77 protein-coding genes and 1 pseudogene (1 of these 78 cut by a window edge) are annotated in these 88,210 nt (G+C 64.2%); 18 read left to right on the top strand and 60 right to left on the bottom strand.

Annotated elements, in window-relative coordinates; genetic code table 11:
* Positions 1–399, bottom strand: a 399-nt coding sequence (locus PVA39_RS12270) for an aldehyde dehydrogenase family protein (protein WP_274124273.1), incomplete at its 3' end; no start/stop codon positions are given.
* A gap of 261 nt (positions 400–660) precedes the next feature.
* Between PVA39_RS12270 and PVA39_RS12265 the strand changes: the two genes are divergently transcribed.
* Together PVA39_RS12265 and mqo are read left to right on the top strand one after the other, a co-directional pair.
* Positions 661–1,059, top strand: coding sequence for a hypothetical protein (locus tag PVA39_RS12265; protein WP_274124272.1), 399 nt, complete (start codon positions 661–663; stop codon positions 1,057–1,059).
* 330 nt (positions 1,060–1,389) lie between these two features.
* On the top strand, positions 1,390–3,000 hold the full coding sequence (gene mqo / locus PVA39_RS12260) for a malate dehydrogenase (quinone) (RefSeq protein WP_093506991.1): 1,611 nt from the start codon (positions 1,390–1,392) through the stop codon (positions 2,998–3,000).
* 91 nt (positions 3,001–3,091) lie between these two features.
* On the opposite strand, the gene PVA39_RS12255 is transcribed toward mqo, so the two are convergent.
* Positions 3,092–3,820, bottom strand: coding sequence for an amidotransferase (locus PVA39_RS12255; RefSeq protein ID WP_274124271.1), 729 nt, complete (start codon positions 3,818–3,820; stop codon positions 3,092–3,094).
* Positions 3,821–4,009: 189 nt separating this feature from the next.
* Here PVA39_RS12255 and PVA39_RS12250 point away from each other — a divergent pair, with 189 nt between their 5' ends.
* The gene (locus PVA39_RS12250) at positions 4,010–4,168 is read left to right on the top strand and encodes a hypothetical protein (protein WP_274124270.1); all 159 of its coding nucleotides are present in this window, start codon (positions 4,010–4,012) and stop codon (positions 4,166–4,168) included.
* A gap of 80 nt (positions 4,169–4,248) precedes the next feature.
* Positions 4,249–4,515, top strand: coding sequence for a PepSY domain-containing protein (locus PVA39_RS12245; protein WP_274124269.1), 267 nt, complete (start codon positions 4,249–4,251; stop codon positions 4,513–4,515).
* A gap of 407 nt (positions 4,516–4,922) precedes the next feature.
* On the opposite strand, the gene PVA39_RS12240 is transcribed toward PVA39_RS12245, so the two are convergent.
* From PVA39_RS12240 to PVA39_RS12225, 4 genes are all read right to left on the bottom strand, one after another.
* The gene (locus tag PVA39_RS12240; RefSeq protein WP_093506987.1) at positions 4,923–5,822 is read right to left on the bottom strand and encodes an AEC family transporter; all 900 of its coding nucleotides are present in this window, start codon (positions 5,820–5,822) and stop codon (positions 4,923–4,925) included.
* A 115-nt stretch (positions 5,823–5,937) separates the two neighbouring features.
* Complete coding sequence (locus PVA39_RS12235; RefSeq protein ID WP_274124268.1) at positions 5,938–6,735, bottom strand: transglutaminase family protein; 798 nt, start codon at positions 6,733–6,735, stop codon at positions 5,938–5,940.
* Positions 6,732–7,682 carry an alpha-E domain-containing protein gene (locus tag PVA39_RS12230; protein ID WP_093506983.1) on the bottom strand — a complete coding sequence of 317 codons (951 nt, stop codon included), beginning with the start codon at positions 7,680–7,682 and terminating at the stop codon, positions 6,732–6,734. The genes PVA39_RS12235 and PVA39_RS12230 overlap by 4 nt, the downstream gene beginning before the upstream one ends.
* 2 nt (positions 7,683–7,684) lie before the next feature.
* Positions 7,685–9,094: a circularly permuted type 2 ATP-grasp protein gene (locus tag PVA39_RS12225; protein WP_147175949.1), complete on the bottom strand. Its 1,410-nt coding sequence runs from the start codon at positions 9,092–9,094 to the stop codon at positions 7,685–7,687.
* A 368-nt stretch (positions 9,095–9,462) separates the two neighbouring features.
* Between PVA39_RS12225 and PVA39_RS12220 the strand changes: the two genes are divergently transcribed.
* Positions 9,463–10,506, top strand: a complete 1,044-nt coding sequence (locus PVA39_RS12220) for a M4 family metallopeptidase (protein ID WP_274124267.1) — start codon at positions 9,463–9,465, stop codon at positions 10,504–10,506.
* Entirely contained in the window at positions 10,503–10,817 is a 315-nt protein-coding gene (locus PVA39_RS12215) for a protealysin inhibitor emfourin (protein WP_274124266.1), read from the top strand. Before PVA39_RS12220 ends, PVA39_RS12215 begins: the two co-directional genes overlap by 4 nt.
* 12 nt (positions 10,818–10,829) lie before the next feature.
* On the opposite strand, the gene PVA39_RS12210 is transcribed toward PVA39_RS12215, so the two are convergent.
* Entirely contained in the window at positions 10,830–11,177 is a 348-nt protein-coding gene (locus PVA39_RS12210; protein ID WP_147175953.1) for a ribonuclease E inhibitor RraB, read from the bottom strand.
* A 582-nt stretch (positions 11,178–11,759) separates the two neighbouring features.
* On the opposite strand from PVA39_RS12210, the gene PVA39_RS12205 reads away from it, so the two are divergent.
* The gene (locus PVA39_RS12205; RefSeq protein ID WP_178109851.1) at positions 11,760–12,311 is read left to right on the top strand and encodes a hypothetical protein; all 552 of its coding nucleotides are present in this window, start codon (positions 11,760–11,762) and stop codon (positions 12,309–12,311) included.
* A 60-nt stretch (positions 12,312–12,371) separates the two neighbouring features.
* On the opposite strand, the gene PVA39_RS12200 is transcribed toward PVA39_RS12205, so the two are convergent.
* Positions 12,372–14,450, bottom strand: a complete 2,079-nt coding sequence (locus PVA39_RS12200) for an LTA synthase family protein (RefSeq protein ID WP_274124265.1) — start codon at positions 14,448–14,450, stop codon at positions 12,372–12,374.
* Positions 14,451–14,619: 169 nt separating this feature from the next.
* On the opposite strand from PVA39_RS12200, the gene PVA39_RS12195 reads away from it, so the two are divergent.
* A complete protein-coding gene (locus PVA39_RS12195) occupies positions 14,620–15,495 on the top strand; it encodes a DNA-3-methyladenine glycosylase family protein (RefSeq protein WP_274124264.1) in 876 nt (291 codons plus the stop codon).
* A gap of 2 nt (positions 15,496–15,497) precedes the next feature.
* The gene (locus PVA39_RS12190) at positions 15,498–15,995 is read left to right on the top strand and encodes a methylated-DNA--[protein]-cysteine S-methyltransferase (RefSeq protein WP_274124263.1); all 498 of its coding nucleotides are present in this window, start codon (positions 15,498–15,500) and stop codon (positions 15,993–15,995) included.
* A 209-nt stretch (positions 15,996–16,204) separates the two neighbouring features.
* Here the strand turns inward: PVA39_RS12190 and PVA39_RS12185 are convergent, their stop codons facing one another.
* From PVA39_RS12185 to aroC, 3 genes are all read right to left on the bottom strand, one after another.
* Positions 16,205–16,750, bottom strand: a complete 546-nt coding sequence (locus tag PVA39_RS12185) for an acireductone dioxygenase (RefSeq protein ID WP_274124262.1) — start codon at positions 16,748–16,750, stop codon at positions 16,205–16,207.
* Between the two features lie 46 nt (positions 16,751–16,796).
* Positions 16,797–17,942: an MFS transporter gene (locus PVA39_RS12180; protein ID WP_274124261.1), complete on the bottom strand. Its 1,146-nt coding sequence runs from the start codon at positions 17,940–17,942 to the stop codon at positions 16,797–16,799.
* Positions 17,943–18,010: 68 nt separating this feature from the next.
* The gene (gene aroC / locus PVA39_RS12175; RefSeq protein WP_274124260.1) at positions 18,011–19,102 is read right to left on the bottom strand and encodes a chorismate synthase; all 1,092 of its coding nucleotides are present in this window, start codon (positions 19,100–19,102) and stop codon (positions 18,011–18,013) included.
* A gap of 164 nt (positions 19,103–19,266) precedes the next feature.
* On the opposite strand from aroC, the gene PVA39_RS12170 reads away from it, so the two are divergent.
* Positions 19,267–20,247: an alpha/beta hydrolase family protein gene (locus tag PVA39_RS12170; RefSeq protein WP_274124259.1), complete on the top strand. Its 981-nt coding sequence runs from the start codon at positions 19,267–19,269 to the stop codon at positions 20,245–20,247.
* 48 nt (positions 20,248–20,295) lie between these two features.
* Positions 20,296–21,078: a hypothetical protein gene (locus tag PVA39_RS12165; RefSeq protein WP_093506956.1), complete on the top strand. Its 783-nt coding sequence runs from the start codon at positions 20,296–20,298 to the stop codon at positions 21,076–21,078.
* A gap of 343 nt (positions 21,079–21,421) precedes the next feature.
* Here PVA39_RS12165 and PVA39_RS23420 read toward each other — a convergent pair whose 3' ends face one another.
* The 11 genes and pseudogenes from PVA39_RS23420 to zwf form a co-directional block, all read right to left on the bottom strand.
* Positions 21,422–22,126, bottom strand: coding sequence for a methyl-accepting chemotaxis protein (locus PVA39_RS23420; protein ID WP_371257935.1), 705 nt, complete (start codon positions 22,124–22,126; stop codon positions 21,422–21,424).
* A 198-nt stretch (positions 22,127–22,324) separates the two neighbouring features.
* Positions 22,325–23,344: pseudogene (locus PVA39_RS23415) on the bottom strand (methyl-accepting chemotaxis protein); the annotation flags it as partial.
* A gap of 267 nt (positions 23,345–23,611) precedes the next feature.
* On the bottom strand, positions 23,612–24,271 hold the full coding sequence (gene pdeM, locus PVA39_RS12155) for a ligase-associated DNA damage response endonuclease PdeM (RefSeq protein WP_274124257.1): 660 nt from the start codon (positions 24,269–24,271) through the stop codon (positions 23,612–23,614).
* Positions 24,268–26,844 carry a ligase-associated DNA damage response DEXH box helicase gene (locus tag PVA39_RS12150; RefSeq protein WP_274124256.1) on the bottom strand — a complete coding sequence of 859 codons (2,577 nt, stop codon included), beginning with the start codon at positions 26,842–26,844 and terminating at the stop codon, positions 24,268–24,270. Before PVA39_RS12150 ends, pdeM begins: the two co-directional genes overlap by 4 nt.
* The gene (locus PVA39_RS12145; RefSeq protein ID WP_274124255.1) at positions 26,841–28,580 is read right to left on the bottom strand and encodes an ATP-dependent DNA ligase; all 1,740 of its coding nucleotides are present in this window, start codon (positions 28,578–28,580) and stop codon (positions 26,841–26,843) included. Before PVA39_RS12145 ends, PVA39_RS12150 begins: the two co-directional genes overlap by 4 nt.
* Positions 28,577–29,590 (bottom strand): ligase-associated DNA damage response exonuclease, encoded by a 1,014-nt coding sequence (locus PVA39_RS12140; RefSeq protein ID WP_093506945.1) that lies wholly within the window; start codon positions 29,588–29,590, stop codon positions 28,577–28,579. The genes PVA39_RS12145 and PVA39_RS12140 overlap by 4 nt, the downstream gene beginning before the upstream one ends.
* 115 nt (positions 29,591–29,705) lie before the next feature.
* Positions 29,706–29,864, bottom strand: coding sequence for a DUF3309 family protein (locus tag PVA39_RS12135; protein ID WP_004373322.1), 159 nt, complete (start codon positions 29,862–29,864; stop codon positions 29,706–29,708).
* 243 nt (positions 29,865–30,107) lie between these two features.
* The gene (locus PVA39_RS12130; protein ID WP_274124254.1) at positions 30,108–30,926 is read right to left on the bottom strand and encodes a shikimate 5-dehydrogenase; all 819 of its coding nucleotides are present in this window, start codon (positions 30,924–30,926) and stop codon (positions 30,108–30,110) included.
* Between the two features lie 92 nt (positions 30,927–31,018).
* Positions 31,019–31,678 (bottom strand): bifunctional 4-hydroxy-2-oxoglutarate aldolase/2-dehydro-3-deoxy-phosphogluconate aldolase, encoded by a 660-nt coding sequence (locus PVA39_RS12125; RefSeq protein ID WP_274124253.1) that lies wholly within the window; start codon positions 31,676–31,678, stop codon positions 31,019–31,021.
* Between the two features lie 19 nt (positions 31,679–31,697).
* Positions 31,698–32,411 carry a 6-phosphogluconolactonase gene (gene pgl, locus PVA39_RS12120; protein WP_274124252.1) on the bottom strand — a complete coding sequence of 238 codons (714 nt, stop codon included), beginning with the start codon at positions 32,409–32,411 and terminating at the stop codon, positions 31,698–31,700.
* Positions 32,398–33,867, bottom strand: coding sequence for a glucose-6-phosphate dehydrogenase (zwf, locus tag PVA39_RS12115; RefSeq protein WP_274124251.1), 1,470 nt, complete (start codon positions 33,865–33,867; stop codon positions 32,398–32,400). The genes pgl and zwf overlap by 14 nt, the downstream gene beginning before the upstream one ends.
* 178 nt (positions 33,868–34,045) lie before the next feature.
* On the opposite strand from zwf, the gene PVA39_RS12110 reads away from it, so the two are divergent.
* Complete coding sequence (locus PVA39_RS12110) at positions 34,046–34,906, top strand: MurR/RpiR family transcriptional regulator (protein WP_274124293.1); 861 nt, start codon at positions 34,046–34,048, stop codon at positions 34,904–34,906.
* Between the two features lie 376 nt (positions 34,907–35,282).
* Here the strand turns inward: PVA39_RS12110 and PVA39_RS12105 are convergent, their stop codons facing one another.
* The 10 genes from PVA39_RS12105 to edd form a co-directional block, all read right to left on the bottom strand.
* Entirely contained in the window at positions 35,283–36,515 is a 1,233-nt protein-coding gene (locus tag PVA39_RS12105; protein WP_274124250.1) for a maltoporin, read from the bottom strand.
* A 74-nt stretch (positions 36,516–36,589) separates the two neighbouring features.
* Positions 36,590–37,735 carry an ABC transporter ATP-binding protein gene (locus PVA39_RS12100; RefSeq protein WP_274124249.1) on the bottom strand — a complete coding sequence of 382 codons (1,146 nt, stop codon included), beginning with the start codon at positions 37,733–37,735 and terminating at the stop codon, positions 36,590–36,592.
* Positions 37,736–37,763: 28 nt separating this feature from the next.
* Complete coding sequence (locus tag PVA39_RS12095; RefSeq protein WP_274124248.1) at positions 37,764–38,594, bottom strand: carbohydrate ABC transporter permease; 831 nt, start codon at positions 38,592–38,594, stop codon at positions 37,764–37,766.
* Positions 38,587–39,495 (bottom strand): carbohydrate ABC transporter permease, encoded by a 909-nt coding sequence (locus tag PVA39_RS12090; protein WP_218548261.1) that lies wholly within the window; start codon positions 39,493–39,495, stop codon positions 38,587–38,589. The genes PVA39_RS12095 and PVA39_RS12090 overlap by 8 nt, the downstream gene beginning before the upstream one ends.
* A 115-nt stretch (positions 39,496–39,610) precedes the next feature.
* Positions 39,611–40,879, bottom strand: coding sequence for an ABC transporter substrate-binding protein (locus tag PVA39_RS12085; protein WP_274124247.1), 1,269 nt, complete (start codon positions 40,877–40,879; stop codon positions 39,611–39,613).
* A gap of 115 nt (positions 40,880–40,994) precedes the next feature.
* Complete coding sequence (locus PVA39_RS12080) at positions 40,995–42,227, bottom strand: D-mannose isomerase (RefSeq protein ID WP_274124246.1); 1,233 nt, start codon at positions 42,225–42,227, stop codon at positions 40,995–40,997.
* Between the two features lie 142 nt (positions 42,228–42,369).
* Positions 42,370–43,833 carry an ATP-binding protein gene (locus PVA39_RS12075; RefSeq protein WP_274124245.1) on the bottom strand — a complete coding sequence of 488 codons (1,464 nt, stop codon included), beginning with the start codon at positions 43,831–43,833 and terminating at the stop codon, positions 42,370–42,372.
* Complete coding sequence (locus tag PVA39_RS12070) at positions 43,823–44,557, bottom strand: response regulator (protein WP_274124244.1); 735 nt, start codon at positions 44,555–44,557, stop codon at positions 43,823–43,825. Before PVA39_RS12070 ends, PVA39_RS12075 begins: the two co-directional genes overlap by 11 nt.
* A gap of 50 nt (positions 44,558–44,607) precedes the next feature.
* Positions 44,608–45,573 (bottom strand): glucokinase, encoded by a 966-nt coding sequence (locus tag PVA39_RS12065; RefSeq protein WP_274124243.1) that lies wholly within the window; start codon positions 45,571–45,573, stop codon positions 44,608–44,610.
* The gene (edd, locus tag PVA39_RS12060; protein ID WP_274124242.1) at positions 45,570–47,399 is read right to left on the bottom strand and encodes a phosphogluconate dehydratase; all 1,830 of its coding nucleotides are present in this window, start codon (positions 47,397–47,399) and stop codon (positions 45,570–45,572) included. The genes PVA39_RS12065 and edd overlap by 4 nt, the downstream gene beginning before the upstream one ends.
* Before the next feature lie 131 nt (positions 47,400–47,530).
* On the opposite strand from edd, the gene gap reads away from it, so the two are divergent.
* Together gap and folE are read left to right on the top strand one after the other, a co-directional pair.
* Complete coding sequence (gene gap / locus PVA39_RS12055) at positions 47,531–48,511, top strand: type I glyceraldehyde-3-phosphate dehydrogenase (RefSeq protein ID WP_274124241.1); 981 nt, start codon at positions 47,531–47,533, stop codon at positions 48,509–48,511.
* A 232-nt stretch (positions 48,512–48,743) separates the two neighbouring features.
* Positions 48,744–49,307: a GTP cyclohydrolase I FolE gene (folE, locus tag PVA39_RS12050; protein WP_075930546.1), complete on the top strand. Its 564-nt coding sequence runs from the start codon at positions 48,744–48,746 to the stop codon at positions 49,305–49,307.
* A gap of 187 nt (positions 49,308–49,494) precedes the next feature.
* Here folE and PVA39_RS12045 read toward each other — a convergent pair whose 3' ends face one another.
* Positions 49,495–51,261 (bottom strand): ABC transporter transmembrane domain-containing protein, encoded by a 1,767-nt coding sequence (locus PVA39_RS12045; RefSeq protein WP_274124240.1) that lies wholly within the window; start codon positions 51,259–51,261, stop codon positions 49,495–49,497.
* A 158-nt stretch (positions 51,262–51,419) separates the two neighbouring features.
* Between PVA39_RS12045 and PVA39_RS12040 the strand changes: the two genes are divergently transcribed.
* A complete protein-coding gene (locus PVA39_RS12040) occupies positions 51,420–53,141 on the top strand; it encodes an FAD-dependent oxidoreductase (RefSeq protein ID WP_274124239.1) in 1,722 nt (573 codons plus the stop codon).
* Positions 53,142–53,195: 54 nt separating this feature from the next.
* Here PVA39_RS12040 and pcaC read toward each other — a convergent pair whose 3' ends face one another.
* The 11 genes from pcaC to PVA39_RS11985 all read right to left on the bottom strand — a co-directional run bounded on the left by pcaC (position 53,196) and on the right by PVA39_RS11985 (position 64,067).
* Entirely contained in the window at positions 53,196–53,594 is a 399-nt protein-coding gene (gene pcaC / locus PVA39_RS12035) for a 4-carboxymuconolactone decarboxylase (RefSeq protein ID WP_274124238.1), read from the bottom strand.
* 57 nt (positions 53,595–53,651) lie between these two features.
* Positions 53,652–54,443 (bottom strand): 3-oxoadipate enol-lactonase, encoded by a 792-nt coding sequence (gene pcaD, locus PVA39_RS12030; protein WP_274124237.1) that lies wholly within the window; start codon positions 54,441–54,443, stop codon positions 53,652–53,654.
* Positions 54,444–54,468: 25 nt separating this feature from the next.
* Positions 54,469–55,833: a 3-carboxy-cis,cis-muconate cycloisomerase gene (locus PVA39_RS12025; RefSeq protein WP_274124236.1), complete on the bottom strand. Its 1,365-nt coding sequence runs from the start codon at positions 55,831–55,833 to the stop codon at positions 54,469–54,471.
* 18 nt (positions 55,834–55,851) lie between these two features.
* Complete coding sequence (locus PVA39_RS12020; protein WP_274124235.1) at positions 55,852–57,165, bottom strand: MFS family transporter; 1,314 nt, start codon at positions 57,163–57,165, stop codon at positions 55,852–55,854.
* A gap of 312 nt (positions 57,166–57,477) precedes the next feature.
* Complete coding sequence (gene pcaF, locus PVA39_RS12015) at positions 57,478–58,683, bottom strand: 3-oxoadipyl-CoA thiolase (RefSeq protein ID WP_274124234.1); 1,206 nt, start codon at positions 58,681–58,683, stop codon at positions 57,478–57,480.
* Entirely contained in the window at positions 58,680–59,462 is a 783-nt protein-coding gene (locus tag PVA39_RS12010) for a CoA-transferase subunit beta (RefSeq protein WP_274124233.1), read from the bottom strand. Before PVA39_RS12010 ends, pcaF begins: the two co-directional genes overlap by 4 nt.
* On the bottom strand, positions 59,462–60,313 hold the full coding sequence (locus tag PVA39_RS12005; protein ID WP_274124232.1) for a CoA transferase subunit A: 852 nt from the start codon (positions 60,311–60,313) through the stop codon (positions 59,462–59,464). Before PVA39_RS12005 ends, PVA39_RS12010 begins: the two co-directional genes overlap by 1 nt.
* Positions 60,314–60,449: 136 nt before the next feature.
* Entirely contained in the window at positions 60,450–61,406 is a 957-nt protein-coding gene (locus tag PVA39_RS12000) for an AraC family transcriptional regulator (RefSeq protein WP_274124231.1), read from the bottom strand.
* Between the two features lie 238 nt (positions 61,407–61,644).
* Complete coding sequence (gene catA, locus PVA39_RS11995) at positions 61,645–62,574, bottom strand: catechol 1,2-dioxygenase (protein WP_274124230.1); 930 nt, start codon at positions 62,572–62,574, stop codon at positions 61,645–61,647.
* 57 nt (positions 62,575–62,631) lie between these two features.
* Complete coding sequence (catC, locus tag PVA39_RS11990; protein ID WP_074885032.1) at positions 62,632–62,922, bottom strand: muconolactone Delta-isomerase; 291 nt, start codon at positions 62,920–62,922, stop codon at positions 62,632–62,634.
* 23 nt (positions 62,923–62,945) lie between these two features.
* Positions 62,946–64,067, bottom strand: a complete 1,122-nt coding sequence (locus tag PVA39_RS11985; RefSeq protein ID WP_274124229.1) for a muconate cycloisomerase family protein — start codon at positions 64,065–64,067, stop codon at positions 62,946–62,948.
* 224 nt (positions 64,068–64,291) lie between these two features.
* Here PVA39_RS11985 and PVA39_RS11980 point away from each other — a divergent pair, with 224 nt between their 5' ends.
* Positions 64,292–65,167, top strand: a complete 876-nt coding sequence (locus PVA39_RS11980) for a LysR family transcriptional regulator (RefSeq protein ID WP_274124228.1) — start codon at positions 64,292–64,294, stop codon at positions 65,165–65,167.
* Positions 65,168–65,336: 169 nt separating this feature from the next.
* Here PVA39_RS11980 and PVA39_RS11975 read toward each other — a convergent pair whose 3' ends face one another.
* From PVA39_RS11975 to PVA39_RS11905, 15 genes are all read right to left on the bottom strand, one after another.
* On the bottom strand, positions 65,337–66,599 hold the full coding sequence (locus PVA39_RS11975) for an OprD family porin (protein ID WP_274124227.1): 1,263 nt from the start codon (positions 66,597–66,599) through the stop codon (positions 65,337–65,339).
* 86 nt (positions 66,600–66,685) lie between these two features.
* Positions 66,686–67,903, bottom strand: a complete 1,218-nt coding sequence (locus PVA39_RS11970) for a benzoate/H(+) symporter BenE family transporter (RefSeq protein WP_274124226.1) — start codon at positions 67,901–67,903, stop codon at positions 66,686–66,688.
* 91 nt (positions 67,904–67,994) lie between these two features.
* Positions 67,995–69,329, bottom strand: coding sequence for an MFS transporter (locus PVA39_RS11965; protein WP_274124225.1), 1,335 nt, complete (start codon positions 69,327–69,329; stop codon positions 67,995–67,997).
* Between the two features lie 74 nt (positions 69,330–69,403).
* A complete protein-coding gene (locus tag PVA39_RS11960; protein ID WP_274124224.1) occupies positions 69,404–70,180 on the bottom strand; it encodes a 1,6-dihydroxycyclohexa-2,4-diene-1-carboxylate dehydrogenase in 777 nt (258 codons plus the stop codon).
* A gap of 10 nt (positions 70,181–70,190) precedes the next feature.
* A complete protein-coding gene (gene benC / locus PVA39_RS11955) occupies positions 70,191–71,234 on the bottom strand; it encodes a benzoate 1,2-dioxygenase electron transfer component BenC (protein ID WP_274124223.1) in 1,044 nt (347 codons plus the stop codon).
* Positions 71,235–71,287: 53 nt separating this feature from the next.
* A complete protein-coding gene (benB, locus tag PVA39_RS11950) occupies positions 71,288–71,776 on the bottom strand; it encodes a benzoate 1,2-dioxygenase small subunit (RefSeq protein WP_274124222.1) in 489 nt (162 codons plus the stop codon).
* Positions 71,773–73,149: a Rieske 2Fe-2S domain-containing protein gene (locus PVA39_RS11945; RefSeq protein ID WP_274124221.1), complete on the bottom strand. Its 1,377-nt coding sequence runs from the start codon at positions 73,147–73,149 to the stop codon at positions 71,773–71,775. The genes benB and PVA39_RS11945 overlap by 4 nt, the downstream gene beginning before the upstream one ends.
* 242 nt (positions 73,150–73,391) lie before the next feature.
* Complete coding sequence (gene rpsA, locus PVA39_RS11940) at positions 73,392–75,071, bottom strand: 30S ribosomal protein S1 (protein WP_013791124.1); 1,680 nt, start codon at positions 75,069–75,071, stop codon at positions 73,392–73,394.
* 138 nt (positions 75,072–75,209) lie between these two features.
* The gene (cmk, locus tag PVA39_RS11935) at positions 75,210–75,899 is read right to left on the bottom strand and encodes a (d)CMP kinase (protein ID WP_274124220.1); all 690 of its coding nucleotides are present in this window, start codon (positions 75,897–75,899) and stop codon (positions 75,210–75,212) included.
* The gene (locus tag PVA39_RS11930; RefSeq protein ID WP_274124219.1) at positions 75,896–78,136 is read right to left on the bottom strand and encodes a bifunctional prephenate dehydrogenase/3-phosphoshikimate 1-carboxyvinyltransferase; all 2,241 of its coding nucleotides are present in this window, start codon (positions 78,134–78,136) and stop codon (positions 75,896–75,898) included. The genes cmk and PVA39_RS11930 overlap by 4 nt, the downstream gene beginning before the upstream one ends.
* Complete coding sequence (gene hisC / locus PVA39_RS11925; protein ID WP_274124218.1) at positions 78,133–79,242, bottom strand: histidinol-phosphate transaminase; 1,110 nt, start codon at positions 79,240–79,242, stop codon at positions 78,133–78,135. The genes PVA39_RS11930 and hisC overlap by 4 nt, the downstream gene beginning before the upstream one ends.
* 81 nt (positions 79,243–79,323) lie before the next feature.
* A complete protein-coding gene (pheA, locus tag PVA39_RS11920; protein WP_147176031.1) occupies positions 79,324–80,433 on the bottom strand; it encodes a prephenate dehydratase in 1,110 nt (369 codons plus the stop codon).
* The gene (gene serC / locus PVA39_RS11915) at positions 80,433–81,518 is read right to left on the bottom strand and encodes a 3-phosphoserine/phosphohydroxythreonine transaminase (RefSeq protein WP_274124217.1); all 1,086 of its coding nucleotides are present in this window, start codon (positions 81,516–81,518) and stop codon (positions 80,433–80,435) included. Before serC ends, pheA begins: the two co-directional genes overlap by 1 nt.
* An 85-nt stretch (positions 81,519–81,603) precedes the next feature.
* Positions 81,604–84,408 (bottom strand): DNA gyrase subunit A, encoded by a 2,805-nt coding sequence (gyrA, locus tag PVA39_RS11910; RefSeq protein ID WP_274124216.1) that lies wholly within the window; start codon positions 84,406–84,408, stop codon positions 81,604–81,606.
* A gap of 224 nt (positions 84,409–84,632) precedes the next feature.
* On the bottom strand, positions 84,633–85,703 hold the full coding sequence (locus PVA39_RS11905; protein WP_274124215.1) for a s-methyl-5-thioribose-1-phosphate isomerase: 1,071 nt from the start codon (positions 85,701–85,703) through the stop codon (positions 84,633–84,635).
* Positions 85,704–85,825: 122 nt separating this feature from the next.
* On the opposite strand from PVA39_RS11905, the gene PVA39_RS11900 reads away from it, so the two are divergent.
* Together PVA39_RS11900 and ubiG are read left to right on the top strand one after the other, a co-directional pair.
* Complete coding sequence (locus PVA39_RS11900) at positions 85,826–87,154, top strand: TRZ/ATZ family hydrolase (protein WP_274124214.1); 1,329 nt, start codon at positions 85,826–85,828, stop codon at positions 87,152–87,154.
* Between the two features lie 115 nt (positions 87,155–87,269).
* Complete coding sequence (gene ubiG / locus PVA39_RS11895; RefSeq protein WP_274124213.1) at positions 87,270–87,968, top strand: bifunctional 2-polyprenyl-6-hydroxyphenol methylase/3-demethylubiquinol 3-O-methyltransferase UbiG; 699 nt, start codon at positions 87,270–87,272, stop codon at positions 87,966–87,968.
* Positions 87,969–87,983: 15 nt separating this feature from the next.
* Here ubiG and hpxK read toward each other — a convergent pair whose 3' ends face one another.
* Positions 87,984–88,210 carry the 3' portion of an allantoate amidohydrolase gene (gene hpxK, locus PVA39_RS11890; RefSeq protein ID WP_274124212.1) on the bottom strand. The gene runs 1,036 nt beyond the window's last position, so 227 of the gene's 1,263 nt are visible here — the last part of the coding sequence; its start codon lies off the right edge, out of view; it ends in the stop codon at positions 87,984–87,986.

The raw sequence follows: 88,210 nt of genomic DNA, 5'->3' as shown, positions 1-88,210 counted from the left end.
GCGGATGCAGCCGGCGAAGTAGCGGAAGTGATCGGCGGCCAGGGGTACGTCGGCGTTCAGGGTTTCGCGCACGGCCTTGCCGTTGTCCCAGGTCTCGGCTACGGCGAGCAGCTCGAGGTTGGCTTCGATACGGTCGGCGATCTTCAAGAGGATCAGCGCGCGGTCCTGCACCGACGTTTTGCCCCAGGCGTCGGCGGCAGCGTGGGCGGCATCCAGGGCCTTGTCGATGTCCTTGGCGTCCGAGCGCGGGAATTCGCCGATGGTCGAGGCGTCCACCGGGCTGGTATTGGTGAAGTACTGACCGCCCACCGGCGCGACGAACTCGCCGCCGATGTAGTTGCCGTAGCGCGATTTCAGGGTGACGACGGCGCCTGCGGTACCGGGTTTGGCATAAATCATTTGAGCGACCTCTTTATTGTGGGGGCCTGACTTCTGAGGCCAGAGACAGGCCGGGGCAATGTCGACAGCCGCGCGCCTTTGAATCGCCGTAAACCGGCGTGGCAGAGCCTGCGGCTGCCGAGCTGCTATCAGGATAGACGCCTTCGTCGTTTTTGCCGCGGGGCCCAGCGAAGCCAGTTGCCGCCCCACGGGGAAGATTCTCTGAACATTGCCAGAACCGGGGTAGTCACCTGATCACATGCCCACGATCAGGAGACCGACATGCACAAACTCATTGGCTCGACCCTACTGCTCGCCGCCCTGTTCAGCGCAGGTGCGCAGGCGGACGACGATGGCCTGACCCTACAGCAACAGCGCGACAAAATCGGCGACGAGATGGTTCAAGAACGCACCGGTACTCCGCCGGCTGACGTAAACGGTGCAGGCCAGTCGACTACCGATCCGATGCAACAGCAACAGCAACAGCAACAGCAACAGCAACAGCAGACGCCGCGCAGCACACTCAACTCCCCTGCCCGCCAGAACGGCACCGGCACCGGCACCGGCACCGAGCGACAGCCTTCCACAACCGCGCCAAACATAGGTGATAGCTCGACGGCTCCTGCCACCCCAGGAACCGGCGGTGGCAGCCAGGGCGTCGGCGGTGCGGCAACTCAATAAGGCGAGAATCCGCCACATCAACGACCCTTTCAGCGGCTCGACGGCGAAAACTCGCCAGTCGTGCCGCCTTCTTACTGCCACGCAATAAGCGCAGACTACTAATTAGCTGACTAATAGTTACGCAGGCATGGATCTTGCCTTTTGAGGCGGCCTGCGACGAAAGCGCGCAGATGAAGGTAAATGCCCGGCGTTTCAAAAAATCACCGGGGCTAGCCGGTTTCGCAGAACGAAACCTGGCGACGAGCCGCGAACTTGACCGCCTGCTTACCGCACGCGAGTCGGCGTCAGCCTCGCCGCCATGCAATCACATCACTGAAATGGTCTGTCTAAATGAAAAAACTCCTGTTGTCCTTCCTGTGCTTGAGCGCGCTCGGCTGCGCCAAGCAGCCCGAACCGGAAAAATCCGTGGACGTCCTGCTGATCGGCGGGGGCATCATGAGTGCGAGCCTTGGCACCTACCTCAATGAACTGGAGCCGAGCTGGAAAATCGACCTGTACGAGCGTCTGCCTGCGGTCGCCAGCGAGAGCTCCAATGCCTGGAACAACGCCGGCACCGGTCACTCGGCCCTTGCGGAGCTGAACTACACCCCGGAAAAAGAAGACGGCAGCATCGACATCAGCAAGGCAGTGACGATCAACGAGTCCTTCGAAATCTCCAAGCAGTTCTGGGCCTACCAGGTCGAGCAAGGCGTTCTGAAGAACCCGACTTCCTTCATCAATAACGTGCCGCACATGAGCTTCGTGTGGGGTGACAAAAACACCGCGTTCCTCAAGAAGCGCTATGAAGCGCTGCAGCACAGTTCGCTGTTCCGCGGCATGGAGTTCTCCGAGGACCCCGAGCAGATCAAACAGTGGGTACCGCTGGTGATGGAAGGCCGCGAGCCGGGCGAGAAAATCGCTGCCACGCGCATGGAGATCGGTACCGACGTAAATTTCGGCGAGATCACCAATCAGCTGCTCAACAACCTGTCGCAGAAAAAGGACGTGTTCAACGTTCACGTGCAACATGAAGTGCGCGACATCAAGCGCGCCGACGATGGCACCTGGAACGTCGTGGTGGCGGATCTGGCCAACGGCGAAAAGCTGAGCACCGTCAACGCCAAGTTCGTATTCATCGGTGCCGGCGGCGGCGCCCTCAAGCTGCTGCAGAAATCCGGCATTCCGGAAGCCGAAGGCTATGCCGGTTTCCCGGTTGGCGGCTCCTGGCTGGTCACTCGCAATCAGGACATCGTCCAGCAGCACCAGGCCAAGGTCTACGGCATGGCTTCGGTCGGCTCACCACCCATGTCGGTTCCCCACCTGGATACCCGCGTGATCGATGGCAAGAAGGCGCTGCTGTTCGGCCCGTTCGCCACCTTCTCCACCAAGTTTCTGAAGAATGGTTCGCTGCTGGACATGTTCGGCACCATGACCACCCACAACATTTCGCCGATGGTCAATGCGGGTATCGACAACTTCTCCCTGAGCACCTACCTGATCGGCCAGCTGATGCTCAGCCAGGAAGACCGCATGGATTCGCTGCGCGAGTACTTCCCGATGGCCCGTGACGAAGACTGGGAAATGCTGCAGGCCGGCCAACGCGTACAGATCATCAAGAAGGATGCGGAGAAAGGCGGCATCCTGCAGTTCGGCACCGAAGTGGTCAGTTCCGAAGACGGCTCCATTGCCGCACTGCTGGGTGCATCGCCGGGTGCTTCCACCGCCGCGCCGATCATGCTTCATCTGATGGAGCGTACCTTCAAGGACAAGATCAAATCGCCGGAGTGGCAGGCCAAGCTGAAGGAGATCATCCCCTCCTACGGCCAGAACCTGAACAACAACCTGGAACTGACCAACCAGACCCGCGCCTGGAGCAGCGAGCGTCTGCAGTTGAAGTTCGTCGAGGTCAAGCCGGAGGCGCAAGCCGAGGATGCGCAGCAGGCAGAAGCTGCAGCGCTGTAAATCTGGCTAAGCGGCGTCTCTAAGCGAGGCGCCCAGCTGAAACGAAAAACGGCCCGCGAGGGCCGTTTTTTTATGGATGGTCAGCAAGCGCTCACGCCGGCTGTGCGGCCTTGCCGTTGGCCACGAAGCGCAGCATCCACTCGCCGACTGTACGCCCGTGGTGGGCCTGATCCAGCGTCTGGACCGCCGCCCGGTAAGTGGGTTCGCCGATGTGCTGCTGGCGGATGTCCAGCAAAGCCCGGGAATACTCGGGCACGAATTCGGGGTGGCCCTGGAAACACAGCACCTGATCGCCGATGCGGTAGGCCGCGTGGGCGCAAAACGGGCTGGTGGCCAGCAGCGTGGCGTTTTCCGGCAAGCGGGTTACCTGGTCCTGATGACTGATCAATAGCGTCAGCTCATCTAGTTTCGGCGTCATCCAGTCGGGCTGTTCGGTGAGCTGGTAATGATGGATACCCACGCCCCAACCCGCGCTCGCCCGCTCTGCCTTGCCACCGAGCAACAACGCCAGCAGCTGGTGACCGAAGCAGATACCCAGCAACTTGTCGCCGGCCTGGTAACGCTCGAGCAGGTACACCTTCAACGTTTCGATCCAGGGGTCGGTGGCGAAGGAGTCGGCCTTGCTGCCGGTGACCAGATACGCATCGAAGCGCGCATCGGCAGGCGGATAGTCGCCCTGCATCACATTGAACACGTGGAACTCGGCGGCGATGGCCTGGCCCGCGAAGAGACGTTCGAACATCTTGCCGTAGCCCTGATACTGGTCGACCAGCTCGGGACGCAGGATGTCGGTTTCCAGAATGCAGATCTGCAGCGACATGGCGGTACCTGAAAAGAGAAACGAAGCAGGCAAAGCCTGCCTTGGCTGCTGCATCAAGGCAAGAGGCATGCCGCTATCCGAACCATCAGCCGTTTCGATGGCCACCATAAGCCATATTCACTTCTCCCCCAGCACGGGCGCGCCGATGATTGCGGCATCGGCCCAACGGCCCTTCACGAGCACGGCCTCATGCACAGCTACGCGCGCAAAGGCGCCCTGGCCGCCATCGCGTTCTACCTGGCAATCGCCCTGCCCCTATTGGCGGCCAGCATGCAGCACCCGAGTCCACCAGTGCCGACACTGAGCGAAGCACCAGCGGCCGCACCAGACCAGGGCAGTTTTACCTGAACCCCAAGCGAAGCGTGGAACTCCAACGACCAGTGCCTGTTCGCAGGTACGACATTCCTATTGCGTAAAGGAGTTCCACGATGCTCAAGAAGACTCTGACTGCCCTTACCGCCGCTGTTGCCCTGAGCGCAGGCACCGCCATGGCCGACCGCCCGGGCGCCGACTGGATCAGCATCGAGCAGGCGCTGAGCAGCGCCAAGCAGGCTGGGTATACCCAGATTCACAAGATCGAGGCCGACGATGCCGGCTATTGGGAAGGTGAAGGCACCAAGCAGGACAACCGTCTTTATGAGTTCCGTGTGGATGGCAAGACTGGCAAGGTTATCCGTGAGCAGCTGGACGACTGATCCAGCCTAGGAAGACCGGCCCCAGTGGCCGGTTTTTCATTGACTCGCGCGAGCCCGACGAACGGTTATGTCCAGCGCAACAACCATTGCAGCACGCACAACGTCTGGCTCCACGGTTGTACGCAAGTAGCAAAGCGTTCCATATCCTTGTAGCAGGATAAAACGCCTTTTTAGCAACAAAGCGATCTAAAAAATCAAATCGCCCGCTCTACAGTCAATACATATGCCGTCGGGTTTTGCCGAGGCGCTGGGGACGAGGCGGTTTTCACGGCCCACATGACAACAATCACAAAAGGTGAATGGCCATGTTCAAGAAACCCAAATTCCGCCAAGCGGGGCTGATCCTCTTCGCCACCGCCGTTCTGCTGATTCTTCCCAACCTGAGCCGCATGATTGGCTGACGCCGATCAGCCGACTCGGGGCATCCACCAGGCCAGGATCAGCGGCAGCCAGCCAATGGCCAAGAGCGTCGAACACATCACCAGGCTCGCGACTTGTTCGGGCGAGCGATTGGCGCGGATCGCGAACAGGTAGTTGAATACCGCCACCGGCATCGCCGACTGCACCACCAGCACGGCGTGAGTCAGCGGCTCCAGCCCCATCACCGCACCGATTGCCCAGCCGACGCCAGCCCCCAGCATGATGCGCAGCGCCCCCAGCACCAGGCCGGATCCCAGGTGGTGTAGGCGAATGCTGGCCAGTGAGACGCCCAGGGTCAGTAGCATCAGCGGAATGGTCATGCCGCCCAAAAGGCCTACGGTATTGGCGACCCAGCGTGGCAACTGCAGATCCCAGAAAATCATTGGCAAAGCCACAATCAAGCTGATCATGATCGGGTTGCGCAGCAGGTTGCCCAGTAGCTGCTTGGTAGAGGTCGCGCTGCCGGACAACGCGACGCCAACGCTGAATTGCATGATCGACAACGTAAGGAAGAACGCCACGGCAAGCGCCAAGCCATGTTCGCCAAAGGCATACAGGCTGATCGGCAGGCCCATGTTGCCGGTGTTGGGAAACAGGAACGCCGGCACCAACACCTTCCACTGCTGGCGGAACAGCCGACTGAACAGCGCGCCGAACAGCCCCATGCATAGGGTCACCAGTACGCAACCCAGGGCCATGCTGGTAAACGCTTCGGGGTCGATATCGGCGCGGCTGAGGGTCGCCAGTACCAGGCTCGGCGTGCCGATGGTCAGCACCAGGCGGGCGATGAACTCGGTGGGGTATTGCTGGCCGCTACGGGCCCAGGCATAGCCGATGCCGGAAACGATGATCACCGGCGCCAGTACAGCAAACAACTCGGCCAGCATGGCCTCTCCCTTCGGGCAAAGCGCGCATGCTAGGGGCGATCAGCTGCTGATCGCAAGCGCTGACGGCATGAACGGACACCGCGATCTTGCACAACTGGCTCGCTGCCCTCAGCTATCACTGTGCCTGCACCTGTATCAGCGGCTCGACATCGACCCTCGCCATCATCCGCTCGCTGCCGCCGCCACGGCGCATGCCGCGTACCGGGCAGGCATCTAGGTAATCCAGGCCGATGGCCAGCTTGAGATGGCGCTCCGGGCGCGCCAGACAGTTGGTCACGTCGAAGCTGTACCAGGCGCCATCGAGCCAAGCCTCGGCCCAGGCGTGGCTGGCCAGGTGATCCTGACTATCGGTCACCAGATAGCCAGATACGTAACGCGCTGGAATGCTGAGGCTGCGCGCGCAGGCGAGAAAGGCGTGGGCATGGTCCTGACAGACGCCCTGGCGCCCGGCGAACGCTTCGGCGGCGCTGGTTTCCACGGCAGTGGCCCCGGGCTGATAGCGAATGTGGTCGTTGAGGCCATGCATCAGGTCGATCAGCGCGTTGCGATCACGGCGCTGGGCGCACTGCTTCCAGGCGAACTCACGCAGCGCTGCATCCGCCTCTGTCAGCCGAGTGAAGCGCAGAAACGGCAGCGCCGACTGGCTCTCGTGCTCGGCATCACTGGACTCGTCGATATCTACCAGGCCTTGGGCGCCGATGACGATCGATTCGTGGGGTTCGTCCAAGGTCAGCACATGAAGGATATTGCCGTAGGGGTCACGCTGCGCACGAACCGGGCGCGGCAGATCCAGTTTCCAGTCGAGGATTTGCTGGCGAGTGCTGTCATGGGGCGTAAGGCGCAGATACTGAATGCTGGCCCGCACCTGATCATCGTAGTGATAGCTGGTGTTGTGGCGAATGGACAGTCTCATGCGACCTCCAGATAGGACGTGTGAATGGCGCTGCCGAGTTCGTGAATCTGCTCGATGAATTCGGTCAGCCAGGCGTGCAGCCCCTCCTCCAGCACCTCATCGATGCTGGTGTAGCGCAGCCGCGCATTGAGTTCGGCCGCCAGGCGCTGCGCCGGGCGGCCGTTGTCGCCGGGCAGGCCGGCGAGCATCTGGTACAACTCGTCCATGCAGGCGCTCAGCGAGCGCGGTACCTCGCGACGCAGCAACAGCAATTCCGACACTTTGCGCGCGCCCGGCGAGCCCCGATAGACCTCGGCGAACGCCTCGAACGAGGACAGCGCGCGCAGCAAGGCGCTCCACTGGTAATAACTGTGAGCCGGCCGGCCATCGACCTCGTCGACGTCCTCGCCCATCAGTTCGTAGCGTGAATCGAGCAGGCGCAGGGTGTTGTCGGCGCGCTCGATGAAGGTTCCCAGGCGAATGAAGCGATAGGCCTCGCCACGCACGATGGTGCCGAAGGTGGCGCCACGGAACAGGTGCGAGCGCTCCTTGACCCACTCGCAGAAGCGGCTGATGCCATAACGGCCCAGCCCCTGCTCGGCGATGCCGCGAATTTCCAGCCAGGTGGCGTTGATGTTCTCCCACATGTCGGCCGTGATGCGCCCGCGCACGGCGTGGGCATTGCTGCGTGCCGCACCCAGGCAGCTGTAGATGCTCGCGGGGTTCTCGGCGTCCAGAGCGAAGAAATGCAGAATACGCTCGGCGTGCAGCGCGCCATGGCGTTGCTGGTAATCCTCCATGGTGCCGGTGATCAGCAGTGGCATCGCCAATTCGTCGAGGCCACCACGGCGCCCGTCCTGTGGCATCAGCGACAACGAGTAGCTGACGTCCAGCATGCGCGCCAGGTTCTCCGCGCGCTCCAGATAGCGGGACATCCAGTACAGGTCAGAGGCGGTTCTCGATAGCATGCTCAGTCCTCCACCACCCAGGTGTCCTTGGTGCCGCCGCCCTGCGACGAGTTGACCACCAGCGAGCCTTCACGCAGCGCCACGCGGGTCAGGCCGCCAGGCACGATGCGTGTTTCCTTGCCGGACAGCACGAAGGGGCGCAGGTCGATGTGCCGCGGCGCGATGCCGTTCTCCACGAATGTCGGGCAGGTCGACAGGCACAGCGTCGGTTGGGCGATATAGGCTTCCGGCCTGGCAATCAGGCGCAGGCGAAAGGCCTCGATTTCCGCGTTGCTGGCCGCGGGACCGACGAGCATCCCGTAACCGCCCGAGCCCTGGGTTTCCTTGACCACCAGGTCCTTCAAGTTGGCCAGCACGTGCGACAGCTCGGCCGGCTTGCGGCACTGCCAGGTCGGCACATTCTTGAGGATCGGCTCCTCGTCCAGATAGAAACGAATCATCTCGCCGACATAGGGGTAGATCGATTTGTCGTCCGCCACGCCGGTGCCGATGGCATTGGCCAGCACCACGTTGCCCGACCGATAGGTGGAAAGCAGGCCGGGCACCCCGAGCATCGACTCCGGGTTGAAGGCCAACGGATCGAGAAAGGCGTCATCCAGGCGGCGATACACCACATCGACCTGCTTGGCGCCAGCGGTGGTGCGCATGAACAGCTTGTCGTCACGCACGAACAGGTCGGCGCCCTCCACCAGCTCGACGCCCATTTCCCGCGCCAGAAACGCGTGCTCGAAATAGGCGCTGTTGAACCGCCCTGGGGTGAGGACCACCACGGTCGGGTTGTCGAGCGGGCTGGAGCTCTTCAGGGTGTCGAGCAGCAGGCTGGGATAGTGATCGATGGGGGCGATGCGCTGGTTGGCGAACAGCTCGGGGAACAGGCGCATCATCATCTTGCGGTCTTCGAGCATGTAGCTCACGCCACTGGGGGTACGCAGGTTGTCCTCGAGCACGTAATAGGTGCCGTCGCCATCGCGCACCAGATCGACGCCGGCGATATGCGCATACAGGTCACGGTGCAGATCGAGACCCTGCATCGCCAGTTGATAGCCTTCGTTGGCCAGCACCTGTTCGGCCGGAATCAGGCCCGCCTTGATGATGCGCTGATCGTGGTAGAGATCGGCGAGAAACATGTTCAGCGCCTGCACGCGCTGGATGCAGCCACGCTCGACGATACGCCATTCGCTTGCTGGAATGCTGCGCGGAATAATATCGAAGGGAATCAGCCGCTCGGTGCCCTGAGCGTCGCCATATAGGGTAAAGGTGATGCCGGCGCGGTGAAAAAGCAGGTCCGCCTCACGGCGGCGCTGGTCGAGCAGTTCCTGAGGGGTTTCCTGCAGCCAGCGGGAAAAGGCCTGGTAATGGGGGCGGCAGGTGCCGTCCGGCAGGTGCATCTCGTCGTAAAAGGCGCGGGTCATGCTCTACTCCTTGCAACCCAGTTCGACGCAGACATTGCAAGCGTCGAGCCACCGAATTTAGGCCTTTATAATCAAGTACTTATTTTTAAAACCGGACCGCCTTGCACCATATTGGAGCGCAATGAGCGCACTCAGGTAGGTTGCCTGCACAATCTGCTGACATCGGCTTTCCAGACCGCCTGACTAAGCTGCTCTGCCCCATGAAATCTCGGACAGGCGAGACGGCAAAGCATTGCACTTTTATGTAGCGTGCCCTTTTGTCCAGAAATGTCAGCGCGGCGGAAACATTGCCGGCGTGTAGCGTTCCCACCTGAGAGTGGTCAGGTATCGACCTGGCCGGCATGCCTCTCCGGACAAGGATTCCCACCATGAACCGCAGCCTGATCCCGCCCTACCTTCTCGACCGCATCATCGGCCACGGCTCCGAGCAGCAGCGCGATTGCGCGCGCAATACCCTGCAGCACGTTGCCTCCCTCAGGCACAACAACGGCAAGCCGCGCCCGAATAACGTGCAGGCGCGCCAGCTGATGGCCGCTGGCCAACCCGAGCGCAGCATCCATGATGCGCAGCAGCAGATGCAGCTGCCCGGACAACTCGTTCGCGGCGAAGGCCAGCCGGCCAGTGGCGACGAGGCGGTCGACGAAGCCTACGAGGCCCTGGGTGCCACCTACCGGTTCTTCCACGAGGTGCTCGGCCGGCATTCCATCGATGGTAATGGCCTGCCGCTGATCGGCACCGTGCATTACGGCCAGCGCTACGAGAACGCCTTCTGGAACGGTGAGCAGATGGTTTTCGGCGACGGTGACGGCGAGATCTTCAACCGTTTCACCATTGCCCTGGATGTGGTCGCCCACGAGCTGACCCATGGAGTGATCGACAGTGAAGCGGCGCTGGTTTACGTCAACCAGCCTGGGGCGCTCAACGAATCGCTGTCCGACGTGTTCGGCATCCTCACCAAGCAATACGCCTTGCAGCAGACGGCCCAGCAGTCGGACTGGATCATCGGCGCCGGCTTGCTTACCGAGTGGGTCAACGGCAAGGGCCTGCGTTCCATGGCAGAACCTGGTAGCGCCTACGAGGATCCGCTGCTGGGCAAGGACCCGCAGCCGGCCCACATGCGCGACTTCGTTAAGACCCGCGAGGATAATGGTGGCGTTCACATCAACTCGGGCATCCCCAACCGCGCCTTCTACCTGGCCGCCACCGCGCTGGGCGGCCACGCCTGGGAAAAGGCCGGGCCGATCTGGTACGACACCTTGTGTGATGAACGGCTAGGCAACGACGCCGACTTCACCGCCTTCGCGAGCCTGTGCGTGGATCGCGCCGCACAGCGCTTCGGCCAGAGCTCAAGCGAAGCCGCTGCGGTAGCCAAAGCCTGGAAGGATGTGGGCGTCGAGGTTACGCAACCATGAACAAGCTGCCGCCGTTGACCGACGAGGCCCTGGTGCGCATATCGCGCCAGGGCGGTTTCGCGGCGATTGCCGCGCTCAACCGCCCACGGGAGATCGACTTCGCTCAGTGCGACCCAGAACAGCGTGGCCAGGTGTGCTCGCTACTGGAAGCCTGCCTGCCGATAGCCAGCAGCCACCCTGGCCAGGGTGACCGACGCTTCTATCGCATCGAGCTTCGAAGTTGCGCCGAGCGCGCGCAGGAGATGGTGCTGAACGTTCCCGAGGAGCAGGCTCCCCGGGATCTGGTGACACTTTGGGAAAAAGGACTGTAGCGCCGAGCGACGCTACTCGTGCGAGCTGGCGGCGCTGATCTGCTGGGTCACGCCCCAGCCGTCCAGCTCACCGCCCAGAGGGATCACCACCGACTCCAGATCTTGGGCGAAATCACCGATGCCGGCCGGCGTCACGTGCATGACCTTGCTGACCTGCAGATACCAGTCGCCCTCGTCACGCTCGGTGACCTGGGCGTGTAGGCTCTCGCCGCGAAAGTTGCGAGTGGCCTTCAGGGCCCGGTCCTGGTCGGGAAAAATAGCGTAGAACTCGATGGGATGGACGCTGGCGAAATCGAATCCGCCTTCCTTCATGCGGCGCAGAATGCCGCTACCAACATCTTCGTGCAGAATCGTGCTCATAGTTGATCTCCATCAGACGAGGATTGGATACGCCGCAAAACGGCGATCTGACTCAACATGCAACACACGGCGCACCGTGATGACGCGAAGGCCTGGGGCCTCTGGTACGAGCTGAAGTGAAGATACGTGCTCGATCAACGCAGCACGCCCTCAAAGCATAGACCGCGGGGCGCGCCGGGTCATGCAACTATCTTTTTCCGCAGTTCGTCGGACCACAGCGCCAGCCCGTGGTGCCGTGTCATACCCGCAATTGAAGCCACGCCCTGCTGGCGGCGCCACCTGCATCGTGCTTGCCGCCCCGACACAGCAGGCCTCCATTGCCCACGGCAAATGGCTGGTCGATCAGCATCTGGATAAAAGTCGGGATCTTTTTTGCGAAAACGTGGCCAAACGCCACGCAGCATGAGACTGCAGCGAAAGGCCTGCATACGCAGCGGGCCTTTTGCTCTGCGCCGGCATACCCATGCCTGATTCTCCCGGTCTCATGCCTTACCGACTCGGCCGCCTCGCGCGGCCGTTCCCATTCGAGACGAAGGTTGGATTTTCATGGCGAACCGTACGCTTTCAATTTCCGCTGTTGTGATGACCAGTATTCTGGCGCTGAGCGCCTGCAGCGACGCCAGCAATACCCCCGCCAAAACCGCCTCCGCCGCCCAGAGCAGCCCGCCCAAGCTGCAGGAAAAGGAGGACCTGAGTCCCTTCGCCGGCTTTGCCAGCGCCCGGTTCGGCAGTGACGAAACAGCCGTGCGCGCAGCCTGGAAAGGCTCGCTGCGTGACGGCGGCGGCTCGGACACCTGCCGCCAGCTGTTCCAGGATCCACGCCCGGCCAACGGCTTCGGCACCTCATTCATGCTCGAGAACGGACAATTCGTGCGTTATGACATCGACACCCGCGAGCGCAAGGCGCCCCGCGGCCTACAGGTGGGCAGCAGTTCCCAGCAAATTCGCGCGACCTATCCGGGGCGCTTCGAGGAGCAGCCCAACAAATACGAGCCAGGTGCCACCGATTTCATCGTCACGCCTTACACCGATAGCGACGCTCGCCTGGTATTCCAAACCGATAGCAATGGTGTAGTGACCCGGTGGCGCATCGGCCTGCCGCCTGCGGTGTTCTACGTGGAAGGCTGCAGCTAAATCGCTCCCCTCCAATAAATAAAAAAACCGGCGCTAGGCGCCGGTTTTTTTATTGATGTTTCAGGGCTGCGGTTTATCCGGCATGCCGTCCACCACGCCTGCGGTGTTATCCAGCAGGCTCTTGGTAGCGGTTTGCAGGAAGGCCTCCAGGCGTTTCTTCAACGTCTCATCGACCGGGCCTTCAATACGCGTGGCCGCCGGCTTTGCACCCAGCTGATAGCGGTACATCCGCGGCTCGAAATCCTTGGGCTGCACCAGTATCTGGTCAGCCGTGACGATGGCCACGGTCTGATCACCGCCCGAAGGTTTGATCACTCCTACACCTGTGTCGCCCTCAGGCAGATTGAGCAGGTCACGGCCCCAGCACTGGTGGCGTGCATCGCCACCGAGGCGGCCCATGATGGTTGGCACGATATCGACCTGGGTGCCGACGGTGTGGCTGACCTTGCCGAACTTCTCCTGAATGCCGGGGGCGATCAGCAAGAGCGGCACGTTGAAACGGTGCAGGTCGATATCGGTCAGCTGATCGGGCGCTACGTAGCCATGGTCACCGACCACCACGAACAGCGTCTGGTTGAAATACGGCTCCTTGCGCGCCTTCTCGAAGAACTGCCCCAACGCCCAGTCCGAATAGCGCATGGCGGTGCGGTGCAGGTCTTCCTTGCCGTCGATCATCACCCGCTCCACCGGCAAATCCTTGGGCAGTGCATAGGGCGTATGGTTGGAAAGAGTCTGTAGCAGCGCGTAGAAGGGTTTCTGGCCGTAATTGGTTTTCAGCTCCAGGGCGCCGCGGTCGAACATGTCCTGATCGGACACGCCCCAGGTCGGGTCCATGAACACCGGGTCGACGAAATCCTCGCGGCCAATGAAATTGGTCATGCCCTGGTTGCTGAAGAAGCCGGATTGGTTGTCCCACTGGAAATTGCCGTTGTAGACGTACAGGTTGTCGTAGCCACGGGCGCTGAGCAGCTGCGGCAAGCCGGAGAACTTGTGGGCACCTTCCGGCGTGCGCATCAGGTACTCGAAGCTCGGCAGGTTCGGGAAGCACGCCATGGTGGCGAACATGCCCTGATGGGTGTGGGTGCCGTTGGAGAAGAAACGGTCGAACAGCAGCCCTTCCTTGCTCAGCTTGTCGAAGTTCGGCGTGATATTGCCCGGTGCTCCAAGCGCGCCGACTGAATGGCCGGCGAAGCTTTCCATCAGGATCACCACCACGTTGCGAATCGGTAGGGTCTTGTCGCTCGGCGGCGTGTAGACACGGCGGATGGCGGCGCTGTCGGCGTCGACCAATTGGTCGTCCGGGGTCAGCAGCATGTCGCGAGTGATCTGCCGGGCCTGCTCATCCTCCATGGTCGACTTCCAGGTGTTGTCACGGTGCGCGCCGAATGTTGCCTGAGCGGCACTGACCAGGGTCAGCGTGCCATTGAGGCCCAGCTGGTTGGCGAACATCGATTCGGTGGTGTAGGCATCACCCCAGCGCAGCGGCGGCCCCTGACGCAAATGACCACGGGCAGCGATCACCGCGATCAGCAGGCACAGAAAGAACGCCGAGAAGCGCCAGTACCAGGCCACCGTCGGCCGAGCGGTACCCGCAGCAACCGGCGTTTTGGTCCGACTGGCGCGGTCGAAACGGCTGAACATCCACCACAGCAGGCCGGTGATCACGGCCCAGGCGATCAGATAGCGCGCCACCGGAAAGCCGTTCCACAGCATGCTCATCACCGTGGTTTGGTCTTCCTGAAGGTACTGGAACACCAGGCTGTTCAGGCGCTGGTGGAATTCCTTGTAGAAATCCAGCTCGGCCAGGCCGAGAAACAGCGTGATGCTGGCGAACAAGGTCAGCCAGGTGCGCTGCCAGATGCGCGCGAGCATGACGCGGGTGCTGAGTAACGCGATCAGCAGCGGCGCACAGGCGTAAACCACCACGCGCAGGTCAAAGCGCATCCCATTGTAGAAGGCTTCCACAAAGGCGGCGCCCGGCGTGTCGCCGATCAGCTCGCGGTTATAGACCAGCAAGGCGACGCGCAGCAGCGTGTACATCACCAACAGGGCAAGGCCGCTGTAGAGGGTGAAGAGCAACTGGCTGCGTAAGGGATTCGATGTTTTTTGAGGGGTGCCCTGAACTGCTGTAGGGGTCATGTTCGATCTTCCGCTTGAGACATTTACGGCAGGCCCGGCCAATTCGGCGAGCGGCGCCGCAGCAGTGTGCCCGCTCGGATGTGAAAATTTTGTCGACACTGGTCGACGGCCAGTTTGAAAGTCACTTTACCCGCAGACAAAGCCCCGCGGCGACGTTATCGTCATCGGCATGACAGACACCATCCTTACCCTGCCTTACCGAGCGCCTTGGGACTGGCGGCAGTTTCACGGGCATTTCCAGCTGCGCGCCATTGCCAGCCAGGAATGCCTGGGCGAGCGCAACTATTGTCGCAGCTTTCGCCTGGGCGAAATCACCGGCTGGTTTCGCATCACCGCCCTGTCCGGCCAGCACGCCCTGACGCTTGAACGCAGCGCTTCGGCCAACGCCTGCCTGCCGGAATTGGTACAGCGCGTACGGCGCATGTTCGACCTGGACGCTGAACCTGCGCTGATCGCCGCGCATTTCGCGGCCGACCAATATCTGGCAGAGATGCTGGCACGCAATCCAGGCCTACGCCTGCCGACCGCCTTCGATGCCTTCGAGCAAGCGGTGCGCGCCATCGTCGGCCAGCAGGTCACCGTCAAGGCCGCGGTGACTATCACCGGGCGTTTGGTAACGCGGCTTGGCGAATCGCTGGAGGGAGCCCCCGACGGTATCGACCGGCTGTTTCCAACGCCGGCGGCCATCGCCGAGGCCAATCTCGACGGCATCGGCATGCCCGGCAAACGGGTGCAGACCCTGCAGCATTTCGCCGCCCAGGTTGCCAGCGGCGCGCTACGCCTGGAGATCAGTCAGGGGGCGAGCGAGCTGATCGAGCAGCTGTGCGCTCTGCCCGGCATCGGCCCATGGACAGCCGAATACATCGCCCTGCGTGCTTTCGGCGACGCCGACGCCTTCCCCGCCAGTGACCTGGGCCTGCTCAAGGCGCCGATCTGGGGCCCGGCCGGCATCAGCGCCCGGCAACTGCAATTGCATGCCGAGGCCTGGCGGCCGTGGCGCGCCTATGCCGCCGCGCATCTGTGGCATAACTACTCGGGAGGCTGAGGATGTTCTATCGCTATCAGGAAAGCCCTATCGGCCGCCTGTTCATGGTCGGCGACGAGCACGGTCTGCAGCAGTTGCTGATGAACGTGGAGCGCACGCCCTGGCGGATCGGTGATGGCTGGCGCGAGGCCGGCTCACAGCTCGATGACGCCAGCCGCCAGCTCGATGAATACTTCGAAGGCCGCCGGCGACGCTTCGAGCTGCGCCTCAACCCGCAGGGTACGCCCTTCCAGCAGGCGGTTTGGCGAGCGCTGCAGCAAATTCCCTTCGGTAAGATCGACAGCTACAGCGCCCTCGCCCAGCGCATCGAGCGGCCCAAGGCGGTACGCGCGGTGGGTGCGGCCAATGGCGCCAACCCGATCTGCATCATCATTCCCTGCCACCGGGTGATCGGTCGCGACGGCAGCCTGACCGGCTTTGCCGGCGGCCTGCCGCGCAAACAGCTGCTGCTGGAGCTCGAAGGAGCGGTGCCTCGCCCCCAGGCCAGCCTGTTCGACTGAGAACCTGTTCATGATCCAGATTCGTCGACTTTGGCAGCTAAGGGCGGATACGTGGATTTTGTAGGAGGGGCTTTAGCCCCGAGCTCTTTGCTTGCATTAATAAAAACTCGCGGCTAAAGCCGCTCCCACTCAGCCGCTGAGCGACCGTTTCTGCTTTGTAGTTGCCGCCTGATGAGCATAAAGATCGTGAACAGGCTCTGGCAGGCGGCTCAGTCTTCCAGACGCGGGAAATCCGCAGCGATGGCATCGTGACTCGGCCTGGGCTGTGCCGCGTTCCCGCCAGACAGTCGAATCGCGGCACAGTGCGGGAACTCGCCCAGATCGAACCAGTGGCGCGTACCGGCCGGCACGCTGATCAGCGCATTGCGCTCACCGACCAAGGCATACACGTAGTCATCGACATGCAGGCTCAGCAGGCCCTGCCCGGCCAGGAACAGGTACAGCTGCGCGCCGTCGGCCAGCACCTCCACCGGCGCGTCGGCCGGCTTGTCGCCCTCGCGGGGCCAGTGGCGCTGGTCGATGCTGATCACCTCGGCCTGGCTCAGGTCGCTGTCACGCTTGAGCTGCTCCAGAGTGTCGCCCAGCGCAGCCAGAATTTCCTGCTCGCTAGCACCCGCCTGCACCCTGCTTTGCAACGGCAATTCGCGAAATTCGATACCGACCGCCGCCAGGGTGCTGGCGATGTCTTCGGCGTGGCCCAGCACCTTGTTGGGGATCTGCGGGCTGGATTGGTGGTGAACGCTCAGGCGACTCATGGGTGATTCCTGTCTGCTGTCGGCCACCTGATGGCGACCGGGTATGTCATGTCGGCTCGGCCGTGCGTCGGGCCATGATAGCGGCTGCGAGCAGCGCGGCCAGCCCCGCCAGGGCGAATGTCCACTGCGGACCAAGGCCGTTCCAGCTGTATCCGGCGTACAAGGCACCCAGCGCGCCGCCAATGCCGGCCAGCGAGGCGTACAGCGCCTGCCCCTGGCCCTGTTGGCGCGCGCCAAAACTGCGCTGTACGAAGGCGATGGAGGCGGCGTGGAAACTGCCGAAGGTGGCGGCATGCAGCACCTGAGCGAACAGCAGTACGCTCAGGTGATCGGCCAGAAAGCCCATCAGCACCCAACGCAGCGCGGCGATGGCGAAGCTGGCGACCAACACCTGACGCAGGCTGAAATGACGCAGCAGCCTCGCCATGGCCATGAACACCAGCACCTCGGCGACCACGCCTAGCGCCCAGAGCATGCCGATCAGGCTGCGGCTGTAGCCGAGGTGCTCCAGGTGAATGCTCAGAAAGGTGTAGTACGGCCCGTGGGACAGCTGCATCAGCGCCACGCAAACGTAGAAAGCCAGAATCCCAGGCTGCCTGAGCTGCCCCAGAAAACCACCCTGACCCGCAGACTGCGACGACGCCAGCGGTTGGGCATCCGGTACCCAGAAACTACTCAGGGCGATGCCGGCGATGATGATCAGCAGTGTCCAGGGATACACATCCAGACTCAGCAGGTCGAAGGCCTTGCCCAGGCCGACCACACTGAGAATGAAACCGATCGAGCCCCACAGGCGGATCTGCGCATAGCGCGCCGATTGCTCGCGCAGATGCGCCAGGGTGATGACCTCGAACTGCGGCAGCACCGCATGCCAGAAGAACGCATGCAACGCCATCACCAGTGCCAGCCAGGCATAGCTGTGGCTGACGAAGATCAGGCTCAGGCTGAGCAAGGTGCACAGGGCGCCCAACCGCACGATCAGCAGGCGCCGGCCGCTGTAATCACCCAGCCAGCCCCACAGGTTAGGCGCGATGCAGCGCATCAGCATGGGAATGGCCACCAGCTCGCCGATGCGTGCCGATGAGAAACCCAGATGCGCGAAATACAGCCCGAGAAACGGCGCCGTGGCGCCCAGCAGCGCGAAGTAGAAGAGATAGAAACCGGACAACCGCCAGTACGGGAGTGCAGCCATGGGCACCAGACCTCAGGCTGCTGGTGCGAGCAGAGCGCCGGCCCCGCTCGCGGCGCGCAGCGGCATGCTCACAGCTGCGGCAGCACCGGCGTATTCACGCGCACGTCGGCGTTCTGTCCACGGTGACGCAGCAGATGATCCATCAGCACCATGGCCATCATCGCTTCGGCGATAGGCGTGGCGCGGATGCCGACGCAGGGGTCATGACGGCCCTTGGTGATCACGTCCGCCGGGTTGCCATCCACATCGATGGAGCGGCCCGGCGTGGTGATGCTGGACGTCGGCTTGAGCGCCAGGTGAGCCACGATCGGCTGGCCGCTGGAAATACCACCAAGAATGCCGCCGGCGTGATTGGACACGAAGCCTTGCGGGGTCAGCTCGTCACGGTGCTCGGTGCCGCGCTGGGCAACGGCCGCGAAACCATCACCGATTTCCACGCCCTTGACCGCGTTGATGCTCATCAACGCATGGGCCAGCTCGGCGTCCAGGCGGTCGAAGATCGGCTCGCCGAGGCCCGGCATCACGCCTTCGGCCACCACGGTGATCTTCGCGCCTACCGAATCCTGGTCGCGGCGCAGCTGGTCCATGTAGGCCTCCAGCTCGGGCACCTTGGCAGGATCAGGGCTGAAGAAGGCGTTCTCTTCCACCGAATCCCAGGTCTTGAACGGAATCTCGATAGGGCCGAGCTGGCTCATGTAGCCACGGATGACGATGCCCTGGCTGGCCAGGTACTTCTTGGCGATGGCACCGGCCGCCACACGCATGGCGGTCTCACGGGCCGAGCTGCGGCCGCCGCCGCGGTAGTCGCGGATGCCGTACTTATGGTGGTAGGTGTAGTCGGCATGGGCCGGGCGGAACAGGTCCTTGATCGCCGAGTAGTCCTTGGACTTCTGGTCGGTGTTGCGGATCAGCAGGCCGATGGCGCAGCCGGTGGTCTTGCCTTCGAACACCCCGGAGAGGATTTCCACCTCGTCGGCTTCCTGACGCTGGGTGGTATGGCGACTGGTGCCGGGCTTGCGGCGATCCAGGTCGCGCTGCAGGTCGTCCAGGGAAATCTCCAGGCCGGGCGGGCAGCCGTCGACGATGGCGACCAGCGCCGGGCCATGGCTCTCGCCTGCCGTGGTGACGGTGAACAGCTTGCCGAAGGTATTGCCGGACATTGCGCGAGGCTCCAGAGAAGTTCGATCCGCAGCCTGCGGCGAAAAGGCAGGCCCATGAAGAAAGCCGCTGAGTATACTCCCAGCCAACCGCCGAGATCACCCGCGCGCGAACCTTTGGCCATTGGCCAGCGTCCAACAGAGCCCATCACAGACCTGCCACCATCATGCTGCGAGCCCTGCTTTTGACCCTTTCCCTGTTTACCGGCCTGGTTCAGGCCGCTCCCATCCTGCGTGAGCCGGTCAGCCTGGATACCGGCCAGGGCGTGCTGAACGGCTCGCTGGTACTACCGCAGCGCGACGCGCCGGTACCCGTGGTGCTGCTGGTGGCCGGCTCCGGGCCGACCGACCGCAACGGCAACAACCCTGGTGGCGGCCATAACGACGCCCACCGCAAGCTGGCCATGGCCCTGGCCCAGCAAGGCATCGCCAGCGTGCGCTACGACAAGCGCGGCATCGGCGAAAGCTTTGCCGCCACGCCCCATGAGCGCGACCTCAGCGTTGAGCGTTATGCGGCCGACGTGGTCGCCTGGGTGCAGCAGCTGCGCCAGGACAAACGCTTCAGCCAGGTAATTCTGGTCGGCCACAGCGAAGGTGCGCTAATCGCCACACTGGCAGCCAATCAATCGGGTGCCGATGCTCTGGTGTCCATCGCCGGCAGTGCGCGGCCCATCGACCAGCTGCTGCGCGAGCAACTGCGCAACCGCCTGCCGCCGCGCCTGCGTGGCGAAGCCGAGACGCTGCTCGAAGCCCTGCATGAAGGACGCCAGGTGCCCCAGGTGTCGGACGAGCTGACGGTGCTGTTTCGTACCAGCGTGCAGCCTTACCTGATTTCCCTGTTCCGCCAGGATCCCGCGGCCGCCTTCGCCCAGGTCAAGGCGCCGGCGCTGATCCTGCAGGGCGATCACGACATTCAGGTCAGCGTGCAGGACGCCGAGGCGCTGCATGCTGCCAACCCAAGGGCGGAGCTGCAAATCGTCAACGGCATGAACCATGTGCTGCGCATCGTGCCGATGGACATGGAGGCGCAACTAGCGTCCTATAACAACCCGGATCTGCCGCTTGCCCGCGGCCTGACCACCCGCCTGGCAAGCTTCATCAAGGCACTGCCGCCTGCAGATAACGGCAAGGCTGCCGATAACGGCTAGAACCGATCATGAGCCCGCCCTGCCAGGCGGCTCCCCAAGGAGCGCCAGATGACCGACAGCGAAACCACCGCCGTCGCCCCGCCGGAAAGCGAACAGCCCGCCCCTTCCCATCCCTGGGACGGCCTTGGGCCGGAGCATTTTCGCCTGCTGCGTCTGTCGCCCCTGCCCGTCGACCGCCACACCGGCGCCCGCCCGCTGCGCTTCGTGCAGCTAGGCCGTGTAGAGCGGCACAGCAAGGAACAGAGCCTGCTGCGCCTGAGCCTGCAGCTGCCCGGCCAGAAGGTGCGCAAGGAGCAAAACGTACTGGAACTGTGGCTCGATCACCGCAACAAGGAAGCGCGCTTCGGCCCTGACAGCGGCCTGAGCCTGGAGCCCCAGAACCGAGGCCTGGGGCGCTTCCTGCTGGCCCAGGCGGCAGCCTGGGCCAAACAGCACTGCGCCCACTACACCCTGGAAAGCGGCCCGCTGCCGAGCCGCGATGCGCTCAACGACGAAGCCCGCGCGCGCCGCGATCACTGCCTCAAGGCCCAAGGATTCAGCGTCGATTACCAGGAAAATCAGCTCAAGGCGCAGTACAGCGCCTCGCGCCTAAGCGCCCTGCACAGCGACTGGAATGGCGAGAAGGTGCAGTTCATCGAACAGCTGGACGCCGCGCAGATGCTGCAACAGGCCGACCAGAACCTGCAGGAGCAGGACGTACAGTTGCGCAAGCAGCGCGAGCGCCTGGAGCAACTCAAGCGTGAGGATGGCGGCCTGCGCTTCACCATCGGCTGTCTGGTGGCCTTCTGTCTGTTCCAGGCCGGTTTGCTGATCTGGATAGCAACCCACTAAGCGCCGACCTCTTTTTGACTTCAAAGTGGCGTTAGCGGCCGTTCGCCGACCTATTGTGGGAGCGCGCCATGCGCACGAAAACACAGATACTGCGCCGATGTACGCTTCTGCCTTGTAGCAGACCGTAGGATGGGTCGGGCCGCGTGGGTGAAACCCATCAATTGCTATGGGTTTCACCCGTCCTACGGTCACCGACCCCTTTTGCCTTATTGCAGCCTGCTTATGCATCTAAAAAATCGTGAACAGGCTCCAAACCATCACCACTCCGCCATTGCTACCAATACGAAAAAGGCCGTAGCTCCTGCAAGCTACGGCCTTTTCATTTGTCAGCGAAACGTGCCGATCAGACGCGGAAGTGACTGACCATCTGCTGCAGCTGGCTACCCAGGCGAGCCAGCTCGACGCTGGAGGCGGCGGTTTCCTCGCTGGCGGCAGCCGTTTGCTCGGAGATGTCGCGCACGTTGATCACGCTGCGGCTGATCTCCTCGGCCACCGCACTCTGCTGCTCGGCAGCGGCAGCGATTTGCTGGTTCATCGACTGGATGTTGGACACCGTACGGGTGATGCTTTCCAGCGAACCACCGGCCTTGCGGGTCAGCTCCACGGTGCTGTCGGTCAGCTCGCGGCTGCTGTGCATGATGTTGGCGACCTGCTGGGTGCCATGCTGCAGGCCGGCGACCAGCTCCTCGATCTCCTCGGTGGATTTCTGCGTGCGCTGGGCCAGGCCACGCACCTCGTCGGCGACCACGGCGAAACCACGGCCGGCTTCACCAGCGCGGGCGGCTTCGATGGCGGCGTTGAGGGCCAGCAGGTTGGTCTGCTCGGCCACCGCCTTGATCACGTCCATCACGCTGCCGATCTTGTTGCTCTCCTGCTGCAGGTGGCTCATCGCTTCGGTGGAGCGCGTCACTTCGGCAGCCAGGCGCTCGATCTGCGCGATGGCCTCGCCGACCACGCGATCACCCTGATTGGCTTCGCGGTCGGCATCGGAGGCGGCCCGCGAGGCGTCGGCGGCGTTGCGCGCGACTTCCTGAACAGTGGCAGACATCTCGTGCATGGCGGTGGCTACCTGATCGGTTTCCACTTTCTGGCTGTTCACCCCGGCGCTGGTCTGCTCGGTCACGGCCGACAGCTCTTCGGCGGCGCTGGCGATCTGGGTGACACCGTCGCGGATGCCGCCAATCAGGTCGCGCAATGTACTGCCCATGCGCTGGATGCCCAGCTGCAGCACGCCCATTTCGTCGCGACGGGTCACCTGCAGGGTCTGGCTCAGGTCGCCACCAGCGATGCGCTCCACGGCGACCAGGGTTTCCTGCAGCGGGCGGGTGATCTGGCGGGTGATCAGCCAGGCCGCCAACACACCGACCAACAGTGCGATCAGCGTGGTAGTCAGCTGCAGGGTGCGGGCTGAGGTGGTTTCGCTGTTGCGGCGCTCCATCTGGATAGCGGTCAGCTCCTTGCTGATGCGCACGATCTCGTAGCCTTCGTCGGTCAGCTCCTTGCGCGCCACAGCGATGGTGTCGATAGCGGCCTTGAAGGCCATGACCGCATCACGGTACTTGTCCAGCGCCGCGGTAACCTGGTTGACGCGCTGCGGGTGCTCGGCAGCGAAGGCCTGGCGGAAGTCGTCCATGTCCTTGATGGTGGTATCGATCTGGGCGACGGCCACGCGCTCGGCATCGGCATTCGGGCTGCCGGTATAGCCGCGCACCTGGTAACGCACCAGCTGCCAGTCTTCCTTGGCTTTGGTAATGGCCTGGAACTGGGCGGCGCGGCTGTCATCGTAGGGCGGCAGGTTCATCACCGCCGTGTTGATCTCATTGATCGCTTCGCCCGCACTGACCGCATTGCGAGTCATCTCCTGGCGCGCGTCGTTGCTGGCACGAAAGCCACTGCGCATCTTGTTCAGCGACAGCTGATAGGCATCGATCTGCGCGCCCTGGGCCTGCAGCAAGCGCACGTTATCGGGGCTCTTGAACTTGGCCAGTACCTGGCCGTGCTGAGCTTTGAAGCCATCAAGGGACTTCTGCACGGTTTCGGCGATGGTTTCATCGCCGTTGGCCAGCATGTACTGCAGGCGGGTGACACGCAGGTCGGTCAGGGTATCGTTCAGGTGAGCGATATCCGCCGTCCAGTCGCTGCGCTGCACCAGGCTACCGAGGCTGGTCCAGCCGACCAAGGCAAGAATGCAGGTGAGCGCGAGTACGAGGCCGAAACCCAAGGCAAGTTTCAGGGTGACGCTGATGTTCGAAAACCAGCTGTTCATCAATAGTTCTCCGACTTTTTTAACCGAGTTAGAGCAGCTGGAGAGTTGTTGTTGGACCAGTCTGATTTTTTGCGGCAGGCATTCTATCGACCGGGAGGCAAATAACTAGAGGAAGGTGAAACGTTTCAGTCGACCAACGGCGATGCCCGGTGAGAGTTACTGCCTGGACTGTGAACCGAATCACGATTGTTCAACGATTTACAGCGGATAAGAGGCTGATCGTCAGTTTTCCGTCTGACCGAACTGTGGCGATATGCCACACCGTGATCAGGCCAATCGCCACACCGCCCCATCCAGAGCGCCATAAATGGCCCGCCCTGGCATCGACTCGATGGCCATGCCGCCAGTGAACTCGCCAAACGCCGGCAGCAGGGTCGCCGCCTGCTCGATGCAGAAACATGGCATGCGCAACCGGTCCCGCCCTCGCCCGCGCAACACGAACACCGGATGCAGGTGCCCGGCGAGTACGTGGCGGCCCGGGCAGCTCGTCAGCTCGTGACACAGGGCGAACGGCCCCATCGGCCAGGGCTCGCCCACCACGTCGATGCCCAGCTCGGCCGGGGGGTCGCCGGCGCTGCGATCATGGTTGCCGCGTACCAGCAGGATCTGCAGCTCGGCATTCCGGGCTCGCCAGGCCTGCAAGGCGGCCAGGGTGCTGCCACTGCGCGCCGGCCTGGCGTGCAGGAAATCGCCGAGAAAGATCAGTTGCCGGGTGGGATAGTCCTGCAGCAGCCGGTCGAGGCGTTGCAGGTTGCGCGCCGTGGTGCCCTGGGGCACCGGCTGGCCGAGTAAGCGGTAGGTGGCCGCCTTGCCGAAATGCGCATCGGCAATCAACAACGCCTGCCGGGCGGGCCAGTACAGTGCCTTGTCGGCCAGCAGCCAGAGGGTCTCCCCGGCCAGCTCCACTGCCAGATGAGGTGCGCTCATGCAGATCCGGCCTTGGCCTTGCCTCGCGGGCGTCCATCCTTGCGCTTGCGTTCGCTGCGGCGGCTCGCCGGCTCGACCTCGACCAGCGGTGCGTCCGCCACTTGCGGGCCAGGTCCGGCGGCGCGCTCCAGTTCGCCGAGCATACGGGCGATGCGGTCGGCGAGCTTTTCCGAACTGAGCCGCTCGCGAAAGCGCTCGACCATCAACGGGAACGCCAGCGGCGTGGCGCGGCGCAAGGCGTGCAGGTTCAGCCGTGCGGCGCGCATGTCGGCCAGGGTGTGGCGCAGTAGCTGCACGTCCAGCTCCTGGCTCAGCACTTCGTCATGGGCCTGGGCGAGCAACAGATTGCCGGGGTCGTACTGGCGGAACACGTCGAAGAACAGGCCGCTGGACGCCTGCACCTGGCGCAGGCTCTTGCCTGCTCCGGGGTAGCCGCCGAACACCAGCCCGGCGATCCGTGCGATCTCGCGAAAGCGCCGCTGTGCCAGCTCTCCGGCATTGAGGCTGGCGAGCACGTCATGCAACAGATCACGCTCGTCGAACAGCTCGCCGTCGAGCAGTTGCTCCCATTCCACTTCATTGGCGCACAGCAGCTCCAGGCCGTAGTCGTTGACGGCGATGGAAAAACTCAGCGGCCGCCGCTGGCCCAGTCGCCAGGCCAGCAGGCTAGCCAGCCCAAGATGCACGTTGCGCCCGGCGAAGGGATAGAGAAACAGATGCCAGCCTTCGCGCGAATGCAGGGTTTCGGCCAGCAGAGTGCCGGACGCCGGCAAAGCCGACCAGTTGGCCTGCACCTCGAGCAGCGGTTGCAGCAGGCGCATTTCCGGGCCATCGAAACGGCCTTGAGCAGCCTGGCCGAAGCGTGCCACCAGCGCTTCGGCCAGGGTGTTGGAAAGCGGCATGCGCCCGCCATTCCAGCGCGGCACGCTGGCCTTGCCGGCAGCGCTGCGCTTGACGTAGGCGGTCATGTTCTCGACCCGCACCAGCTCCAGTGGCCGACCGCCGAACAGGAACACGTCGCCGGGCCGCAGGCGGGCGATGAAACCCTCCTCCACGCTGCCCAGGGAGCCGCCACCGCCCTTGCTCCACCATTTCACGGTCAGGCTGGCATCGCTGACGATGGTGCCCACGCTCATCCGGTGGCGCCGCGCCAGGCGCGGGCCGGGCACCCGCCATACGCCCTCTGCGTCCGGCTCCACGCGCTGGTAATCCGGGTAAGCACTCAAGGATTCGCCGCCCTGGCGCACGAAGGCCAGCGCCCAGCGCCACTGCGCCTCATTGAGGTCGCGATAGGCCCAGGTGCTGCGTACTTCGCGCAGCAGCTCGTCAGGCCGGAAGCCACCGCCGAGCGCCATGCTGACCAGATGCTGGACCAGCACGTCCATAGGCTGATGGGGGGATTCACGGGCCTCGATCCGCCCCGCCGCTACCGCATCCTGGAGCGCCGCCGCCTCGAGCAGCTCGACGGCGTGGGTCGGCACCAGGGTGGCGCGCGAGGTACGCCCGGGCGCATGGCCGGAGCGCCCGGCGCGCTGCAATAGGCGTGCGACGCCCTTGGCCGAGCCGATCTGCAGCACCCGCTCGACCGGCAGGAAATCGACCCCCAAGTCCAGGCTGGAGGTGCACACCACCGCCTTGAGCTTGCCCTGCTTGAGGCCGTTTTCGACCCAGTCGCGCACTTCGCGGGCCAGCGAGCCGTGATGCAGAGCGATCAGCCCGGCCCAGTCCGGCCGGGCCTCGAGCAGAGCCTGGTACCAGAGTTCAGACTGCGAGCGGGTGTTGGTGAATACCAGGCTGACGCTGCTCTTATCCAGTTCTTCGACCACCTGTGGCAGCAACCGCAAACCCAGATGACCGGCCCAGGGAAAGCGCTCCACCGCCGGCGGCAACAGGGTGTCGATCAGCGGCTTGCCGCCCTGCTCGCCACGCACCAGGCGGCCGTTGCCGTCGGGCAGCAGGACCTCCAGGGCGTGGGGCTGATTGCCCAGGGTCGCCGACAGCCCCCAGACGACCAATTGCGGGTTCCACTGGCGCAGCCGCGCCAGGGCCAGCTGCAACTGCACACCGCGCTTGTTGCCGAGCAGCTCGTGCCACTCGTCCACGACCAGCATGCCGACATGGGCGAACTGGTTTTTCGCGTCGGCACCGGTCAGCAGCAGGGTCAGGCTTTCGGGGGTGGTCACCAGCGCCGTGGGCAGGCGCCGCGCCTGGCGCTGACGTTCCGCGCTGCCGGTGTCGCCGGTGCGCATGCCCACCGTCCAGGGCAGTTCCAGGCCGTCGACCGGCGCCTGCAAGGCACGCTGCGTATCGGCAGCGAGGGCGCGCATCGGGGTGATCCACAGCACTGTCAACGGCGCCGCTGGCGGCGCTCGTTTGCTGACTGGAGCCTTTTTCGGCGACGCCTTACCGGCGAAACGATTGAGCGCGGCAAGCCATACCGCGTAGGTCTTGCCGGCGCCGGTGGAGGCATGCAGCAAGCCGCTCTGCCCATCGGCGACGGCCTGCCAGACCTCCTTCTGGAAATCGAAAGCCTTCCAGCCGTTACGCCGCAGCCATGTGCTGGCCAGGCTCATGGCAGCAATTCCTGCAGCAGTTCCAGGGTATCGGCCTCCTCCACGCCTTTGTCATGACGCCAGCGCAGCATCCGCGGAAAGCGCACGGCGATGCCGCTCTTGTGCCGGGGCGAACGGGCGATGCCTTCGAAGCCCAGCTCGAATACCAGGCTGGGGGTGACGCTGCGCACCGGGCCGAATTTCTCCACCGTGGTCTTGCGCACGATGGCATCGACCTTGCGCATTTCCTCGTCGGTGAGCCCCGAATAGGCCTTGGCGAACGGCACCAGACGCCGTTCGGGATCGCCCGGTGCGCCGTCCCATACGGCAAAAGTGTAATCGCTGTACAAACTGGCACGCCGGCCATGGCCGCGCTGGGCGTAGATCAGCACGGCGTCGACGCTCAACGGGTCGATCTTCCACTTCCACCACACGCCGACGTCCTTGCTGCGCCCCACGCCATAGGCCGACTCACGGGCCTTGAGCATCATGCCCTCGACGCCCAGCGAGCGTGAGGCTTCGCGCTGCTCGGCCAGCACCTGCCAGGTGTCGCCGTGCAGCAGCGGCGACGGCATCAGCCGAGGGCTGGCACAACTGGCCACCACCTGTTCCATCTGCGCACGGCGCTGGTGCTGCGGGTGGCTGCGCCAGTCCTCGCCCTGCCACTCCAGCAGGTCGTAAGCGAGCACCGCCACCGGCACTTCCTCGAGCAGCTTGCGGCTGAGGGTCTTGCGGCCGATGCGCTGCTGCAGCAGGGCGAACGGCTGAATGCCGAAGCGTTCGAGCTGCTCCTCGACCTGATCGTTGAGGGGCTCGGCAGGCTCGTCCGCCGCCGCGGCCATCAATTCGCCCTGCCTTGCGGTCGCTTCCGGCGCGTGCCGCCAGACCACCAGCTCGCCATCGATCACCGTGCCGTCGGGCAGCAGCGGCGCCAATTCCTGCAGTTCGGGAAAGCGCTCGCTGATCAATTCCTCGCCCCGCGACCAGACCCACAGCTGGCCGTCGCGCTTGACCAGTTGCGCGCGAATGCCGTCCCACTTCCACTCGATCAGCCAGTCGCCGGGCGAGCCCAGGCTGGCGTCGAATTCCTCGAGCGGGCGCTGTAGCGGATGGGCGAGGAAGAACGGATAGGGCTGGCCGCCGCGCTGGGCGTGCTCGTCTTCGGATTCAGCGGCGATAAGCCGTTCGTAAGACGCCGCCGTGGGCCGGTTCGACAGGTCGGTATAGCCGACCAGGCGCTGGGCGACGCGCTTGGCGTCCACCTCGGCGATGGCCGCCAGGGCACGGGTGACCAGCAGCTTGGAAACCCCGACCCGGAATGCGCCGGTGATCAGCTTGATGCTGACCATCAGCGATGGCCGGTCGAGCTGCGCCCACAGGGCATCCAGGCGCATCGCCAGTTCATCGGGCGGCAGGCCGCGCAACGGCAGTAGCTTCTGCTCGACCCACACCGCCAGGCCATCTCCGGAGGTCGAGGTGGCCTCGGGTAACAACAGTGCGATGGTTTCCGCCAGGTCGCCCACCGCCGAATAGCTTTCCTCGAACAACCAGTCGGACAGACCGGCGCGCTGCATCGCCAGTTCGCGCAGTTGCCGCGAAGGCACCAGTTGCCGAGGCCGGCCACCGGCCAGAAAGTACACGGCCCAGGCGGCGTCGGCCGGCTCGGCATCGCTCAGGTAATCCTGCAGGGCAGCGAGCTTGGCGTTGCTCGAGGTGGTGGCGTCGAGGCGCGCATACAGCTGCGCGAAGGCGATCACGAGCTCGGCTCCACGGCCGCGTCGTCTTCTTCACCGTATTCAGTGGCGAACGCCTGGGCATCCAGGCCCTGTTCGCGCAGATGGCGAACGAGAATGTTCACCGAACCGTGGGTGACCATCACCCGCTCGGCGCCGGTCTGCTCGATGGCCCACAGCAGGCCCGGCCAGTCGGCGTGGTCGGACAGCACGAAACCGCGGTCCACGCCACGGCGCCGACGCGTGCCGCGCAGCAGCATCCAGCCACTGGCGAAGGCATCGCTGTAGTCGCCGAAACGGCGTATCCAAGTGCTGCCGCCAGCCGACGGCGGTGCCAGGACCAGCGCCTGGCGCAGCAGCGGGTCGCCCTTTGGCACATCACCGGCGTAGCGCGTTTCGGGCAGGTAAACGCCAGCATCGCGATACACCTGATGCAGTGGCTCCATGGAGCCATGCCCGAGGATCGGCCCGATGCTTTCGTCGATGCCATGGAGGATGCGCTGCGCCTTGCCGAAGGCGTAACAGAACAGCACGCTGGCCCGACCGGCCTGCTGGTTCTGTCGCCACCAGTCATTGATGCCGGCGAAGATCTGCGCCTGGGGCTGCCAGCGGTAGATCGGCAGACCGAAAGTCGACTCGGTGATGAAGGTATGGCAACGCACCGGCTCGAACGGGTCGCAGGTGCCGTCCGGCTCGACCTTGTAGTCGCCCGAGGCGACCCAGACTTCGCCCCGGTACTCCAGGCGCACCTGGGCCGATCCCAGCACGTGCCCGGCAGGATGGAAACTCAGGGTCACACCATGGTGGTCGATGGTTTCGCCGTAAGCCAGGGTCTGCAGATTGATGTCGCGACCCAGGCGCGTGCGCAGGATGCCCTCACCCGGCGCTGCGGCCAGATAATGGGCGCTGCCGGTGCGCGCATGGTCGCCATGGCCGTGGGTGATGACGGCGCGCTCGACGGGGCGCCAGGGGTCGATATAGAAATCTCCGGGAGGACAGTACAGGCCTTCGGGCCGTGCAATCACCAGATCCAAGCAGGCGGCCTCCGCAGATAACAATGGGGGTAAAGCGAGTATTACATGAGTTGAGCCGCCGCCAGCGGTGTTTGCCGCTGGCGACGGTGCCTGCATCAGCGATGCAGGCGCTGGCTCATATGTAGCCCAGTAGTAACAGCACCAGCACGATGACCAGCACCAGACCGAGGCCGCCGGTCGGGCCGTAGCCCCAGCTGCGGCTGTGCGGCCATGCCGGGATGGCACCAATCAGCATCAGGATCAGAATGATCAGCAGTATGGTTCCCAAGCCCATGGCTATCTCCTTGCTCGTCTGTCGGCGGCCGCCGGTTAGCGACGCACCTGGCTTCGGAAGCCCGGGTAAGGCATTCCGTTCGGATTGCAGGGCATGGCGCTACGGCGAAGCCAGCGTCTGGCAGAGCGCTCGACGCAGCGCCATGCCCTACACCTTTTACGACTTGGCCGGGAAACGGAAAGTGCAAACTTTTAATGACCGGGCCCAGAATCCCGGTCAGAACACGGTAGGAGACGGGCGTTGCTAATCGGCCAGGGCGAAGCGCGCAGCCCGCTCGATCAGCTCGTCATCAGGGCGCACGCCGGTGTACAGCACGAACTGCTCGACGGCCTGCAGCACGATCACTTCGCCGCCGGTGATCACTGGCTTGCCGAGAGAACGGGCCAGGCGGATCAGCGGGGTTTCCACCGGCACGGCGACCACGTCGAAAACCCACTGCGCCGCCGCCACCGCCTGCTCGCTGAAGGCCAACTGTTCGGACTCGGCGCCACGCATGCCCAGTGGCGTGACGTTGACCAGCAACTGCGCCGGCTGGTCGTCCAACGCCTCGCGCCAGTGCACGCCACACTGCTCGGCCAGCGCCCTGCCCGCCGCCTCGTTGCGGGCGACGATGCAACCGTCGGCGAAGCCGCTGTCGCGCAACGCGCAGGCCACGGCCTTGGCCATGCCGCCGCTGCCACGCAAGGCATAGCGGCTGGCCGCAGGCACGCCGTGTTTCCGGAGCAGTTTCACCACTGCGCTGTAGTCGGTGTTGTAGCCGGTCAGCCGGCCATCATCGGCAACGATGGTGTTGACCGACTGCAGGGTCGCCGCCGAGTCGTGCAAGCCATCGAGGTGCTCGATGCAGGCCTCCTTGAACGGCATCGACACCGCACAGCCGCGTACGCCAAGGGCACGGATGCCGCCGATGGCCGCCGGCAGATCGCTGGTGGTGAACGCTTTGTACAGGTAATCCAGCTCCAGCTCGCGGTACAGGTAGTTCTGAAAACGCGTGCCGAAGTTACCGGGCCGCCCGGACAGCGACATGCACAGGCGAGTGTCTTTGCTGATGCGCAGGGTCATTCGGAACCTCGGAAATAGAGACGCCGGCGCGACGGAGGCATCGAGCCGGCGACAGAAATGGTCATGCAGGCCCGCACGTGGCGGGCCGTGATTCAGCCCAGCAGCGCCAGGGCGTCGGCACTGGCCTGGCGTACGGCGTCCCAGCCTTTGCTGCTGTCGAGCATCCAGCTGCCGCCCACGCACATCACGTTCGGCAGCGCCATGTACTTTTGCACGTTGGCCGGGCCGACACCGCCGGTCGGGCAGAAGCGGATATCGCCAAACGGGCCGCCCAGCGCCTTGAGCGCGGCGGTACCGCCACAGACCTCGGCCGGGAACAGCTTGAAGCGGCGATAGCCCAGGGCATAGCCGACCATGATCTCCGAGGCACTGGCCACGCCCGGCAGCATCGGCACCTGGCTCTGCAGCGCGGCGCGCAGCAGTTCGTCAGTAGAACCGGGGCTGACGATGAACTGGGCGCCGGCCTCCTCCACCGCTTCGAGCATGTGGCGATCGAGCACCGTGCCAGCGCCCACGCACAGGTGCGGGCGTTCTTCACGCAAGCGGCGAATGGCGGTCAGGCCATGGGGCGAGCGCAGGGTGATTTCCAGCACCCGCAGGCCGCCGGCATCCAGGGCGTCGGCCAGCGGCAGGATGTCTTCCTCACGGGCGATGGTGATCACCGGCATGATCCGCGCACGGGCGCAGAGCGCGTCGATGCTTTCGATCTTTTCCGCCATGGTCGGGGCTGGACGGCTGATGGCTTGTGTCATGGTCGTGTTCCTTTCGGGCCTAAGGGCACCAGTAGATTTCGAGCGGCGCGCGCAGAAACGCGCTGATCGGCATGTTCTTGTGATTGTCTTGCTGCAAGGCCTGTTCGAGTACCGCGAGCTTGCCCGGCCCCTCGATCGCCAGCAGCGGCAGGCGGGCCGCCCTGAGTAGCGGCAGGGTCAGGGTCAGGCGCTGGTGCGGCACGCTGGGTGCCAGCATCGGCAGGCAGCGGCGCGGGCAGTCTTCGCTGAGCGCCTCTTCCAGGTTCGGGCTGTTGGGGAACAGTGAGGCGGTATGGCCGTCGGTGCCCATGCCCAGGATCAGTACGTCGATACCTGGCAGGTCGCGCAGCGCCCGCTCGGTGAGTTCGGCCGCCTCCTCGAGGTTGCCAGCACTGTGATACAGCCCCAGCAACCGAGCCTCGGCAGCCCGCCCCTGCAGCAGATGGCGGCGTACCAGCGCTTCGTTGCTGTCCTCGTGGCTGGTCGGCACCCAACGCTCGTCGGCCAGGCTTACCAGCACCTTGTTCCAGGGCAAGGATTGCTGCGATAGCGCCTTGAAGAAAGCGATCGGGCTGCGCCCACCGGACACCACCAGGGTCGCCTGGCCGTGGCTGTCGATGGCAGCGCGCAGCGCGCCGGCCACGTTCTCGGCCAGCGCGCTCGCCAGGTGCTGCGCGTCGCTGTGACTGCGGGCGACCACGCCCACGGGAAATTCGAGGTCAGAGATCGCCATACCAGGCCCTCCCGTCGCGAGTGATCAGGGCGATGGAACTCATCGGCCCCCAGGTGCCGGCGACGTATGGCTTGGGCGGGTCGCCGAGTTTCTTCCAGCCGGCGATCAGCTGATCGCACCACTGCCAGGCGTGCTCGATCTCGTCCTTGCGCACGAACAGGTTCTGGTTGCCACGCATCACTTCCAGCAGCAGACGCTCGTAGGCATCGGGAATCCGCGCACTCTTGTAGGCAGTGGAGAAATTCAGCTGCAGCGGGCCGCTGCGCAGCTGCATCCCCTTGTCCAGACCCTGGTCCTTGGTCATCACCTGCAGGGAAATGCTCTCGTCCGGCTGCAGGCGGATGATCAGCTTGTTGCCGATCAGCTGGCGTTGCTCCGGCGCGAAGATGTAGTGCGGCGGCTCCTTGAAGTGGATGACGATCTGCGACAGTTTCTGCGCCATGCGCTTGCCGGTGCGCAGGTAGAACGGCACGCCGGCCCAGCGCCAGTTGCGGATGTCGGCGCGCAGGGCGACGAAGGTTTCGGTGTCGCTCTGGGCGTTGGAATTTTCTTCTTCCAGGTAGCCGGGAACCGGCTTGCCGTCGCTGGTGCCGGCCACGTACTGGCCGCGCACCACATGACGTGACAGCTGCTCGGCGGTCATCGGTTCGAGGGCCTTGAGCACCTTGACCTTCTCGTCACGGATGGCATCGGCCGACAGGTCGCCCGGCGGGTCCATGGCGATCAGGCAGAGCAGCTGCAGCAAATGGTTCTGGATCATGTCGCGCAGCTGGCCGGCCTTGTCGAAGTAGCCCCAGCGGCCTTCGATACCGACCTTTTCCGCCACGGTGATTTCCACGTGGGTGATGTGGTTCTGGTTCCACTGGGTCTCGAACAGGCTGTTGGCGAAGCGCAGGGCAATGAGGTTCTGCACCGTTTCCTTGCCCAGGTAATGGTCGATCCGATAGACCTGGCTTTCCGGGAAATAGGCCGCCACCGCATCGTTGACCGCGCGCGAAGAATCGAGGTCATGGCCGATGGGTTTCTCCAGCACCACCCGAGTGTTCTCGGCAAGGCCGACCGCTGCCAGGTTGGCGCAGATGCCGCCGTACACCGAGGCCGGTGTGGCGAAATAGGCGATCAGCTGGCGACCGCTGCCGACCATTTCGGCCAGCTGCGGGTAGCTGTCGGCGGGCAGGAATTCCATGCTCAGATAACGCATGCGCCCCTGGAAGCGCTGCATCACCGTCTCGTCAAGCTCGGTAGCTGGTAGGTAGCGGCGCAGGTGCGCGTCGATAGTACTCAGGTGCTTGTCGGGGTCACCGCCATCGCGCGCCAGGGCGAGCAACTGGGTATCCTCGTGCAGCAGCCCGGCACGGTCGAGCTGATAGAGGGCGGGAAACAGTTTGCGCAATGCCAGGTCGCCCAGGGCGCCAAACAGTGCGAGGGTACAAGGCTCAACGGGAATCATCGACATGATCTTTGTTCTTCTATCAAGTTGCCCTATTGATAGCGACTAAATCGCCATTTCGCAACCGAAAATGTAGTAATAACCACAACATATTCGTAGAGTGCGTGGAAGCCGGTAGCCAGTAGACCAGCCCCGGCTTAGGATTAACCCGGCATTTCATCGAACAAGGACAATAATGGATCGCGTGCGCAACCTTCTCGAACAGATCCAGGGCCGCCTCGAGAGCCTGAACAAGGCCGAGCGTAAGGTCGCCGAAGTGATACTGCTCAATCCGCAGCAGGCCACCCGCCTGAGCATCGCCGCCCTCGCCCAGGCCGCCCAGGTCAGCGAGCCAACGGTCAACCGTTTCTGCCGCTCGTTCGGCGTAAACGGTTACCCGGAACTGAAGATGCAGCTGGCCCAGAGTCTGGCCAGCGGCGCCGCGTACGTGAGCCGCGCGGTGGAAGCCGACGACGAGCCCGAGGCCTACACCCGCAAGATTTTCGGCAGCGCCATCGCCTCACTGGACAGCGCCTGCCAGAGCCTGGACCCGCATCTGATCAGTCGCGCCGTCGACCTGCTGATCCAGGCCCGGCAGATCCACTTCTTCGGCCTTGGCGCCTCGGCGCCGGTGGCGCTGGATGCCCAGCACAAGTTCTTCCGCTTCAACCTGGCGGTGTCCGCCCACGCCGACGTGCTGATGCAGCGCATGCTCGCCTCGGTGGCGCACACCGGTGATCTGTTCGTGATCATTTCCTACACTGGCCGCACCCGCGAACTGGTCGAGGTAGCGCGCCTGGCACGGGAGAATGGCGCCTCGGTGCTCGGCCTGACCGCTGCCGGCTCACCGCTGGCCCAGGCCTGCAGCCTGAGCGTCCATATTCCGCTGCCCGAAGACACCGACATCTACATGCCGATGACCTCGCGCATCATTCAATTGACGGTATTGGACGTACTGGCAACCGGCATGACGCTGCGCCGCGGCGCGGATTTCCAGCCGCACCTACGCAAGATCAAGGAAAGCCTCAACGCCAGCCGCTATCCGGCTGGCGAAGAACAAGGTTGATACCATCTTCCGGCAATGGTGGGTTACGGCGCCCGTAAATCGAGCCAAGCTCAACGATAGCGACCGCGCCTCCACCCACCCTACGGGATGGGGTCCGTAGGATGGGTGAAGCAGCGCAGAACGCCAATCTCGACTCATCACGATCCCGGAGCGCTGCGTAACCCACCACGCAGGCGACGCCGATCTCCATGGTGGGTTGCGGCGCACGAAGACCGAGCCAAGGCCAACACCAGCGATCAGCGCCTCCACCCACCCCACGGGATGGGGTCCGTAGAGTGGGTGGAGCGGCGCTGGAACGCTGACGGCGGCTCAACATGATCCCGGAGCGCCGCGTAACCCCACCAAAGGGGCACGCAAACGCAGAGGTATCAGCGCCCTACTTCCACCAGTACTCGACCTGCACGCCGAAGTTCGAGCCGTTGCGCGAGCTGCCAAAGGCGCCGGTGTCGGACAATGCGGAGCCTTCAGCCAGCAGATTCGCCGCTTCCTGCGCCGCCTTGTTCCAGGTGGCGTAGGTGTAATACAGACGAATCTCGGGGCGCTCGAAGAAGCCGGGGCCGTTCGGCGACCAGGTCGGCGCGATGGTGAACTTGCTCAGCTTGCGGGTGCCGCCGGACGCGTCAACCTGATCATGGCCGATCTCGCCGACCAGCTTGAACTGCTGGGTGAAGGCATAGCTGGTACGCCCGCCCACCGACCACCAATCTTGGTCGCCACCGTCTTCACGCTTGTCCTTCTGGTACACGGCCTGCACCTGACCACCCAGACGCGGGGTCATCTGGAAGTCGAAGAACTCGACCACACGCCAGCTCTTGGCGCTGCGATCCAGAGTCGGATCGCCGGTGTAACCAAGGCCGGTACCCGGACCCTCGCCGTATTGCAGGGCGAACTTGTTGTCGCCACCCAGGCCAAGGAAGTTCTTCTGCACGTGCTGGCCGGTCACCGCCCAGCCACTGTTCGAATCGTCAACGGAAGAAGGCTTGTCGATATAGCTGACGCCCACTTCGACTTCGCCACCCGGGTTGGTGACGAAGCCGCCGACGTTGAAGTCGTGACGGTTGATGTATTCCTTCTGGTCGTAGCTGTCCTTGCGCGAGAACACGTAGCTGTACTTGTAATCACCGATCTTCATCTCGTCGATACCGAAACCGGTGGCGCTCTGGTTCCAGTAGTAGAAGTCGGAGATGTGGATGTCGTTACGCTTGTAGAAACGTCGCCCGGCCCACAGCGAGCCGCCGTTAAGCGCCGGCATCTTGCTCCACTCGGCGTACATCTGGTTCATCCGCGCGGTGCCGCGGTCGCCGGTGAATTTCGGCGTGTGGCCATATTCGTTGAACAGCTGGGCCATGCCTTCGATGCTCAACACCGAACCGTCGTCGAGCGTGAACAGATCCTGACGCAGATCCAGCTCGGCGTAGTGCTCGCATTCGTTACCCAGACGGTACTTGGAGCGTGCGCCCGGCAGCTGGAAGCACGACTGCCGGCCGTTGCCGTCGGCCGTGCCGGCACCACTGCGCACGTAGCCGGAAAATTCCGTCGCCATGCCCGTAACCGGCAGTGTCAGGGAGCCCAGCGCCATGGCCAGGCCGATACCTGCTGATCGTTTCATATCCTCTCCTGCAGTTTTTTATTGTTGTTACCGCTTTGCTTTACCAGCCTCAGGACTGCGAGGCCGGCTCCTTCTCAACGATTCGTTAGCGAGGTGACATTGCTCGGCTGCGCGGCGCGGGTAAGGGGCCGTACGCGCTCACCGCTCTTGGCGTCGAACAGCAGCGCGCGCGCCGCATCAATGGACAGATGCAGAGGCTGGCCGACCGCCGGCGCCTGATCCGGCGCCAGACGACAGCACAGCTTGCTGTCATTGACGGTCACGAAAACCAGGGTGTCCGGGCCGGTCGGCTCGGTGACTTCCACCTGCGCAGGCAGGCCGTGGCCTTGCCCCGTGCCCGCCAGCTGCACCCGCTCGGGGCGCACGCCGAGCAGCATTTCACGCTGCTCGGCGCCTTCGGGCAGCTCGCCCATGGGCAGTTCGCAGCGCCCGGCCGCCGAGGTAAGCACGGCCCACACCTGGCCGTCGCGGCGCTGCAGTTGTACCGGGATGAAGTTCATCGGTGGCGAGCCGATGAAGCTCGCCACGAACTGGTTGGCCGGGTCGTTATAGATCTGTTGCGGCGTGCCGAACTGCTGAATCACGCCCTCCTTCATCACTGCCACCTTGTCGCCGAGTGTCATGGCCTCGATCTGGTCGTGGGTGACGTACACCGTGGTGGTTTTCAGGCGCTGGTGCATCAGCTTGATTTCGGTACGCATCTCCACGCGCAGCTTGGCGTCGAGGTTGGACAGCGGCTCATCGAACAGGTAGATCTTCGGCCGCCGCGCCAGGGCCCGGCCCATGGCCACGCGCTGCTGCTGGCCGCCGGACAGCTGGCCGGGCTTGCGCGCCAGCAGGTGCTCGATCTGCAAAAGCTTGGCGACCCGCGCCACTTCCTCGTCAATGGCCGCCGGGGCCATCTTGCGCATCTTCAGGCCGAAGGCGATGTTGTCGCGCACGTTCATGGTCGGGTACAGCGCGTAGGACTGGAACACCATGGCGATGTCGCGATCCTTGGGGCTCATGCCGCTGATATCGGCATCGTCAACCAGGATGGCGCCGTTGCTGATGTTTTCCAGCCCGGCGATGCAGTTCATCAGGGTGGATTTGCCGCAGCCCGAAGGGCCGACCAGGATCAGGAATTCGCCATCGTCGATCTTCAGATCGATGCTTTTCAGGGTGTCCGCCAGGCCGCTGCCGTAGGACTTGTTGACGTTGCGCAGTTCGAGCGTTGCCATCTACTTCTCCACTCTGAAAGCAGGGCTTTCAGCCCTTTACCGCGCCAGCCGTAAGGCCGCGCAGGAAATACTTGCCTGCCAGGATGTACACCAGCAGGGTCGGCAGCCCGGCGATCATCGCCGCGGCCATGTCCACGTTGTATTCCTTGGCCCCGGTACTGGTATTCACCAGGTTGTTGAGGGCCACGGTGATCGGCTGGGCATCGCCACTGGCGAACACCACGCCGAACAGGAAATCGTTCCAGATCTGGGTGAACTGCCAGATCAGGCAGACCATGATGATCGGTACCGACATCGGCAGCAGGATGCGCCCGAAGATGGTGAAGAACCCCGCGCCATCCAGGCGTGCGGCCTTGACCAGGGCATCCGGCACGCTGACGTAGAAGTTGCGGAAGAACAGCGTGGTGAAAGCGATGCCGTACACCACATGCACCAGCACCAGGCCAACGGTGGTGTTGGCCAGGCCGAACTTGCCGAGGGTGAACGAGGCCGGCAGCAAGATGGTCTGGAACGGCAGGAAGCAACCGAACAGCAGCAACCCGAAGAACAGCTGCGAGCCACGGAAGCGCCACATCGACAGCACGTAGCCGTTGAGCGCGCCGATGGCCGTGGAGATCAGCACCGCCGGAATGGCCATCTTCGCCGAGTTCCAGAAGTGCCCGCCGACCACGTCCCAGGCCTTGACCCAACCGATCAGGGTGAACACGTCGGGCAGCGACAGCAGGTTGCCGGCGCGCACGTCCTCGGGGGTCTTGAAACTGGTCAGCAACATCACCACCAGTGGCACCAGGTACAACGCGGCGGCGAACAACAGGGTGGTGTGAATCGCCAGGCGGCTTGGACTGAAGGCCTTAGTCATGGCGCTTGCCTCGCAATTCCGAGTAGAGGTACGGCACCAGAATGGCCAGGATCGCGCCGAGCATCAGCATCGCGCTGGCCGAGCCGATGCCCATCTGGCCGCGGCTGAAGGTGAAGTTGTACATGAACATCGCCGGCAGATCGGAGGCGTAGCCAGGCCCACCTGCGGTCATCGCCGCGACCAGGTCGAAGCTCTTGATGGCGATGTGAGCGAGGATCATCACCGCGCTGAAAAACACCGGGCGCAGGCTCGGCAGCACGATGCGCAGGTAGATGGTCGGCAAGCTCGCGCCATCGACCTGGGCGGCGCGGATGATCGACTGATCGACACCGCGCAGTCCGGCCAGGAACAGTGCCATGACGAAGCCCGAGGCCTGCCACACGGCGGCGATCACCAGGCAGTAGACGACCCGGTCGGGGTCCACCAGCCAGTCCAGGCGAAAGCCTTCCCAGCCCCAGTCACGCAACAGTTTGTCCAGGCCCAGGCCGGGGTTGAGCAGCCATTTCCAGGCGGTACCGGTGACGATCATCGACAGCGCCATCGGGTACAGGTAGATGGTGCGGATCACGCCTTCGCGGCGGATGCGCTGATCGAGCAGCACCGCCAGCAGCACGCCGATAACCAGGCTGATGGCAATGAACATGCCGCCGAAGACCATCAGGTTCTTGCTGGCGACCCACCAGCGGTCGTTGTCCATCAGCCGCATGTATTGCTGCAAGCCCACCCACTTGTAGCTGGGCATGAAGCTGGAATTGGTGAACGACAGCACTGCCGTCCACAGGATGTAGCCGTAGAACCCCACCAGCACCACCAGCATGGTGGGTGCCAGCACCAGCTTGGGCAGCCAGCGCTGCAGCGCATCGAAGGGTGAAGCCTTGCCGATTACCGTCGTGACACTCATCGGGCCTACCGTGATTGCAGAAACTCGGGACGAACTCCACCAGCAACAGGCCGGATGCTTGTCGCGCAGTGGAAGATGAAATCAGGCGGGCCGCCGGACGGCGGCCCGCTTCAGCTTACTGAGCGGATTTGATCGCCGCGGCCATTTGCGCGCCGGCCTTGCTCGGGTCGGCGTTCTTGTCGGCCATGAAGTTGGTGACCACGTCGAAGATCGCGCCCTGCACCGCCAGGTTGGTGGCCATGCTGTGGGCCATGCTCGGCTCCAGCTTGCCGGCCTTGTCGGCTTCCTGGAAGTCCTTCATGGAGGCCTGGGCGCAGCTGTCGAACTTGCTCATGTCCAGGTCCGAACGCACCGGGATCGAGCCCTTGTTCTCGTTGAACACGTACTGGAACTCGGGCTCCAGAGCGATACGCGCCAGGTCGTGCTGAGCGGCGATGTCGCCCTCGTTCTTGAGCTTGAACATGGCCATGGAGTCGATGTTGTAGGTGTAGCTACCAGCGGTGCCCGGCATCGGCACGCACTGGTAGTCCTTGCCCGCTACCTTGCCGGCGGCGGTCCATTCGCTCTTGGCCCAGTCGCCCATGATCTGCATGCCGGCCTTACCGTCGATGACTTCGGCGGTGGCCAGGTTCCAGTCGCGGCCGGCGCGGTTGTCGTCCATGTAGGTGGAGAGTTTTTTCAGCGCGGTGAACACTTCGGTCATTTTCGGGCTGGTCAGGGTCGCCTCGTCGTTCTCGACGAACGCCTTGTGATAGCCGTCGGCGCCCATGATGCCGAGCACCAGGCCTTCGAACACGGTGCTGTCCTGCCACGGCTGACCGCCATGGGCCAGCGGCGTGAAGCCGGCGGCCTTGAGTTTGTCGCCAGCGGCGTAGAGTTCGTCCAGGGTGGTCGGCGCCTTGTCGATACCGGCCTTCTTGAAGACTGCCGGGTTGATCCACAGCCAGTTGACGCGGTGGATGTTCACCGGCACGGCGACGTAATGGCCGTCGTACTTCATGGTGTTGGCGACGGTTTTCGACAGCAGGCCATCCCAGTTGTTGGCCTTGGCAACGTCATCCAGCGGCGCGAGCAAATCCAGCGCGCCCCACTCCTGCAGGTCCGGGCCCTTGATCTGCGCGGCGCCCGGCGGGTTGCCGGAGACCACGCGGGTCTTGAGTACGGTCATGGCGGCCGAGCCGGCACCACCGGCTACTGCGCTGTCCTTCCAGGTGTAGCCGTCCTTCTCGACCAGCTCACGCAGGACCTTGACGGCTGCCGCTTCGCCACCAGAGGTCCACCAATGCACGACCTCGACCGTACCTTTGGAGTCGGCCGCCAGCGCGGTGAGGGGGAACAGGGAAGCGAGAGAAACGGCAGTAGCGAGACGGGTGATCGCGTTCATCGAAGTACCTTTCTTTTATTGTTAGCGGCAAGTCAGGGTGCTTGCGTTGCAGGGAGTTTAATCAGGGTTGCCAGGCGACCAAGTAACGAAGGGATGCGTGAATGTCACCACCTCGTTACATGGCCGAAAGTGCGGTGGCCAGGCTCGGCGCCAGTGGCAGACGCGGCAGCAGCACGGCCTGGTAGGCGTGATACAGATCGGGTTTGCCGGGCCAGATAGTCGCCGCCGGGCGATTCTCGGTATCGAGTTCGTGATGCCAGCTGCCCTGGCACAGGTCGATGAAATGCCGGCCGGTGAATTCCCAGAAGCATCGGTACCACTGCTCGTAATCCGACTCCCCGGTGCGTCGTAGCAAAGCTGCGGCGGCGGCGCTGGCTTCAGCTTGCACCCAGTGCAGGCGCGCCCGCACCACCGGTTGCGCCTGCCAATCGAGGGTGTAGACCAGCCCTGGCGCGCCATCGGCGTGCCAGGCGTCGCGGCAGGCGCTGTCGAACAGGCCGCGTGCATCGCCCAGCAGCCAGCCGGGCGCCTCCAGCCCCGCGCGCTGCAGGGCGGCTTCCAGGTGCAGCAGCAGGCGCGCCCACTCGAAGCTGTGGCCGGGCGTGCTGCCGTAAGGGCGAAACGGATCGGCGCGGTTGTCGGCGTTGTACTCGGGCAGCGCCTGCCATTGGCAGTCGAAATGCTCGACCACCGCATGGCCGCGGACGGCGGCATGCCCGTGAATCAGCCGCTCGGCAATGCGCAGCGCACGCTGCAGCCAGACGCTGTCGCCAGTGACATCGGCCAGGGCGAGAAAGGCTTCCACGCCGTGCATGTTGCTGTTGGCGCCACGGTAGGCTTCTTCCTCGGACCAGTCGCGGCTGAAGCTCTCTCGTAGCGCGCCCTCTTCCTCGCTCCAGAAATGCCGCTCGAGGATGCCGATCGCCTCCTCCAGCAACCCATCAGCGCCGGGGCGCGCAGCCGCCTGGGCGGAACTGGCCGCCAAGGCCACGAAGGCGTGTAGATAGGCGCTCTTGTCGCTCTTGCGGGTGGCGTCTGCAAACCAGCCGCCGGCCACCTCGTCACGCAGCCGGCCTTGCAGCGCAGCGACGCCGTGATCGACCAGTGCGCCATAGCCAGGAATACCCTGCAGATGAGCCAGGGCGAAGCAATGGGTCATGCGCGTGGTATGAATCAATTCAGCAATGGCAGCGGGCGGCAACGCGCCCCTTTCATCGAGGGCCGCAAAACCCTCTTCGACCTTCGACGCACGGGCAAACGGCAACAGGCGCAGGCCTTCGGCATTCAGCCAGGCCTGATGGGCGGGCTTCACCAGCCAGCTGTCGGCAGGTAATAGGGGTGTGATCATTATTGTTATTCCATGCAAGCGAGCCGGCGCCTCAGGGGCAAGTTGCCCGCCCGGCTCGTGGGCTGTGGTCGCCCGAGTTTACTGGCGTGCTTGGGCCGCTCAGGTAACGAAGGCCGGCGGCTTTGTCACAGGGCGGTGACATTCAATCAGGCATCCGCGGCAGGCGCAGGGTCACCCGCAGTCCGCCTTCGCGCAGGTTTTGCAGGCTCACCTCGCCGCCGTGGCTGTGGGCGATGTTGCGCGCGATACCGAGCCCCAGGCCGTAGCCCTGCTGCTGCCCGGCCAGGCGAAAGTGCGGCTCGAACACCTGCTCGAGGCGCTGTTCGGGCACGCCTGGCCCTTCGTCATCGACGTGCAGCACGTAGGCATCGTCGTCATCCTCGACATGCAGATGGGCGCGGTGACCGTACTTGAGCGCGTTGTCGATCAGGTTGCCGATGCAGCGGCGTAGCGCCAGGGGCTTGCCGAGATAGGCCGCGACTGCCTCGCCATGCAGGGTTACGCGACCGTTGCCGGTCGGCGCCAGGTAAGGCTCGACCAGGCAATGCAGCAGCTGGTTGAGGTCCACCGACTCGATGTTCTCGTGGATATCGGTGTCCTTGACGCACTGCAGCGCGCCCTTGACCAGCAGCTCCAGTTCGTCGAGATCGCGACCGAACTTGGTCTGCAGGGTTTCGTCGTCGAGTAGCTCGACACGCAGGCGCAGCCGGGTGATCGGCGTGCGAAGGTCGTGGGAGATGGCGCTGAACAGCTGTGCGCGCTCGGTCAGGTAACGGCTGATGCGCTCGCGCATCGCATTGAAGGCCCGTGCCACCTCGACGACTTCCTTGCCGCCGGCCTCCTCCACCGGCTGGATATCGGCGCCCAGCGACAGGTGCCGCGCGGCGCGGGCCAGGCGTTTGAGTGGCCGGCTCTGCCAGCGCACCAGAATGCCAATGAACAGCAGCAGAAAGCCGCTGCTGAGCAAGATGAACCACAGCTGCTGGGTCGGCAGCACCGGCTCTTCCAGGCTGGTGTAGGGCTCGGGCAACAGCGAGGCGATATACAGCCATTCGCCAGGCGCGAGCTGGATCTGGGTGACCAGGACAGGCGGATTGACCGGTTCCAGGGTCAGCGCGTAGTGGGCCCATGAGCGCGGCAGCTCGTCGAGCTTCACGCCGCCATTGAAGATGCGCAGGTCATCGGGGCTGACGAAGCTCACGGAGATGTCCGCATTCTTGCCCAGCGACGCGTGCAGCACATCGCTCACTGCCTCGGTCACCGCCAGCTTGCGCGGTGTGGCGGGCAGCAGCTGCATGGCCAGCGGTCGGTCATTGAGGCTGACCACGAAACGGGTGCCGCCCATGCTGCGCAGTTGATCGAGCACCATGGGCCGGTAGGCCACCGGCAGCGAGCGAAAGTAGCGCACGCTGGCCGACATCGAATGGGCCAGGGCCAGGCTGCGCGCGGAAGTCACCAGGCCTTCGAGCTGGGTGGCGCGCAGTTGCGATAGCCAGATGGCGCTGGACAGCGTCTGCGCCACCAGCACCGAGAGCAGCGTCAGCAGCAGCATGCGGCCCAGCAGCGAGCGTGGAATCGGCAGCAGCCGACGCCAGTCAGCGCGCATTGCCGGCCTGGGCGCTGACATTGGCGGCCAGTTGGTACCCGCTGCCGCGCACGGTGCGAATCAGCCGTGGCGGCTTGCTGGTATCACGCAAACGCTGGCGCAGGCGGCTCACCGCCATATCGACGATGCGCTCGAGCGGCATCATCTCGCGGCCACGGGTGGCGTTGCCGATGGTGTCACGGTCAAGAATCTGCTGCGGGTGATCGAGAAACAGCTTGAGCAGCGCGAAGTCGGCACCGGACAGCAGCACTTCCTCGCCGTCACGGTGAAACAACCGGTGGCTGACCATGTCCAGGCGCCAGTCGTCGAAGGCCAGCACATCGGCGCCACGTTCCTGGGCGAAATTCACCCGTCGCAACAGTGCCTTGATGCGCGCCAGCATTTCCCGGGGGCTGAAGGGTTTGCCGATGTAGTCGTCAGCGCCCAGCTCCAGGCCGACGACGCGGTCGGCCTCGTCGGAGCTGGCGGTCAGCATGATGATCGGCACCTGAGCGAAGCGCTGGTGCTCGCGCGTCCAGCGGCACAGGCTGAAGCCGTCCTCGTCGGGCAGCATCACGTCAAGGATGACCAGATCGGCGCCACCCTCGCACAAGGTCTCACGAAACCCCGCACCGTCGGCCACGGTGCGTACTTGCAGGCCGGCGCGGCCGAGGTAGGTTTGCAGCAGTTCCCGAATATCCTGGTCGTCATCGACCAGCAGGATCGATTTTCCGGTTGGGCTCACATCGATAATCCTTGTTGTTATTGGCGATGCTAGACAGAACGTTGTGGGCGCTAGTTCCTCTGCAGATGTTGCTCCACCGCAACGCCCGCGCCGACCAGCCCCGGGTAAGGCGCGGTTACCAGCCATACCGGCAGGCCGTCGAAGTAATCGCTCATGCAGCCCTTGTCGCGCAGGCTACGGGAGAAACCGCTGGCCATGAAGAAATCGGCGAAGCGCGGCACCATACCGCCGGCGATATACACGCCGCCGCGGCCACCAACGGTCAGCACGTTATTGCCGGCAACCCGGCCCAGCAGGCAGCAGAACTGTTCCAGCACGCCAACCGCCAGCGGCTCGCCGTCAAGCGCTGCGCGGGTGACCTGCGCCGCGCTTTGCAGCGAAGCCTGCTGACCATCCACTGCGCAGGTCGCGCGATACAGCGCCAGCAAACCATTACCGCTGAGCGCACCAGCCTCGGCGCTGACATGGCCGAGCTGGCGATGCAGCGCCTGCCAGATCAGCGCCTCGCGATTGCTGCCCACCGGCAGGTCGACGTGGCCACCCTCACCCGGCAACGCATGCCAGCTGCCATCGGGCAGGCTCAGCAAGGTGCCGACGCCCAGGCCGGTGCCGGCACCGATCACCACCGCCGGGCGCCCCGGCTGCGCATCGCCCGGGCAGACGGTGACGTATTCATCGTCCTTCAGGCAGGTCATGCCCAGGGCCATGGCGGAAAAATCGTTGAGCAGCAGCAGCTCGCGCACCTGCAGTTCGGCGCAGAACGCCTGGCGGTCAATGCGCCAAGCGTTGTTGGTGAAGCGGAACGGATCGATTTCCACTGGTCCGGCGCAGGCCAGACAGATGGTCTCTACGTCGCCGAGCGCCAGGCCTTCAGCCGCCAGGTAAGCGGCGATGGCCTGCTCGACCGTGGGGTGATCGGCAGTCGCCGATACCCGCACGCCATGCAGGCCACCGTCACGCCACAGGGCGAAACGCGCATTGGTGCCGCCGATGTCGCCCACCAGCGCCAGGCTCATCGCAGCGAATCCAGTTCGGCGGTGAAGGCACTGGCGCCCTCTTCCGCGGGGCTGAACGCAGCGCGCATGAAGGCGAACAGCTCGCGGCCACAGCCGACACCGGTGCCTTGCGGGCGCGGCGCGATCTTGCGGGCGTTCCAGGCGATGTCGTCGACCAGCACCTGCAGGTGCCCGGTCACGCCATCGACGCGAATCAGATCGCCGTCGCGCACCCGCGCCAGCGGGCCTCCATCCCAGGCCTCGGGGCTGACGTGAATGGCCGCCGGCACCTTGCCCGACGCGCCGGACATCCGTCCATCGGTAACCAGCGCCACCTTGAAACCGCGATCCTGGAGGATGCCCAGGTACGGCGTGAGCTTGTGCAGCTCGGGCATGCCGTTGGCCTTCGGCCCCTGGAAGCGCACCACGGCGACGAAATCGCGCTCCAGCTCACCGGCCTTGAAGGCTTCGGCCAGCTCGACCTGGGTTTCGAACACGCGGGCCGGCGCTTCGACCACCTGATGCTCCGGCGCCACCGCCGACACCTTGGCTACGCCGTTGCCGAGGTTGCCAGTCAGCACCCGCAGCCCTCCTTCGGGCGAGAACGCCTCCGGCACGCTGCGCAGGATGTTGCGATCCAGGCTCTGCTCCGGGCCCTGGCGCCAGACCAGCCGCTCGCCATCGAGGAACGGCTCCTGGGTATAGCGCGACAGGCCAGGCCCAGCGACGGTGTAGACATCCTCGTGCAGCAGGCCGGCTTCGAGCAGCGTGCGCACCATGAACGGCACGCCGCCACAGGCATGGAAGTGGTTCACGTCGGCCTGACCGTTGGGGTAGACCTTGGCCAGGGTCGGGGTGACGGCGGACAGGTCGGCCATGTCCTGCCAGGTCAGCTGGATGCCGGCAGCGCGCGCGAAGGCCGGAATGTGCAGTGTGTGATTGGTCGAGCCGCCGGTGGCGTTGAGGGCCACCACCGAGTTGACGATGGCCTTCTCGTCGATGATCCGACACAGCGGCGTGTACTCGCCGCCTTGCCGCGTGAGGCGCACCACCTGGTGGGCGGCCTCGGCGGTCAGCGCGTCACGCAACGGCGTGTACGGGTTGACGAAGGACGAGCCCGGCAGGTGCAGGCCCATGATTTCCATCACCACCTGGTTGGTGTTGGCGGTGCCGTAGAAGGTGCAGGTGCCGGGGCTGTGGTAGGACTTCATCTCTGATTCGAGCAGCTGCTCGCGGGTCGCCTTGCCCTCGGCGTAGAGCTGGCGAACCTCGGCCTTTTCCTTGTTGGGAATGCCCGAAGGCATCGGCCCGCCCGGCACGAAGATCATCGGCAGGTGACCGAAGCGCAGCGCACCGATCATCAGCCCCGGCACGATCTTGTCGCAGATGCCCAGCAGCATCGCCGCATCGAACATGTTGTGCGACAGCGCCACGGCCGTGGACATGGCGATCACCTCGCGGCTGGCCAGGCTAAGCTCCATACCGGGCTCACCCTGGGTCACGCCATCGCACATCGCCGGCACGCCGCCGGCCACCTGGCCCACCGAGCCGACCTGGCGCAACGCCTGCTTGATCAGTTCGGGGTAGTGTTCATAAGGATGGTGGGCGGAAAGCATATCGTTGTAGGCAGTGACGATACCGACGTTGGCTTCGTTCATCAGCCGCAAACGCTGCTTGTCTTCGGCAGAACCACAACCGGCCACGCCGTGGGCGAAGTTGGCACATTGCAGCGCGCCGCGGTGCGGGCCCTGGCTGTCGGCGGCGGCCATCTGCGCCAGGTAGCGTTCGCGAGTGGCGCGGCTGCGGGCGATCAGGCGGTCGGTTACCTCAAGGATGCGGGGATGCATGGTGTCGACTCCGGGCTAACAGGTAGCACTTAGAATTGTATTTTTATCAAAATATTGACAGCTAAAACGCTTGATTTCTACTTTCATGAGCATAATCTTGTTTTTAAAACAACAAATCAGGATCTAAGCTCATGACTATACGAATTGCCATCAATGGATTCGGCCGCATCGGCCGTAACGTGCTGCGGGCACTCTATACCCAGAACTATCGCGAAAAGCTGCAAGTCGTCGCCATCAATGACCTGGGCGACAGCGCCATCAACGCTCATTTGCTCAAGTACGACAGCGTACACGGCATCTTCGATGCCGACGTCGAGGTCGACGGGCAGAACCTGCTTATCAATGGTGACCGCATCGCGGTCAGCACGATCCGTAATCCTGCCGAACTGCCCTGGAAGGATCTGGACGTCGACGTGGTGTTCGAATGCACCGGCCTGTTCACTGATCGCGACAAGGCAGCCGCCCACCTGACTGCCGGCGCGCGCAAGGTGATCATCTCCGCGCCAGCCAAGGGCGCCGATGCGACCATCGTCTATGGCGTCAACGAAGGCAGCCTGCGCGCCGATCAGCAGATCATCTCCAACGCCTCCTGCACCACCAACTGCCTGGCGCCGGTCGCCCAGGTGCTGCAGCGCGAGCTGGGCATCGAAAGCGGGCTGATGACCACCATCCACGCCTACACCAACGACCAGAACCTCTCCGACGTGTACCACAGCGACCTGTTCCGCGCGCGCTCGGCCACCCAGTCGATGATCCCCACCAAGACCGGCGCCGCCGAAGCAGTCGGTCTGGTGCTGCCGGAACTGGCCGGGCGCCTGACCGGCATGGCGGTGCGCGTGCCAGTGATCAACGTGTCGCTGGTCGACCTGACCATTCAGGTGCAGCGCGACACCAGCGTCGAGGAAATCAACGCCCTGCTCAAGGCGGCGGCGGAAAAATCCCCGGTGCTGGGCTACAACACGCTGCCGCTGGTGTCGTGCGACTTCAACCACAATCCGCTATCGTCGATCTTCGACGCCAACCACACCAAGGTGAATGGCCGCCTGGTGAAAGTGCTGGCCTGGTACGACAACGTTAAAAACAGGCTCGGACTGCTCATTTACAGCTCGTAAACTCCGCGTCCTCGCCTGTTTTCGCCTTGCATTGCTCTAGCTCGCGAGACTTTGAACAGGTGCTGACAGAAGCAGCGATGCACCGAGCGGCATAAAGGCTCGGTAAATCGCTACGAGCGGATTACAATTGCTGCCCGCCTCGCCCACCAGGCCGAGCTTGATGCCGCGGCAAACGCGCTGGCATTGGCGCCAGGCAGCCGCTAATCGATACCCGCAAACCACTGGAAGCCGCATGGACTCTAGCCGCAACACCCTCGAACAGCACTACACCGCCATCCTCGGCCAGCTCGGCGAAGACGTTTCCCGCGAAGGCCTGCTCGACACGCCCAAGCGCGCCGCCAAGGCCATGCAGTACCTGTGCAATGGCTACCAGAAGACCTTGGAAGAAGTCACCAACGGTGCGCTGTTCAGCTCCGACGCCAGCGAAATGGTGGTGGTCAAAGATATCGAGCTGTATTCGCTGTGCGAGCACCACCTGCTGCCCTTCATCGGCAAGGCCCACGTCGCCTACATTCCCAGCGGCAAGGTGCTGGGCCTGTCCAAGGTCGCGCGCATCGTCGACATGTACGCCCGCCGCCTGCAGATCCAGGAAAGCCTGAGCCGACAGATCGCCGAAGCGGTTCAGCAGGTCACCGGTGCCCTGGGCGTGGCGGTGGTCATCGAAGCCAAGCACATGTGCATGATGATGCGCGGCGTGGAGAAGCAGAACTCCTCCATGGTCACCTCGGTGATGCTCGGCGAATTTCGCGAGAACGCCGCGACCCGCAGCGAGTTTCTGAGTCTGGTCAACGGCTGAGACTGACTTGCTCTCAACTCGTCATCTCGAAATTGAAGTGATCTGAAGAATGTTGAGTCTGTGGGATGCGGGCAATGCCCGCGACTCACAGCGCGTCCCCGCCCGGTCCCACAGAACCACAGCCCGTAGGGTGGGTCACGCTTCACCGACCCACCACACACTCAACGCCGATACCGGCGCCCTGCCCCTAGCTCTTCTCCACGAACTGCAACTCGGCCAATCGCGCATACAGTGGATTACTGGCGACCAGTTCGGCATGTTTGCCCAACGCTACCAACTGCCCCTGATCGAAGACCGCGATGCGGTCGGCGCTCTTCACCGTGGCCAGGCGGTGGGCGATCACCAGGGTGGTGCGGCCACGCATCAGCTCGGGCAGCGCCTGCTGGATCAGGTGCTCGCTCTCGGCGTCCAGGGCACTGGTGGCTTCGTCGAGCAGCAGGATCGGTGCATCCACCAGCAAGGCGCGGGCAATCGCCAGGCGCTGCCGTTGGCCGCCGGAAAGCCCCAGGCCGGCATCGCCCAGATGGGTCTGATAACTCTGGGGCAAGCGCGCGATGAATTCATGGGCATGGGCCGCGCGGGCAGCAGCCTGCACCTCGGCATCGCTGGCGTCCGGGTGCCCGTAGCGAATGTTGTCGGCCACGCTGCCAAAGAACAGCGCCGGGTGCTGGGAAACCAGCGCGAAGTTCTCGCGCAGGGCGTGCGGGTCGAGGCGCTCGATGGGCAGGCCGTCGATCAGGATGCGCCCCCGTAGCGGATCGTAGAAGCGCAGCAGCAGGTCGAACAGCGTCGACTTGCCCGCGCCGGACGGGCCGACGATGGCCAGGGTTTCGCCCGGTTCCACTGCCAGCGTGATGTCTTGCAGCGCCAGGCTGTCGGGGCGCGTCGGGTAGGCGAAGGACAAATCCTGCACGTCGATACGGCCCTCTGCAGGCCGGGCCGGAACCAGCGCGCCGTCGAGCGGCGCATGGATCTCGTTGCGCGCACTGAGCAGTTCGCTGATGCGCTCGGCGGCGCCCGCGGCGCGTTGCAACTCGCCGACCACCTCGCTGAGGGTGCCGAATGACGAGCCGACGATCAGGCTGTAGAACACGAATGCCGCCAGCTCGCCGCCACTGATGCGCCCGGCGATCACGTCCATGCCGCCGACCCAGAGCATCACGCCCACGGCACCGAGCACCAGCACGATCACCACGGTGATCAGCCAGGCGCGCTGGGCGACGCGCTTGCGGGCAGTGTCGAACGCCGCCTCGGCGGACAGGCCGAATCGCCGGCGGTCTTCGGCCTGATGGTTGTAGGCCTGCACCGTCTTGATCTGCCCGAGCACTTCGCTGACGTAGCTGCCGACATCGGCGATGCGATCCTGGCTCTGCCTCGACAACTCCCGCACACGGCGGCCGAACAGCAGGATCGGCGCGACCACCAGCGGCAGTGCGGCGAGCACGATGGCGCTGAGCTTGGGATTGGTGACCACCAGCAGGATCATGCCGCCGACCAGCATGATCAGGTTGCGTAGCGCCATCGACAGCGACGAGCCGATCACCGACTGCAGCAAGGTGGTATCGGCGGTCAGCCGCGACTGGATCTCCGAGGCGCGGTTATGGGCGTAGAAGCCGGGGTGCAGGCCGACCAGATGATCGAACACGCGCTTGCGGATGTCCGCCACCACCCGCTCGCCCAGCCAGGAAACCAGGTAGAAGCGCGTGTAGGTCCCCACCGCCAGGGCCAGCACCAGCACGAAGAACAGCAGGATCGAATGGCGCAACGCTTCCGGTGACTGGGTGGCCAGGCCCTGATCGACCAGCAGCTTGATGCCCTGCCCCATGGACAAGGTAATGGCGGCAGTGAACAGCAGCGCCAGCAGCGCACCGACCACGCGACCGCGATAAGGGGCGATAAACGCCCAGGATGTGCGCAGGGCACCGCGCTGGCGACCGGACAAAAGCGATTTCATGGCGGGCTCGAAGGCTGATGGCGAGAGGGTTACAGCCCTTCAGATGGGGTCAGCCTGGGTAAACATCAAGCGCGGGCCCTGCGCTTGGCGACGATCAGGGCTCCATTTAATATATGGAACCTGATTCCAAAAACAATCATTAGCCGCCAGGAGCGCCCATGCCCGCCGCCGCCACCACTCCGCTTCCTCAACACTGCGACCTGCTGGTGGTCGGCTCGGGCGCCGCCGGGCTGGCCGCCGCGGTGACTGCCGCGTGGCATGGCCAGCGCGTCGTGCTGGTGGAAAAGGACGTGGTGTTCGGCGGCGCCACCGCCTGGTCCGGTGGTTGGGCCTGGGTTCCGCGCAACCCGCTGGCGCAGCGCGCCGGCATCCAGGAAGACATCGAGCAGCCGCTCACCTATCTGCGCCACGAACTGGGCGAGCATTTCGACGAAGCGCGGGTCAGGGCCTTTCTCGACGCCTGCCCGCAGATGGTGGCGTTCTTCGAACGGCACACCGCCCTGCAGTTCGCCGACGGCAACGGCATTCCCGACATGCATGGCGACACGCCCGGCGCCGCCACCGGCGGCCATCAGGTGATCGCCGCGCCCTATGACGGCCGCGAAGTGCTCGACCTGCTGCCGCGCCTGCGCAGGACGCTGCGCGAAACCTCGTTCATGGGCATGCCGATCATGGCCGGCGCCGACCTGGCCGCCTTCCTGAACATGACCCGCTCACCGAGAGCGCTGTGGCACGTGACCCGTCGCTTCGCCACCCACCTCTATCACTTATCCCGTTATGGCCGCGCCATGCACCTGGTCAACGGCGTTGCGCTGGTCGCCCGGCTGGCCCGCTCGGCCGCCGACCTGGGCGTGACGATGATCGAGTCGGCACCGGTGATCAGCCTGCATCAGCAAGATGGCCGTATCAGCGGTGCCACGCTGCGCCGTGCGGACGGCGAGCACTTCATCGGTGCCCGTGCCGTGGTGCTGGCGGCTGGCGGCTTCCCCAACGATACGCGGCGGCGCCAGCAGCTGTTTCCCCGCGATACCAGCGGCGCGGACAACCTGGCCCTGCCGCCAACCGCCTGCTCCGGCGATGGCCTGCGCCTGGGCGAAGCGCTGGGTGCCCAGGTCGATACCCGGCTGAAATCGCCGGTCGCCTGGGCACCGGTGTCCCGGGTGCCGCACCGCGACGGCAGCATCGGCCACTTCCCGCACATCATCGAGCGCGGCAAGCCTGGCATCATCGGCGTGCTGGCCAACGGCAAGCGCTTCGTCAACGAAGCCCACGGCTATTACGACTACGTGGCGGCGATGGTCGAACAGGTGCCCCAGGACCAGCCGGTGTGTTCCTGGCTGATCTGCGATCACCGTTTCCAGCGCCGCTACGGCCTGGGCTTCGCCCGCCCGGCGCCCGTGCCGCTGTGGCCCGTGCTGCGTAGCGGCTATCTGCAATGTGCGGCGACCATCGAGCAGTTGGCCCTCGACTGCGGCATCGACCCGGAGGGCCTGGTGAGCACGGTAGCCACGTTCAACCAACATGCCCGCAATGGCGAAGACCCGCAGTTCGGCCGCGGCAGCACCGCCTTCAATCGCAAGCAAGGCGACCCGCTACACCCTGGCGCCAACCCCTGCGTGGCACCCATCGAGCATGCCCCGTTCTACGCAGTGAAGGTGCAGCCCGGCTGTTTCGGCACCTTCGCCGGGCTCAAGACGGACGGCAGCGCCCGGGTACTGGATGCCGATGGCCAGCCGATCCCCGGCCTCTATGCCGCCGGCAGCGACATGGCCAGCGTGTTCGGCGGCCACTACCCCTCCGGCGGCATCAACCTGGGCCCGGCACTGACCTTCGGCTACGTTGCGGCACTGCATGCGGCGGGCGTCAGTCAGAGCGAGTGATCGTCGGGCAATAAAAAGCCCCGCTTGAGCGGGGCTCTGCAGATCGTTGCGACGTCAGGCCTTATTCAGCGACTCGACGCCGACTTCGTCCCACAGCTCTTCGGCCAGGTGGAAGGTGGCGTTGGCAGCCGGAATACCGCAGTAGATCGCACTCTGCATGATCACTTCCTTGATTTCCTCGCGGGTCACGCCGTTGTTCTTGGCGGCCTTGAGGTGCAGCCTCAATTCACCTTCGCGGTTCATGCCGATCAGCATGGCGATGGTGATCAGGCTGCGGGTGTGGCGCGGCAGCCCCGGGCGCGTCCAGATATCGCCCCAGGCGTGGCGGGTGATCATCTCCTGGAACTCTTCGTTGAACGGCGTCAGTTTTTCCAGGCTGCGGTCGACGTGGGCATCGCCCAGCACCGCACGGCGAACCTGCATGCCGGCGTCATAGCGTTGTTTCTCATCCATCGGTGGCTCCATTTCTCTTCACGGCGCGGGCGTGCGACGACGCCCACGCACGGCAGCTCAATTGGTTTGCAGAAAGCTCAGCACGCGCCCGGTGAACAGCTCACCAGCCTGCACGTTGGACAGGTGCGCGGCGTCGAACTCGACCAGCTCGGCGCCCGGAATACGCGCCTGCATGAAGCGACCGTGCTCGGGGGTGGTCACCGCATCACCGGTGCCGCACACGATCAGGGTCGGCACGTCGATCGTGGCGATCTGCTCGCGGTAGTCGGCGTCGCGCACCGCTGCACAGTTGCCGGCGTAGCCCTGGGGCGAGGTCTGCGCCAGCATGGTGACGATCGGCTCGACCTTCTCCGGCTGGGCCTTGGCGAACGGCGCGGTGAACCAGCGTTCGATGGAGGCATCACGCAGGTCGCGCATGGCCTTCTCGCCGCCCTTCAGCACGGTGTCGATGCGGGTGTTCCACACCTCGTCGGTGCCGATCTTGGCGCCGGTGTTGCACAGCACCAGGCGATCCAGGCGCGAAGCGGCGTTGATCGCCAGCCACTGGCCGATCAGCCCGCCCATGGACAGGCCGCAGAAATGCACCTTGTCGATGTTCAGGGCATCGAGCAGTGCCAACACGTCACGGCCGTTCTGCTCGATGCTGTAGAAGCCCGGCGTGACCAGCGACTGGCCGTGGCCACGGGTGTCATAACGCAGCACGCGGAAGTGTTCGGTGAACGCCGGAATCTGCGCATCCCACATGTGCAGGTTGGTGCCCAGGGAGTTGGACAACACCAGCACCGGTGCGTCGGCCGGGCCTTCGAGCAGGTAGTTCAGGTCGCCATCGGCGAGGGAAACGACAGGCATGACAATCTCCTAACGGGAAAACGGTTCAGTGATTCGCGCTGCGGTGCAGGGCCACGGCGCGATCGACCCAGCGCTGCGCCTGGCCCAGGTAATGGGCCGGGTCGAGCAGGCGGTCCAGCTCATCGGCGGACAGTTGGGCGCAGACCTCGGCGTTGGCGCCGAGCACCTCGCGCAGGTGTGCGCCCTCCTTCACCGCCTGTTTGCAGCATTGCTCGACCAGATGGTGGGCAGCGTCGCGACCGATGCGTTGCGCCAGGGCGATGCTCACTGCCTCGGCCAGCACCAGGCCGCGGGTCAATTCGAGATTGGCGGCCATGCGCTCGGCGTCCACTTCCAGGCCCGGCACCAGGATCAGCGCCTGCTGCAGGGCGCCGGAGACCAGGCAGCAAAGCTCCGGCAGCGTCTCCCATTCGGCGTGCCACAAACCCAGGCTGCGCTCGTGCTCCTGGGGCATCGCCGCGAACATGGTGGCGACCAGCCCGGGCGCGCGGGTGGCGGCGCCGATCAACACCGCCGCGCCCACCGGGTTGCGCTTGTGCGGCATGGTCGAGGAGCCGCCCTTGCCGGGCGCCGAGGGCTCGAACAGCTCGCCGGCTTCGGTCTGCATCAAGAGGCTGAGGTCGCGGCCCAGCTTGCCCAGGCTGCCGGCGATCAGGCCGAGCAGGCTGGCGAACTCGACCAGACGATCACGCTGGGTGTGCCAGGGCTGCTCGGGCAGTTGCAGGTCCAGCTCGGCGGCCAATGCACCGGCCACCGGCCAGGCCTTGTCGCCCAATGCGGCCAGGCTGCCCGAGGCGCCGCCGAACTGCAGGCACAGCAGGCGCGGTTTGATTTCGTCGAGGCGCTGGCGATGGCGATCGATGGCGCCCAGCCAGCCGGCGATCTTCATGCCCAGGGTCACCGGCGTGGCATGCTGCAGCCAGGTGCGCCCGGCCATGGGCGTTGCCGCATGACGCTGGGCCTGGATGGCCAGCTGCCTGCTCAGGGCGTCCAGATCCTTTTCCAGCAGATCGATGGCCGCGCGTAGCTGCAGCACCAGGCCGCTGTCCATGGCGTCCTGGCTGGTGGCGCCCAGATGCACGTAGCGCTCGGCCTCGGGGTTGCTCGCCGCGATGCGTTTGCCCAGCGCCTTGACCAACGGAATGGCCGAGTTGCCGGCGCTGCCGATGGCCACCGCCAGCGCGTCGAAATCGTAGAGTTCGGCGCGGCAAGCCGCCTCGATATCGGCGACCACTGCCTGCGGGATCACCCCAGCCGCCGCTTCGGCCCGGGCCAGCGCTGCCTCGAAGTCGAGCATGCCCTGCACACGCCCCTGGTCGCTGAACACCTGGCGCATCGGCGCACCCGTGAAGTAGGCATCGAACAGCTGGCTAGCGGGCCTTGAACTCATACAGCGAACACTCCGTGGTCAATGATCGTGGTGCAGGTAACTGGCCTGGCGCGGCAGGCGCAGGCTGACCAGAAAAGCCAGCACCATCATGCCTGATACGTACCAGTAGAAGGTCTGTTCCATGCCGATGGATTTCAGCCCCAGGGCGACATATTCCGCCGAGCCGCCGAACAGCGCGTTGGCCACCGCGTAAGCCAGGCCGACGCCCAGAGCGCGCACCTCCGGCGGGAACATCTCGGCCTTCACCAGGCCGCTGATCGAGGTGTACAGGCTGACGATGGCCAGCGCCGCGATGATCAGCAGGAAAGCCATCACCGGGCTCTGCACGGTATGCAGCAAGGCCAGGATCGGCCAGGTGCAGATCGCACCGAGGGCGCCGAACCAGAGCATCGAGGTGCGGCGGCCGATACGGTCGGACAGCGCACCGAACAACGGCTGCATGATCATGAATAGAAACAGCGCGCCGGTCATGATGCCACTGGCGGTCTTGGCGCTCATGCCGGCCGAGTTGACCAGGTACTTCTGCATGTACGTGGTGAAGGTATAGAAGATCAGCGAGCCGCCGGCGGTGTAGCCCAGTACGGTGAAGAACGCAGCCTTGTGGTGCTTGAACAGATAGGCGACGCTGCCCGACTCCTTGCTGCCAATCTGATCCTCTTTGGCAGTTTCATCCAGCGAACGGCGCAGGTAGAACGCCACTACCGCTGCCATCGCGCCGATCACGAACGGAATGCGCCAGCCCCAGGCACGCAGCTCGTCTTCACTGAGCGCCTGCTGCAGGATCACCACCACCAGCACGGCCAGCAACTGGCCGCCAATCAGGGTGACGTACTGGAACGAGGCGAAGAAGCCGCGCTGGCCCTTGAGCGCCACCTCGCTCATGTAAGTGGCGGTGGTGCCGTACTCGCCGCCTACTGAAAGGCCCTGAAACAGCCGCGCCAGCAACAGCAGCACGGGCGCCAGGGTGCCGATGCTGCTGTAGGTGGGCATGCAGGCGATGGCCAGCGAGCCCAGGCACATCATCAGCACCGAGATCATCATCGAGACCTTGCGGCCGTATTTGTCCGCAACGCGGCCAAACACCCAGCCACCGATCGGCCGCATCAGAAAACCCGCGGCGAATACGCCTGCGGTGTTGAGCAGTTGCACGGTGGGGTCGTCGGAAGGAAAGAAGGCCGGCGCGAAGTAGATCGCGCAGAAGGCGTATACGTAGAAGTCGAACCATTCGACCAGATTGCCCGAGGAGGCACCGACGATGGCGAAGATACGCTTGCGGCGCTCTTCCGGGCTGTAGTTGGGGGCTTCGTACGCCGCGCTGGCTTCGGTAGTCATTATGGATACTCATTGTTAGGAAGCGGAACCGTACTTATTCCGACCCCATCTGTAACCAAATGATTCGGCATTTTCAATCGCCCATCCTTGCCAGAATAGGGTGTCGTGGACCTTGTCTTGGCAAGGACAAACGAAACGTCAAGCGGTTGTTAGAAGGCAGAAGCAGACAATCAGCGATCTGGTAGGAGGGGCCGGGCGGCGATCCGCTTTAGCCGCGAGCTTTTTATCAAGGCAAACAAAGAGCGCGGGGCTGAAGCCCCTCCTACAAAAGCCACATATTCATCGGCCGCTCCTGCCAGCTAGCAACAGGCCCTAAACCCGCTCGATAGCCAGTGCCAGCCCCTGCCCCACGCCAACGCACATGGTCGCCAGGCCGAGCTTGCCGCCGGTCTTTTCCAGATGGTGCACCGCGGTCAGCACCAGGCGATTGCCGCTCATGCCCAGTGGGTGGCCAAGGGCGATGGCGCCGCCGTTCGGATTGACCTTGGTGCTGTCGTCCGGCAGACCGAGATCGCGGGTGACAGCCAGGCCTTGAGCGGCGAAGGCTTCGTTCAGCTCGATCACGTCGAACTGCTTGACGCTCAGGTTCAGACGCGTCAACAGCTTGCGTACCGCCGGCACCGGGCCAACGCCCATGATGCGTGGCGCGACGCCGCCGCTGGCCATGCCCAGTACCTTGGCGCGGGGCTTGAGGCCGTACTGCTTAATGGCTTCGGCCGAGGCCAGGATCATCGCCGAGGCACCATCGTTGAGGCCCGAGGCGTTGCCAGCAGTGACGGTCTTGTCCGGCCCGTTGACCGGCTTGAGCTTGGCCAGGCCTTCGGCGGTGGTGTCGGCACGCGGGTGCTCGTCCCGATCGACGACGACCTCGCCCTTCTTGGTCTTAATCACCACCGGAACGATTTCCTCGGCGTAGTAGCCCGCTTCCTGGGCCGCCGCTGCACGCTGCTGGCTGCGCAGGCCAAAGGCGTCCTGGTCGGCGCGGCTGACGCCATAGTCCTCGGCGACGTTGTCACCGGTGACCGGCATCGGGTCGACGCCGTACTGCTCCTTCATCGCCGGGTTGACGAAGCGCCAGCCCAGGGTGGTGTCTTCCAGCTTCTGGCCGCGGCCAAACGCGCTATCGGCCTTGCCCATCACGTAGGGCGCGCGGGTCATCGACTCGACGCCGGCGGCAATGGCCAGCTCCATTTCGCCCGAGGCGATGGCGCGAAACGCGGCGCCCACCGCTTCCATGCCCGAGGCGCACAGGCGATTGAGGGTCACGCCCGGCACGCTTTCCGGCAGGCCGGCGAGCAGCAGCGCCATCCGCGCGACGTTGCGGTTGTCCTCGCCGGACTGGTTGGCGCAGCCCATGAAAACCTCATCGACCGCTGACCAATCGACTTGCGGGTTACGCTCGATCAGGGCCTTGAGCGGGATCGCCGCCAGGTCGTCGGCTCTCACCGCGGACAGTGCGCCATTGAGGCGACCAATCGGCGTGCGGATGGCGTCGCAGATGAAGACTTCGCGGCTCATTCGTCACCTCCTTTCTGACCATGAGCCTCGGCGGTGCGCGCTTCCAGGTCACGCAGCGCAGCCAGTTCGGCAGCGGTCGGCGCTTCGGTGGTGCCAACGCTGTCGGCAAAGCGGATCTGCCAGCCGGTGTTCTCGATAACCTGCTCGCGGGTCACGCCCGGATGCAACGAGGTGACGATGAATTCATTGCTGCCGGCTTCCGGCTCCATGATGCACAGGTCGGTGATGATCGCCACCGGGCCGTCGCCCGGCAGGCCGAGACGCTTGCGATGGTCGCCACCCTCGCCGTGGCCAACCGAGGTAATGAAGGCCAGCTTGTCGACGAAGGTGCGGTGGCCCTGCTTGAGGATGATCAGCACCTTCTTCGCGCTGCCGGCAATTTCCGGCGCGCCACCAGCACCCGGCAAGCGCACTTTCGGGTTGTGATAGTCGCCGATCACGGTGGTGTTGATGTTGCCGAACTTATCGACCTGAGCGGCGCCGAGGAAGCCGACGTCGATGCGCCCGCCCTGCAGCCAGTAGCGGAAGATCTCACCCGTCGGCACCACGGTGTCGGCGGTTTCCGCCAGCTCGCCGTCACCTATGGACAGCGGCAGCACGCTCGGCTTGGCGCCGATCGGGCCGGACTCATAGATCAGCACCACTTCCGGGGCATGGGTCAGGCGCGCCAGGTTGGCGGCCTTGGATGGCAGGCCGATGCCGACGAAGCAGACGCTGCCATTGCCGAGGCGGCGTGCGGCGGCGACGGTCATCATTTCATTGGTGTTGAAATCGCTCATCACTTGGCCTCCCCGTTCACTTTCGCCTGGTACTGCGCAAAATCCTCGGTGCCGCGAATGTATTCATCGATCCAGGCAGTGAAGGTTTCGCGGTCGCGGGCAATTGGGTCCCAGTCCTGATAGAAGCGGTTGTCGCGCTCGTAGTAACCGTGGGCGTACGACGGATGTGCGCCGCTGGGTACCACGCAGACCGCGGTGATGGCCCAGGTCGGCAGCACGCAGGCGTTCATCGGTGCCTGGAGATCATCGACGATTTCCTCGACGGTGACGATGCAACGCTTGGCCGCCAGTGCGGCTTCCTTCTGCACGCCCAGGATGCCCTGGATCAGCACGTTGCCCTTGCGGTCGGCCTTCTGCGCGTGGATCACGGTGACGTCCGGACGCACGCTGGGAATTGCGGCGAGCTTCTCGCCGGTAAACGGGCATTCGATGAACTTGATGTCCGGGTTGACCTTGACCAGGTCCGAACCCTGATAGCCGCGCAGCACCGCAAATGGCAGGTTGGAAGCGCCTGAGACGTAGGCATTGGCCATGGCGGCGTGGCTGTGCTCGCTGATTTCCAGCTTGTGCGGCCAGTGTTTCTCGACGGCGTCACGCAGGCGGTGCAGCGAACCGACACCGGGGTTGCCGCCCCAGGAGAACACCAGCTTCTTGGCGCAACCGGCACCGATCAACAGGTCGTAGACCAGGTCGGGGGTCATGCGCACCAGGGTCAGATCCTTCTTGTTCTGACGGATCAGCTCGTGGGAAGCAGCGGTCGGAATCAGGTGGGTGAAGCCTTCGAGGGCAACGGTGTCGCCATCGTGAACGAAGCGTTCGACCGCTTCGCGCAGGGAGAGAATCTCAGCCATGGTCGTTCTCGTCTTGTTGCTCTGGGTGCTGGGCGGCGGGTGTGCCGTATGGTCACAAGGTACTCACCCAATAGCCTGCTAACAATCCGATAATCGACTATCCGTTCGATAATCGAACGAGACTTATGATCGCCTTTTAACGATTACGCTTGAAGGTCTCCGACGGCAATTCACCAAAACGTCGGCGATAGGCTTCGGCAAAGCGCCCCAGGTGCAGGAAGCCGTAATCCAGAGCGATTTCGGTGACGCTGCGCACCACGCTGGCCGGGTCGAGAAGTTGGGCGTGGATGCGATCGAGCTTGCGCTGGCGCACGTAATCCCTGGGGCTGATGCCAGCGTAGCGCTCGAACAGCGCATACAGCGAACGCTCGCTGACCCGGGCTACGGCCAGCAGCTGCTCGATGCCGATGTCCTGGGTGAGGTTCTGCTCGATGTAGTCGACCACCTGCTCGAACGAGCTGGTCTGAGCCTGGGGCTGCACGCGCTGCACATTATTGCCGAGCAGACCGAGCAGCTTGCTGGCGATGATGCGCACGTAATGCTCCTGCACCTGGGGCATGCTGGAGGCCGCTTCGGCTTCCTGGCAGATCAGCATCAGCAGGTTGGAAAAACCCTCCAGCTCGCGCATGTCGTGGCGCGCGGCGGTAAAGCGAATACCGCTTTGCGGCAGCATCCAACGGTTTTCCAGGCAGGTGTTCTCGAACAGGCTGACCGGCAGCTTGACGATGAATTTCTCGCAGTCGGCCGAATAGGTCAGGTCCACCGGGTCGTCCGGGTTGATCAGTAGCAACTCGCCGGGCACGAAGAAGTGCTCCTGACCGCGGCACTGCGAACGGCAGTTGCCCTTGAGCAGCACCTGCAGGTGATAGATGGTTTCCAGCGCCGGCGAGGTGACGCGCACGCTGCCGCCATAACTGATGCGGCACAGGTCGAGGCTGGCGAACTTGCGGTGATTGAGGCTCGCTTCGGGAAAACCCGTGGTCGGCAGGCGAATGCAATGGGCGCCGACGTGCTGATTGACGTAGTCGGACACCGCGTAAGGGTCGGCGCGCTCGAACACCTGGCTGCGCGCGCTCAGCAGGAAATCGCTCATCATCAGGCCTCGTTGTTTTTCTTATAAGGCTGAATCGCCGCCATTGGGCAATCCGCTAATCGTCCGGCGATTCTAACCATCCCCCTGGCAGGCGATACGCCAGCGTGACAAAGGGTTACATCTCTCTCGCCGCAATTCAGTGTGACCGTTGAATGCAGGATGCCGCGCGGCTCCTCGCCTGCCAGGCAAGGCAGACGAACGGCAGCGCGGCACTTTGCCCTGCAGGGCGGCGCGGGGCTTACACCTCCAGCGCGCGAACCCGCTCGTGGCGTTTCTGCGCTTTGGGCTCGGTGGTGGACTGCAGGGTGAAATCGAACTCGATTTCGGCGAAGCGACCTTCTACACCGTAAGCCTTGGCACGCGCCGCATCGTCGGAGAAGTTGATCCTGGCGATCAGCTCGTCACGGGTGGCGTAGGCGAAGTCGTCGTGCAGGTACTTGTCGCCATCCAGGTTGATCTGGGTGGTCAGGTGGCGATGGCCGGGCGCGGAGATGAAGAAGTGCACGTGGGCCGGGCGCTGGCCATGGCGGCCGAGCTGGTCGAGCAGCTGCTGGGTCGGGCCATCGGGCGGGCAGCCGTAGCCGGACGGCACGATGCTGCGGAAGCGATAACGGCCTTCGGCGTCGGTCTCGATGCGGCGGCGCAGGTTGAATTCCGATTGCGCCGGATCGAAATACGAATAGGTGCCACGGGTGTTGGCATGCCATACGTCGACGATTGCACCAGCCAGCGGTTTGCCGTTGGTGTCGAACACCCGGCCCTGCATGAACAGCGGCGTGCCGGCATCAGTACCGTCATCCAGGCGCGCCTCGCCCTTGCTCAGTGGTGCGCCGGCCACGTACAGCGGGCCTTCGATGGTGCGCGGGGTGCCACCGGTACGGCCGGCTTCCTCGTCTTCGGCGTCCATCAGCATGTCCAGATAGTGCTCGACACCGAGGCCAGCGACCACCAGCCCGGCTTCCTGCCGCGCGCCGAGCTCGTTCAGGTAGTTCACCGCTTTCCAGAATTCTTCCGGGGTGATCTGCAGATCCTCGATGATCTTCGCCGTGTCGTTGAGTACACGGTGAATCACCGTTTTCATGCGGGCATTACCCTTATCGTTGGTGAAGCCGGCGGCATCTTCGAAGAACTTCTGCACTTCGACGGTCTGGGCGATACGTACGGTCATGGCGTGTTTCCTCATCTTGTTGTTGTGGTGATCGGATCAGGCGAGTGATGGCGCCGATCAGCGATCGTCATCGTGGATCGAGGACGGGTGGCGACACAGCGCCATGACCTCGATGTCCATGTACGGGTAAAGCGGCAGCTGCATTAGCGTGTCATGCAGGGCCTGGGCGTCGGCCACGTCGAAGATGCTGACATTGGCGTAAAGTCCGGCGATGCGCCACAGGTGACGCCAGGTGCCTTCGCGCTGCAGGCGCTGGGCCAGTTCCTTTTCGTCGGCCTTGAGGCGGGCGGCCTGCTCGGCCGGCATGTCGGTGGGCAGTTTGACGGTCATGCGCACGTGAAACAGCATGGCTTTCTCCTTGTGGGTTCGGTTCAGCGGCGGCTAAAGCGCTGCAGGCGTTCTTCGTCCAGGGTCACACCGAGGCCCGGCGTGGTCGGGATCTTCAGTTCGAAATCGCGGTACACCGGCACGTCGACAAGGATGTCCTCGGTCAGCAGCAGCGGGCCGAACAGTTCGGTGTGCCATTCCAGCTTGCTCAGGGTGGCGAAGGCATGGGCCGAGGCCAGGGTGCCGACGCTGCCTTCGAGCATGGTGCCACCGTACAGGCCGATGCCCGCCGCTTCGGCGATATAGGCGCTGCGCAGCACGGCGCGTGGGCCGCCGTTCTTGGCGATCTTCAGGGCGAATACCGGCGCGGCGCCGCCGCGGGCCAGGTTGAAGCTGTCCTCGACGCTCTCGATGGCTTCGTCGGCCATGATCGGCGCCGGGCTGCGGACGCTGACGCGGGCCTGGGCCAGCACGTCCTGGCGCGGTATCGGTTGTTCGATCAAATCAACGCCGGCATCGCCGAGGGTCTGACAGGCACGAATAGCCACCGCCTCGCTCCACGCCTGATTGACGTCCACCCGCACGCTGGCACGGTCGCCCAGGGCGCGCTTGATCGCTGCGACGTGGGCGATATCCAGCGCCGCCTCGCGGCTGCCGATCTTCAGTTTGAAAACCCGGTGGCGACGCAGGTCAAGCATGCGCTCGGCCTCGTCGATGTCCTTGGCGGTATCGCCGCTGGCCAGCGTCCAGGCCACTTCCAGGCCGTCACGCACGCGGCCGCCAAGCAGTTCGGCAACCGGCAGACCGAGGCGCTTGCCCTGGGCATCGAGCAGTGCGGTTTCCACCGCCGAGCGGGCGAAGGTGTTGGCGCGTACGTTGCGGTCGATGCGCAGCATGGCGGCATTGATGTTGCCGGCCGGCTGGCCGATCAGCAGCGGCGCGAAGTAGGTATCGATGTTGGTCTTGATGCTTTCCGGGCTTTCCCCGGCATAGGCCAGACCGCCGATGGTGGTGGCTTCGCCGACACCTTCGATACCGTCGCTGCAGCGCAGGCGCAGAATTACCAGAGTCTGCTGCTGCATGGTGTGCATAGCCAGCTTGTGCGGGCGAATGGTGGGCAGGTCGACGATCAGGGTGTCGAGGCTTTCGATCAGCGGAAGGCTCATGGGCGATGATCCGTGTGCAGGTCAATGCCACGGACCGATGCCAGGGAACCGGCGCGCTGTGGCGCCTCGTTCACGGGGCCGGCCAGCAGCGGGAGAGAAGAACAAAGGATGCGAGTGAGCACGAGCATATCCTTCAGGTTTTATTTTTGTCTGGGCACAGATTGACCTCAGCAAATAGGCCAGTCCAATATTGAATCGGTCTGGTTTAATACCCTGGAGGTATCATGGAGCTGCGCCATTTGCGTTACTTCCGCGTGCTGGCGGAAACCCTGAATTTCACCCGTGCGGCCGAACGCCTGCATATCGCCCAGCCACCGCTGAGCCGGCAGATTCAGCAACTGGAAGACGAATTAGGCGTGGCATTGATCGAGCGCGGCCGGCCGCTGCGCCTGACCGAAGCCGGGCGTTTCTTCTATGAACATTCCGTGCAGTTGCTCGAGCAACTGGGCCGCGTCAGCGATGACACCCGGCGTATCGCCGAAGGCCAGCGGCGCTGGTTCGGCATCGGCTTCGCGCCTTCGACGTTGTATGGCGCGCTGCCCGAGCTGATCCGCCAGCTACGCGGCGAAGCGGCCATCGAGTTGGGCTTGTCCGAGCTGACCACGTTGCCCCAGGTGGAAGCGCTCAAGCGCGGTCGCATCGATATCGGCTTCGGGCGCATTCATATCGAAGACCCGGCCATCGTTCAGGAAGTGATCCGCCAGGACCCACTGGTCGCAGCCCTGCCCGCCGGCCATCGATTGCTGGCCGCTCCGGCTTCGCTGGAGGAACTGGCCCGCGAGCCGTTCGTGCTCTACCCCGCCTCGCCACGGCCCAGCTACGCCGACCATGTGCTGGCGCTGTTCGCCCGTAACGACCTGAAGATTCGCGTGGCGCAGATGACCAACGAACTGCAGACCGCCATCGGCCTGGTCGCCGCCGGTATCGGCATCAGCCTGGTGCCCGCCTCGGTGCAACGCCTGCACCGCGACGATATCGGCTATACGCCATTGCTCGACGCCAGCGCTACGTCACCCATCGTGATCAGCTACCGCAAGGATGACGATTCGCCGCTGCTCAGGCGCTGCCTGAAGCTGGTGAAGAATCTGGATAGCGAGTGAGGGCGAATTAGCGCGCAGTCAGTAGGATGGGTGAAACCCATCAAATTGCGATGGGTTCCACCCATCCTACGACGGAAGCATTAGCCATTACCGATAGGCAGGATTAACAACGGTCATCCACGATCCCTGTGGGAGCGCGCCATGCGCACGAAAAAATCGCGCCAGCGACTCACAGCAACGTCCAGGTATACGAAAGGATCACCCGGTTCTCATCGATATCGCTGCGGTAGTTGGAGCGAGCCTCGACATTACGCACGCGCACGCCCAGCCCCTTGAGCGCCCCGCTCTGCACCACATAACCGATATCCAGATCGCGCTCGCGATCCTTGCCCTCGAAGCCCAGGCCGGTATCGACATTATTGCCACGGATATAGCGCACGGTGGTGGTCAGACCGGGCAAGCCGAGGACGGCGAAGTCGTAGTCGTAACGGGCCTGCCAGGAGCGCTCATCGGTGTAGGCGAACTCGTAGGTCGGCACCTCGTTGCCCAGCGGCGTGACGTTGGCGAACACCCGTGGGAACGGGTTGTCGCCAAACATCGCCTGGTAACCGACATAGAAGGTATGGCCGCCTTGCTTGGCCGAAATCAGCGAGTAGAAGGCCTGGTTGTCGATATCGCCAAGCAGCTTGTCGCCATCTTCCTGGCTGTCGAAGTAGCCGAGATTGGCGCCCAGGGTCCAGGCGCCCAGTGGCTCGCTGTGCTTGAGGCCGACGAAACGCTGGTTGTAGATGTCCTCGAGCTGCGCGTACCACAGGCTGGCAGTGGTGCGTTTGTCGTTGAAGGCATAGTCGGCGCCCACATAGTTGAACGCACCACTGCTGACCTGGCGCTGCGGCACATGGCCGAGCATGGCCTGTAGCTTATCGTCGCCGGCTTCGTTGCGCAGGCTGGTGGAACGCAGGTGGCCGCCCTGCAAGGTCAGGCCGTCGATCTCCCGGGACACCAGCGAAGCGCCCTGGTAGCTCGGTGGCAGCAGGCGGATATCGCTGAAGGTCAGCACCGGCAGGTTGGGCTGCAGCTCACCGACGCGCAGTTCGGTCCGCGAATAAAGAGTCTTCAGCGCCACGCCGAGACGGCTGTATTCGTCGGCAGCCTCGCCGTTGTCGCGCACCGGCAACAACCCGGTGCTGACCCGGTCGCGGCTGCTGTCGAGCTTGATGCCGAGCAGCCCTTGGGCGTCCAGGCCAAAGCCGACCACGCCCGGCGTGTAGCCGGATTTGAAGTCGAGGATAAAGCCCTGGGCCCACTCCTCGGCCTTGGATTGCCGGTTGGCACCGACGATGTCGGAGAAGTCCCGGCTGAAGTAGTAATTGCGCGCCTGCAGGGTCGCGCTGGCGCCGTCGATGAAGCCCTCGCCCGCGGCTTGTACGGCAGCCGGCAGGCTCAGCACGCTTAGGGAAAATACGCACAAGGAAGTCTGATGTTTACTCATGATTGCTCTGCTCTTGTTGTTATTGCATGGGTACAGCGGCGCCCCACGCCAAACAGCGCGGACAGCCGGATCAGGAAAATCGGGGTTCAACGAGTCGCTTGGTCGGATCTGGAACGCACGGCCTGCTCGGTGGCGAGCGCGGTTCTATGAGTCAGCAGCCAATGGGCGAACAGCCCGAAGATCAGCCCCCAGAACGCCGCCGACAGGCCCAGAAAAGACATGCCCGAGGCGGTGACCAGAAAGGCCACCAGCGCGGCTTCACGCTCTTGCGGCACGGCCATGGCACCGGCCAGCGAAGCCGCTATGACGCCGAACAGTGCGAGCCCTGCCAACGCCGCTACCAGCGCCTGGGGAAAGGCAGTGAACAAGCTGACCAGAGTTGCCCCGAACAAGCCGAACAGCAGGTAGAAAATACCGCCAACCACACCGGCCACGTAGCGCCGCTCAGGCCGTTCATGGGCCTCACGGCCAGTACAGATCGCCGCGGTAATCGCTCCCAGCGCCAGGCCATGGCAGGCAAAGGGCGCCAACAGCAAGCTGCCCAGGCCGCAGCCCGCCAATAGCGGTCGTGCCGGCACCTGGCCGTAACCGCTACTGCGCAGCAAAGCCATGCCGGGTATGAACTGCCCGGTCAGCGCGACCACCGCCAGCGGTACGCCGATGTTGAGCATCGCCGTCAGGGAGAACTGCGGGGTGATCCACACCGGCGTGGCCAGGCCGATTACCCAGGCGTCAGCGCTCAGCTCGCCGCGGCCGATAACCAGCCCAACGCCGACCAGCAACACCGCCAGCACCGCGTAGCGCGGGGACAGGCGCTTGCACATCAGGTAGGTGACGAACATCGCCAGCACCAGCAGCGGCTGTTCCTGCAGCGAGGTAAACAGCGCGCTGCCGAAGCTGAACAGAATGCCTGCCAGCATCGCCGCACACACCGACAGCGGCAGCCGTGCGACCAGTTTGTCGAAGGCGCCACTGAGGCCAACCACCAGCACGATCAGGTTAGCCACCAGATACGCGCCCACTGCCTCGCCGAGGCTCACTTGCGGCAACAGGCTGACCAACAGCGCCGACCCCGGCGCCGACCAGGCGATCACCACCGGCGCCCGGTAGCGCAGGCTGAGTACGATGCCCAGCACACCACTGCCGATGCTGATCGCCCAGATCCACGACGACAGCACTTCGGCCGGCAGACCGGCCGTGCGCGCCGCCTGGAAGATGATCACCAGCGGCCCGGCATAGGAAATCACCGTGGCGATAAAGCCGGCGACGGTCGCCGACAGCGACATGTCCTTGAACAGCGTCATTGCTTCGCTCCGTCAAGCGGGCGGCCGTAGCCTCTCCCCATTCACCGAAAGGTGAACGGAGAGAGATCAGGGTGCGGATGGTAGGTAGCGATCAGGCCTTGCTGGGTTGCAGGCTGAGCCGTTCGGACCGGGCGCTGTTCAGGGCAAACACCAGCATGGCCAGGGCCGCAATGGCGCCGGGGATGGCGAAGGCCATGAAATTGAGCTGCAGCGGCAACTCGATCCCCATCAGCGCACCGCCGAGCAGCGGGCCGACGATGGCGCCGTTGCGGCCGATACCCGAGGCCCAGCCAAGCCCCGTGGAACGGATCGACAGGCCATACAGCTGGGCGGTGCCGGCGTACAGCAGGATCTGCGTGCCGATGGTGGTCGCCCCGGCGATGAAGATCAGCAGATACAGCACCAGCGTCGGGCTCTTGAACCCGAGCAGGCTGATCGACACCGCCGCGGCGACGAAGAAGCCGACCTTGACCTTGGTCAGATTGAAACGGTCACCCAGCCAGCCACCGAGAATCGCGCCGGCCATGCCCCCGAAGTTGAGGGCCAGCAGGAACGACAGACTCGAACCCAGGCTGTAGCCGGCATTGGCCATCAGCTTGGGTAGCCAGGAGCTCAGCGCATAGACCATCAGCAGGCAGCAGAAGAACGCTACCCAGATCGACAGGGTGCGCACCGCCAGGCCATTGCGAAACAGCTCCAGCACGGACACGCCGCTGCCCTTGCGCTCGTTGATCACCAACTGCACGTCCGCACCCAGCGACTGACCTGGATCGAGTCGCTGGAGCAGCGCGCGGGCCTTCTCATGCTCGCCGCGGCGCACCAGAAAACCGATGGATTCGGGCAGGTAATGGAAGATCACCGGCAGCAGCAACAGCGGCAGCGCGGCGGCGAAGAACATCGATTCCCAGCCGAAGCGCGGCAGCATGAAGATGCCCACCCCGGCCGACAGCATGCCGCCCAGCGAATAGCCGCTGAACATCACCGCCACCAGGGTGCTGCGCAGTTTCTTGGGCGCATACTCGTTCATCAGCGCCACCGCGTTGGGCATCAGCCCACCGCAGCCCAGGCCGGCGATGAAGCGGCAAATGCCGAATTCGGTCGGGCTCGTGGCAAAGCCATTGACGATGGTCGCCACGCTGAACAGCGCAAAGCAGATGGCGATGCCCTTCTTGCGACCGATCCTGTCGGCCAGGCTGCCGAACAGCAGCGCGCCGAACATCATGCCGAACAGCGCGTAGCTGCCCAGGGCGCCGGCCTGCAGGGGCGTGAGCCCCCATTCCTGCATGATCGCCGGCAAAACCACGCCATAAATGAACAGGTCGTAGCCGTCGAAGATCAGCAGCAAGGCGCACAGGCACATCACCAGCCAGTGGAAGGCGTTGAAACGGGCATTGTCGATCACGTCGTTGACGTCGAGGTTACGCATGGCATGGGTCTCTTATTGTTGTTGTGAAGCCGTGGCAGGCGTTGCCGCCTGGTCTACTCGTGTTGCGTAAGGTGCTAGCCCAGATCACCGCCCCCCACCGGCAAGGTCACGCCAGTGATGTACGAAGCCTCGTCGGAGGCCAGGAACAGAATCGCCCCGACCTGCTCGTCGAGCGTGCCGTAGCGCTTCATCAGGCTGCTGTCGAGGGTCTGGTCGACGATCTGCTGGTACCAGGTCTTTTCCTGCTCGCTCTGCTCGGCGGCGTTACGCGGAATGCGCCGCGGCGGTGCTTCGGTGCCGCCAGGGGCTGTGGCATTGACGCGAATGCCACGCCCGGCGTTCTCGAAGGCCAGGCAGGCGGTGAGCGTATTGACGCCGCCCTTGGCCGCGCCGTAAGGCACGCGATTGACGCTGCGGGTGGCGATGGACGACACGTTGACGATGGCGCCGCTGCCCTGCTCCAGCATCACCGGCAAGGCGGCGTGGCAGCACCACAGGGTCGGAAACAGCGAGCGGCGTACCTCGGCCTCGATTTCCGCCTCGCGGTAGTGCTCGAACGGTTTTGCCCAGATGGTGCCGCCCACGTTGTTGATCAGGATGTCCAGGCGGCCGAAGCGCTCCACGGCCTGCCTCATCACCTGCAGGCAGTCGTCGTAGCGCTCGAGATCAGCGGTCAGGGTCAGCAGCTCGGCCCCCTGCCCCAGCGCGCCCTCGAGCTCATGAACCAGCTCGGCCCGGTCCACCGCCACGACGCGTGCGCCCTCGCTCGCCAAGCGCTCGACGACCCGCCGACCGATGCCCTGCGCTGCGCCAGTGACCAGCGCCACCTTATTATCGAATCGCTTGTGCATGGCACTCTCCTCAGGCCGACAGGGCTTGTCGATCGGTGCTGACCACCTGGGTCGGGGTGAATTTCTCGTAATGGAAACTGGCCGGCGTGACGCCCTGCTCGCTGAAGTGCTGGCGTACCGCATCGACCATCGGCGGCGGCCCGCACAGGTAGACGTCGACGTCACCGTCGTTGAGCATCGCCGCGCTCATGTGCTGAGTGACGTAGCCCTTGCGCGGATGCTGGGACTGCGTCTCGGCCACGCAGGTGATGAACACCAGGGTCGGCAGGCGCTCGGCCAGTTGCTGGAGGCGCTCGACCAAGACCAGGTCGAGATCGCGGGTCACCCCGTAGACCAGACTAATCGGTTGCTCGCAGCCGCGCTCGGCGAGTACTTCGAGCATCGACAGGAACGGTGCCAGGCCTGTGCCACCGGCCAGCAACAGCAGCGGCCGGCGCACATCGCGCAGGTAGAAAGTGCCCAGCGGCCCGGTGAACTGCAGACGCTCACCCGGCTGCGCCTGATCCAGGTAGGCGCTCATCAGCCCGCCCGGTACACGCTTGATCAGAAAGCTGAAGCGCGATTCACCCGGCTTGCTGCTGAACGAGTAGGCGCGCGTCTGGCCAGCACCGGGCACGGCGATGTTCACGTACTGCCCCGGCAGGAAACTCGGCGCGGCGGCGCCACCGGCGATGTCGAATGCCACTTCCAGCGCCGCATCGGCGTGAGGGGTGATCGACACCAGTTCGCCTTCGAAGCTGTTCGTTCCGGTCTTGCAGGCGGTGGACGGCACCGGTACGGCGATCACGCAGTCCGAAGCCGGCACCATCTGGCAGGTCAGCACCAGGCCCTGGGCGGCTTCATCTTCATTGAGGGCATCCTCGATGTAGTCCTCGCCCTGATCGTAATCGCCGTCTTCGCAGCGGCACTTGCAGGTGCCGCACACGCCGTCGGAACAGTCCATGGGCAGGTTGATGCGGTTGCGGTAGGCGGCATCCAGCACCTTTTCGTTGACCTTGCAGTCGATGAAGCGGGTGACCCCGTCTTCGAAATTCAGGGCGATGGTGTACGTCATGGCGATACCTCGGCCCGGCCGCCACGCCCTGCGAGGGGCGGCCGCGCGCGGATTCAGATGTGATAGATGTCGAGCACCTGGTGCACGTAGTCGTTCTTGAGCACCACCTTCTTGGCGGTGATCAGTGGCTGATCGCCGCGCATGTCCAGGTGGTAGAACGAGGTGCCGAAGTAGACGTCGGTGCTCTTGTAGCGATGGCTCAGGGTCTGCCAGTTGAAGCGCACCTGAACCTGCCCGGCGCTCTCCTCGAGCACCTCCAGGTTGGCGATGAAATGCGCGGTGCGCGGCTCCGGGGTGCTGGCGCTGGAGCGCTCGGTCTTGATACGGAATACCCGATCCTCCAGCCCTTCGCGGTTGGGGTAATAGATCAGCGAGATTTCCCGCTGCGGGTCCTCGGTCAACCCGTCGTCATCGTCCCAGGCCGGCATCCAGAACACCGCCTTGCTCGAATAGCACTCCAGCCATTCGTCCCACTGGCGATCGTCGAGCAGGCGCGCTTCGCGGTAGATGAAATCGAGGATCAGCTGTCGATTGGCGCTCATGCGGCGTGCTCCCCATCAGTGGCGATCAACTTCGCCCGCTCGCTGTTGATGGCCTTGCCCATGGCCTGCGCCCAGTAGGCGTGCTGGCGCACGAAAAGACCCTCGTCCTCGGACTTCACGCCGCTGAGCAGGGGCTGCATGCCCATGGCCCTGGCGTTATCGTCCGGCCCTTCGATCCAGTGACTGGCGCCCCGGCTGAGGTCGTTCCACTGCGCGGCCTGGCCGGCATACCCGGTCTGACAGGCGCGAAACTCTTCCAGGTCGTCCGGCGTGCCCATGCCGGTGACGTTGAAGAAGTCCTCGTACTGGCGGATGCGCAACGCGCGGGCCTCGTCGCTCTCACCCTTGGGTGCGAAGCAGTAGATGGTCACTTCGGTCTTGTCGACGGAAATCGGCCGCACCACGCGAATCTGCGTGGAGAACTGATCCATCAGGTACACGTTGGGGTACAGGCACAGGTTGCGGGTCTGGCCGACGATGATGTCGGCACGGGTATCGCCGAACTGCGCCGCCAGTTCGTCACGGTGCTCGAACACCGGGCGCACTTCGGGGTTGATCAGCCGCGTCCACAGCAGGATGTGGCCGTAGTCGTAGGCATAGAAACCACCGACGCTCTTCGACCAGCCATTGGCATCCACGGTACGGGTGCCCTCGGCTTCGTAGTTGCGACGCTGCATGGTCGCCGAGTAGTTCCAGTGCACCGAGCTGACGTGATAGCCGTCGGCGCCATTCTCGATCTGTAGCTTCCAGTTGCCGTCGTAGAAGTACGAGGAGTTGCCGCGCAGCACTTCGATGCCTTGCGGCGCCTGATCGACGATCTGGTCGATGATCACCCGGGTCTCGCCCAGGTAGTCTTCCAGCGCCGGTACCGCCTCGCTCAGGCTGCCGAACAGAAAACCGCGATAGCCCTGGAAGCGCGCCATGCGCTTGAGGTCATGGGAGCCGTCGCAATCGAAGCTCTCGGGATAGCCACCGGTCTTGGCGTCCTTCACCTTGAGCAGCTTGCCGGCGTTGCTGAAGGTCCAGCCGTGGAATGGGCAGGTAAACGAGCCCTTGTTGCCCTGCTTGCGACGGCACAGCACCGCGCCGCGGTGCGCACAGGCGTTGATCAGGCCATGCAGCTCACCCGCCTTGTCACGGGTGATGACCACGGGCTGGCGGCCGATATGGGTGGTGAAGTAATCGTTGATCTCGGGAATCTGACTCTCGTGGGCGAGGTAAACCCAGCCGCTCTCGAAGATGTGCTTCATCTCCAGCTCGAACAGATCCGGATCGGTGAAAACGTCGCGGCGGCAGCGGAAGATGCCCTTGGCTGGATCCTCCTGAACGGAATCGGTGAGCTGCCGGGCAAGGCGATCGAGTGTGCCGGTCATGGGGTCGTACCCTCCATTGTTCTTGTATCAGGCAACGCCAAATGGCGTATCAGGTAACGCCAGATGGGGCGTATCAGGCACAGCCAGATTAAGAGCGGGTACGAAGGGGCAATAGCCGTTTACTGCAGATCGCTATCCAGATTCTGCACGGCCGGTTCTGCGGACGGATCGAGGGCTTGAGGTATTTCCTGCGGGCATGAAAAAGGGCGACCGAAGTCGCCCTTTTTGTGGATCACCCGAACTTAGTTCTGGTTTTCCATTTGCGCACGAATCAGATCACCGATGGTGGTCGGACCGGAAGTTTCAACTTCCTGCTTGCGCATTTCCTTGATGGCTTCTTTTTCGTCTTCGACGTCTTTCGACTTGACGGACAGGCTGATCACGCGGCTCTTGCGATCGACGCTGATGATCTTGGCCTCTACTTCTTCGCCTTCTTTCAGAACGTTGCGCGCGTCTTCAACGCGGTCACGGCTGATTTCGGAGGCTTTCAGAGTGGCTTCGATGCCGTCGGCCAGAGTGATGATGGCGCCCTTGGCGTCAACTTCCTTCACGGTACCGCGAACGATGGTGCCTTTGTCGTTGACAGCAACGTAGTCGGAGAACGGATCTTCTTCCAGTTGCTTGATGCCCAGGGAGATGCGCTCACGCTCCGGGTCGACCGACAGGATGACGGTTTCCAGCTCGTCGCCCTTCTTGAAGCGACGTACGGCTTCTTCGCCGACTTCGTTCCAGGAGATGTCGGACAGGTGAACCAGGCCGTCGATGCCGCCGTCCAGACCAATGAAGATACCGAAATCGGTGATCGACTTGATGGTGCCGGAGATCTTGTCACCCTTGTTGAACTGACCGGAGAAGTCTTCCCACGGGTTGGTCTTGCACTGCTTGATACCCAGGGAGATACGACGACGCTCTTCGTCGATGTCCAGAACCATGACTTCCACTTCGTCGCCAACCTGAACGACTTTCGACGGGTGGATGTTCTTGTTGGTCCAGTCCATTTCGGAAACGTGTACCAGGCCTTCCACGCCTTCTTCCAGCTCTGCGAAGCAGCCGTAGTCGGTCAGGTTGGTCACGCGCGCCATGACGCGGGTGCTTTCCGGGTAACGAGCCTTGATGGCAACCCATGGGTCTTCGCCCAGTTGCTTCAGGCCCAGGGAAACACGGTTACGCTCGCGATCGTACTTCAGAACCTTGACGTCGATCTCGTCGCCAACGTTGACGATCTCGGACGGGTGCTTGATACGCTTCCAGGCCATGTCGGTGATGTGCAGCAGGCCGTCGACGCCACCCAGATCCACGAATGCGCCGTAGTCGGTGAGGTTCTTGACGATACCCTTGACCTGTTGGCCTTCCTGCAGCGATTCCAGCAGCGCTTCGCGCTCGGCACTGTTTTCGGCTTCCAGGACGCTGCGACGGGAAACGACAACGTTGTTGCGCTTCTGGTCGAGCTTGATGACCTTGAATTCCAGCTCTTTGCCTTCCAGGTGAGTGGTATCACGCACCGGACGGACATCGACCAAGGAACCTGGCAGGAACGCACGGATGCCGTTAACGTCGACAGTGAAGCCGCCTTTAACCTTACCGTTGATAACGCCCTTGACCACTTCCTCAGCGGCGAAAGCTGCTTCCAGAACGATCCAGCACTCGGCGCGCTTGGCTTTTTCGCGGGACAGCTTGGTTTCACCGAAGCCGTCTTCGACCGCGTCCAGCGCTACGTGTACTTCGTCACCGACCTTGATGGTCAGCTCGCCTTGTTCGTTGAAGAACTGCTCCAGAGGGATGACGCCCTCGGACTTCAGGCCAGCGTGAACGGTAACCCAGTCGCCGTCGATGTCGACCACGATGCCGGTGATGATGGCACCCGGCTGCATGTCGAGGGACTTCAGGCTTTCTTCAAAAAGTTCTGCAAAGCTTTCGCTCATGTTGATTCCTGTTGGGTCGGGCGGGGATTCGCCCTGCTCCGCATTCCAGACTATGCGGGTTTATTCATGTAAAAAGAGGCCTACGGGACTGGGACTGGTCTCCCGTATGCCTCCCTTGCGAGCCGAAACTGGCTCTTTTCAACCGGCGAGGTCGCGATTGGCGACTTCGCTCAGGATTCTCTCCAGCACCTGCTCGATGGACAACTCGGTGGAATCCAGCTGAATCGCATCGGCTGCCGGCTTGAGCGGAGCCACTGCGCGCTGGGTATCACGCTCGTCGCGCGCCCGAATCTCATCGAGAAGACTCGCGAGATTAACATCATCGCCCTTGGCCTTCAACTGCAGGTAGCGTCGATTGGCCCGTTCCTCGGCGCTGGCGGTCAGGAAAACCTTGAGCGGCGCATCGCTAAACACCACCGTGCCCATGTCGCGGCCATCGGCCACCAGGCCTGGCGCCTCGCGGAACGCACGCTGGCGCTGCAGCAGGGCCTCGCGCACCGCCGGCAGTGCGGCGACCTGGGACGCCCCGGCGCCGACCTGCTCGTTGCGGATGGCATCGGTCACCTCCTCGCCTTCGAGGATGATGCGCTGCGGCTTGCCGTCACCGGCAGTGAGGAACTGCACGTCCAGATGGGCGGCCAGCAGTTTCAGCGACTCTTCGTTGGCCAGATCGACACCGTGGTTGCCGGCGCAGAACGCCAGCAGGCGGTACAGCGCACCGGAGTCCAGCAGGTTCCAGCCCAGCTGCTTGGCCAACAGGCCGGCAACGGTGCCCTTGCCCGAGCCGCTTGGCCCGTCGATGGTGATGACCGGTGCATTCAGGCTCATTGCTTGCCCTCCACGGCGACACGAATACCCACCTGCTCGGCCAGGGCCAGGAAGTTGGGGAACGAGGTGGCGACGTTGGCGCAGTCGTGGATGCGGATCGGCGCGGTGGCGCGCAGCGAGGCGACGCTGAAGGCCATGGCGATGCGGTGATCACCGTGGCTGTACACTTCACCGCCGCCGATGCTTTGACCGCCGTCGATGATGATGCCATCAGCAGTCGGCTCGACTTTCACGCCCAGGCTGGTGAGGCCGTCAGCCATGACCTGAATGCGGTCGGATTCCTTGACCCGCAGTTCTTCGGCGCCGCGCAGCACGGTACGCCCTTCGGCGCAGACCGCGGCGACGAACAGCACCGGGAATTCGTCGATGGCCAGCGGTACCAGCTCTTCGGGGATCTCGATGCCTTTAAGCTTGGCACCACGCACGCGCAGGTCGGCCACCGGCTCACCGCCGACTTCACGCTGATTTTCCAGGGTGATGTCGCCGCCCATCAGGCGCAGGATCTCGATCACACCGATACGGGTCGGGTTGATGCCGACGTGCTCGAGCAGCAGGTCGGAACCTTCGGCGATGGACGCCGCGACCAGGAAGAAGGCCGCCGAGGAAATGTCCGCCGGCACTTCGATGCGCGTGGCGGTCAGCTTGCCGCCGGCCTGCAGGGAGGCAACCGGCCCGTTGGACTGAACCGCGTAACCGAAACCGCGCAGCATGCGCTCGGTATGGTCGCGGGTCGGCGCCGGCTCGGTCACGGTGGTCACGCCTTCGGCGTACAGCCCGGCCAACAGCAGGCAGGATTTCACCTGGGCGCTGGCCATCGGCAGGGTGTAGGTCAGCGCCTTGAGCTTGCTGCCGCCGCGGATGGTCAGCGGCGGACGGCCGTCCGGACCGGTCTCGACCACGGCGCCCATTTCCCGCAGCGGGTTGGCCACACGGTTCATCGGACGCTTGGACAGCGAGGCGTCGCCCGTCATGGTCACGTCGAACGGCTGGCCAGCCAGCAGGCCGGAGAGCAGGCGCATCGAGGTTCCGGAGTTGCCGACGTAGATCGGGCCGGGTGGCGGCTTCAAGCCATGCAGGCCGACGCCATGGATGGTCACGCGGCCATGGTGCGGGCCTTCGATGACCACGCCCATGTCGCGAAAGGCCTGCAGGGTCGCCAGGGCATCTTCGCCCTCCAGGAAACCTTCGACCTCAGTAGTGCCCTCGGCCAGCGAGCCGAGCATGATCGAGCGGTGCGAGATGGACTTGTCGCCCGGTACGCGGATGCGGCCGGCGACCTTGCCGCCAGGATTTGCCAGGAAAATCAAATCGTTCGAGTGCATAGCGTCCACATAGGCCCGGCGGGCCAGTATTTTGCTGAAATGTTCGCGGGCCACGCGGGCGCGGGTGAACACGCCCAGCAGATGATGCCCGTCCCCTGCGTCGACCGCGTCGCGCAAGGCGTCGAGGTCGTCGCGAAATACATCCAAGGTGCGCAGCACGGCCTCGCGGTTGGCGAGAAAGATGTCGTGCCACATGACCGGGTCGCTGCCGGCGATTCTCGTGAAATCGCGGAAGCCGCCGGCGGCGTAGCGGAAAATCTCCAGGTTTTCGTTGCGCTTGGCCAGCGAGTCGACCAGGCCGAAGGCCAGCAGATGGGGCAAGTGGCTGGTGGCAGCGAGGACCTGGTCGTGGTGCTCGACCTGCATGTGCTCGACATCGGCACCCAGCTCGCGCCACAACTGGTCGACGCGCTGCAAGGCCAGGGCGTCGGTCTGCGCCAGCGGCGTGAGGATCACCTTGTGGCGCTTGAACAGCTCGCCATTGGCCGCCTCTACCCCGCTCTGCTCGGAGCCGGCGATCGGGTGACCCGGCACGAACCGTGCCGGCACGCCGCCGAACACCGCATCGGCAGCGCGCACCACATTGCCCTTGGCACTGCCGGCATCGGTCAGGATGGCATCGCCCAGATCCAGCTTGGCCAATTCGCCGAGTACGCGCTCCATGGCCAGGATAGGGACGGCCAGCATGATCACGTCGGCGCCCTGACAGGCGGCTGCCAGTGCCTCTTCGCAGCGGTCAACGACGCCAAGCTCGACGGCCAGGCGCCGCGACTGCGCATCCAGATCGACGCCCACCACTTCACGGCACACGCCGCGGCCGCGCAGGCCCTTGGCGAAGGAACCGCCGATCAGCCCCAGGCCGACGACGACCAGGCGCTCGACCAGCGGTTTCACAGGTGCATGGCGTTCGATCACGCGTTCAACACCTTGCGCAGCGCTTCCAGGAAGCGGGCGTTCTCGGCCGGCAGGCCAATGGACACGCGCAGGTGGTTGGGCATGCCGTAGCCAGCGACCGGACGCACGATCACGCCTTCGCGCAGCAGGCCCTGGTTGATCGCCGCGGTGTCACGGCCAAAGTCGATGGCCAGGAAGTTGGCTTTCGACGGAATCCAGCTCAGGCCCAGCTCACGGCAACCTTCCTGCAACTGCAGCATGCCGGCGGTGTTGATCTCGCGGCTGCGCGCCAGGTACTCGGTATCGTCGAACGCCGCGCAGGCCGCCGCCAGCGCGAAACTGTTGACGTTGAACGGCTGGCGGACGCGGTTCAGCACGTCGGCCACGTCCGGTCGGCTCAGGCCGTAGCCGACGCGCAGCGAGGCCAGGCCGTAGGCCTTGGAGAAGGTACGCGATACCAGCAGGTTGGGGTGATCGGCCAGGTAATCCAGGCCGTCCGGCAACTCGTCGCCATCGGCGTATTCGATGTAGGCCTCGTCCAGCACTACCAGCACGTTTTCCGGTACGGCAGCGAGGAAATCGCCCAGTGCCTGCTTGCCGAACCAGGTGCCGGTCGGGTTGTTGGGGTTGGCGATGAACACCACGCGGGTATCGGCATCGATGGCCGCCATCATGGCCGGCAGGTCATGGCCGAAGTTGACGGCCGGCACGACCTTGGCCTGGGCGCCGACGGCCTGGGTGGCGATCGGATAGACGGCAAAAGCGTGTGCACTGAACACCGCGTTCAGGCCAGGCGCCAGGTAAGCGCGGGCGACCAGTTCGAGGATGTCGTTGGAGCCGTTGCCCAGGGTGACCTGGGCAGTGGTCACGCCGCAGCGCTCGGCCAGCAGGGTCTTCAGGGCGAAGCCATTGCCGTCGGGGTAGCGGGTCAGCTCGTCCAGCTCGGCGCGGATCGCCGCCAGCGCCTTGGGGCTCGGGCCCAGGGGGTTTTCGTTGCTGGCCAGTTTGACGATGCTGGCCGGGTCCATGTTCAGCTCACGGGCCAACTCGTCGACCGGCTTGCCTGGCACGTAGGGGGACAGCTTCTGTACGCCTGGCTGGGCCAGGGCGATGAAATCACAACTCATAGTCAGGCCTCAGGCTGCAGGCCCGGGCAGCGAGCACAAGCCTGTCGCCTGTCGCCCGCAGCCCGCGGCCTGGAGCCGCAGTTAAAGTACTGCCTTGGGATAGGAACCCAGCACCTTGAGCGCCACGGCTTCCTGATTGATTTTTTCCAGCACGTCCTTGATCAGCGGATCGCGGTGGTGGCCGACGAAGTCGATGAAGAAGGCGTAGGTCCACTTGCCGCTGCGCGACGGGCGCGTTTCGATGCGGGTCAGGTCGATGCCGTTCTGGTGGAACGGCACCAGCAGCTCGTGCAGGGCACCGGGCTTGTTGCGCATCGAGACGATCACCGAGGTCTTGTCGTCGCCGGTGGGCGGCACTTCCTGGTTGCCGATGATCAGAAAGCGCGTGGAGTTGTCCGGGCGATCCTCGATCTTCTCGGCCAGGCGGGTCAGGTCGTACAGGTTGGCCGCCATGTCGCCGGCAATCGCCGCCGAGTTCCACTCGCTCTTCACCCGGCGCGCCGCGTCGGCGTTGCTGGAAACCGCCACGCGCTCGACATTCGGGTAATGGGCGTCCAGCCACTTGCGGCACTGGGCCAGGGACTGGGCGTGAGAGTAGATGCGGGTGATGCGGTCGGTCTTGGTGGCATCACCGACCAGCAGGTGATGGTGGATGCGCAGCTCCACTTCGCCGCAGATCACCAGATCGTGCTCGAGGAAACTGTCCAGGGTGTGGTTGACCGCACCCTCGGTAGAATTCTCCACCGGCACCACGCCGAAGTTGACGGCGCCGGCCACCACCTCGCGGAACACTTCGTCGATCGCCGCCATGGGCTGGCTGATCACCGCGTGACCGAAATGTTTCATCGCCGCCGCCTGGGAGAAGGTGCCTTCCGGGCCGAGGTAAGCGACCTTGAGGGGGTTCTCCAGGGCCAGGCAGGACGACATGATCTCGCGGAACAGCCGCGCCATGTCCTCATTACCCAATGGCCCGCGGTTGCGCTCCATCACTCGTTTGAGCACTTGCGCCTCACGCTCGGGGCGGTAGAACACCGGCACCTCGCCTTCGGCCAGGGTCGCCATCTTCACCCGCGCCACTTCTTCGGCGCAGCGCGCACGGTCGCTGATCAGCTCGAGGATCTTCTCGTCCAGGCTGTCGATGCGCAGGCGCAGGGCCTGCAGCGCCTGGTCGGTGTTGGCATCGTTGCTCATCAGGCGCGCTCCTTCTCGAACTCCGCCATGTAGGCGACCAGCGCCTCGACCGCATCCAGCCCCACGGCGTTATAGATGGAGGCGCGCATGCCGCCAACCGAACGGTGGCCCTTGAGGTTGAGCAGGCCGCGGGCATCGGCGCCGGCCAGAAACGGCTTGTCGAGGCGTTCATCAGCCAGGCGGAACGGCACGTTCATCCACGAGCGGGCATTCTTGGCGATCGGGTTGCTGTAAAACTCGCTGGCGTCGATGACTTTGTACAGCAGGTCCTTCTTGGCCTTGTTGCGCTGCTCCATGGCGGCAACCCCGCCCTGCTCCTTCAGCCACTCGAAGACCAGGCCGGAAAGGTACCAGCTGAAGGTCGCCGGGGTGTTATACATCGAGCCGTTATCGGCGGCGATCTTGTAATTGAGCATGGTCGGGCAACTGCTGCGCGCGCGACCGAGCAGGTCTTCGCGAATGATCGCCACCACCAGGCCGCTGGGGCCGATGTTCTTCTGGGCGCCAGCGTAGATCAGGCCGAACTTGGAGATGTCCACTTCACGGGACAGGATGTCCGAGGACATGTCGACCACCAGCGGTACGTCGCCGGTCTCGGGGATCCAGTCGAACTGCAGGCCGCCGATGGTTTCGTTGCTGGCGTAGTGCAGATAAGCGGCGTTCCTGGACAGCTGCCACTCGTTCTGCCCGGGAATGGCGAAGTAATCGTAGGGCTTGGCGCTGGCAGCGACGTTGACGTTGCCGTAGCGGCGCGCCTCTTCGATGCTCTTCTTCGACCAGATGCCGGTGTCGATGTAATCGGCGGTGCCGTCTTCGGGCAGCAGGTTGAGCGGAATCTCGGCGAACTGCTGGCTCGCCCCGCCCTGCAGGAACAGCACCTTGTAGTCGGAGGGAATGCTCAGCAGGTCGCGCAGATCCTGCTCGGCCTTTTCGGCGATGGCCACGTAGTCGTCGCTGCGGTGGCTCATTTCCATGACGGAAAGGCCCTTGCCCTGCCAGTCGAGCAACTCGGCCTGGGCACGCTGCAGAACGGCTTCGGGAAGCGCGGCCGGGCCGGCGCAGAAGTTAAAGGCTCGCTTGCTCACAATTCACTCTCGCTTGACTGTCTGCTACATCTATCTGGCGAAATGCTGCCCGCAGTGCCGTAACACTGCAGGCAGAGCGGCGCGGTTAGGCGTCGCGATCTTCCTCTGCTGGCTCATCACCTTCTGCCGCCGGCTCGTCGCCTGCAACAGCTTCATCGGCTTCGGCGACAACGACCGGATTGCCCTCTTCGTCCAGTGCTTCCTCGATGTCCTCTTCGGATGGCTCCTGCACGCGCTCCAGGCCGACCAGTTTCTCGTCATTGGCCAGCTTGATCAGGGTCACGCCCTGGGTGTTACGGCCGGAACTGGAGACTTCGTCGACACGGGTACGCACCAGGGTGCCCTGGTCGGAAATCAGCATGATCTCCTCGCCGTCCTGCACCTGGATGGCGCCGATCAGCGGGCCGTTACGCTCCTTGGTGATCATGCCGATCACGCCCTGGCCGCCGCGGCCGCGACGCGGGAACTTGGAAAGCGCGGTACGCTTGCCGAAGCCACGCTCGGAGGCGGTGAGGATCTGCGCACCGGATTCCGGGATCAGCATGGAAATCAGGCGCTGGTCCTTGCCCAGGCGCATGCCGCGGATACCACGGGCGCCACGGCCCATGACACGCACCACGCTCTCGGCGAAACGGATCACCTTGCCGGCGCTGGAGAACAACATGACTTCCTTGGCACCGTCGGTGATGGCGGCGGCGATCAGGGTGTCGCCTTCCTTCAGTTTCAGGGCGATCAGGCCGTTGGAACGCGGACGGCTGAACTGCACCAGTGGGGTCTTCTTCACGGTGCCGGAGGCGGTGGCCATGAAGATGTAGGCACCAGTCGGCTCGGCCACCAGCTCGGCGGTCTCGCCTTCGACTTCCTCGACCTCGGCGGCTTCGGCCACTTCTTCGGCTTCGACGATCTCGCCTTCAAGCACGGCGTCGTCGTCATCCACGTCGTCAGCGCCGGCCTGCTGCTGCAGGGCCTCGAGGTCGATCTGCAGCATGGTGGTGATGTATTCACCTTCTTCCAGCGGCAGCAGGTTGACCAGCGGACGACCACGGGCGGCGCGGGACGCTTCGGGAATTTCGTAGGTTTTCAGCCAGTACACCTTGCCCTTGCTGGAGAACAGCAGCAGCGTGGCGTGGCTGTTGGCGACCAGCAGGTGAGCGATGTAGTCCTCGTCCTTGATGCCGGTGGCCGACTTGCCCTTGCCGCCGCGGCGCTGGGCCTGGTAAGCGGCCAATGGCTGGGTCTTGGCATAACCGCCGTAGGAGATGGTCACCACCCGCTCTTCTTGCGGGATCATGTCACCCAGGGTCAGGTCCAGACGCGAATCGAGGATCTCGGTACGGCGCTTGTCACCGAACTCGGCCTTGACCGCTTCCAGCTCCTCGCGAATCACTTCCATCAGGCGCTCGGCGCTGGTCAGGATGCGGATCAGCTCGCCGATCTGGTTGAGGATCTCCTGGTACTCGGCCAGCAGCTTCTCGTGCTCCAGACCGGTCAGGCGGTGCAGGCGCAAATCGAGGATCGCCTGGGCCTGTTCCGGCGACAGGTAATACTTGCCATCACGCAGGCCGTATTGCGCATCGAGGCCTTCCGGGCGGCAGGAATCGGCACCAGCGCGCTCGACCATGGCCTCCACGGCGGTGGATTCCCAGGCGGTGGAGATCAGCGCTTCCTTGGCTTCGGACGGCGTCGGCGAGGCCTTGATCAGGGCGATGACCGGGTCGATGTTGGACAGCGCGACCGCCTGACCTTCGAGGATGTGGCCACGCTCACGGGCCTTGCGCAGCTCGAACACGGTGCGGCGGGTGACCACTTCACGACGGTGCAGGATGAAGGCATCGAGCATGTCCTTGAGGTTGAGGATCTTCGGCTGGCCGTCGATCAGCGCCACCACGTTGATGCCGAACACGCTCTGCATCTGGGTCTGGGCGTACAGGTTGTTGAGGATCACCTCGGGCACTTCGCCGCGGCGCAGCTCGATGACCACGCGCATGCCATCCTTGTCGGACTCGTCGCGCAATTCGGTGATGCCTTCGAGCTTCTTCTCCTTGACCAGCTCGGCGATTTTCTCGATCAGGCGGGCCTTGTTGAGCTGGTACGGCAGCTCGGTGACGACGATCTGCTGGCGACCGCCGACCTTGTCGATGTCCTCGACTTCGGCGCGGGCGCGGATGTAAATGCGGCCACGGCCAGTACGGTAGGCCTCGATGATGCCGGCGCGACCGTTGATGATGCCGGCGGTCGGGAAGTCCGGCCCGGGGATGTACTGCATCAGCTCATCGACGGTCAGTTCCGGGTTGTCGATCAGCGCCAGGCAGCCGTCGATCACTTCGCCCAGGTTGTGCGGCGGGATGTTGGTGGCCATGCCCACGGCGATACCGCTGGAACCGTTGACCAGCAGGTTGGGGATCTTGGTCGGCATGACCGCCGGGATCTGCTCGGTGCCGTCGTAGTTGGGCACCCAGTCGACGGTTTCCTTGTGCAGGTCGGCCAACAGCTCGTGAGCCAGCTTGGTCATGCGCACTTCGGTGTATCGCATGGCCGCGGCGTTGTCGCCGTCCACCGAACCGAAGTTGCCCTGGCCGTCGACCAGCAGGTAGCGCAGCGAGAATGGCTGCGCCATCCGTACGATGGTGTCGTAAACGGCGGTATCACCATGCGGGTGATATTTACCGATCACGTCACCGACCACACGCGCGGATTTCTTGTAGGGCTTGTTCCAGTCGTTGCCCAGCTCGCTCATGGCGAACAGCACCCGGCGATGCACGGGCTTCAGGCCGTCGCGCGCATCCGGTAAGGCACGCCCGACGATCACGCTCATCGCGTAGTCGAGGTACGACTGTTTCAGTTCATCTTCGATGTTGACCGGGAGGATTTCTTTGGCCAGTTCGCCCATGAGTAGCCTGATTCCTTTTTTCTGATGAAACTCCGCCCGGCTCATCTGGAGCCTGACGAAGCGCGTCGCGATGGCATCAGGCCAGCGACGACTCACGACAAATCAATACGTTATGCCATGCATTCGAGCAGTGACGGCAGCCGCAGGCGGTGCCCCTGAAAACTGCCGGAGCTTACCACAAAGCGCGCCCTGCACCTATCCCCGCAGCTTATGTAGCCAGGCGCTCAATGCAGCCGCTTGCGACACATCAGCTGGCTGAGCTTGGCGGCATCCGGACGCTCGATCACCCCACGTTCGGTGACCAGGAAATCCACCAGATCGGCGGGCGTCACGTCATAGCGCGGTGTCACCTGGTCGACGCCCTTGATGCGCTCGCGAGGCGAATAGGCCAGCGGGCCGTGACCTAGATCGTGAAAACCCTCCTCGCCGCTGTCCTGCTGCAGGTCGATGACCGCACTCGGCGCCACCACCATCAGCCGCACGCCATGGTGCATGGCCGCCACGGCCAGCTGATAGGTGCCGATCACACCCAGCACATCACCGTTGGCGGCAATCCGCTCGGCACCGACGATGGCCCAGGTGACGCCGCGCTCCCTCATGACATGGGCGAGCGCCGCATCCGCGCTCAACGCCACGGCGATACCTTCCTGATGCAGCTCCCAGGCAGCCAGGCGCGCGCCTTGCAGAAACGGTCGGCTTTCACCCAGGTAGCAACGCTCCAGCAACCCTTCGAGCTGCGCCGCGCGCACCACGCCAAGGGCGGTACCGATGCCGCCACCGGCCAGCGCGCCGGCACTGCCGATGCTCAAGAGGTTCTGCAGGTTGCCCTGGAAGCCGCGGATCAGCTCCACGCCCAGCTGGGCCATGGCCAGATTGGCTTCGCGGTCACGCTGGTGGGCGCCGCCGGCTTCATCCTCCAGCACGGCCAGGGGCTGCGCGCCGGGCTTGAGGATCGCCAGGCGCTGCTGCATACGTGCCAACAGGCGTTTGCCTTCTTCAGACGGCAGGCCGGCCACGCACAAGGCGTCGATATCGACCTGCAGCCCGGCGCGCCAGTCGGCGCCCTCGTCCGCACGCTGGCGGGCGCCCAGCACCAGCCCATAACCACTGCAGATCATTTGCGCGGTAACGCCCTGCAGCGCACCCTCGGCCAGCATGGCGACCACCGCCGACACCGAGTGACAGGCCTGCCAGACCTGCTCGCCGGGCAGGCGGCGCTGATCGAGCACGTGCAGCGCACCCTCGCGCCAGACGAACCCCACGACCTGCTCGGCAGCCAGCAAACGCTCGCGCATCACCTACTCCATCCTAGAAAGCCGGCCAGTATACGCCCGCCAGGCAACCGACCGCACGCCGCGCACCTTCAAGACCGCGGCATTCCGCTATAGACTCAGCGTTTTCGCTCACGGACCCCCCCATGGCCGACGCCCCGTTCGACCTTTTATTGCTGCCCACCTGGCTGGTGCCGGTCGAGCCTGCTGGCGTGGTGCTGCATGACCATGGCCTCGGTGTCCGCGACGGCAAGATCGCCCTGATCGCACCGCGCGCCGAGGCCCTGCGCCGTGGCGCGACAGAGATTCGCGAACTGCCGGGCCGCCTGCTGACGCCCGGCCTGGTCAACGCCCATGGACATGCGGCCATGACCCTGTTCCGCGGCCTGGCCGATGACCTGCCGCTGATGACCTGGCTGGAGAAACACATCTGGCCGGCGGAAGCCAAATGGGTCGATGAGCAGTTCGTGCAGGACGGCACCGAGCTGGCCATCGCCGAACAGATAAAGAGCGGCATCAGCTGCTTCGCCGACATGTACTTCTTTCCCGAGATGGCCTGCGAACGGGTGCACGCCAGCGGCATGCGCGCGCAGATCAGTATCCCGGTGCTGGATTTCGCCATCCCCGGCGCCCGGGATGCCGACGAGGCGCTGCGCAAGGGCGTGACGCTGTTCGACGACATGAAGCACCACCCGCGCATCAGCGTCGCCTTCGGCCCCCATGCGCCCTACACGGTCAGCGATGCCAACCTGGAAAAACTGCGCATCCTCGCCGAGGAAGTGGACGCCGGCATCCACATGCACGTCCATGAAACCGCCTTCGAAGTGCAGCAGAGCCTGGAGCACCACGGCGAGCGCCCGCTGGCGCGGCTGAACCGCCTGGGCCTGCTGGGCCCGCGCTTCCAGGCCGTGCACATGACGCAGATCGACGACGAAGACATCGCCCTGCTGGTGGCCACCAACAGCAGCGTGATCCACTGCCCCGAATCCAATCTCAAGCTGGCCAGCGGCTTCTGCCCGGTCGAGAAACTCTGGCAGGCCGGCGTCAACGTGGCCATCGGCACCGACGGCGCAGCCAGCAACAACGACCTCGATCTGCTCGGCGAAACCCGCACGGCCGCCCTGCTGGCCAAGGCCGTGGCCGGCTCGGCCAGTGCGCTGGATGCCCACCGCGCGCTGCGCATGGCGACCCTCAATGGCGCCCGCGCCCTGGGCCTGGACAGCGAGATTGGCTCGCTGGAGCTCGGCAAGGCCGCCGACATCGTAGCCTTCGACCTGCGCGGCCTCGCCCAGCAGCCGGTGTACGATCCGGTTTCCCAGCTGATCTACGCCACCTCGCGGCACTGCGTGGAGCACCTCTGGGTAGCCGGCAAGCCGCTGCTCGACGAAGGCCGCCTGACGCGCCTGGACGAAGCGCGAATTATCGCCAATACGCAACAGTGGGGCGCGAAGATAGCCGGGCGTCCAGCACATTGATCACGAAGTACGGCAAACTGTCACACATTACAGGCCAGCAACGCGCCGCGCAGAGCTGGCAACATGGACGCCTCGCGCGTCCTGTCATACGCATTCGCTTTATTCAGGGAAAACCATGAGCAACGTCGACCACGCTGAAATCGCCAAATTCGAAGCCCTCGCCCATCGCTGGTGGGACAAGGAAAGCGAGTTCAAGCCGCTGCACGAGATCAACCCGCTGCGCGTCAACTGGATCGACGAGCGTGCCGGCCTGGCCGGCAAGAAGGTGCTCGACGTCGGGTGTGGCGGCGGCATTCTCAGTGAAGCCATGGCCCAGCGTGGCGCCAGCGTGACCGGTATCGACATGGGTGAGGCGCCGCTGGCCGTGGCCCGCCTGCACCAACTCGAATCAGGCGTGGAAGTGGATTACCGGCAGATCACCGCCGAAGCCATGGCCGATGAAATGCCCGGCCAGTTCGACGTGGTCACCTGCCTGGAAATGCTCGAGCACGTGCCGGATCCGTCCTCGGTGATTCGCGCCTGCCACAAGCTGGTCAAACCCGGCGGCCAGGTGTTCTTTTCCACCATCAACCGTAACCCCAAGGCTTACCTGTTCGCGGTGATCGGCGCCGAGTACATCCTGCGTCTGTTGCCGCGCGGCACCCACGATTTCAAGAAATTCATCCGTCCTTCCGAGCTGGGTGCCTGGAGCCGTCAGGCCGGCCTGGAGGTCAAGGACATCATCGGCCTGACCTACAACCCGCTGACCAAGCACTACAAGCTGACCAAGGATGTCGACGTCAATTACATGATGCACACCCGCAAGGCCGACTGACCGCCAGCTCTACCCTCAGGCCGCCGACTCCGGCGGCTGTTCGGCCAGCGCCCGTACCCAGCGCGCGTAGGCGTCGACCGCCAGGCCCACGTCCTCGGCTGCAACCGCCTCGGCCGGGTTATGGCTGATGCCCCCGGCACAACGCACGAACAGCATGCCGACCGGCCAGCGCTCAGCCATGGCGATGGCGTCATGGCCAGCGCCACTGGGCAGCGACAGGCTGCGCCCTTGCACCTCGCTCA

Origin of the sequence: Pseudomonas sp. CNPSo 3701, assembly GCF_028674975.1 — a bacterium.
Lineage (GTDB): Bacteria > Pseudomonadota > Gammaproteobacteria > Pseudomonadales > Pseudomonadaceae > Aquipseudomonas > Aquipseudomonas straminea.
The sequence above is the reverse complement of the archived record's forward strand: the minus strand, read 5'-3'. Positions and strand labels throughout refer to the sequence as shown.

Excerpts from the sequence above, each read along its gene's own strand:
- aroC (WP_274124260.1), bottom strand. The coding sequence starts at position 19,102 with ATGTCCGGCAATACCTTCGGCAAGCTGTTCACCGTCACCACGGCAGGC.
- PVA39_RS12020 (WP_274124235.1), bottom strand. The coding sequence starts at position 57,165 with ATGACTACCGAAGCCAGCGCGGCGTACGAAGCCCCCAACTACAGCCCG.
- PVA39_RS12200 (WP_274124265.1), bottom strand. The coding sequence starts at position 14,450 with ATGACCCCTACAGCAGTTCAGGGCACCCCTCAAAAAACATCGAATCCC.
- PVA39_RS11945 (WP_274124221.1), bottom strand. The coding sequence starts at position 73,149 with ATGACCGGCACACTCGATCGCCTTGCCCGGCAGCTCACCGATTCCGTT.
- rpsA (WP_013791124.1), bottom strand. The coding sequence starts at position 75,071 with ATGAGCGAAAGCTTTGCAGAACTTTTTGAAGAAAGCCTGAAGTCCCTC.
- PVA39_RS12190 (WP_274124263.1), top strand. The coding sequence starts at position 15,498 with ATGTTCTATCGCTATCAGGAAAGCCCTATCGGCCGCCTGTTCATGGTC.
- pcaC (WP_274124238.1), bottom strand. The coding sequence starts at position 53,594 with ATGGATGAGAAACAACGCTATGACGCCGGCATGCAGGTTCGCCGTGCG.
- PVA39_RS12025 (WP_274124236.1), bottom strand. The coding sequence starts at position 55,833 with ATGAGTTCAAGGCCCGCTAGCCAGCTGTTCGATGCCTACTTCACGGGT.
- pcaD (WP_274124237.1), bottom strand. The coding sequence starts at position 54,443 with ATGCCTGTCGTTTCCCTCGCCGATGGCGACCTGAACTACCTGCTCGAA.
- PVA39_RS11980 (WP_274124228.1), top strand. The coding sequence starts at position 64,292 with ATGGAGCTGCGCCATTTGCGTTACTTCCGCGTGCTGGCGGAAACCCTG.
- catA (WP_274124230.1), bottom strand. The coding sequence starts at position 62,574 with ATGACCGTACGTATCGCCCAGACCGTCGAAGTGCAGAAGTTCTTCGAA.
- PVA39_RS12165 (WP_093506956.1), top strand. The coding sequence starts at position 20,296 with ATGACCGACAGCGAAACCACCGCCGTCGCCCCGCCGGAAAGCGAACAG.
- PVA39_RS11965 (WP_274124225.1), bottom strand. The coding sequence starts at position 69,329 with ATGCGTAACCTCGACGTCAACGACGTGATCGACAATGCCCGTTTCAAC.
- PVA39_RS12230 (WP_093506983.1), bottom strand. The coding sequence starts at position 7,682 with ATGCTATCGAGAACCGCCTCTGACCTGTACTGGATGTCCCGCTATCTG.
- PVA39_RS12210 (WP_147175953.1), bottom strand. The coding sequence starts at position 11,177 with ATGAGCACGATTCTGCACGAAGATGTTGGTAGCGGCATTCTGCGCCGC.
- pgl (WP_274124252.1), bottom strand. The coding sequence starts at position 32,411 with ATGGCGATCTCTGACCTCGAATTTCCCGTGGGCGTGGTCGCCCGCAGT.
- PVA39_RS12095 (WP_274124248.1), bottom strand. The coding sequence starts at position 38,594 with ATGACTAAGGCCTTCAGTCCAAGCCGCCTGGCGATTCACACCACCCTG.
- folE (WP_075930546.1), top strand. The coding sequence starts at position 48,744 with ATGGACTCTAGCCGCAACACCCTCGAACAGCACTACACCGCCATCCTC.
- PVA39_RS12185 (WP_274124262.1), bottom strand. The coding sequence starts at position 16,750 with ATGAGTCGCCTGAGCGTTCACCACCAATCCAGCCCGCAGATCCCCAAC.
- PVA39_RS12085 (WP_274124247.1), bottom strand. The coding sequence starts at position 40,879 with ATGAACGCGATCACCCGTCTCGCTACTGCCGTTTCTCTCGCTTCCCTG.
- zwf (WP_274124251.1), bottom strand. The coding sequence starts at position 33,867 with ATGTCGATGATTCCCGTTGAGCCTTGTACCCTCGCACTGTTTGGCGCC.
- PVA39_RS12215 (WP_274124266.1), top strand. The coding sequence starts at position 10,503 with ATGAACAAGCTGCCGCCGTTGACCGACGAGGCCCTGGTGCGCATATCG.
- PVA39_RS12265 (WP_274124272.1), top strand. The coding sequence starts at position 661 with ATGCACAAACTCATTGGCTCGACCCTACTGCTCGCCGCCCTGTTCAGC.
- PVA39_RS12150 (WP_274124256.1), bottom strand. The coding sequence starts at position 26,844 with ATGAGCCTGGCCAGCACATGGCTGCGGCGTAACGGCTGGAAGGCTTTC.
- PVA39_RS12100 (WP_274124249.1), bottom strand. The coding sequence starts at position 37,735 with ATGGCAACGCTCGAACTGCGCAACGTCAACAAGTCCTACGGCAGCGGC.
- edd (WP_274124242.1), bottom strand. The coding sequence starts at position 47,399 with ATGCATCCCCGCATCCTTGAGGTAACCGACCGCCTGATCGCCCGCAGC.
- PVA39_RS12125 (WP_274124253.1), bottom strand. The coding sequence starts at position 31,678 with ATGACACAAGCCATCAGCCGTCCAGCCCCGACCATGGCGGAAAAGATC.
- PVA39_RS12205 (WP_178109851.1), top strand. The coding sequence starts at position 11,760 with ATGACCAGTATTCTGGCGCTGAGCGCCTGCAGCGACGCCAGCAATACC.
- PVA39_RS12040 (WP_274124239.1), top strand. The coding sequence starts at position 51,420 with ATGCCCGCCGCCGCCACCACTCCGCTTCCTCAACACTGCGACCTGCTG.
- PVA39_RS12005 (WP_274124232.1), bottom strand. The coding sequence starts at position 60,313 with ATGGCTGAGATTCTCTCCCTGCGCGAAGCGGTCGAACGCTTCGTTCAC.
- gyrA (WP_274124216.1), bottom strand. The coding sequence starts at position 84,408 with ATGGGCGAACTGGCCAAAGAAATCCTCCCGGTCAACATCGAAGATGAA.
- PVA39_RS12075 (WP_274124245.1), bottom strand. The coding sequence starts at position 43,833 with ATGCGCGCTGACTGGCGTCGGCTGCTGCCGATTCCACGCTCGCTGCTG.
- PVA39_RS12250 (WP_274124270.1), top strand. The coding sequence starts at position 4,010 with ATGCACAGCTACGCGCGCAAAGGCGCCCTGGCCGCCATCGCGTTCTAC.
- gap (WP_274124241.1), top strand. The coding sequence starts at position 47,531 with ATGACTATACGAATTGCCATCAATGGATTCGGCCGCATCGGCCGTAAC.
- PVA39_RS11960 (WP_274124224.1), bottom strand. The coding sequence starts at position 70,180 with ATGCACAAGCGATTCGATAATAAGGTGGCGCTGGTCACTGGCGCAGCG.
- PVA39_RS11900 (WP_274124214.1), top strand. The coding sequence starts at position 85,826 with ATGGCCGACGCCCCGTTCGACCTTTTATTGCTGCCCACCTGGCTGGTG.
- pheA (WP_147176031.1), bottom strand. The coding sequence starts at position 80,433 with ATGAGCAACGATGCCAACACCGACCAGGCGCTGCAGGCCCTGCGCCTG.
- PVA39_RS12105 (WP_274124250.1), bottom strand. The coding sequence starts at position 36,515 with ATGAAACGATCAGCAGGTATCGGCCTGGCCATGGCGCTGGGCTCCCTG.
- PVA39_RS12045 (WP_274124240.1), bottom strand. The coding sequence starts at position 51,261 with ATGAAATCGCTTTTGTCCGGTCGCCAGCGCGGTGCCCTGCGCACATCC.
- ubiG (WP_274124213.1), top strand. The coding sequence starts at position 87,270 with ATGAGCAACGTCGACCACGCTGAAATCGCCAAATTCGAAGCCCTCGCC.
- PVA39_RS23420 (WP_371257935.1), bottom strand. The coding sequence starts at position 22,126 with ATGTCTGCCACTGTTCAGGAAGTCGCGCGCAACGCCGCCGACGCCTCG.
- PVA39_RS12170 (WP_274124259.1), top strand. The coding sequence starts at position 19,267 with ATGCTGCGAGCCCTGCTTTTGACCCTTTCCCTGTTTACCGGCCTGGTT.
- PVA39_RS12240 (WP_093506987.1), bottom strand. The coding sequence starts at position 5,822 with ATGCTGGCCGAGTTGTTTGCTGTACTGGCGCCGGTGATCATCGTTTCC.
- PVA39_RS12225 (WP_147175949.1), bottom strand. The coding sequence starts at position 9,094 with ATGACCCGCGCCTTTTACGACGAGATGCACCTGCCGGACGGCACCTGC.
- PVA39_RS11970 (WP_274124226.1), bottom strand. The coding sequence starts at position 67,903 with ATGACGCTGTTCAAGGACATGTCGCTGTCGGCGACCGTCGCCGGCTTT.
- PVA39_RS11985 (WP_274124229.1), bottom strand. The coding sequence starts at position 64,067 with ATGAGCCTTCCGCTGATCGAAAGCCTCGACACCCTGATCGTCGACCTG.
- PVA39_RS12220 (WP_274124267.1), top strand. The coding sequence starts at position 9,463 with ATGAACCGCAGCCTGATCCCGCCCTACCTTCTCGACCGCATCATCGGC.
- PVA39_RS12235 (WP_274124268.1), bottom strand. The coding sequence starts at position 6,735 with ATGAGACTGTCCATTCGCCACAACACCAGCTATCACTACGATGATCAG.
- PVA39_RS12130 (WP_274124254.1), bottom strand. The coding sequence starts at position 30,926 with ATGACCCTGCGCATCAGCAAAGACACTCGCCTGTGCATGTCGCTGTCC.
- PVA39_RS12195 (WP_274124264.1), top strand. The coding sequence starts at position 14,620 with ATGACAGACACCATCCTTACCCTGCCTTACCGAGCGCCTTGGGACTGG.
- benC (WP_274124223.1), bottom strand. The coding sequence starts at position 71,234 with ATGACGTACACCATCGCCCTGAATTTCGAAGACGGGGTCACCCGCTTC.
- PVA39_RS12000 (WP_274124231.1), bottom strand. The coding sequence starts at position 61,406 with ATGAGCGATTTCCTGCTGAGCGCGCGCAGCCAGGTGTTCGAGCGCGCC.
- benB (WP_274124222.1), bottom strand. The coding sequence starts at position 71,776 with ATGAGCGCCAATCGACAGCTGATCCTCGATTTCATCTACCGCGAAGCG.
- pcaF (WP_274124234.1), bottom strand. The coding sequence starts at position 58,683 with ATGAGCCGCGAAGTCTTCATCTGCGACGCCATCCGCACGCCGATTGGT.
- cmk (WP_274124220.1), bottom strand. The coding sequence starts at position 75,899 with ATGAGCCTGAATGCACCGGTCATCACCATCGACGGGCCAAGCGGCTCG.
- PVA39_RS12180 (WP_274124261.1), bottom strand. The coding sequence starts at position 17,942 with ATGGCTGCACTCCCGTACTGGCGGTTGTCCGGTTTCTATCTCTTCTAC.
- hisC (WP_274124218.1), bottom strand. The coding sequence starts at position 79,242 with ATGAGTTGTGATTTCATCGCCCTGGCCCAGCCAGGCGTACAGAAGCTG.
- mqo (WP_093506991.1), top strand. The coding sequence starts at position 1,390 with ATGAAAAAACTCCTGTTGTCCTTCCTGTGCTTGAGCGCGCTCGGCTGC.
- PVA39_RS12080 (WP_274124246.1), bottom strand. The coding sequence starts at position 42,227 with ATGATCACACCCCTATTACCTGCCGACAGCTGGCTGGTGAAGCCCGCC.
- PVA39_RS12135 (WP_004373322.1), bottom strand. The coding sequence starts at position 29,864 with ATGGGCTTGGGAACCATACTGCTGATCATTCTGATCCTGATGCTGATT.
- PVA39_RS12255 (WP_274124271.1), bottom strand. The coding sequence starts at position 3,820 with ATGTCGCTGCAGATCTGCATTCTGGAAACCGACATCCTGCGTCCCGAG.
- PVA39_RS12010 (WP_274124233.1), bottom strand. The coding sequence starts at position 59,462 with ATGAGCGATTTCAACACCAATGAAATGATGACCGTCGCCGCCGCACGC.
- PVA39_RS12090 (WP_218548261.1), bottom strand. The coding sequence starts at position 39,495 with ATGAGTGTCACGACGGTAATCGGCAAGGCTTCACCCTTCGATGCGCTG.
- PVA39_RS11905 (WP_274124215.1), bottom strand. The coding sequence starts at position 85,703 with ATGCGCGAGCGTTTGCTGGCTGCCGAGCAGGTCGTGGGGTTCGTCTGG.
- PVA39_RS12245 (WP_274124269.1), top strand. The coding sequence starts at position 4,249 with ATGCTCAAGAAGACTCTGACTGCCCTTACCGCCGCTGTTGCCCTGAGC.
- PVA39_RS11975 (WP_274124227.1), bottom strand. The coding sequence starts at position 66,599 with ATGAGTAAACATCAGACTTCCTTGTGCGTATTTTCCCTAAGCGTGCTG.
- pdeM (WP_274124257.1), bottom strand. The coding sequence starts at position 24,271 with ATGAGCGCACCTCATCTGGCAGTGGAGCTGGCCGGGGAGACCCTCTGG.
- catC (WP_074885032.1), bottom strand. The coding sequence starts at position 62,922 with ATGCTGTTTCACGTGCGCATGACCGTCAAACTGCCCACCGACATGCCG.
- PVA39_RS12065 (WP_274124243.1), bottom strand. The coding sequence starts at position 45,573 with ATGAGCCTGGCGCTGGTGGGCGACATCGGCGGCACCAATGCGCGTTTC.